Origin of the sequence: Candidatus Protochlamydia naegleriophila (assembly GCF_001499655.1) — a bacterium.
Taxonomy (GTDB): domain Bacteria; phylum Chlamydiota; class Chlamydiia; order Chlamydiales; family Parachlamydiaceae; genus Protochlamydia; species Protochlamydia naegleriophila.
This window is the reverse complement of record NZ_LN879502.1, coordinates 2,133,839-2,249,181: the sequence shown is the minus strand read 5'-3', so window position 1 is coordinate 2,249,181 and position 115,343 is coordinate 2,133,839. Positions and strand designations below refer to the sequence as shown.

Below are 115,343 nucleotides of genomic sequence, written 5' to 3'. Positions count from 1 at the left end.
CAGACCCCATCCGAGAGCTGATACGGCTTCGAGATCTAGGTGATTGTTTGGCTCGTCTAAAATAATTAAATTATGCTCAGACAGCAGCATTCCAGCTAAAATTAGTCTTGCCGTTTCGCCACCTGACAGAGTTGCTACAGGTTTAAAGGCATCATCACCGCCAAATAGGAGTTTGCCCATGACGCTGCGAATATCTTGGTCATAAATGCCGGGACGGCGCTCTTTTAGCCAATCGAAAGCAGTTTTTGATCCTTTTTTCTCAACGGTATCGGTATGATCTTGCGGAAAATAGCTGATGAGTGCCTGGTGGCCAAGTTCAACGAGCCCAGAATCCGGAGCTAGGACTTGCGCTAACATTTTTAAGAGGGTTGTCTTGCCGCGGCCGTTATTTCCGATGACGCCTATTTTATCGCCTCTTGCCAATTCCATGGAGAAATTTTTGATGACATTCTCGCCTTCGTAGCCTTTGCTGACCTCTTCGACCTTTAGTAAGATTTTACCTGGCGCTTTTTCGCTTGGGATGAAGCGAATATAGGGACGCTGAATGTTCGACTTTTTGAGGTCTTGCGGCTGCAAACGCTCAATTTCTCTCAAGCGTGATTGCACTTGGCTTGCGCGGGTTCCCGCTCCAAAGCGAGCTACAAATTCACGCAGCTGCGCAATTTTCTTCTCTTTTGACTTCGCATCAGCATCGGCTCTGTCACGCACCGATGTTTTAGCAACAACCATTTCGTCGTAATTACCTGGATAAATGATGATGGTTTCGTAATCGATGTCGGCAATATGAGTTGTCACAGAGTTCAGGAAGTGGCGGTCGTGGCTTATGACGATCATGGTCCCTTTGTAATTGTGGAGGAATTTCTCCAGCCAGCCGATAGATTCTAAGTCGAGGTGGTTGGTTGGTTCGTCCAAAAGAAGGGCTTGCGGCTCTCCAAATAACGCTTGGCAGAGTAAGACGCGGAATTGAATATCAGTCGGTATAGCGTGCATTGTTTCATGGAAATACTCTTGAGGAATACCCATACCAGACAATAGCTCTTCTGCATTCGCTTCGGCAGAATAGCCATCTTCCTCAGCGACAATGCCTTCTAATTCTCCTAAACGCATGCCTACATCATCAGACATTTCAACTTCATATAAGCTATCGCGTTCTTTAAGCGCTTCCCACAGGCGTTTATTACCCATGATGACTGTATCGACAACTTTCTCATTTTTAAATGCTTCAATGTTCTGACGCAAAATACCGACGCGATCAGGTAATGTCACAGTTCCCGAGGTCTGCTCTTCCATTCCCATAATAATTTTCAGAAGTGTCGTCTTTCCGGCACCATTAGGTCCTGTTAAACCATAGCGATTGCCTGCGTTAAATGTAATCGTAACATCATCAAAAAGAATGCGACTGCCAAAGCTTTTTGAAATTTTAGAAAGAGTAATCATAAATTTGAGCCTTAAACAAAGTTATTGAGGGCAGAATAACAAAATTGATTGGAAAAAACAAGGCTAATTTCCCAGCTTGTCGCTCTAAAAGCATTCATTCAAAATTCAAATCAAAAAACGGTGAAATGCTGTTTTGATAAGTTTAATTACTTGATGTAAAAAAAAGATTGCGCGAATCTTTCGATTAGCCTCAAAGTAGAAAGTCTTTGCAAATAGTAAAACTACCGGTATGATGTATAAATTTCTTTTTATTTTTTTTCTCAGTTTATGTTTTTTTTCTAAAGTATTCGCTGAATCGGAGCCTGTGTTCACTGAGTTGAATTTTGGCGCGCTTATCGATCGCAGCTGCTGCAAAAAAATAAAAAGAGGGCCGCCTGGACCAAGAGGACCAAGAGGATACCCAGGTCCTCCAGGCCCTGCTGGTGTGCCAGGATCTATGGGGTTACCCGGAGCAACAGGAGCTACTGGCCCAACGGGTGCGACAGGTGTTGATGGAGCAACAGGCGCTACTGGTCCCACGGGCGCGACAGGGGCTACGGGTATTACAGGAGCAACAGGAGCAACAGGAGCTACTGGCCCCACGGGCGCTACAGGAGCGACAGGTGTTGATGGAGCAATAGGAGCTACTGGTCCCACGGGCGCTACAGGAGCGACAGGTGTTGATGGAGCAATAGGAGCTACTGGTCCCACAGGCGCGACGGGGGCAACAGGTATTACAGGAGCAACAGGAGCTACTGGCCCAACGGGCGCTACAGGAGCGACAGGTGTTGATGGAGCAATAGGAGCTACTGGTCCCACAGGCGCGACGGGGGCAACAGGTATTACAGGAGCAACAGGAGCTACTGGCCCAACGGGTGCGACAGGTGTTGATGGAGCAACAGGCGCTACTGGTCCCACGGGCGCGACAGGGGCTACGGGTATTACAGGAGCAACAGGAGCTACTGGCCCCACGGGCGCTACAGGAGCGACAGGTGTTGATGGAGCAATAGGAGCTACTGGTCCCACAGGCGCGACGGGGGCAACAGGTATTACAGGAGCAACAGGAGCTACTGGCCCAACGGGCGCTACAGGAGCGACGGGTGTTGCGGGAGTGACAGGTGCTACTGGCCCAACGGGCGCGACAGGGGCAACAGGTATTACAGGAGCAACAGGTGCTACTGGTCCAACTGGCGCGACAGGGGCTACAGGTATTACAGGAGCAACAGGTGCTACTGGTCCAACGGGCGCGACAGGGGCTACAGGTATTACAGGAGCAACAGGCGCTACTGGTCCAACGGGCGCGACAGGGGCTACAGGTATTACAGGAGCAACAGGCGCTACTGGTCCAACGGGCGCGACAGGGGCTACGGGTATTACAGGAGCAACAGGCGCTACTGGTCCAACGGGCGCGACAGGAGCGACAGGTGTTGCGGGAGTGACAGGTGCTACTGGCCCCACGGGCGCGACAGGTGCGACGGGTATTACAGGAGCAACAGGCGCTACTGGTCCCACGGGCGCTACAGGAGCGACAGGTGTTACGGGAGTGACAGGTGCTACTGGCCCAACGGGCGCGACAGGGGCTACGGGTATTACAGGAGCAACAGGCGCTACTGGCCCAACGGGCGCGACAGGGGCTACGGGTATTACAGGAGCAACAGGCGCTACTGGTCCAACGGGCGCGACAGGAGCGACAGGTGTTGCGGGAGTGACAGGTGCTACTGGCCCCACGGGCGCGACAGGTGCGACGGGTATTACAGGAGCCACAGGAACTACTGGTCCCACAGGCGCGACAGGGGCTACGGGTATTACAGGAGCAACAGGCGCTACTGGTCCCACGGGCGCTACAGGAGCGACAGGTGTTACGGGAGTGACAGGTGCTACTGGCCCAACGGGCGCGACAGGGGCTACGGGTATTACAGGAGCAACAGGCGCTACTGGTCCCACGGGCGCGACAGGGGCTACGGGTATTACAGGAGCAACAGGCGCTACTGGTCCAACGGGCGCTACAGGAGCGACAGGTGTTGCGGGAGTGACAGGTGCAACTGGTCCAACAGGAACAGGTGGTTCTACGAATGCTGCGTTTTTGTATATACAAGGTACGCCTAATCCTCCAGCTGTGCAAGGTTATAGGATACTATCAGTGACCTCATCACCTCCAGCTGCACCATCAGATGCGACACTTCAGTTTATCTCAGGAACTTATGCATCTCCAAGCTCTGGTATAACAATTGGCACTCTCACTTCCTCGGGGGCAACTTATAACCCGGCTATTGCTAATCAAATCACTCTAGCACCGGGAAAGTATTTATTTACTTATGCGGTTTCATTAAGTGGACAAAGTAATTTTGCTTTAACGACTGACATTTCCAGTGCGACTGCTGCTATAAATAATATTATTCCGGGAAGTCATTTGGGAACTAATCAAAATCTAAGCTTTGCTCCACTCTCTATATTGATACAAGTAGTCTCGACAACAAATGTTTATCTTGTTAATTATAATTTGAATCCCGTTCTTTTGGGAACGGGGGGTAATAACACCCCAGCCGGTGTTCCATTTTCGATGGCTTACATGAATATTGTGTCCGTGAATTAAACTTCAAACCCTATTTGGGAAGGAGGGACTATGTTGGCACTTAAGAAAGTCTATGTATTATTAGTGATGTTGTCTTTTTGTATTTTTCCAAATCTCACTTATGCGTATGTAACGAATGTACAAACCGTGATGGATTCAAATGGAAATACTCTCGCAATTTGGCAAGATGAATTAAATACTGGCTATTTTTATCTTTTTGCTTCAGTTTTACCCGCTGGAGGAACGTGGTCAACTCCCGTTAATATTTCATCTGCGGGAGGCCTGAATGCCACTCTTCCTAAAATGGCTATTAATAGTTCAGGTAATGCCATTGTGATTTGGACAGCTTACAATAGCTCTGTTGGTTATAACAGTCTATATGGAGCTTCCTTAACAGGTCTTACAACCTGGTCCTCGGCTGTTCAAGTTTCCGAAGATGAGGAAAATGTGTTTGAAAATTCGGTTGTAAGACTTTCTGACGGTGATGATATGGTGATAACATGGGTAAGTTATTCTTATCTCACTTTTGAGTCAGTCATCAGAAGTGCTGCAGCGACTTTTGGAACTTGGCCAACTCCTGAAACGATTAGTCCTTAAATTCTTCTCTTATTAGATGGTTTGAATTCCAAAGTTCAAACCATTTAATGCTTTTTCGAATATCGATCTATCAATTTAATTCCTTCTTTTTTCTTGAGAGAGTATTGGATTGGAATGGTGTATGCGGAATGAATCAAGCTAAAAAATACTTAATTGTCAATTCATCCAAAGCTTTTTATATGCCAAAAAATGAGAGGTACTTGAATGGGATTTACGATCCAGCCAGTCGATTTACTTTCTAGACCATCCTTTAAACCTGTCAAACTGATTCCATGTCAAAGTAAAGAAACATGGCTTGACAAGCATATAGAATGGCTGCGATCTCAGGAAAGCCGTTTGCAAACAATCAAATCAGTTTGTTTGGTTGTCTTAGAAATATTAGCGTTGACTCTATCTCTTATTGGGGTTGTGCCATTGATATGGGGCATTCGAGCCTGGCAAAAACAAGAAAATAAGGCAAAATTTTTTAAAATGGCCGAGCAAGCCAGGCGTCCTTTACCCGAACCTATTTCCATTAAAACCAGCCGCTCTACTTTTAATCATATTCATGATTTTGCTATTGAAGGTGGAATCATTTGGTGTCGCTTGCACAATAACATCGAAGGTGAGTGGAGGCCGATTTATTTTGATGGTTATCCTGATGAAATTCCTGAAGCCATTGCAAGCGATGGAGCTAATTTAATCGTGGTAGACCAGAATAGGTATGTCCACTACAAAAAAGTTTTAAGAGAATTTCGATATGACGAAATTAATGAAGTGAATCGACATCGCATTGAAAATGGCAATGTTGATCTCGCTCAAGACCCTTATATTGCCATCGATAAAGCGGAACGTGCCAACTGGAAAGATAAGTGGTGTTCACTTCCGTATTGGAACGCTCATTTTTTTGTGAACCTTTTAACTGGAAAACGTTTGAAATTGCCTAATTGGATCAAAAGTTGGGCTATTTCTCATCGTGGACTATACAACAACCATATCGACGATCGTCTTCATCAGCAACATCGAACTGATGGAGGGACAACCACTCTTTATGGGCTGCATCAAAATGGACGTGATATTTTTGAGTATGATCCATGGTCACCGCAACTAGCCCAAATGAGTCTCGCGCTTCCAGAAAGCGCAAATAAAATTTTTGAGGCAGACGAGATCTGTGCAAGTTCATCAACGATCATGACGATAGGGTATGAGCGGATAAGAGGGGAAGACAGGGGACTGTTACAGGTTTTAACGTGGATGGCAGATCTCGATACGACCGGATGGAACCCTTTCTTTAAGTACAATTACTCTGCTCAACCAGAGCCAAACGCATGGGCGATCCCGTTTCCAGCTTGGCAAACTCATCCAATAGAACTGGACGAGCACTCTTTTATCACGAAAGAGATGAGCATTTTGCAGACTGGGGAAGGGAATAATGCTCGCGAATTGCGCATTGTAGGAGTTAAGCAAGGGCAGGCTGGTATCTATTATAAAAAAATTAACGAGCCTGAGTGGAGCTTTATTGCTAACCTGGCAGGTGAGCGAGTAGCTGTTCAAGAAGCGGTTCCAGGCTTCAAAGTTTTTGACACCCCTTTTGAAACGACGGTGCATGACTATCGGGCGAGCCGGATGAGTTTTGAGGCTCAGCCAGATGCTCCTCTTTCTTCTCATTTATATGGATTTGGCAAGCGTTCCATACAATCACGCTTGGAGCTAGTGGTGCGAGAAAATGTCTATTCCTTGGATCTTTTCAGAAAGAAGACGCTCTTGAATTTTTTTGGAGTTGGTGGTGATAGCTTTGAGCTTGTTGTGCCAGATGAACTTTTGGAGCAAGAAGAGATTAGGCAATTATTTGGCGGGCAAAAAGTGATAAAGGTTGATATGCGCGAGTCTGAAGGAAGGGTTGAAATGACTTCAAAAGGGAATGTCTTCTTTAAATTGGCATTTGAGGAATGGACAGGCTGAGAGATCATAACAACATTAAATCCTAAGATTCGCACGCAAAGACGGGAGGCTCTTGCCAGATTCTTGCAAGAGCCAAGAGCTTACAGGTTAAAAAGCTGGAATGACAGCTCCTTGATAGTGTTCATCGATGAACGTTTTAACCTCAGGTGAGGTCAAAGCCATTTTCAATGCCTGTAGATCTTCTCGTTGTTCATCACCTTTGCGGATCACTAATACATTGACAAACAGGGAATGGGCATCTTCTACTGCTAATGCATCTTTCTTAGGTAGGAGTCCAGCCTGAAGAGCAAAATTGGTTGTAATGGCTGCTAAATCGACATCGTCTAATGATCTTGTCAACAACGGTGAGTCGATTTCAATGAATTGAAGCTGATGCGGATTATCGATAATGTCCAGCACGTTCGATTTGGCATCGGTTTTTTTTAAGCGAATCAATCCTTGTTGTTGCATCAATGCCAACGCCCTTGCCTGGTTCGAAGGGTCGCTTGGAATGGCAACTGTTGATTTAGGCTTAAGTTCATTTAAATTGCGGAGTTTGCGCGAATATAAAGCCATGGGTTCGAGATGAACCGCAGTTAAATCTTCCAGGTCATAACCAAAGTCTTTCATTTGCGCATTCAGAAAAGGGATGTGTTGGAAAAAATTTGCATCGACCTCGCCGTCTTGCAGGGCTCGGTTAGGGATGTTGTAATCCTCTACGGTGATGATGCTCAGGTTGATTCCCTGTTCTTGTAGCTTCGGTTTGATGAATTCAAGGATTTCAGCATGCGGTACAGAGGTTGCTGCTACTTTTAAAGAGGGGTGGCTATTTTTTGAACAACCACTCAAAATGCCTAAAAAACATGCCAATAATAAGGCTAGTAAAACTAGTTTTGTTTTCATCTGGTTAGTCCCTTCCCTCGTTTAAGATTGAGTCTCTTAGCAATGGCATGTCCTACGCCTTGGATTGCTTGAACAAGTAAAATAAGCAGAATAACAGTGACAACCATTAAAAAGACATTGAATCGTTGGTAGCCGTATTGAATGGCAATTTTTCCCAAGCCACCACCACCCATTGTGCCGGCCATGGCACTATAGCCAACTAAGTTAATAATCGTCGTCGTGATGCCCAATACGAGCGAAGGCAGGGCTTCAGGTAGGAGTACTTTTAAAATAATTTGCCAAGGCGTTGAACCCATGACGACCGCAGCTTCGATGATTCCTTTGTCCACTTCTTTTAAAGAGGCTTCGACAAGCCGGGCTAAAAAGGGAATGGCTGCGATGGATAGCGGGATGATCGAAGCTGTCGTCCCCAAGCTTGTTCCTACAAGCCACCTTGTAAAAGGAATGAGGGCGACCATCAGAATGGCAAAAGGGAAAGAGCGGCCGACATTGACAATGGATCCAAGTATTTCATGAAGCCAGCGGTTTTCTTTTAAATGTCCTTTATCTGTAATTGTCAAAATGATTCCCAAAGGTATCCCAAACAGAGCGGCTAAAATAGCAGAACAAAAAACCATATAAAGAGTATTCCAAAACTCTATGGGAATAAGATTGATGGCTAGGTACAATTGATCGGATGTCATGAAATCACCTCACAAATAATCTGACGGCTTTGAAGAAATTCGAGAGCTTGCTGAATGTCATCTGGAGATCCTGAAATTTCGACAAATAAGTTTCCAACAATGGTTTTTTGAAGGTAGTCTAAACCCCCGGATAAAATATTGACTTCGACGTCATATCGCTTGAGCAAGTGTGAAATGACAGGTTCCTTGGCTTGATGTCCCTCAAAGCCTAAACGAACGAGTTTCTTATTGGTATCGCGCTGCTGCAAGAGATCTTCTGGGAATTGATCTGTTCCTAAATGCAATAGATGGCGTGTGACTTGATGCTGAGGGCGGGTAAAGACGTTTCTGACTTCTCCTTCTTCCGCAATTTCTCCATGTGAAAGGACAGCCACACGGTGGCAAATTTGCTTCACAGTTTCAAGCTGGTGGGTGATGATAATGACGGTTAAGCCAAGTTCCTGATTGAGTTGAGCTAGAAATTGTAAAATCGAGCGGGTCGTTTTAGGGTCAAGGGCTGATGTGGGCTCATCGCATAAAAGCAGATGAGGATTATTGGCAAGCGCTCGCGCAATCCCAACTCTCTGTTTCTCCCCGCCACTCAATTGGGAAGGATACATATGCTTTTTGTGCGAGAGTCCAATTAGACTCAGCAATTCGTCAATGCGATGTTGTTGCTGCTCATGGGGTGTGCCGTGTATTTCCATCGGATAGGCAATGTTCTCTGCTACAGTACGCGAAGAAAAAAGCTGGAAGTGCTGAAATACCATTCCCATGTGTTGGCGAATACGGCAAAGATCTTTAGCACTTTTTTGAGTCAGCTCTTCCCCCTCAATCAAAATCGATCCTTCGGAAGGGGACTCTAAGCCGGTCAAGCAGCGCAACAGAGTAGATTTTCCCGCACCACTCATTCCAATAATTCCGTAAATGCTTCCGCGGGGAATCGCTAAATTGATTTCTTTTAAGGCATAAGCTGGTTGTTCAGCTCCTTTAAAGCCAAAAACTTTAGATAACCCTTTCACTTCAATTAAATGATCTTTCATAAAATCCATGTAACAAAAAATAATTAACTTGTTATTCCCTTATTTTTAGCAAAGCTTGATCTTGCCAAAACAAGAGAAGACGCATGCGTCATGCCTGAGCTTTCTGTCCAAACTTAAGGTCTTTAAGACAAATCGGATAGATATAAATCGTCTTGCTTATGCCTAAAGTTTTTGTCTTAATGGTCGCTTATTGATGCCTTCAATTGGGCATCATAAAGGAAAAAAGAGGAAACCAAAGTCGATCAATTGAGCTTATAAAAAAAGATAGATTAACTCTTAAATAATAATGTATTTTATCAGAATTAATGCATTTTAATCTATTAATTTTTTTTATAAAAGAAGAGTTATTCAACATTTCTAAAAATAGAATTTTTAAATCAGAATACGCGAAAGTCTTAACGACCGTTCGCGGTTTTTACTCTCGCTCGCATTAGGTATATACTCACCAAGCAGGTCATTAGACTGTTTGGTGAGTATAGAGGGCTAGCTATTCCTCAGTTGCTCGAATAGATGTATAGATTGCAATGGGATTTTTTGATTGCATGGCTATTTCGAGGGGTTGGGGTAAGTTCTCTAAAGGTTTTAAACGTGGATATTCTTTAAAGATCGGATGGGCTGTTGTGATAGCAGGAGCCACTGGCACAGTAAAGGCTGGTTTACCTTTTATATGCTTGTTACGGTCAGAAATTTGTGTTTTAGCTTTTCTAACGAGTTGATCCTTGGAATTTAAAACAGTCTTGAATTGCGCAAAAGGAATACCATTATTGGAACTGCCTTCGATTAATTCAATTTGAGTTTGTAGCTCTGCATTCTTTTTCTCGTAGCGTTCAATGTTGGCTGTTAATTCAGCCATGTAATTTTGCACACACTCGATGGCTTTAGATATCTTAAAATTGGGAGAAAGTCTGAGAGTTTTAAAATTTCTTGTACTAGGATCGGATTGGAGTTCTGCGATTCTTTTTTGGATCTCATCAAATATGTTATCCGGAATAAAGGGAAGTTCGGACTGCGGATGGTAAAGAGAGATAAACGAACCGGAAGAAGATGCTTGGGTGAGAAGATCTAGGTGCTTTTTTTGCTCCTCAAGAATCTTTTCAAGCGCTGCGATATGTGGCTTGTTCTCTTCATCTCGTTGCATTACTAATTTAACATGTTTTTTGATAGTTTCCTTTATAGGAATAAGCATTTTTTCCAAAGATGTATAATACGCGTCGATCGAGCGTACCTGTTCTTCAATTTCTTCCTTAGTCAAATGAGAGAACTTTTCCGATAGACAGGCTGGTGCAATAGGTTCGTCTTTAAAAAATAGAGTTTTAGAAGGAAGAGATGGCGGCTTGGGAGTCTTTGTTGGAAGAGCGGTTTGTTCTGGAGTCACTGCGCTGAAACCCGGAAGAGTTGGGGGCATTGGAATTGGTGGCGATGGGCGGAATCCTGGTGGGGGAGGAGGTGGTAAGCTTGAAGAAAGAGAAGATTGTGGGGTTGTAGGAGACGGGGGAGGAGGTGGCGGTGGTGGCGGTGGATTAGAAGGAGATGGGGGAGTTAAGGGGGAGGGTGAAATAGTAGGTTGAGGGTTCGTTTCAATTGGATCGGAAAGAGGAGGAGTTTGATCTTTAGGTGGGGTTGGAATGGGTGTTTCTGGGGTTAAATTAGGTGTTGGAATGGGGTGTCCTATCGCTTGCGGCTGCCTTGGAGGAATGGGTCTCGTGGGGGTTTGGGGAGGAATTATTGAGGCAGAAGGTATGACTGGAAGGCGCGGTTGTCTAAGTTCCCTTACAGCAGTTTCTAAGAATGTTTTAAATTCCGTTAAATAAGTCCGATCATCCAACTGTTTGTTGTCCCAAAATTGGCGGCGATCAAAGCTGAACAGAAAATACAACAAGGCATAAAAACCAGTCGTGTTGCGATTAAGTACTTTGAGTCTACCCGCTAATCTTTCTTGCAATTCATTCAAGAGCTCAGGCTGTAAAAGCGCTTTATTTCGGTTAACAAATTCCTTAACTCTCCGACGAATCTCTTCAGAGTTGGTCTCATAGATTGCTGCTGGTTTAGTCCCCATTCCAAAGACGTAAAAATGACCATCATCGCCATAAGCTAAATGATTTCCTCTTTCTAAACCGTTTAAAATGGTTCTAAGCTGAATAGTTGCTAGGGAATTCGGCATAGAGCCTCTGTTGTTTTTTTTATGATTACTTATTTTTTTAATAAGGTTCTAATAATAAAAAAGAAGCTTCTTTAAAGCAAATCTTTTTTCATTACAATGCGAAGAATCGTCCTTTGAGGGACTTCTTCCCACCTAAAAAAAGCAGTCTATAGGAATTTATTGTTAAATGATGATAAAGCGTTAGTTAACTAAAAATAAATAGATGGGTTTTAGTTGGAATTAAATGCTTGTTTTATCATGTTAAGAAATCGTGCAGGTTCATGCGCGGGGATGCGCTTCGTCATAGACCTTTTTCTTAAGCTTGGAGGAGACTTGGGTGTAAATCGTTGTGGTGGATAAGGAACTATGGCCCAAAAGAATTTGAATTGTTTTAAGGTCCATGCCATTTTCCAGCCAATGAGTGGCAATCGTATGGCGGATTGTGTGCGGGGTGACTTTGCCGGCTAGTCCGCTGCGGGTCAAGTAAAGATCAAACTTGCGGTCGACGGAGCGTGTGGTAAGACGGGTACCGTGTTTGTTGAGAAAGATAGCTCTTGGATCGACTTCGGCAGAATGAATGTCTGAATCGTGATGCCGTTCAGGATGGTTAAGGTAGGATTTAATCCAAGCAGCCGCATTTTTAGTAATGGGGACGATGCGCTCTTTTTTACCTTTTCCTTTGAGTTTGACGGTTAGATTATCGAAGTCAAAATCATGGCGATTAAGAGCTATGAGTTCGCTGACTCTAAGGCCGGAACTATAAAAAAGTTCCATGATCGTTCGATCGCGAAAACCTAGGTAGGTTTCGGTGTCTGGTTGGTCAAAAAGGTGGCTCACTTGGTCGTAGTTCAAAGAGACCGGCAATTTTTTGTCTAACTTTGGGCTGTCTAGTTCATCGGTTGGATTATTTTGGATGAGCCCTTGAGCTTGCGCATATTTAAAGAAGCTGCGCAAAGATGAGAGGCGCCGCGCTATTGTCCGCTTATGCTGCTTATTGGAACTAAGCCAGGCAAGAAATCCTCGAATCGTTTTCCGGTCAATGCTCTCTATGATGAGTTTATGATCGTAAAGAGTAGAGCGGGCATGATAGGGTTCATTGAAGGCAATTTTTGCTGGCAGCTCTTCTGCTTTAGCATCTGGAAAGAAGGCTTGCTCGAGGTAAGATTTAAATGAATTTAAATCGATTGCATAATTGCGAATGGTATGTTCAGACGCATTTTTAATCACTTGCAGATGTTCAAGAAAGCGATAACAGGTTGCAATATACACAACAATACCTCAAGGTTTTATAGAGACTTTTGGAAATGGAAAGGTGATGAGGTCATCGGCTACAAAGGTATTGGGGAAAATAGTCCGAGCTTCTTGTTCGAAAGGTTTTAAGTTTTGGTAACGTGCCGAAAAGTGGGTCAGGATGAGTTGTTTTACTTGTGCTTCTTTTGCTATAGCAGCAGCTTGTTTGGCTGTCATGTGGTTGTGGAGGCGAGCAAGTTCTTTGTGCTCTTCCAAGTAAGTGCTTTCACACAGCAATATGCTAGCCCCCCTTGCAATGTCAATGGCATTTTGGCAGGGGAGGGTATCGATCACGGCAGCAAAGCTATCTCCATGTCTAATCCAACTGACATCATCTAGAGTAACCTCTTGGCCATGAATAAGCAAACGGCCCCTTTCTTGCAGCTCTTTTACGAGAGGTCCTCTGATTCCATATAATCCCAGTTTTTCATTATCAAATTTTCTAGTATCTGCTTCTGTCACTCGCCAGCCGATATTTTCTACACCGTGTTCTAGGAATGTAGCTTCAATGCGGAAGCGTCCATCATCTTCAACGAGGCCGGCTTGTGAAACGGGGTGTTCAACCACATGAATCATTTCATGATAAATAGAACCATAACGCAGGCGATCGAAGTATTTTTTTCCACTAGCAGGATAGTAACAGTGAATGGGATGGGTGACCTTGTCGAGGTTGAGCCTCATCAGGATAGAGCCCAGCCCTAAACAATGGTCGCCATGAAAGTGCGAAATAAAAATGCGCGAAACAACAGGTGGTGCGATATTGGCATAAATAAATTGGCGCTGAGTTCCTTCGCCGGGATCAAATAAAAATCCTTCATCATTCCACCGTAAAAGGTAAGCTCCATGATTGCGGAAGCGGGTTGGCTGCTGGCTTGAGCACCCTAAAATCGTTAAATCTCTGACAGACATGCTAAGTGTGCCTCCAACTAAAAAAGTTCAGTCTACCGAGTAGAAGACCGATGAATGCTCCCGATAAGTGCGCTGTATTAGCGATATTTGGGGACATTCCAAGATCGAAAAATTTTTCTACAAAAAAAGATAAAGATTGCAAGAGCGCCATTCCAATAATGAAAATCAACATGAAAGAAATTGTAAGACGATCGAGTTGATAGCCTTCCCAAGGAGCCTGCTGCTGCCTGACCCAAATAAATGTGAGCATTGCACATAAAATGCCTGAAAAGCCCACAAAGTTGGGGCCGCTCATCAGATATTGAGCCGTATTGGAAAATATCCCTGCAACTAGAATAAATAATAAATAGCGGCCTTTGCTCATGCGCTGCTCGATTTGTTTACCGAGAACGATTAACCAGAGCATATTAAAAAAAAGATGGAAAATATCGCCATGCAGCAAGGCTGGTGAAAATAGGCGCCAAACCTGCCCTTCGCTGATTTTTTCGAATAAGGGCGCGCCGAAGTTTCCTTGAAATAGGTTTTGAAAGCCCTCACTCAAAGCGAGATGATAAAATCCTTGCCAAAAAGGGGTATGCTCAATTTTTTGTAAAAGAGCTTGAGCTTCATTTGGTAAATCTTTGGTGTTTTCCAGCCCTTCATATCCATAAAAGCGAATGAAGCGATCAACGAGTTCGTAAAATTGAGGATAATCGTAAAGTAAAGTTTTATCGACAGGTGAAGAAACGATACTTAGGACTGCAACATTGTTTGGGGCGGTTGAGGAGGATTTGATGAGTTGAGTGGCTAAAAAGAGCAGGCAGCAAATGATGAGGAAACCGCGCGTCATCCATCCCATGGGTTGATTTTCCCATCCCGCGAGTTTTGTCGGCTTTGAAGAAGCGGGTGGGGAAGGAGGGGCGTTGCGGTTTGAGGAGCTAAGTACTGCAAAATCTTGCGCAGCCAGAGGCTGACTGGCATGGAAAATGGGATCTAAAGGATGTTCTTTAAATAGATTATACCATTTTATGGCGTCTTCCACTTGGTCTTCATCCTGGATCCAGATTTTACATATGCTCGATCCATAATCGGGACTTCCCCAGTCTGTATTGGGTTGCATTTCTAGTTGATGCTCAATGCCTTTCTGGTGAAGAAATAAAGAGAATGTAAGCCCTTTCTTCTCATCATTTAATGTTCCAATCACTCGCATGACTCAAGCCCCTTCGTCCTGAATTTTTTTGATGATAGAAGAAGTTGACAGGCCGGGAATGAGCTTGACAATGTGAATCTTGCCACCCCCCTGCTGAATGGTTTCTGCTTCGATGCAATTTTGCCCATATTCGGATCCATTCACATGCACGTCTGGTTTGATCACTGAAAGGAGGCGGATGGGATCAGTTTCTTCAAACCAAGTCACAAAATCGACAAATCCCAAAGCGGCCATCATTTGCATGCGGTACTCAAGGGGGATGAGAGGACGCTTGGGGCTTTTATATTGCTTGATCGAAGAGTCGCTGTTAAGAGCAACGATGAGGACATCGCTTAGTTGAGAGGCTTCATGAATAATGTGTAGATGCCCAGCATGAAGCAAATCAAACGATCCATTCAATGTCACTATTGTTTTACCTTGTTGGCGAAGAGTTTGAACGCGCTCCGAAAGCTGAGCCGGGTCAATGACTTTTTGCCGATAGGCTGCCGACCAGGGAAGGAATTCAAGGGTTTCATGCATAACTATCCTTAATTGACATTGTCGATAATTTTGGCGGGTCTAGCCTCTTTACACACGTTGCTTAGTCGTTTGCTTTACAAGATGGAAGTAAGGGCGTTGGAAAACGAAGCGATGCCTATTATTAACTCATTTTGCACAGATCTCTTAAGACCTGCGCTTTTATCTGATTGATTTTAGACGCCGAGGAGTTTAAAGACTCTCATTTGTCCATTAACTGCTTTTGCATAAGGCAAGTTATTAAGCAGTACCTTCCTTGTTTATTATGCAAGACGAAGTTCATTTAGGAAAGAACTTTTGCAATGAAACGGCATCCAAACGAGTTGATGCTGAATCCGGAGGCTTGAGCTAAGAAAAGAGAAGACTTCAATTCAAATGAATCAAAGTCATTCTCATTTAACCTCTACAGAAGTTTTACTCGCTGTTTGCCAGGAAAAGCGATTTTAAAGACCTCGTCATAGTGCTCAACGAAATAGATGACAAGACCTTTGCGAATGTAATCAGGAAGTTCCTCATAGTCCCGCATATTATCTTTGGGGAAAATCAATGTTTTCAGTCCTGAACGGCGCGCCGCAACAACTTTTTCTTTGACTCCTCCAATTGGAAGAATTCGCCCCGTCAAGGTAAGCTCTCCAGTCATTCCTAAGTTGTCCAATACGGGTGTATCGAACAATAGTGAAAGCAGCGAAGTGACCATTGTAATGCCGGCAGATGGTCCATCTTTAGGAGTGGCTCCTTCAGGAATGTGAATGTGGACTTGCGATTTTTCAAAGAATGTATAGCTCGGGGCATATTTGTGAATCGAGCTATGTACATAGCTCCACGCAATTTCAGCAGACTCTTTCATGACTTCGCCTGCCTGGCCGGTGAGCTTCATTACTGTCTTTTCGCCAGCTACTTTAATAGACTCAATGTAGAGCGTAGCTCCGCCAAGAGCTGTCCAAGCAAGGCCCATACAGACTCCAACGGGCGTCCTTTCGTAAAAGCGGTCGCTTGAAAAAACAGGCTTGCCTAAGTAGTCTTTTAAATTATGCGGCGTGATCGAGTGTTTTACAGGAGGTAGTGCCAGCGGCTTCTTGCTTTTTGCCGTTTTTTTCTTTTTAGCCTGTTCTCTTTCAAAATCTTCCTGTTCGCGCACAATTTTGACTGCTAGTTTTCGCAGGATTTTTTTGACCAAGTTCTCTAGGTTGCGCACACCTGCCTCTCTCGCATAGCCATTGATCATTGTCCGCAGTGCTTCTTGAGTAAATGAAACTTCCGCTGCCTTGAGTCCCATTTCTTTGCGGTTACGGGGTATGAGATACTTTTTGGCGATTTCAATTTTCTCTTGCATGATATAACCCGACAGGCGGAGAATATCCATGCGGTCTTTTAGCGGCTCGGGAATGGTGTCTAGCACGTTTGCTGTTACAATGAATAATACATCGGATAAGTTGCAGCGAACGTCCAAATAGTGATCCAAGAACTCGGCATTTTGCTCAGGATCTAACACCTCTAAAAGTGCAGAGCCTGGGTCTCCATGGAAGCTTCTTCCCATTTTATCGACTTCGTCGAGCATGATGACAGGATTCATCGTTTGGCAATACTTGAGTGCTTGAATCATTTTACCAGGCATCGCACCAATATAGGTACGGCGATGCCCTTTAATTTCGGCTTCGTCACGCATACCACCAACAGAGAAACGGTAAAATTTGCGGTTAAGCGCACGGGCAATGCTTTTTCCAATGCTGGTTTTTCCAACTCCCGGAGGGCCGACTAAGCAAATAATACTACCTCGCACACCTTTGGCTAGTTTGCCGACACCAATAAATTCGAGAATGCGTTGTTTGATATCTTCTAGGCCGTAATGATCATGGGCTAAGATTTTTTCAGCTTCTTCTAAATTATGGTGCTCCTGGCTATAAATGCCCCAAGGAATGGTAGTCAGCCAATCTAAGTAACCACGAGAGACGCTATATTCGGCCGATTGCATATCTAAAACGCTTAGCTTTTCCAATTCCTCAGTAATCACTTTCATGACATCTGGTGGAACGATGCGCTCTTTTAAACGCGATTCAAATTTTTCCCGGTCAAGCGATTTATCATCTCTTTCTATGCCCAGCTCTTTTTTTATGGTCTTCAACTGCTCTCGCAAGAAGAAGTCCTTCTGGCTTTTATTAATCGTCGCTTCGATTTTTTGATTGATGTTATTCTGTAAGATGCTGATATCCAATTCTTTTTTTAGAAGAACTAAGGCCTTGTCAATGCGTTGTTGGATATCAATTGTTTCTAAAACATCTTGCAACTCTTCCCTGGATGCAGTTGTGAGTGCTACAGCGAAGTCGGCGAGCTTACCAGGTTCGGTGAAATCAGAGTGGCCTAAAAAGATCTGGAGTTCCTCTTTAAAAAGGGGATTGAGCTTCAAAAGCTCTTTAATTGTCGAAATGATACTAATTGCATAGGCTTTTAACTCAGGTGTTAAAACTGGATCATCCTCAAAATAAGAAATGTGAGCCTTTAGCGTTTTTGTTTCTGCAACCGGCTCGGTGATCTTGATCCGCCTTTCCATATTTAAAATGACTTGTGCTCCACCCTGTTCCATGGGGATAATGCGCAAGATGCGGGCTAGGACTCCAATTTCGTAAATATCTGGAAAGCCGACTTTGTAAATGTCTGCCTGTTCCGAGCGAGTCATGACTAGACCCACACATTTATGTTCTGATTTGGCAATGACTTTTAAGACTTCATAAAATGGACCAGGTTCAATGACTAAGGGAGCTGCCATTCCAGGGAAAAAAGGACGGCGAACGAGCGGAAAAATTTGGATTTGCTCTGGAAGCTGGGTATTCTTTTTGCTGAGCTGAGTATCGTCAAGCGAACTCATCATCGCATTTTCGAATTCAGTTTCTAAAGAATTTTCATCTTGTTCTTGATCCAGCATTTATCATCATCCTAATAAATTGATGTTTAATTGATTTCTTTGACGACTAGCGAAAAGCAGCTTGCTTGAAAAGAATGATTGCCTTCATCCAACATTGGTCTGTCAACATTCTCTTGATTCTCTCTCTTTGTCTTTTGACTATGCAATGGTGAGCTAGGGTAATAATTGCATAAATAGGTGTATTTTTTTTACCAGTGCAATTAGCTTACAGGTTTATGAGAAATTATTCAATCGAAGACCTTCATTTAGAATTTGAAGGCTCGAAATAAAGATTGATAGCGAAAAATCATCTCAATGAGTCGATCTATCTTCACCAAGTCGCCAATTGAAGATAATTTTCTGGTTTTCCACCAAATTTCACATGCCCGTCTTAGCCTTTATTCCCTGATTTCATTCAACAAACGCGCATTGACAAGACTTCAATCGACACTGCTGCTTTTAAGCTTTTTTCTGAAGGCCTTCAGCGTTTAAGAAATGAAGGAGCTCTGGAGCCTGAAAGAAAAGGAAAGGAAGAAGGGAATGTGGACGCTAATGGACAGCTTAGCCCGTTACTGCCCAAGTCTGCTCAAACAAATCACTTTCGTGCCTTGCAAATGATCTATCAGATAAATCCTAGTAGGGAGCTATAATTAATTGGGAAAACAGGAGGTGAAAAGGCGCGGATTTACTTCGGGAAGCCAGCACAATTATGGCTTTGCTCTGCTCGATAGGATCTTATGGAGCCTAAAATTATAGCAGACTTTGAACAGCTTAAGATTCATTTTAGGAAATCTGCGTGAAGCGGGTTGAGTTGGTTGAGCGCATTAAAAGGCTTGTAGCAAGAGGATTCGACTTTGATCCTAAAAGTTCTTTAGAAGATATTTATGATGATCCAATACAAAAAACGGTTTTTAGAGCAATTGGAAATAAGTGAATGGCTTTGCCAATAAGGTCATGTTGGAAAACGGTATTGTATAAGATCCAAAAAGGGATTTTAAGGCCTACTTAGCCCAAGTAAACGAGCTCTTCCAGAAGAGTTGGCAAAAGGCTTGTCAAAAATCCATTGAGCTGCACGAGTGCGTCTGGTTTCAATTAGAGAATGAGTCTAAAGTTGTTTATAACAGGGGATCTCTTGTCTGTACAAAAAAACAGCTCGATTGGGCTTTGCAGCAACTAGTAGAGCATTTTCAAGCCTTGTATGAATTAGTCTTTGATTTTCCTTCTGAAAAGATTCAGCAGCACGTCTATAACTATTTAATGCGCTATATTTTGATTTGTACGAAGGCCTGCTCTTATAACAAGAGCTGTAAAGACCGTATAGACCGTGGAGGGGCGAGTGATGACGAAGCGTTAGCAGAAGAGGCTATCCTCAATGAATTGGAAAACAATCAAAGGTTTATCAGTTTTTTTTGAAATGTTCATTTTTGCCAGGGCTCTCTCATCGTTTGCAAGAGGGTGGGTCATAGGAGAGCGTTTAGAACGCCTCATTGAGACCGTCTTATTTATGTTAAATAATAAAGCAAAAGTAAAGCTGCTTTTTGCCGCTGCTTTTCCAAACATTAAAATGACCAATGACCTTTAGATTTAATCAAAGAAGCTGATCAAGCAGTCCATAATCCGCAGATTTGCGGAGCCTAAGAAAACAACGACTACTAGACTTTCATTGTTTGTCCGTTTCTGCTATGATCTTATTTTACTTTCAAAATTCTATTTATTTGAGAATAAGAAAATTAAAACTTACCATTGCACAAATGGGAATAGGCAGGCGGGAGTAGGCCTCTTAGGTGCCAAACGCGTTTAGAATTCAGAGGACACTTTTGGCCGCTACCACTTTGCTAAAGGTAAGTTGAAAAGCATCTGCAAAATATAAAGCTGGTTTTTTGCCCCTACTTGAAGGCTTTCTTAAGGAGAGAAGTTATGTCGCATTCATCGGTTGATTCTTCCCCTCAAACACTGGCTATCGATACGCTTGCCCATTATCGCAAAATAGCAGAGCAAAAAGAGGCTCAAACACTTTTTGCACGAGCAACTTTTTCGAAGAATCACTGCCGTTTGGAAGGAGCGGAAGATGATCATCGGATGCCTTATAAAAGAGATGTGGATCGCATTCTTCATTCGAAGGCATATTCCCGCTATGTCGATAAAACACAGGTCGTCTACTTAGTTGAGAATGATCATATTACTCATCGCAGCCTACACGTGCAACTTGTCAGTAGCTTTGCGCGTGGGATTGCAGAAATTCTACGCCTTAATTTAGATTTGGTGGAAGCTATTGCACTGGGTCATGACGTGGGCCATGCTCCATTTGGACACGAAGGTGAGGGATATCTTTCAGCTTTATCGGTCGAATACGATAATGGTCCTTTTTGCCATCCTTCTCAATCTTGCCGGTTGTTCACTGAAATCGAACCTCTCAACTTGGGACTAGCCGTCTATGATGGCTTTCTTTGCCATGATGGCGGAATGAGCGGCCCTATTTTAATTCCGAACTTTGGGAAAACGTGGGACGATCACTTCAAAGACAGAATGCTGAAGAAGGAGCATCCCGATTCAAATATCATGCCCGGAACATTGGAGGGATGCCTAGTTAAACTATGCGATACGATGAGCTACATTGGGCGCGATATTGAAGATGCCATTAATTTGGGCATTCTTAATCGTGAAGATGTTCCCCAAACGTGCTTAGGAAAAACGAATCGTGAAATATTAGGCTTTTTGGCAGCAGATGTGATTCGCCATAGCTATGACAAGGAATACATTGCCATTTCCGAGGAGTCCTTTGAAGCTCTACGGATTTTACGCCGCTTCAATTTTAAACATATTTACGTCCATCCAAAGTTAAAGGTCGAATCATCCAAGATTAAGCATAGTTATCGCATCTTATTTGAATGGTTGCTTCAAGATCTTGGGGCCTACAATGAGCAAAGCTATCTTTGGAAACATTACTTGCAAAAAAGAAGTGAAAAGTACTTGTCGCAAACGAACGCGGTTCAAATGGTCATTGATTACATTGCCGGAATGACCGACAGCTTTTTTGTTCGCACGCTTGAAAAAGTCATCGTACCAAGTAAAATTGAGTTATTATAATGATTCGTTTTTTAATAATCGAAACAAGCACCGAACGGGGATTACTAGCAGGTGTACAAGGCGATGAAATCCTCTTTTCAGAGGAACTTCCCTTTGGTCCTAACCAATCGCGCTTCTTAATGCCAAAGCTGGCGGCAATTCTTCAGGCAAATGGATGGAAAGGCTCTGACCTGACTTGCTTGGGCGTTGGAATCGGCCCCGGCTCCTACACTGGAATTCGAATTGGAGCGGCTGTTGCTCAAACCTTGGCTTATACCTGGAATGTCCCCTTGGTTGGAGTTCCAAGTTTGGATGGATTTGTGCCATCTCAGAAAAATGTGACCTTTGCAGCCATCATCGATGCGCGCATTGGCGGGGCCTACATTCGCAAAGGATACTATTCTGATAGAGGCATTCAATACTTGAGCGAGCCTCTCATTTGTCCGCTTGAAGAGTTGGACTGCTTGGCTGATGTGAAAGTCCTTGTCTCTTCTTCAAGTCACAGTCTAAAAAATAAGCTTAGTCACTTGTATCCCGATCAAACATGGGAATGGGAAGAGAAGGCTCCCGCTGCTTGGGCCTTGGCACGCAGCATTCGATCAGCCTATCAGCAAGGATTATGGAAACAGCGGGGACATCTGGATCTTTTGTATCTAAGAGAGACAGAAGCTGAACGGGAAAAGAATAAGCGGAAAGGGCAAGAATAAGATTGTCCCGTCCCTTTTTGAGCTCTTTTTTCCCAAGACATTAAAAGGAATGTCGGGTATATGCTTTTCGTGTTGATTAATATCATTCTTTCCGTTAGCATTGTTGCTATCTGTATATAAGAGAAAAAAGTTTTGATTGATTACCTCTCTAGGCTAATCAAGACAATTTAACACTTAGAAATTAGGAATTATCTCAATGTCACTTGTAAAAGTTCGTATAGGCGATTCGATTGATAAGGCCCTCCGTGCATTAAAGAAGCGTTTGGATAAAGAAGGGGTCATGAAATCTGTAAAAGCTCATCGTTTCTATTCCAAGCCCTCTATCAAGAAACGTGCTAAGTCTAAAGCCGCTTTAAAATACAAAAAGCAACGCTAAGAGTCTCTTGCATTAAGTTGATTACTATTGAGCTTACGCCCTTATTAAACGAAATGTAAAAACATTGTTTTTATTTCTCGTTCAGTAAGGGATTGATTTTTTCACCTCTTTTTGGCGTTTAGCTAGTTAAGGTGCTAAATTCTTGTCTTAAAAGTCTTTCCCTGTTATCTTTACAGCGGAAGTTCAAAGAAAAATTAATCCTCACGACAAAGTAGTAGATCTTATGGCTGACTATTACGATATTTTAGAAGTTGCTCGTACTGCAACTCCGGAAGAAATTAAGAAAGCATACCGTAAAAAAGCAATCCAATTTCATCCTGATAAAAATCCAGGAGATGCGGAAGCTGAAAAGCGCTTTAAAGAAATATCGGAAGCATACGAAATATTGAGCGACGAGAAAAAGCGTCAAGTGTACGACCGTTATGGTAAAGAAGCCTTGCAAGGAGCGGCCGGTCCAGGAGCTGGACAAGGGTTCTCTTCAATGGACGAGGCTTTGCGTACCTTCATGGGCGCCTTCGGTATGGGAGGAGGCGAAAGCATTTTCGATTTCTTCGGCGGCGGCGGCGGAGCCGAATTCGGCGGACGAGAAGCTGGAAGAGGTGCTCGTCAAGGTGCTAGCAAACGAGTCAATATTACTGTTTCTTTCGAAGAAGCTGCCAAAGGGGTTGATAAAGAACTCGTTATTACGAATTACGTTACTTGTGCAACCTGCAGCGGAAAAGGATCGAGCTCTCCTCAGGGTGTCAAAACGTGCAACGAGTGCAATGGAAGAGGCCAAGTCTTTGAACAGAGAGGTTTCTTCAGCATGACAATGGCATGCCCTAAATGCCATGGTGAAGGCAAAGTGATTACAGATCCTTGCAAGAACTGTCATGGGCAAGGAGTTGTAAAAGAAAAGCAACATATCAAAGTTCACATTCCAGCTGGCGTTGACAGTGGCATGCGCTTAAAAATGAGCGGATATGGGGATGCCGGGCAGGCAGGTGGCCCACCAGGGGATTTATACGTCTTTATCAATGTCGAGACGCACGAGCTTTTTGAGCGCGAAGGAAATGACATTTTGCTCGACCTGCCAATCAGCTTTGCTGAGGCGGCTCTCGGATGCAAAAAAGAAGTGCCTTCATTGACCAACCATACTTGCCGCATTACTATTCCAGAAGGCACTCAAAACGGAAAAACCTTCCGCGTTAAAGGAGAAGGATTTCCAAATGTACATGGGCATGGCAAAGGCGACCTTTTAGTTCGAATGTTTGTCGAAACTCCGACTCGCTTGAGTGAGCGCCAAAAGGAGCTTTTACAAGAATTTAGCGATCTGGAAGGGCCCAATAACCTGCCAAAGCGTAAAGGCTTTCTGGATAAGATCAAAGACTTTTTTTCCCATTAAGCGATAGTCACCCAAATGGGGCAAAAGATGTGAGCCATTCATTCTTTTCGAATGAATGGTTTTTTTTGCTTCTATACAGAATAGGGTGAAAGCTCTGAGTTGCAGGCTGCGAGTTCGATTGTTTAAGCCATGCTTGCGATCATAAAACTTGGCAATTAAATGCGCGCTTATTTTTAACCCTTTCTCTTTGTTCTTGCCCGCTTTTTACTTCGGTCCCCTTGCCAACTTTTTTACTAATGCGTGTAATCGCGTCTTGTTCATAATCTGAAAGAATCAGATCATCTATATAGGCTAACTCGATGGCAGCTGATTCTTGCGTCACCTGGGAAGCATTTTTTATTTCACTAAATGTGCAAATGAGCTGGCCGTCATTTATAAAATCTTCAAATGCAGGGCTGTCTTCGAAGCGAGTGACCTTATGGGCCGTCAACGTTTTTTCTCCAATTTCACTCGTATTTTTCTTGATGATGATAGTAAAACGCTCTGCAAAAGGTTGAATCGGCATGAGCTTTAACATCTCTATCTTTTTTAGCAAAGGCTTAAAAAGTTGGAAAGTGGCAAAGAGGGGAAGATCATCGCGGTGATGGAGAGCAATCCAATGCCAGTACTTACAAGTGACATTTAAAGTCGCCACATCTTGTAGCGATCCCAAGTAGTTAAAAATTTGTAGGAGCAAGTCATCTGACAATTCGCAAATGGCAGGTTGTTTCTCTTCAACATTGGCGGATGTCGGGATTCTATAATAAGATAAATGGATATATTTGTGCGTAATTGTCATTTCAAGCTTTGATACTATTTTTTTACAGCTTGGAAAAATTGTTTGCTGTTTGGCCGAGTATGTAGCATCAGCAAAAATAGGTACACATGAATTTGAATGATTCGAGATACCAAAATACTTCTGCAACTGTATTGGTCCTCTTGATTATACAGGTAATGGCTTCCTTATCAAATGAGGAAAGATCGGAACACATGAACTCCAATTCAATCCCGCTTGTCCGCTCTATAGAAAGAAGATCGCAAGTGATCAGACCTTTTACTTTTTCCTTGAATTGGCAGATTTTCCGAACGGTCATGATCGAAGGTGCTGATAAAGACGGTTCCGGCAACAAGCTATGCGCAATGACTTCGTTTGCAATTGAATCACTTAGTTTGCTAACAGCATAGCTTGCTTCTACTATTCCATTTTCGTTTTGCTTCACGATGCGATAGACTGAATACTGATAAAAGGGATGGGCGAAATCTGGAAGAAGCTCTACAAAACTATGTCTGATACTTATATGGATTTGAATATTCGATTCAATTTGCTTGGCTACGCTTTGGAAAAACTTAAATGAACTAAAAGACTCCACAGGCATCTTGGGGTTCTGTACAAAGGCATGCCAGCGCTTACACGTCTTATTCACTGCATCTACGCTTTGAAGCGCCAGAAATTGAAAAATTTCACAAAGCAGATCATCTGGTAATTCATGAATGGAACGCGAAGGCTCTGGTACAACTCTTTTAGAATGAATTGACAAGAGAGAAAAAGTTGATAAATAGTTTGTTGTTTTATAAATAAACTCCATAAATACCTTAGTTAGAAATTTCCGATCAATCTTAGATATTCTTTTTACTTAATTAAATTAAAAGTTAGATTTGCAATTTATAGCTTAATTGGTCTTGAGTGGAATTAAACGGATAAAAAGTGAGAAGGCGCTCTCAATGATTTAAGCGCCGTGAAGAGCAGAAGATGTTTTTAGTTTTTCTTGAATATTCTGATTGATTTTGCTTAAGGCAAGTCTTGCACACAGCTGATCGAATGCAGGAATCGATTCATTGAGGTAATGGATTCTCAAACTATCGGTCCTCATACTCCACGAAGGGGCTGTTTTAGAGCTGCAGCCGCCTAATTGCACTCTGTTCTCTATAAATGTGCAAATCGTATGCGTAGAGGATTCGTTTAATGCCTCATCTTCTTCGCTTGACTGTTCATCCATCTCTATGTCTTGGTTGTCTTGTTCCGCTTCATTCATAGCCTGATGAATAGTAACGAAATAGGTTTTTCCTGGTTTTTGCGAATCGCTTTGACAGCAGACTGTATAGAGGTCGGCATCAAAGATATGATCGTAGGAAACGGTTGTGGTTTGAAGATTTGGTTGTATGATTTTAGGCAGGGTTTGAAAAAATTGAAATGCGACAAGAGGAGAGCATGGAGTTTTGGGATCCTGCACCAAAAGGTGCCAATTCCTGCAAGTCAAACGGAGAATGGCAAGATCTTGTGGTGTAAAAAATCTAAATATTTCAAGAAGCAAATCATGGCACAACTCTAAAGTATTTTTTATATGTGAATTCGGATTTACTTGGGTCGAGTGTAAATAGCATTTGTTTTGTATAGAAATAGTCATTTTTTTTCTTTAATTAACGAAGATCTTTAATGCTTTATTCGAATGAATAGCTTTGTATTTATAAAAAGTCAATGCTGTTTAAAAGAAAAGTTAAATCTTCCTTTAAAAAGAGCTCCAATTATTTCAACCGCTCTGGCAATAGATTGCACTGTTGCGAGAGGCTTTAAGGCTCAGAAATAAATGGCCTTGCTGATTTTTTCTTGGGGAGCCACACATAAGTCGAGCTCGATGCCATTGCTTTGCAAGATTCCTCTTACTACGCTTAAGGCTGTTTCATGGCTATTGCATTCGCTTGAAAGGTGGGCGAGGTGGACATGCTTGAGCTTTGGGTGGTAAACGTGCGCTAATAAATTGCCGCAAGCTTCATTAGACAGGTGGCCGCTGCGGCTTAGTACGCGCTGTTTATAAATCATGGGGCGGGGCGATGCATGTACCATGGATGGCTGATGGTTGGCTTCGAGGTAGAGATAGTCACATGCTTGAAGCTGAGCCTGAACGAGTGAAGTTGCAAAGCCGAGATCGGTGCAAAAGCCGAGTTTTAAGTCGCCGGTCCGTATTGTAAAGGCGACAGGGTCGAGTGTGTCATGCTGGATGCTAAAAGGATGCACTTCGATATCCCCGTACTCGAAAGTTTCGCCCGTCGAAAAGATTTTGAATTTTGGACAGTCGTGGAAAGTATCGACAATGCCTTTAGCTGTATCGTGATTGGCAAAAACGGGAATGCCCATTTTATAGGCGAGAACCTTGAGCCCTTGGATGTGGTCGGTATGCTCGTGAGTGATCAAAATGGCATCAATATCGGCTAAATCAACATTGATTTCTGCTAGCCTGGTCTGAATGGCTCTTGCACTTATACCTGCATCTATAAGCACTTTGGTTTGAGATGTACCAAAATAAATGCAATTGCCTTTAGATCCAGAAGCTAGAGGGCAGAAACCTTTCATAAATGACCTGAGAGTAGACTTTTCTTGATGATTGGAGTCGGGGCGACAGCCATTTTTCTAAATGATCTTTCGAATCTTTGAAACAGCAGTAATTAGACTCATGGCGATTTTTTGAGTCCAGTTTATAACATAGCTAACTATTTTAAAACTGCTTAAATCTTGTGATTTTGCTGCTGGCAAACCCAGCCTTATAAGCGGCGTCAGGTGAAGAGATCGTCTCTACTTTGCAAATAATAATTAGAGGTATTGAATGAAATGAGAATAACTGCATTGCAAGTTGTTTATTGTTGAGTTGTCGTTTTTGACACAAGTTGAGTTTTTAATTGCGAAATCCTGGCAATTAAATTCTCTTCTGATTTTCACCCATCCTTTTTTCAATACAATCCGTGCAAAAGATTGACCATAAACACCGGATTTTTCAGAATGGGTTTGAATAGTTTAAGTAAAAATTTAAATTGCCTGCTTTTTGGAGCTCTGTCTTTTTTTAGCCTTAAGATGCATTTTATTGCGATAACCCTTTGAAATAACTGTAAGGATAGGATCATGAAATCGCTTCAATACTACATTGAACAAATGACCCAACTTTTGGCCGATCTGGTTCAAAATGCACAGAAATTGAGAGATGTCTCTCTGCAAGTCATTTCGGAAGAAGAGCTTTCACCTCTTCAAAAGCATCAGCAGGAGTTGTTAGGGAAGTTGGAGCAGGCGGATTCAAGCATGCAAAGATACTATCCAAACCAGCTCGATTCTACAACTCATCAATTATTTCATAATCAATTGCACGCATTTCATCTGCTCAATCAAGAATTTATTCAGAATTTAAATGCTAGCCATGGCTTGATCCAATTTGAATTGAGGCATTTACGCGGCAATGAAGGGGAAAATGAGATTCAAGATCTTCCTCCAATGATCCACTTAAATAAAGTGCTGCCTTCGCCAAGTGGCACCCAAACAGTAGATGCCCAAAAAAGCAAGAAATCCTGAGATGGCATAAACGCCTTCTTTGTTGCGCGACGAAAGCCAATAAAGGGTTTCGTTTGTAGGAATGAAATAAGCGAGCAGGCTAAAAGAAATGGCTAGTCCTAAAAGCGCTAATCCCATTGTTTTTAGGCGCTTAACTTGCTCCTTCAGGCGTTTTTCAGGATCCATGGTCGGCTCTACTCCAGTAAATCTTGCTCTAGCAAATCATCGCTTTCTTCTGCGCTTGCTTGAGCGGCATAAATTTTGCGTGGGCGGCTGCCTTCTGCTGGGCCTACAATGCCTTGCATTTCTAGCTGATCCATCAAGCTCGCAGCTCTTGCGTATCCGATTTTTAGTTTGCGTTGTAAAAAGGTTGTAGAAGCATTTCCTGTGCTTAGTACGACATCTTTGGCTTGCTCATAGAGGGCATCTAATTCGATGTCCTGATCCACCCCATCGCTTAAATCTCCCAAACCTGCGTTGAATTGATCGAATGATTGAATGACGTAGTTCGGTGGCGCCTGTTCGCAAATGTGCTGCACAACGGCTAAAATATCTTCATCGCGTACAAAAGCACCTTGGGCTCTAATTAAGTGGGAAGAGCCAGGTGGAAGAAAGAGCATATCGCCATTGCCCAAAAGGGTTTCTGCACCCGTTTCGTCCAAGACAATTTGACTGTTCACGCGGCTTGCCACTTTAAATGAAATACGCGTCGGGAAGTTGGCTTTAATCAGCCCCGTGATGACTTCCCTGGATGGTCTTTGAGTGGCTAAAATCAAGTGGATGCCGACAGCACGAGCCATTTGAGCAATTCGGGCTATGGGGGTCTCAATGTCTTGACTTGCTACCATCATCAAGTCGGCAAGCTCATCGATAATTCCAACAATGAAAGGCATTGAAGCCGGAATTTCCCTTCCTAGAGTGGCCTCAAATTCTGGATTGATTGTCCGCTTGTTGAAGCTATCGATATTGCGTACACCAACGAGCTTTAAAATTTCATAACGTTTTTCCATCTCTTTGACAAGCCAATTCAAAGCTGCTGCAGCCCCTTGCGGCTCTGTAATGACGGGTGCCAGCATGTGAGGTAAGCGCGTATAAGGAGTAAGCTCGACTTTTTTAGGATCGACCATGATGAGCTTGATTTGATCGGGTTTTGCATTGAGGGCGATGGACATGACGATTGTATTGATGCAAACGGATTTTCCAGAACCCGTAGCTCCTGCAATAATGCAATGAGGCATTTTAGCCAAATCGCTCATGACGTAGTCGCCATTAACAGCTTTGCCGAGCAAGATGGGAATATTGAGCTTTTGCGAGCCTTGTTGATAGGCAAGCAGCATGTCTTTGAAACCAACTTCTTGCGGCTGCGGATTGGGAACTTCGATTCCAACAGCTGCCTTGCCAGGAATGGGAGCGATGATGCGGATGGACTTGGCTTCCATGTTTAGGGCAATGTCGTTGTCCAAAGTTTTAATCTTTTGAACTTTTACGCCTATGGCTGGATGCACTTCAAAAGAGGTGATTGTGGGCCCGCAATTGATTTGACCAACTTTAGCTTCGATGCCGAAGCTCAATAGGGTTTCTTCTAAGACTTCTGCCTGGCGCTTGAGGTCCTTTTTTAAAGATGATTGATCGACGTTTTTGGGATTGGTCAATAAGTTAAGAGAGGGAAGATTGTAGTTTGTAAAATCTCCGTTGTAAATGCTCTGAGCCGTTAAAGCATTTTCTCTGCGGCGCGCCTTGTTTTCTCCTGGAACGTCTTTAGGGTTTTCAGGCCTTTTAAAAGCTTCTCTACCCTCGTCATCTGTCAAATTTTCGATGGTTTCTCTTTTTTTTGGCCGGCTTAAAGAGGGTGGATAGCCAAGGGGCTCCTCTTCAACGTCATCTGAAAGCTCTTTACGTGAAACTGAGGGCCTGATTTTCGGGTTTTTCTCGGGTTGAATGGCTAGTAGGTCCGAAGGGGTATTGGGCAGCCCGCTCTTGGCTTGGGTTTCCTGAAAATGAGTGGTTGGAATGCGCAATTTGACGAAACGCAAGAAATCGCTGTCAGGTTCGCTGGAAGCTGCCGATCCCTTTTTATCATCTTTTTTGGTTTGCTCTTTATTTTCCTTTTTCTCTTCTTGCGCGCCTTCAGCCGTCTTTTCAGCCGCGGTTAACTCTCTTTTGGCTGAAATTTCATGTTTAAAGCGTTCCATGATCTTTTGGCACATATGGAGTAAACGAATTTTAAACAAAAAGAGAAGGCTTGCAATCAGAGTACTGGAAAAAATGAGCGCTACACCGGCTGTATTAAAAATATGGTTTAAGTTAAAGGCGGGCATGTCCTGGTAAAGATAAAAGAAAGGGGCGCCTCCGAGATGGTAGCGCATCGATTTTAACCAAAGGCCTGGATAAAAGCTGCTTCCCAAAAAGTTGGCAAAAGTAGGGTAGTCGCTTTCGATTAAGCTCAAAAGCATGCTAGTAGAAATCAGGCAGATGGCAACGTAGATATGCTTCAGCCACATGAAATGCAACGATTTGCTAAATAATAGACGCCAGCCGATCCAACCGATATAGATGACGAGCATATAGCTGGATAATCCAAAAGCAGCGTGAAAAAGCCATCCAAGCTTATCTCCCATTACCCCAAGCAGGTTTTTTGAATCGGGAGCAATTGCAAAACTCATTAAGCTCAGGAGTAAAATGATGGCGAAGGCGAAGATAAGAAAGCCTCGTGTTTCGGTTGTCGTCCATGGAATCGAGGGTTTGGGTTGAATCTCTTCTTTTTGAGCTTTCTTTGCAGTTTTTGCTTTACGTGCCATAGCTTGTCTCCCTTTTTCTAAATATTAAAATAAAGGGTTGTAGCAATGCCTATAAAAAGACAGTACCAAGCAAAATAGACCCATTTATCTTGTGCCATCATTTGGATGACGGCCCAAAGAGCTGCACAACCAACAATAAAAGAAGTGCCGAAACCAGTCAAAAACTGCATGGCACTAATTGCTGGCATTTCAGTCGCTGGAAGCTTGCAAAGCTGCCAGAGCTCGAGAACGGTTCCGCCTAAAATGGCTGGAATAGCTAATAAAAATGAAAATTGAATGGCTTCCTGTTTATCCCAGCCAAGCAAGCGCGCGGCTGAAATTGTAGCGCCGCTGCGTGAAACACCAGGAAGAACTGCCACGGCTTGAAACATGCCAATAGCTAGCGGATCTGACCAACGCATTGTTTTGCGTGTTTGTATGCGCACATAAACACTTGCGAAAAGTAGAGCCGCAGAAACAAGGAAGCAGACGCCTAAATATTCGGGCTGATCAAAAATAGCTTTAATGGGTTTGATGATGAGCACGAGAGGGAATAGAGGAAGGGTTCCCAAAACAATTTGTAAAAAGCGCTTGGGATGAGTCGTGATGCTACCTTTAATTTGGGGGTAAAACATATAGACAATAGCCCCAAGGGTTCCTAAATGGCAAATCAGATTGAATAACACATAAGTGTGCAAGTTCTCAAATCCTAAAAAATATTGAGCAAGCTCCAGATGGCCAGATGAGCTAACTGGTAAAAATTCAGTAATGCCTTGAACAAGGCCTAAAAAAAAGACTTCCCATGTTGTCATAAAAAAATCCGCTAAAGAGTTCGATGTCTGGGGTTTAGATCACCAGAGTGCCACGTCGAAGGTTTTTAAACAAGGGATAAAAGAGAGTGTAAAAAGAGGGCGATCAACGGGATTCGAACCCGCGACATTTGGAACCACAATCCAACGCTCTAACCAACTGAGCTATGACCGCCATTGAAGATACAATATTTTTAGGCAAATCGCTTATTTTAGTCAATGGGAAAATTTCGTTTTTCGTAAGGTGTTGAAAAATAGCGCTCTGGATGGGTGATTAATCGAAAAGAACGAGGGCGCAAAAAAGAAGCTCAAGGGAAAGATCAATCCTTATGCTCTTTTGCATAAATCGAGATCATAAGAGGGGCGCGCAATTTGACACGTCCTAGCGAATCTGGCTTAAATGAAGCTCCATGATTGGCCTATCGCTTCATCTTTTTCTGCTAAATAGCTTTGCAGAGCGATCAAGGCGAGCATAAGAATTGTGATGTAAAAGACAATCAAGCTATCTGGAAAAGATTCGATCTTAACGTAATGATCGAAGTGTTCTGGCATGCGATAGGTCAATTGAAGCACGAGGCTTGTATAGAAATTGTTGATTGAATGAATCGCTGTGCTGAGATAAGGGATAGGGCTTAATAGGCCGCCGAGTAGTAAGAGTCCGAGCGATCCAGAAACGAGGAAGGGAAAAAAAAGGTTGTAAAAGAGACTCATCCAGGGGAATTGCTGGAAAAAATAAAGGGTAAGCGGGAGTGCTGCTAAATTGACGGCGCATGCGAGTGCGAGGGCATCTCTAAATAGTGCCAGGATGATATAACCATGTTGATTCCATCCATTCATTTCAATCACTTCGCTTAAAGACCTTTTCGGCAGGATTCGAGAGAGTAGCTGGTTCATGGGGCTATAGGCGAGCAAAATGGCAGCTGTAACGAGAAAGCTGAATTGAAAGCCGATCGTTTGCGATAGAAGGGGATCGATCGCTAAGACGCCCATTAAGGCGATTCCAAGTGTATTGAGAGCCTTTGCTTGTCTTTCGCATAAGAAACCAATGACAACTATCGAACTCATGATCCACGCTCGCAAGATGGATGCCCCGGTTCCGAGAAAAAAAGTGTAAGCTGCGAGTATGATCAAGAGGAGTGTGGCCCCTGCTTTTCTTGGCACTAACAAGCGGAGAAAAAAGCTCAGGCACGAGGCAATGATAGAAAAATGGAAACCGGAAATGGCTAAAATGTGTTGAAGGCCAAAGCGAGCAAATTCTTCTCTGATCCAAGAGGAATCAAGATCGCCCGTTGCAAGCCCCGCTAGAAATAGTCCATTTAAAGAGTCTTTAAATTGTGCCCGGATCCATTGTGAAAGGCTTAATTTCCATTGAAAGCGGTCTTCTGCATAGCTCCAGCTATTAGACAGGCTCGACCATGCATTGTAAGGGTTTATTTTGAGTCGATAGCGCCCCTTCTCGTCCTCAACCAGCCTGCCTTGAACCAGATAGTCTTGATTGGCTAGCGGACGGTTAATCGTCATTTTATTGGGCAGCATTAGAGAACATGGAATTTGGTCAGCAATCGATTCTTTGGGTGCGGAGGTTGGAAAGAAGCGTTGCAACTGGCAGTGATAAATCCACTTCGATCCAAAAGGGGAGGTTTGCAAAGAGAGTGACTGTATTGAGATGTGAGCTGTTCCAGGTATGCCTTCTTCTGGCAAGGCAGGCCATGTATAAAACACGATAGCATGAGCCCAAGCCGCTAGAAAAAGGGCGAGGCTGAGAAAAAATTTGGGCAGGATGCGGCGCTCCTTATAAGAATGGCAGAAAAATGGGAGCCAAACTCCAAGGCATGGAATGAGCCACTCAAACGCATCGTAGAAGCCGGCATAGAATCCTAGCTGTAGTGAGATTCCATACAGTAGAGCAGGGTGGCTGATCCAAAATGTTATAATTAAGTTGGAAATTGGCATTTTCAATAAGAAAGATCTTTTTTTTCTGGGAAGAAATCGTTATACACAAAGTATTTGAAAATTTAGCTTCCAAGCAAACGCGAAAGCATCGCAGATCAAACACATGCAATGGCTTTAGCTTGATCCTATTTTTCTTATGTGATGGAATCATTGAGATGTCAATATTTTTTATCGATCTTATTATTAAAGGATCAGCCTATTATGGATCGACATGCTAAGGAATATTATAGTTTTTATTCAGATGGATCGCCGCATGGGCATTTTCATCGCGTCATTGAGTTAAATGAAGATCCCATGATTGATTGGCCGGAGGCCTCTAAAATGGCTCCTAGTCTTTCTCGGGGCTGGTATGAACTGGCTCAGCTACCCGTTCAAGACCGCATTGAGTTTACGCGTGAGTTTTGGCTGACTAAATTGCCCTACCATCCCCAGTTGAATGAATTTTTGATAAAGTTTTTCTCTGGTATAGACGATATTGGCATTTTTCTTACGCAGCAGAAATATGAAGATCCTTTTGAAGTCAGCTTTGTCTATAGTTTAATAGAGAATGGCGGATTTTTCCATGGAGGAGCGCCCGCCACAGAGCAAGAAATTATTGCCTTGCAAAAAGTGTTTCCGGACTATATTCTTCCATCTGATTATTTAGCATTTCTTCAAATCCATAATGGATTTGCGAAGCTAACAGATACGGGAATCACTAAATCTTTTGAAATGTCTGAAGCCTACTCGAATTTTCAAAAGTTATTAGAAAAGGAGTATCCCATTACAACTGCCAAGGGTGCAACGGTTAATCCGCATGCTCTGATTCCTTTTTATCAATCATTTGGAATGTCATTTTTTCAATGTTTTTGGGGGGATTGGTATCCAGATCATGAAATGGGAAACGTGTATTACTCGAGTTTGACAAAGACAATTTCTGACTGTACCAAGACAGACGATTGTGTCGAAACTATGGCTTTTGTCACTTTTACAGAATGGCTAATGTTTTATTTGGTAGTCCTAAACATGTAATGCTGAGAAAAGATTTCCTTTGACTTTTTGATGTCGTTTGGGTTTTCGTCTTTGGTTTATAACCCAGGAAAACAATGCTTCTAGAATGTCCAGCTTGCTCTTCAACATCGATCAAAAAAAATGGTCATATTCACAACGGAAAGCAAAATCACCAATGCCTTGCTTGTGGACGACAGTTTGTCCTTGATCCTCAGCAGAAAATAATTAATGAAGAGAAGAGATCGTTGATTCGCCAAGCACTTCTCGAACGAGTTTCTCTTGAGGGGGTCTGCCGAATTTTTAATGTGAGCATGCCATGGCTTTTGCAATTTATTAATGAAATTATCAAAGAACTCCCGGGTGATCTGAATGCGACGGTAACCTGTGCTGATGAGCTTGAAGTGGCTTTTGTTGAGTTAGATGAGCAATGGAGTTATGTTAAAAAAAAAGATAATCAGCAGTGGTTATGGCTTGTTTTTCATTCCAAAACTCGGCAGGTTTTGGCAATGCATGTTGGTAAGCGAACAAGACAAGCAGCTGAATGCTTATTAGAAAAATTGCCCGAAGACTTAAAAAAAAAGCCATCTTTTATACAGATAAGTTCTCTGTTTACTATGAAACCATTCCATGGCTTCAACATCGACCGGTTGGAAAAGAATCAGGTAAAACAAGCTACATTGAAAGATTTAATAATACCCTCAGACAAAGATGCTCTCGACTGGTGAGAAAGACTCTTTCTTTTTCGAAAAAACTAGCAAACCATATAGGTATGCTAAAATATTTTATTTGTGACTACAATCAAAGGCGAGCATTACATCTTTAGGACTACCTTTTATTTGGAAAAAATCGACTGATTTGATCACACATGTATCTGGTTAAAGATTTATACGAAAGACATGCTAAGCGCTTAAGTTTAGAGTTAACTGCTGGCAAAAAAGGAATGGATAGACGCATCAAGGTTCCTGAGGCTCATCGCCCCGGATTGAGCCTTTGCGGTTATCTAAAAAATCATGCTGAAAAACGCATTTTGATTTTTGGGAAGGTTGAAATCGAGTATATCCGCGATTTAGCTCCCCAAATCCGCATTGAGCGTTTACGCGCTATTTTAACGGCGAAGACACCAGCTGTCATTGTAGCCAGACGTTACCGCCCTCCAAGGGAGCTACGCACGATTTGTGAAAAATTAGGCGTGCCGCTCTTTCGCACTAATTTATCCACAATGAATCTTCTGAGTAAGCTGACACTGTTATTGACAGAAGAGTTTGCTCCGAGTGTCAGCTGCCACGGAACATTAGTGGAAGTTTTTGGCGTTGGTGTACTAATTCAAGGGGACTCGGCTGTTGGAAAAAGTGAAGCGGCTTTAGGACTCGTTGAAAGGGGGCATCGTTTAATTTCTGACGACATTGTCAAGGTGAAGAAGAAAGAAGGGGCTTATTTAGAAGGCTCTGGAGCCGCTTTGACTCGCCATCACATGGAAATTCGAGGGATTGGAATTATTAATGTGGCTAATCTCTACGGAGCTGTCTGTGTCCGCAATCAGAAAAGTATTGATATTGTCGTTCGATTAGAGGTGTGGCGGGATGAACATTTTTATGATCGCATTGGTTTGGAAGAAAAGTTTACGACGATTTTAGATGTTAAACTTCCTTATCTGCTCCTGCCTGTTAAACCCGGCCGCGATGTCGTCCTTTTACTGGAAACGATTGCATTGAATCATCGTTTGAAGGACATGGGATACAATTCGGCTCAGGAATTTAGTGCTAAAGTATTGGAATTGACAACATCGAGAGTGAGAAATAGAGTGCTGCCCTAACATAACAATATCTGCAAAAGATCTGGAAAATAGGATTCTGAATAAGTTCACAGCCTTTTTTCAGAAGTTTTTGTATATAAGTTCAAAATTCATCGAGGATAGGCGTTGTGAAAATGGTCTGCAAAGTTCAAGTAAAGAATCGAATGGGTCTTCACACAAGGCCTGCAACCACAATTGTCAAATTATTGCAAAATTGTAAGAGCGATGTTTACTTTACGCATAAGCAAGAGACTATTAATGCTAAAAGTATTTTGAGCATTCTCATGCTGGCCGCCAGAAGGAATTCTAAGATTACCATTGATGTAGAAGGTGAGGATGCCGATATGGTCATGTCTAAACTGCTCGAGGCCTTTGAAAATCAATTCGGAGAGTAAAAAATGCACGTCGATCCAGAAGAGGTAATTCTGACGGGGTGTCCTATTTGTCGCGGCATTGCTATTGGAAAACCGTTTTTTCTTAACCGAGATGAGTTTGTCATTTCTGAAAGGCTTATATCGGCCGCCGATACTGAACGTGAAGTCGAACGCTACCGCATTGCACTATCGCGGAGCAAACAAGACATCAAGCGCTTGCAAAAGCAGCTGGAGTCTGAGTCGGCTCTAGACGGGATTATGATTTTAGAAGCGCAGCTTGAAATGCTGGATGATCCTTTAATGACAAATGAAATTGAGCAGGACATCCGGCACACTCAAAAAAATGCTGAATTTATTTTTCAACAGTCTCTGGCTAAACTCCAAGAGCGTTTTTTGTCTTTAAAAGATTCTTTTTTTGTTGAACGCTTTAAAGATGTAGAAGATGTTTCTCAGCGCATTTTTTCTTATCTGTCTGAAAGCGGTAATTTTTCTTTGTGCGATGTTCCAGCCAATTCCATTGTGTGCGCCCAGGAGTTGACGGCTTCTGATGCTGCAGGCGCTCAAGCTTGCTATGTAGGAGCTTTTCTGACTGAAAATGGAGGAGTCACTTCGCACGCAGCCATTGTTGCTAAAGCGAAGGGGATTCCGTATATTTCTAATATTAGCCTCGATGTTATAAGGGAAAATGCCAATCGCACGATGATAGTGGATGGCCGGACAGGACAAATCATTCTGAATCCAACTGAAGCGACGCTGTACAAGTACGAGTTGCTGAAGCTGAAAATGAGTTGCCAGGTTAAGGCATTTGAAGAGGTTATCAATTGGCCTGCCCAAACGTATGATGGTTATGAAGTCCGCCTGCATGCGAACTTGGAGGTAGCTCATGAGATTGATTTGTTACATCAGTTAGGTGGAAGAGGAATTGGTTTATTCAGATCGGAATATATTTTCCTTCCCCAAAATGAGATTCCATCGGAAGAAGAGCAGTTTCACATTTATCGCAACATTATTGAGCAAATGAACGGCTTGCCAGTTGTTATCCGCACATTCGATTTGGGAGGGGATAAGGCTTCTTTACATCACTCGTTTTCTGTTGAAAGAAATCCTTTCTTAGGGTGCCGCGCAACTCGTTTTCTATTAAAAGAAAAGACATTGCTCAAATCTCAGCTAAGGGCGATTGCACGCGTAAGCTGCCTTGGCCAGGTCAGCATTTTATTTCCTATGATAGCAACTTTATCTGAGTTAAAGGAAGCTAAAAAAATGCTTCATGAAGTGTGTGAAGAGCTGCAGATTGGGCATGCCATTCGCGTTGGCTGCATGATTGAAGTGCCGTCGGCTGCTTTAATCGTCGATCACTTTGTGAAAGAATGCGATTTTTTATCGATTGGAACCAATGATTTGGTGCAGTATGCTTTGGCCATCGATCGAAGAGATCATACCGTGAATGAATTTAATGAGCCAACTGATCCAAGCGTTATCCGTTTAATTAAGTTAATCACGACGGAAGCGAATAAAGCCCATGTTCCGGTGTCTGTATGCGGAGAAATCGCTTCTGACCCTCGCTTTACTCCATTATTGCTCGGCCTTGGGATCCAAGAACTCTCTGTCGCTCCAAGGTATTTACCTGTCATTAAGAATGCTATACGCAGCACAAGTATTGTAGATGCCGTCCATTTGGCTGATAAGGCTCTTAGTTTGACGACGGCGCATGAGGTATTAGAATTATTGACGCATGAATATCAGAAAAATGTTCCTCACGACCTTTTCTATAACGTGAAGAGTAATGATGCTTAAGGTGTAGGCCTGAGTGGGATGCCGAGGTAGAAGTCTGGTTTTAAGCATGAAGGCCCTTTATAAGGCCCTCATGTTTAGATGACTCATTTGAGTGACTTATGCAAAGAAACCCGGCAATCCAGGAAGGGGAGGGCTTTGCTCTCTCAGACGCTTATGCGCATCTTCATGTGCAGCGCGAATTAAAATCTCTAAACCTTCTAAATCTTCAACGTCAACGCATTCGGGCTTAATTTTGATTTGCTTCATTTCGCCATCGCCAGTCAAAGTCACTGTCACTAAACCGCTGCCAGCAGCTCCTACGACCTCTAAATTGTGCAGCTCTGTTTGCACTCGGCTAATTTGTTGCTGAATTAAGCGAGCTTCTTTCTTTTTTTTGGAAAAACCTGTTCCCATTCTTTTATCTCCTTGTAGTTCATAACCTAAGTATTAGCCGCTCTGCAGGCCGAAGCCCCCGGTCTTAAGTCTTCAAACAATTTCATTTTTTGCAATCAGCGCAATTATGCGGAGAATGAAGTCTAGCTGTCAAGAGAAGTCATGAAATGATGGCAAACTCTCAGGCATTTCTTTGCAACCTTCCATCTAATTCAATTGCAGCAAATTGAAAGAGGGTGTCGTATCGATGCATGGGCGTCTTTTTGTCAATGCCTGTTCCAAAGACGGTGGCTGGCGCCGGTGGCGGCATTGGTGCAGGCGGTGCAACAGCTACTGGCTTTGGAGGCGCTGGGGCAGGAGCTACACGCTTAGGCGGTTCAACAGGTCTTTGGGGAGGCAATCCTAAATCTGCACGAGAGGGAGTAGGATCTTCACTGACAAATGATTCAAAGAGGGAAGGTGCCAAAACCTGCTGTACAGGTGCAGGGGGCGGCTGGGGATGCTTAGGTGCGGCAACAGGAGCAGACGGAAGGGCCTGCGCTTGTGGCAAAGGCACGGCAACAATGGGTGGTGGAGAGGGGGATTGTAACAGAGTTTTAGGTGGAGAGGGAGGGATGGGGTGAGGCGGTGTTGGCTGTGAATGAGAAGTGGAAGGAGGAGGTGTTGAGGCCGCATGTGGCAGAATGGTTTTCGATGAATGGGGCGATGGTGAAGATGCTACTTGTTCGCCAATGGCGTGCTCCAATTCGCTCAAACGGCGCACTAAAACTTCGATAGGCAAGCGAAAATGGCTGCGCATGATATGAAGTAAAATGGCTTCCAATGCAATTTTACCAGACTGGGCAAAGCGGATTTGCTGAGTCGACTCGATCAGATAATCAATTAAATCTAAGCATTGCTCCTGCGTGTAAAGGCGAGCAGCCGCTTCGTAAAGCTCTTTTTCTTTGGGTGATAATGAGAGAAGAGGGGAATTTTTTCCGGAGAGTTGAATCAGCAAAATATGGCGAAAGTGATCGACTAGGCCTTCAATGAAATGAGAGAGGTCTTTGCCTTCGGCAAAAATGCGGTGGGCAATTTCAAAGGCTTTGCCAAAATCGGCTTCTTTACCAGCCTGATCCAATTCAAAATAAGCTTCCCTTGGCATCAAGCCTAGTATAGATTGGACGGTGTCAGTGGTGATTTTTCCTTCTGAAAAGGCCAGGATTTGGTCAAATAGCGACTCGGCATCTCTTAGCCCGCCCTCTGCCCGCTGTCCAAGAAGCTGTAAAGCTTCTTCCTCTACATCCGCTCCTAATTGTTCGGAAATGCGGCGCAATTTCGCTACAATGTGAGACAGAGGAATGCGGTTCAAATTAAAACGTTGGCAGCGGGATAAGATGGTAGGAAGAACTTTGTGTGCTTCTGTGGTGGCAAAGAAAAACTTAACTTTAGGGGGAGGCTCTTCCAGAGTTTTCAATAAGGCGTTGAAGGCTTCTTTGGTCAGCATGTGAACTTCGTCAATGATGTAGACTTTATAATGCCCGGACGCTGCAGCATAGCCAACCGTTTCATTGATTTGTCTGATATCTTCAATCCCTCGATGCGAGGCTCCATCTATTTCTAAAACATCTAAACATGATCCGCTCGTAATTTCTCTGCAGGAAGAACATTGATTGCAGGGTTCAAAGTCTTCAGTTGGCTGCTGGCAATTGATGGCTTTTGCAAAAATGCGTGCCAATGTCGTCTTGCCTGTCCCGCGCGATCCGCAAAAAAGATAGGCTTGCGCCAAACGTTTAAATTTAATGGCATTTTTTAAAGTCGTGACAATGGCTTCTTGCCCCATGACTTCTTTAAATGTTTGGGGACGGAATTTGCGTGCAATGACTTGATAATCAGACATAAAACCCAATCTATATTTAGAAACGTCTCTTAGTTTAATGACCTAGGCGAATTTATGCAAATAGACTCTTTCTTTGTAACTGCTCCCAGCCGAAACAGCGCCTCTGCTATTTAAATTCATGGGCTTATTGCAAAAATCTAGCAATCATGGTGCTTAGTTGGACAGAGGTTAGTGAGTCCATAAAGATATAAGTAAGATTTAGAGGGGCTTAAGGAAAAATTAGGCATAATTTTTCTCTTTTCAGAATAGAGCGAATTAGATCATGATAGACGGCAACCATCAAGAAGATATTAACAATTTTTTTAAATCAAAAGGTGCGCTCTCTTCTTCATTGAGCAAAACCTTGCAATCACTGATGTGGCGGCGAGTATGGATACTTTTTATTCTCTAATGACGGCAAATATTCTCCTTCCACTCCTCGGGATAACACTAGGGGGGATGGGTGTTTTTTTTGTATGGGCTTTGGCAAAGATGCGTCGTTTGGAAGAGGAGAAGCAAAATTTATCGGCCGAGAAGGCTGCCATTCAAACCGATTGGATGCGTGAATGTGAAAGACGGGCCATTGCTGAAGAGAAAAATACGCGCCTTCCTGTCTTAGAATCTGACGTGAAAGAATTGCGTTTGTCCGAAGATAAAATGTTTGCAGAGAATTCCCTTTTAAAAAGTCAACTTGCTGAAAAAGAAGCCTGCCTTAAAAAACAGTCTGAGCATGAACAGGAAAAATTGCTTTTCCAGCAGCAGGCCCAAGAGCGTCTAACAGAGTCTTTTAAAGCCTTGTCGGTAGATGCACTAAAAAATAATATTCAATCGTTTTTAGATGTTGCCTCTCTCAAATTCGAAAAGCTGCAAGAAGGGGCAAAGCATGATCTTCAAATGCGGCAAAAAGCGATTGACGAGTTGGTTAAACCTGTTCAAACGACTTTACAAGCCGTTGACGTGAAAATTAACGAATTGGAAAAAGCTCGTTTGACTGCTTATACGAGCTTGAGCGAGCAGGTGCATGCGTTGGCTAAATCCCAAACCCAACTGCAATTAGAAACCTCTAACCTTGTCAAAGCCTTGCGGGCACCTCATGTGCGCGGTAGATGGGGTGAGATCCAGCTCAAGCGCGTTGTTGAAATGGCTGGCATGGTTGAGCATTGCGATTTTGTCCAGCAAGAATCTGTGACCGTTGATGAAAGGCGCCTACGCCCCGATCTGCTCATCAAACTACCGAATTCTAAGCAAATCGTGGTCGATTCCAAAGCTCCTCTGCACGCTTATTTGGAATCCCTGGAATGGCCGGACGAGACTGGCCGGATTGCCAAGTTAAAAGATCACGCTCGCCACATCCGTACTCACATTAACCAGCTGGCAGCAAAATCTTATTGGGACCAATTTCAGCCTGCTCCTGAATTTGTTGTGCTCTTTCTTCCGGGCGAAACATTCTTCAGCGCCGCCCTGGAACAAGATCCTGAATTGATCGAATGGGGTGTCGAACAGAAAATAATCCTGGCAACCCCTACAACATTGATTGCTCTTCTGCGTGCCGTGGCTTACGGATGGCGCCAAGAATTGATTGCCGAAAATGCACAGAAAATTAGCGAACTTGGCAAAACTCTTCACGATCGTATCCGGATCTTAGCCGAACACTTTGAAGAGGTGAGGCGAGGGCTTGAACGAACTGTCGAAGCCTATAATAAAACGGTCGGCTCATTCGAAAACCGGGTCCTTCCAACAGCACGCAAATTTAAGGAATTGGGCGCTTCCTCAAGCGATGAAATTCCTATTTTGGACACAATCGAAACAATGGCGCGCTCTGGACAAAAAGAAAGGCAGCTAACAAAAACTTTAAATTAAACTACAGGCAAGCTTCTCGTTCTTCCTTGTTAAAAGACTTTTCTGGATTGTAATTTTGAGTTTTAATTTTTATTAAATCGATTTTAATCTTATTTTTATTTATAATTTTAATTCGAATACTAACTAATAAAGGGATGATTTATGAATTTCACTGTTAATGTTGATTACAAGCAGGCAATTGAGGATTTTTCATGGAGCGATTCTCTTGAAGCGCCACTCCCAGTCGAGCTTGATGAATTCAACATGCTTATTACTGAGATTTCTAAAAAAATTATTACTGCTTCGCAGTTAAGACCTGTGCTGGAAATGATGTCATCTAAAACGTTGTCTTTAGCAGAGACCACGTATCTGATTGTTCAAGATCAAGATCGAAAAGCCTCAAACTCAATGACGCTTTCCCTCATTCAACAAGCTTCCACGATTGAGAAAAACCTTTTAAATCACACTGTTAAAAGGCTCTCGGAAGATTTTATTCAAGTGGCTTCAAATGACCTGAAAACGATCACATTACTTTTTGGAATACAGCGCGTGCATGATTTGGCTGGAGGAATACTCATTCGGAATCTAAAGCAAACTCAAATCGAGCAAGTAGAGTCAGACCTGGCTAAACTAAAAGAGTTAAGAAATAAATATGACCCTACTGCATTGAGCCAGGTGGAAAAAGATTTTCTTCAAAAGGCTGATAGAGAGATTGCAGAAAAGACTGAGCTTTTGGAAGCCTTGAAACTTTCAATCAACTAGGCGATATAAAACTTGCAAAGTTCAGGTTAGCAAGGATAGCAAAAAGCTCTTTTTGCTATCCTATTGATAACATTCGCAGATTCTTTCCTGGCAGACTTCTCATTCTTTTTTCTTCTAAATTAATTCTGATGTTTTCTTTTATTGAATGGGATTTTGATGGGTTTTAGTTTGACTTCAAACAATATCTAAAATAAAATTAACTCTTCCGTTTATTTTTGGAATGCAAGGATTACTATGGCCCATTCATTTTCTGGACCTTCTGTTTTTGGATTATTCATTCAGCCATTTATGGGATTTGGAGTGGGTTATACAATTGGACGCTGTACGAAAGCTGCTTCTCCCGGAGTATTTGGCCTGGCATTGGCAGTACATCAATTAGCCGAGATTGCCATTTATGGCATCGCGAACGGCTTGCTTGGTGATGGAGGGAGGCGATCGGCCAAGATTTATGCGATGACCAATATCACCTTCAGTTTGACTACAATGGGACTCTTATACCGCTGGGGTTTAATTGGGCAAATTGGAGTCATTGTTAGCGCTGTTTTGATTGGCATCGAATCGTACACGAAATGCAAAGATTTTTCCTATTATAGAACAGCTCAGCTGGCTCAATAATTCTCTTACTTTCCATCGACTTCTCTAAAACTTATGGCTTCCAAGAGATGAGCTTCTTCGACAGTCGGATAGGAGGCTAGATCGGCTATGGTACGGGCGATACGCAACAAGCGGTCGCACGCGCGTGCCGAAAGCCCCATCCCTTCAATGGCAGTGTGTAAGATCGATGTACATTGTGCAGTCAATTGACAATGCTTTTTAAGTTCGGCGGCTGTGAGCAATGCATTTGTTCTTCCTGACCCTAACCGTTTCGATTGGATCGCTCTTGCCTCTACGATGCGGGAGCGGATAGTACTCGATGATTCGCTGTCTGATCCCTCTAAAAGATCTTGATAGCGCACCGGGGGCACTGCAATGTGCATGTCCAATCTGTCTTTTAGCGGGCCTGAGATTTTTCCATGATAGCGTTCAATTTGTGCCGGGGTATCCTTGCAAGGTTTGTCAGGGTGGCCTAAATAGCCGCAAGGGCAGGGATTCATGGCTGCTACGCACATGAATGTCGTGGGAAAGGTAAACTTGCCGCTTGCACGGCTGATGGTGACTTTGCGATCTTCGATAGGCTGCCTTAAAACCTCTAAGACGGAACGGGGAAATTCAGGTAATTCATCCAAAAATAAAATCCCTTGATGAGCGAGCGAAACCTCTCCAGGCCTTGGATAGGTGCCTCCACCAATTAATCCCGCATAACTAATGGTGTGGTGTGGAGAGCGAAAAGGGCGCTGCGAGAGAAGATACTGCCCTTCAGGGAGTAGACCAGAAATGGAATGAATGCGGGTGACTTCTAGTGCCTCCTCCCATGTTAGGGCCGGCATGATGCCTATCAATGCTTTTGCCATCATCGTTTTACCACAGCCTGGAGGACCAGATAGAAGGATGTTGTGCGCTCCTGCAGCGGCAATTTCCAGAGCCCTTTTGACGTGGGATTGCCCTTTGATGTCTTTGAAATCAATCTGCGGAGTTTGAGTTAATTCTTCAGGTCTAGTGAAAGGGGGAATGGGTTTAAAGTCATCGGGATTGTGTAAAAACTGTACGGCTTCTTTTAAGCTCTGAATGCCAAAAATTTGAATTCCTGTGACGGCGGCAGCTTCTTTGGCATTGCTGGCAGGAAGCAGTACGCCTTTTTTCCCCATCTCTTTAGCAAGGAGGGCTATTGCTAAGGCTCCAGCTATTGGGCGCAGCTGGCCGCTTAGGCCAAGCTCTCCTATAATCAAATAGTCGGCATGCCGATCTTGGTCTTTTAACATGCCGAGCGAACGCAACAAGCCGACGGCGATTGGAAGATCGTACAAAGCCCCTTCTTTTTTTAAATCGCCAGGAGCTGTATCCGGCAAGCCAACAATGACTAGTGTCAATTTGTCAGCTTTGAGAACATCGACTTCAACCTCTACAGGAATTGCTTCGAGGCCATAAAGGGATAGGCAATGAATGCGCGAGAGTGACATAAAAACACCAGAAAGTAAAAAATAAACTTTACATTCTTTGGTTTTTTTAATGAAGAACGATTGTACAAGAGGTTTGCTTTAAAAGCTTTTGAGCTTTTGGATCCATTCTTCTGGGATGCCGGCTTGGGTGCGAGGGGCTTCATGGAGGACAAAGCCTTTAGCCCTTTTGGGCGTTAAAAGGGTGGTGGCAAGGGTGCTTTCCCAAGTATCCCATTCAGTCATGCCCTCATCTTTTAAGCGGCGCAGCCAATGCCAGCCGAAACCAACGTGCGCGATTTCGTCTGTAAGGATAGTTGCCATCAACGCGGCCGATTCTGTATCGCCAAAATGAAGAAATGATTTGCCGTACATGGGAGCAAAGTCCAGGTTGGCCATTTCAAACGTCAGGCTCATCAAGCTAATGTAGTGGATTGGAGAAGTGATGTGAGGGGTATGCTTCCAAAAATGTTTGTAGAGAGGCAAATCGCCGAATTGAATTCCCAGCTGGCTCATGCGATTCATATACAGGCGGACATGCCCTTGCTCTTCGCGCAAAGTATTGGCTACGCCGCGACGGAAATTTTTGGGTGCATCTGGAAAGGCAAGCAGAGTGAAAGCCATCATTTCGACAGCCAATAACTCATGCCCTGCAAAGCGATGAAGGCAAATAGCCCGTTTGTCAGGATCATGATGCTCTTGAAAGGAGGGGAGTCTTTCCTCGCGCGTGTGTCGATTGAAAGACATCCCTGCTGGACGAACAGGCTCGGTCCAAATGAGAGGCGAGCCAGGCTCAAAGTCTGTTAAAAGACCTGGATGATCCAGCTTACCTTCCATTGTGTCAGCAGCTAAAATGGATTGAGCCCACTCACGCAATTCCATCGTCAACTACTCGAGTGATAACACAAAATAAGCCGGGAAGGCATAGTTGTTATTTGGCCGAGGAGCCACGCGTATAGAGACTTCATGTCCGATAAAGTCTTGTAAATTGACTTGCGTGCTGTAGAGAAACGCTATAGGCAATTTACTAGAAGAATTGATCAACATGTAATCGCCAGGCTTGTTTTTAACTGGACGGGTATAAGGGTCTACAATTCCTTTTAAAATAAAGGCATTCTTCATTTGCTCTTCGTAGAACATGTTTGGGTTGTTCTTGCCAGTTTGTTCGACCCATTCTGCAAATAATCTTTCTTCCGCTGGCAACCAAATAGACATGTTGACAGGGAGCTGGGTGGGTTTCTTAACTGGTTGAACAAGAGCTGGAGTACTGTTTGTGACTGTAGTTTCTTTTTTGTCTTTTTCGATCTTCTGCTCTAAAGTAGCTAGCTTCGTTTTATGAGCATGCAACTCTTCAACTAACTGCTTGTTTTTAGCTTCTAAGACAGTTGATGAACGCTGTGCTTGCGACTCTAAAAACACGAGTTTTTTGGCAATATAAGCGTCCTGAAGAGATGCTAACAACTCTTTGGCTTTAGCTGCAGCTTCGGGGAAGTCTGTGTAGTCGTGGATGATGTGCTGGTAATTCGATTTCACACCGTCTAGATTAATTTGATCGAAAGGCTTTGCCATTTCAAGACGGCTGATTGATTCTGTATTTGATAAGAGGCTGTAGACATCTTCCTTTCTTTTTTCTTGGCGTGCCATCAAGCCTGCATCGCCAATCTTTTCTATGTATTCTTTGGCAATGTAATAGCGTGTAGAAGAAGGAATTTTGATTTCGAGCCACTTGTTGTTGGATGGGCTAATGACACCCTCTACATGGTCGCCAGAATTCAGTTGAGCAATAACTGGTGCATCTAAATCAGGCTTTAGCCTTACGTTGACACGTGTGCCTTCCACAATGTTGTCCAGAATATAAGTTCTAAATACATATCCTTTAGCATCTGCTGGAGGTTGAATGGCGTAAAAATCCTCTGTTTCTCCCAGCACGACAACCATGTCGTTACGCTGGAATTCACGTAAGACATGTCCGTCATAGGCCGGTTGTAGGCGAAGACGAACTTTGTTTTTTGTAATTTTACCAGTAAAGGCGTCATATGAAGAAGCCTTTGGCGCTACTTTTTCAGCAGGTGATGTAGAATGGATAGCAGGCGCTTCAGCTTTACCTTCGGCTGTCAAAGAAGATAGAGGGAGTAGCAAAGATAAAACAGTTAATAAAGAGGGGGGAGCTTTCCTCATCATTTTGTCCTCATAAAATAAACAGGTTAAAATCGGTAACTGAAAAAGGATTCTAAAGTTTTAAGACTTTTATGCAAAGCATTTAGAGAAGAGAAGATGGGTTTCGGAGATAGCAAATTTTTTATTTACAGGTAGGCCAAAGAAGTTTTCTAAGGAGCATGCTGCCTTGCACGACTCCTGAGAAAATCTAAGAGGGTGTTTACAAGTACGATCCGGCTGCTTTGCAATTTTCTAGCAAGTTTAGAGCACACCAACCCGATCGGATTTTTACCCTCTAAGGCTTAGCTTTTTAAGACGGCTAAAATATGCTCACATCCCGCTTTTCCACAGGTGCAACCCACTGGTTGTCCTAAATAAACACTGTATTTCTCATGTTCATTTAATCGACTTGCGACCGAAAAGAGCTGCTCTCCTGTTTGAGTAATCATCCACTCTTGAAATTGTAAGTCAGCATCCGAAACTTCTTCGATGATTTCTTCACCAGGCTGGCTTGCATCCGAGCTCATTGCACGTGCTATTTGACAGTGAAAACAATTGCAAAAAGGTTCGGCTTTTGGCAAAGACAACTCTTCGGCTGGGGCAATGATCTTGGAAATAGCGCCGATTTTTTGTAATACCTCTGCTGGCAAATCAGCCGCGTTGGCTTGCGATGGATCGTGCTGTAAGGCTGTCGATAATCCTTCCATAGGAGAGCCAAATACGAATCGTAAAGGAGATTCACCTTGTTCTAGCAAATCTTTTAGGCTCTCTTCCTTTGAAACAGAGGTTTGTAAAGGAGTTGGCATCTGTTCGTTATCTAAGTAAGCTGCGTGCCGCATGAAGATCTGTTCAATCGTCTCGTTTGATAACCCAGGTACATTGACTGTATCTCCATCAACCAAAGTCACAGCCATCACGCCTCCCTTCATGTGCAGTGCTGCAATATGTGCCCAGCTAGTCGAAAGATAAGGGGTAATACTGAGGATTTTTTCTGTGATTTTTACTTGCATAGCGCTCAATCTCCTTTAACCAGATAATCATCTAGTTGCTTGATTTTTTGAGCAAAGATGGGCGAGAAACGTCTATCTTCACTGTCTTAGATAGAAAAGAAAAAAATGAGATGATAAGCCGTATGCCTCTTCTCTATCGATGCCTACACCTTGCAATTGTTTCCAATTACATCCGATGTATTCAACCTATTTTACACATAATGAGAATATTTAGCAATGAATTTAGCACTCTGGTTGTTCAAGTGCTTAATTCAAGGAGCGCTAATTTATAGAGTAATAAACTTTTTGCTTGTCACTGATCAAGGGGCTGCGTATGATGGCTCCTTATTAGGTTTTTTAAGGAGAATGACGTGGCGCACAAGACATTTGTTATCGATACCAATGTGTTCTTAATAGATCCTGCTTCGCTGATGAAGTTTCCTCGCAATCATGTAGTCATTCCTGTCGCAGTTTTAGAAGAACTCGATAAGATGAAGCGTTTGCCCAACGAGCTTGGAAAAAATGCTCGCGAAACGATTCGCATCTTGGACTCGTTGAAAAAAATCGGAAAGGGCAATCTACATACTGGTGTTAAGCTGGATAATGGGGCTACGGTTAAGATCCAGCTCGAGGTTAAGACGGACTATAAGTATAACTTTGAGCTTACGATCAACGACAATCGCATTTTGATGGCAGCCTATCTTTTGCAAGAACTTGGCGAAAAGGTTGTTTTTGTATCCAAAGATTTTGCCGCACGCTTAAAGGCTGAAGCGCTTGGGATTGAGGCTGAAGATTATGAGAACTTTAAGTACTCCTACGAAGCGGTCTATCGAGGCATTCATCGCATTGAAATGCCAAAGCATGAGATCGATTTATTCTACAAAGATGGAAAGCTTCCCCTTCCACATTTAAAGACGGAGCCCCATCCAAATGAATATTTTGTGATGACTTCTCCAGAAAATTCATCGGCGATTGGAAAGTATGATCCCGTTCATAAGAGCGTCGATTCTCTTTTAAAGCCGACTCAGCTGTGGGGAATTAAACCGCGCAATGTTGAGCAGCGGTGTGCGATGGATCTCCTTTTACGCGACGATATCAAGCTTGTGACCTTAATGGGGCCTGCTGGAACGGGGAAAACAATTTTAGCCTTAGCTTGCGGCTTGCGCAAAGTATTTGACGAAGGAGTGTATTCTCGCATTCTCGTCACGCGTCCCATTGTTCCACTCGGGCGTGACATTGGCTATCTTCCTGGAACCAAAGAAGAAAAGCTGTTTCACTGGATGCAGCCCATTTACGACAATTTAGAATACCTCTGCGCATCGACCGGAAGCGAATCAAATGAGACTCTCAAGTGGGTCATGGATAGTAAAAAAATTGAAATGGAAGCCGTGACTTATATTCGTGGAAGAACGCTTCCTAAAATGTTCATGATTATTGACGAGGCCCAAAACTTGACGCCTCATGAAGTCAAAACGATTATTTCTCGGGCTGGAGAGGGAACGAAAGTCGTTTTAGCTGGTGATCCAACCCAAATCGACAATCCTTATCTCGATAAGGACTCTAATGGATTGACATTTACCGTCGGTCGCTTTTTAGACCAAAAAATATACGGTCATATTTTCTTAGATAAAACAGAGCGTTCAGAATTGGCCGCCTTGGCCGCTGAAGTGATGTAAATCCACCAAGTTAAGCTGTTTGCCTAGAACAGGACTCTCAATAATTTCTCTTAAGGAGAGATTATTGAGAGTTTATCATTGCTACGAATTCTTTCGCTCCTTTAATAAATGATTGCAGATCTCCTTTATATGAATTTTATTTTTCTTTAATTCCTTATTAATAATAGTCGTATCATATGTGCGGCTAACAAATTAATAAGGGTGGTATCATGCACGCTATTTCCTCATTTTTTTTAACTTTACCGCAAGAAGGAAGCCTGCCAGCGAAGCAGACGGTTTCATTTTTTGGCAGAGTGATAAGTTTCATTTCTGGCTGTTCTTTCGATGAGAAAAGCAAGGCTGGGCAGTTGATGCTGATTCATAATTTGATTGAGGAAGTCGCTTATAGAGCTTTTGCTGAGAAAATTGTCTCTTTAAACCTCGTCGATGATCAGATTTCTGAACAACAGTCAGGAGACATTTTGGCCCATATTAAAAAGCAGGCTCACATTGAGATGTATAAAAAAGATGGCTATATTGCTAAAAGAGCCCAATTGCTTGATCCCTCTCAAGTGCAGAAAGTCATTGCAAGTGTGGGCAAAATTGTGCACGATCGCGATACGAAATTGACAGATGCGCGCTATCCTTCGCTTTCAGAGATGCTAATGGGATTAGATGACCATAATACGATGGTGAAAGAGATTCTCATTCAATCGTGGTATAAGCTAGAAGAATTTACAGATTCGGAGCACGAGCATTTAGACATGATTAAAAAGAATGTCTCTTTTTACGAGATGGTGGATAAACAGTTGAAGTTTGATTTGAAAGCGGAGTTGAGCTACAGAAAGGCCTTTTGGGACCATTACTTTCCTGGAATGAGAAAAGCGACCGAAGACATGACTCAAACGGATACGACCCGGAACTTTGTTGAAATCATGGAAGTGCGCGCTCTGTTTCAAGGATTCACGCTCAACGAGGAGCGTTGTCATTTTGACTCTCTACATGAGGCTGATCTCGGTGAAAAATTATTTAAATACCTTTCTAGTTGGGATCAAGAGCTCTTTTTCGAGCCCCGTAAAGTATTCAACCAAGTCAGAGGTAAATCGATTCCCATGCTTCCTCTGATAAAAAATGAATCGATTACGGTTAAAGAATTCATAAGCCGTTATTTTCCAGAACGTGCAAGCTCACCTAGTTAATCAAATAATGGATCAAGGAACAGCTCGAGGCTTCAGGTCTCTTTTATTACTGGCTTTGTACGTGCTTATCGCCTGGCAAAGCCAGGTGATAGCTTCTTCTTCACACAATGTTTTGACTCCCCAACAAAAGACTTTTTTTCAAGACAATGGCTTTTTAGTGGTTGAAAATTTTGCTGCAAGCGGGGTATGCGAGGCATTAAAAAAAAGAGCTTCGGAGCTTGTTTCTACATGCAATTTTTTGGAATTAGCCTTGATCCATGCAGGCCAACCTAAGCCCTTCTCATGGGAAAACTATTACTTGGGTAAGGGAGAAAAACTATGCTTTTTCTTTGAAGAGCAGGCGTTTCAGTTTTCCCATCCCGAACAGCTTGATAAAGCCAGGCACATCAAAAAAATAAGCTATGTCTTGCATGAGAGCGACCCGTTCTTTAAAGAGTTTTCCTATCAGCCTAAAATAATGCAGATTCTTAACGAGCTGGGATGGGAAGATCCACATCTGCTTCAATCGATGTATTTGTTTAAGCAGCCCCATATAGGTAGTGCGGTTGCTTGCCATCAAGATAGTACCTTTATCCATACACAGCCTGAGTCGTTGATTGGGTTTTGGTTTGCTTTAGAAGAAGCTACGATTGAAAATGGGTGTTTGTGGGTATTGCCGGGCGCCCATCTCACTGGATTGAAATATAAAATGCTCAAGACAAAAGAAGGGGAGATTATCTACGATATTTACGATGAAACCCCGTGGCCCCTTGCCGAAATGATTCCATTAGAAGTCGCTAAAGGAAGTCTAGTCGTCATGCACGGACATTTGCCCCACTTGAGCCGGGAAAATCGCTCTGAGCAATCCCGCCAAGCATACGCTTTGCATATAATTGATGGCAAAAGCGCTTATTTGCCATCTAACTGGTTGCCATTAAAATCGGCTGAGGGGCGTCTACCATAGCCTCTAGGGCTATTGGAGCCCTCCGGAAATGAAGAGAGTCTCTCCTGTAATCCAGGAAGCTTCATCTGAGGTTAGAAAGACGACGGCCGGCGCAATATCTTCTGGCTGGCCGATTCTGCCAAGCGGTGCTTGCGTCTCTACTTGCTTGCGAAAATCACTTGTGTCGATTCCTGCTGCATGCACACCTTCGGTTTCTACCATGCCGGGATTGATGGCATTTACGCGAATCTTACGGGGCCCCAACTCTTTACTTAAGCACTTAGTAATGGCATCCACGGCTGCTTTTGAGGCACTGTAAACAGTGGTTTCTGGAAAGGTCAATGTGCTCGAAACGGAGCTAATATTTACAATGCTGCCGCCATTTGATCCAAAATGCTTGGCGGCTTCCTGTGAGGCTAAAATTAATCCAAGCACGTTCAGATCGAATATTCTGTGAAAAGAGTCAGGAGTGACGCTTTCTAAGGAGCCAAATTCATAGACGCCGGCGTTATTAATCAAGATATCAACTCGTCCAAATGTCTTTAAAGTAGTGGTAAATAGTTTTTGAATGTCGGCTGGCTGAGCGATATTGGCCTGAATGGCAATAGCTTTACCTCCGTCTCTTTCAATGCTTTCTACTACGCGATCTGCACTCTCTTTGCTTGTCGCATAATTGACAGTGACGGATGCACCCTCTGCAGCCAGATGCTTGGCAATTGCAGCTCCAATACCTTTGGAGGCGCCAGTTACGATAGCCACTTTTCCGGTTAATTTCTTAGACATGGGTTAGCTCCAGGTTTGATAGATTCGGTTTGGGGCGCTAGCGATCAGCCAAGCTTTGCTGATCGCTCTTATCGTTTGAAAAATTCAATAAATTTAGATCAGAAGGTATAAAGTCAAATAGGCGAAGTCAAGAAATTATTTATTAAAGAATGCCAAATTTCAATCGCCTATTGGAGTTGTTCTGGTTACAGTTGCAAAAAGATCTAAAAGGAGGAAAGATGGCTTTTTTAGGGATTGATCATGTCGTTTTGACAGTAAAGTCAATTAAGATCTAGCTTCATTTCTATTGTGAGGTATTGGAATGGATGGATTGACTTTTGGAAGCTGCCGCAAAGCTCTTTTATGCGGGCAGCAAAAAATTAATCGGCATGAACCTGGCAGCGAATTTGAGCCTAAAGCCCTTCATCCTCAGCCTGGATCTATGGACATTTGTTTTTTGACGGATACTCCTTTAGATGAATTCATTGAAATCTTGAATGAACATTCAATTGAAATCATCGCTTAAAGTGCATTATGTATGATGCTAAACTTGTTGGTTTAAAATCCCTGCTTCGTTTTTTTTTGAAAACGTCGGCATATATCATCGATATTTAAATTATGGATATCATTAGTTTCTCATGTGCTGGATGTTGATTTAAGTATTTGTGAGCAAATGATTTGAATTGCACTGGTTGTTTTGGGATTCATTTCTCCTTTATCGGCAGCCCATTTCCAAAATTCAATAAGTGCTTTTCCAGAAGTATCTATGTGTTCCATCATGATTTCTTTTTTTAAAAGCTGTTGCAGTATGTAATAGATATCTTGTGTTTGTTAATATGTAGTCTAGATTTTTTTATATTAAAGAAATTACGATGTGAAATTTTGAATTGGAGTGATAAAGATAGGTTATGGAAAAATTATGAGACGTTTAGCGGATATTTTTTGAAATATTTATATTATTTTCCCAATGAAAAGTAGGGGCTTTGAATTCCCTCATTTTTGGGCTCAGGTATCAATATACGTACTCTCTTGTTGTGCAACAATGGGTCTGCTTCATACAGTTAAATAAAAAATATACGTTTTAACTTTTATGGGGACTGGATGAAAAAACAGTGCTTGGATGCCCCTCAACTATACGACCATTCTAATTATCAATATCTTGAATGGCCAGGGACTCAATATGAGCAAAATTATATTGCACCTTTTCTAAGCTCTCCATCGAGCAATTACGTGAGTAATGTGAAGACCAAGATGTGCGTTTTAAAAATGGGAGAGCAGTTATTCCCTCTGACGGTAAATGATGCGGAGTATGATAATTCCTATGTGACCTCTCCTTTTACCATGTATATTACATATGGAAAACAAGAGCTTCGATTTTTAAATAACCAACTGTTGAGCCAGCTGTTATCTATTCCTTTAGCAAGTTTGGGCACTTTATTGAAAGTCTCAGAGATCAATCGAGTGGCTTGTGTTAACAATTGGTTGCTGTCGACGAATCTTTATCACAATTTAGAGAACATCTCTCTTAAAAAGCTGACTTGCCATCTCATAGAACGCTTTCCACAACATGCCATCATGTTTCGCTCCCTCAATCGACACACCAATGCAGCTTTGATGGATTCATTGCAAGAGTGCGGGTATCTATTCGTTCCTTCTCGAGAAGTTTTTATCTTTGATAAAAAATTAAAGGATTATGCCCACCGACGAGTGACGCAGCAGGACTTTGACCTTTTAAAAACAACTCCTTATCAAATTCTTTCTCATGAAGACATCACAGAAAAAGATTACGAACGGATTGTCGAGCTCTATTATCTCCTTTATATAGATAAATACTCTGATTGCAATCCGAAATTCACTCCTGCCTTTATTAAATTGTGCCACCAGCAGAAGCTCATGAATTTTCATGGTTTGCGTGGAGTTGACGGGCATTTAGTTGGAATCATTACTTCATTTAATCGGAACGGGATTTTGGCGACTCCCATAGTGGGATATGACACGCAATTATCTCCAAAAGAAGGCCTGTATCGCATGTTGACAGCCCTCTCTCTCCAAGAATCCTTGGATAAAGGTTTGGTTTTTAACATGAGTGCGGGTGTTTCCGAGTTTAAGAAATGGCGGGGTGGTGTCGGTTTTATCGAATATAGTGCTCTCTACTGCCAGCATTTGCCTTTTTATAGAAGAGTGCCATGGAACATTCTGCATTTTCTAATGACACGCATTGCAATTCCCATGCTCCATAGGTATAAATTTTAAGCTTCAAACTCAAGTAGGCCCACTCACAGCAATACGTGGATAAAAATGAGCACAGAGTAATTGCAAAAACAGGTATTCAGATGGGGGCATAAACAATTGATTATAGACGCTGCACTTGTACGCTATTTGGTGGCTACCCAGTTTCCACAATGGAAAGATCTTCCTGTCTTGCCTGTCGCCTTCAGTGGGTGGGATAATCGAACATTTCACTTAGGAGATCAGATGCTTGTACGCATGCCGAGTGCTGCAGAGTATGCTTTTCAAGTGGAAAAAGAACAGTATTGGCTGCCTAAGTTGGCTCCTCTGCTTCCCCTTGCCGTACCAGAGCCTTTGGTTATTGGAGAACCAGCCGATGATTATCCCTGGAAATGGTCTATTTACCGCTGGATAGAGGGGACCTGTGCTGCTAACGCTCCTATAGCAGATCTTTGCGAGTTTGCTGCAACCCTGTCCCAATTTCTCGCGGCGTTGCAGCGGATCGACGCTGCAGATGGACCTTTGGCCGGAGCACACAGCTTCTATCGAGGAGGATCGCTTGCGATTTACGATGCTGAGGTACAGCATGCGATCGATTCTTTAAAAGGTAGCATCGATAGGGATACTGCAACTGAAGTCTGGCAAATAGCTCTTTCAACCATTTGGAAGAAGGATCCAGTATGGGTTCATGGAGATGTCAGTGCGGGTAATTTACTGGTGAAAGAAGGGCGATTGAGTGCTGTCATCGATTTTGGGCAGCTGTCGGTTGGAGACCCGGCTTGCGATCTAGTCATTGCCTGGACGCTATTCGAAGGTAAAAGCCGGAAGATATTTCGCAGTGCACTTCCTGTCGACTCTGCTACATGGTCCCGTGGACGTGCCTGGGCCTTGTGGAAGGCTTTGATTACTGCAGCCGGCCTTAGTAATCCACTGAATGCAGAGGCTAGGGGGTGCTGGCGCATTATCCATGAAGTGCTTGCAGATCATAAAAATAATTAGCCTGATCAATCATTCCACAATATCCAGTAAGTCATGCCTTGAGTCCTATTGTGGACCGTGTGAAGACGGCGGTTAACGATATCGTCTGGTTGTAGCAGGCGTTGATAGAGATCGTCGAAAAATACGGGTGAATCGGTAAAAAAATGGTGCAAATTTCGCAAGGTGTTGATGGGGGTAGCATCGATAATCGAGATGTTTCTAGCTCCCTTAGCTTGTAAATCGAGTAGCTCTAATGCTTCTTCAAATTCATATTCTCCGACTCTGTCTTCGGGAGGAATTGAGATCTCTGCTGTTCGTCCCAAACGTCTGCTGCCATTGAGCCATTGGCTCATGAGCAAGGCACGATCATTTGAAGACACATAGGCTGTTAAATGTTTCGATACACTTTGAATTTGATGAGAGAATGTTTCATCGAAGGCATTTGCGGAAACATCAGGTGCAGATAAAACAACGTGGTCGATTTTGGTTTTTCCTTCCAACAATTCTGGTTGGCTTGCAAGCCACTTGAGAGAGTCACAAATGGTTTGGCACCCAAGGCTACTCCCCATTAGCCAAATGCGTTCAGCCCCTGTTTCTTGGATGGCTCTTGCCAGAGTCTGCCCTAAATCCTGGCCAGAGCGCGTTGCCATGACTCGTGAAGCAGCATATCCGCGCGTTCCCTCACCCTGATTGCCAGGCCAGTCAAATAAAAGGACAGGGGTATTGATGTCTAAGGCATAGGCTGTATAAGCAGTCTTTAAGGCTGCAGACTGGAACCAGTCTCTAAATCCCCATACGATAATTAAGAGCGATTTTTGAGGAGAGGCTTGGACGGCTTGACGAAGCATCGGAACAAACGTGTTTTTTTGAAGATCGTTTCTTGCCAACCATTTGATACTCTCGGAGTCGAACCACACAAAAGGCTTGATCGCAAGATAGGGCGAAATGCGTACGTCGAATGTTCCAGTGGCAATCGTGTCGCCTAATTGATTCCCTTGTGCATTAAAGGTGTCTTCTGTATTGGCACGGTTAGTTGCGTAAAAAAATTGGAAGTGATGAGGATCTCCCTCTAAACTGGGCAGGCGGCCTGCAAAGGCAGATCGAGTGGGGATTGGACCTAAACCGACTAAGTTTTCATTGATATAGCGGGCTGCGATCAGGCCAAAACAAAGTAAAGCCACAAGAACAGTACACCACAATAAACGGCGAGACAGAAATTTCATGCGTGATTTTTCCTTATTGGCAATGTTTTAACAATTTTCCGTTTCCAGATCATCCGGATGAGCCAGGCTCCAGCCAGTCCAGCGGTTAAATGCTTTAACGTATGTCCGCTTATTATGCCTCCGCTGAATGTGTAGATCGGATGATCCATTCTTTCAAAACCTATGGCTAATCCATAGCACACAGCGACAATGGCAAGGTCCCGCGTCCGCGTGTAGGGAGAGGGAGCAAAAAGCATGATTAGCATCACCACGATGGTGAAGATTTGTAAACCTATATAAAAACGCAAGTCACTTGCTCCGCGCCATTCGCTTGCTTTCCACATAAAAACGGCTATGAACCCAATGGCAATTAAGAAAGGCCACAAACATAAGCCTAGGCGTAGGTTAATGCGTTCGCACAAAAGAGCCGCGACCAAAGACATGAAAGTAATGGTCATTGGTAAGCGATCCCAAACAAGCCGCGAATTGTCGGGCATTAGGTGATAGTAGCTGGATCCTATACCTGTTAGCATCAGGCCAATTGATACGCCAATCCAAGGCCATTTTTCGCGCTTGTCAACGAAACCTATTTTAGTCGGAAAGGAAAGGATATAGAGCCCCCACATTCCGGCAAGGACAAAAGGAAGATTCGAAATAACATTCAGGCCATTTGCGATAGCTAGTACTGTGCGTTGATCGGCAAAGTTGTGATAGGCCTGAGGCTGAGGGATTGGATTAAGCCATAATCCAATTGCCATGATCATTATCGCGGCCGTAAAAAGAAGAATAATGGTCGTTTGTTTAGAAACCAATCGTTTCTCCATTATAAGCGTCATTAATCTTCTGTTAAAATAATTTATTTAATGAAAAGAGTATTCTATGACAAGGTGATTCTACTATCTCGCGACTTTAGTCGAGAGGATTAGTGGGAGAACCAGCTTAAATCATTCTTGCAGAGAGGATGAGTTGTGGGCTTGACAAGTATGGATTTTTAAATATTTTATACTAAAAAACAACCAACCTGGATGGGTGATGCTTAAAACGATTCAAGCTTTTTATCATACAGTTCTGTTTTATGGAGGAGTCTTGTTCTTTCCCTTTTCTCCCGGAACTCTGGCTTGGAAATTGTTTAGGAATAAGAAAGGAAAAGTTCGCTTTCTTAAGAGAGATTTGATCTGCGATACGGAAACGCTCATGGCTTTGCCCAAGAGTGAAGCATCTCTTGATGAATTTACCACGGCTTTCTCTCCTTTTATCCCTCTTTTAACCCTGAATGGAAAGTCTTGGAAGCTGAGGCGCAAAATTCTTGCCGACGGGCTTAGAAGAATCAACTTGGATACGGATGTTACATTCAACCTTCCTCCTAAAAAGGGGGACATCTATTGGGATGTTTATGAGGCTTTATTTCGGATTGGATTTAGCTCGATCTTTGGTCGGCAAGCAAGTGACTTTGAATTTGAAGAGATGTATCCAGGCATTGCCGACATCAATCGCTTAATTAAGAGGCATATAGGATTTCCCGATACGGCTGCTCGATGGAGACTGTATCATAGAGTTGTCGCCCTTTTAGCTGAAGAAAATAAAGCTTTTATTTTTGCCAATCACGATGAATTTAAAGCACTTAGTCAAATAGAGCAAGTATCTATTGTCGTAGAAGATCTCTTGACAAGTATTTGCATTCAATGCACCGACCTAATCTGCCACCTTATTCTTCTTTACCCTTCCTTTCAAGACTCTTTCAAAAACAGTCTGGATCATTGCATGAACGAAGCATTGCGTTTATATCCTCTGACAGATATTTGGACGCGCAAATCGACGGACAAAGAAAGGGGATGGATTGCTTCGCTCGTTCAACTGAATCGCAATGGATGGAGCCACCCTGACTGTTTCATTCCCGAAAGATGGCGTGTAAAAGAGCATCCTCAATTAATTTCATGGGGATTCGATGCCAGAATTTGCCCAGCCACAAAAATTGGCTACAATCTTTCGAAGAAAATTTTTCAGGATATTATCTTCAAAGAGCAGCTGTGGATTCAACCGGCTTCCAATTTTAAGCATGAGAGAACGTTTCCAGCAGGCTGTCAGGTGTGGGTAGGAGAGGGTGAAAAGCCCTCTTCTGTGCAGTGGACGTTTAAAGGAAAGTGGAAGAACCAGCTCCAACAATGGATCTTTAGCCGTTTGCGAGTGTTAGATCAAGGCGAATTATGGTGAACCCAGTGGTGGTTTTAACAGCTGTATTCATTACTCAAGATTTTATATAGGATATAAAATGATCGGATATTTGCTAGGGCTGATGCTCTGTTTTGCAACTGAAGCTGCGGCAGCCGAATCGCTCACTTCGGAAGAGTTTAAGAAAGCAGCTAACATCCAATCGTTTGAACTTTTTGAAGAAGCAAACCAGAACAAAGAAGCTTTTTGGGAAAAGCAGGCTTATACTTTGCATTGGTTTCATCCTTGGAATCAGGTTTTAGAATGGAATCCGCCTCACGTACAGTGGTTTTTAGGCGGCAAACTGAATGCGTGTTATAATTGCCTGGACATCCATATGGAGACGCCAACGAGGTATAAAATCGCCTTGTTATGGGAAGGTGAGCGAGGGGAAAAAAGAAGTTTTACCTATGGTGAATTATATGCAGCAGTTAATCAGTTCAGCCATGCCTTAAAATCGCTTGGAGTACAGAAAGGGGATAGGGTGGCCATTTATCTGCCAACGATTCCTGAGGCGGTTATAGCCATGCTGGCTTGCGCCCGCATTGGTGCCATTCATGTCGTTATTTTTGGCGGATTTTCTTCAGATGCATTAAAGGAGCGCATTTTGGATGCTGAAGCGAAGCTCGTTATAACGGCCGATGGAGGGATTCGCAAAGGGGGGATAGTGGCTTTAAAACCGGCCGTTGATCAAGTGGCAAGTGAATGTCCCTGCATAGAACGGGTTGTTGTTGTGAAGCGCACCGATCAACCAGTTGAGATGCTGACGGGACGTGATTATTGGTATCATGAGCTAGTCGAGAAGGCTCCCACGTATTATCCACCCGAGGAAATGGATGCTGAAGATACTCTATTTATTCTTTATACATCTGGCACGACTGGGAAGCCAAAGGGAATTATTCATACGACTGGCGGTTATATGGTTGGTGTCAAAACCACAATGCGGTGGGTATTCGATGTTAAACCGACAGATGTTTATTGGTGTACGGCTGATGTTGGCTGGATTACAGGGCATAGCTATGTTGTGTATGGGCCGCTTTCGAATGGAATGACTCAATTAATTTATGAGGGTTCGTTAGATTGGCCAGAAAAAAATCGTGCGTGGCAGCTAATTGAGAGCTATGGCGTGACGACGCTTTATACTGCGCCTACGTTGATTCGGACGTTTATGAAATGGGGAGAAAAATGGTTAGAGACATTCAATCTATCTTCCTTGCGATTGTTGGGATCAGTTGGTGAACCCATTAATGTGGACGCATGGATGTGGTATTATAAGTATGTTGGACAAGACAAGTGTCCCATTGTAGATACATGGTGGCAAACTGAAACAGGCAGCATTCTCATTGCCCCTATTCCAGGTTTAACCCCGCTTAAACCGGGTAGTGCGACCTGCCCTCTTCCTGGAATTGAAGCGGCCATTTTAAATGAAAATCAAGCGGATGATTCCAAGGGCTCTCTCGTTATCTGCTCTCCATGGCCTTCTATGCTACGCGGGATTTATAACAACCCTAAACGATACGAAGAGATCTACTGGAAAAAAGGTAATGGATATTACTACTTTACAGGGGATAGTGCAAGAACAGATCAAAATGGTTATTTTTGGCTTCTCGGTCGCATGGATGATGTGATCAATGTCTCTGGACACCGCCTAGGCAGTATAGAAATTGAAAGTGCCTTGATGGATTACCCGGGCGTGGCAGAGGCAGCTGTCATTGCAATTAGCCATCCTATTAAAGGACAGGCGATTGCGGTTTTTGCAGCGCTGAAAGAAGGGATTATTCCAGAAGACACCCTCATCGATCGCTTAAAGCAACACGTTGTTAAAAAGATTGGGGGCATTGCGAGGCCTGAAAAAATTGTTTTTGTCCGGGATCTCCCCAAAACGCGCAGTGGTAAGGTGATGCGACGTTTGCTGCGCGATATTGCTGAAGAGCGTGTTTTGGGTGATACAACGACCTTGGTCGATCCTTTACTTCTTGAAGAGCTCAAAAAGGAGTATGAAGAAGAAGATTAACCTATTACCAGACTTCTTCAAGTGGTCTATGATTAAAGCGAGCCACTGAAAACTGGCTTAAAATTTCTGTCCATCTTGAATAATTGCCAGTCCAGTCAGCTACAGGTTCCATATAAAAATTGGCAATGCGAGGCAAGCCCCAAGAGGGCTTGTATTCCTCCGTAGCATTGATGACGAGTAAGGTATAATTCAGATTTGGATAGGTACTATGAAGGACCTCATCTAAATATTCAGCCTGTTCTTTTGATAAATCTTGCCGAATAAATAAAACTCGCTGGTTTGATTTTAATAAATCGAAGAACCTCTTTGTTCGTTTGTCATACTTGGATTTAACCTGAACATAGTTTCCAAGATGAGGAGAGGTTAAAAAATCGTGAAAAGTCGTGATCCCATATACTAAATCAACGACTTCAAGGTGGGTGGGATCTCCGTGATGAGGCTTTAATGCGTAAATGTTGCCCCACTCTAAGAAATCTTTGCCTTCATTAGCAATAAAGGCTAGCAGGCTATCAAAAGGGGTTTGGCACCAATCAAAAGGATAGGCAAAAAAGCGAACCTTGTTGTGCTCTAATTGATGTGCGACCTGGCAATTGAAACCCAAGCCGACGGCCTGATCATAAGTCTCCATTTTTGCATGAGCGCAACAGATGATAAGTAGTGCAAAAATGAACGATGTGACGCTTGTTTTTAGCATGGTTCCTGTCCCGTTTCCGTGGAGTCTATGACGTTTCATTCTGGCACAGTGTCGATGATTTTGTCCATCTAGGCTGTGATAATTCGAAAGATTTACCAGATTTCTTCGGTTGGACGGGCAGATGGGCGATTAATCTTAAACTGGCTTAAAATGTCCTGCCATCTTAAAAAATTGCCTCTCCAGTCGCCTATCCATTCCATATAAAAGTTTTCAATGCGAGGCGAGTTCCAAGGAGTTTTGTACTCTTCTGTATTGTTAATTGCAATGAGAGTGTAAGAGAGGTTGGGATAGGTACTATGGAGAACTTCATCTAAATATTCGGCTTGTTCTTTTGATACGTCTTGACGAACGAATAATACGCGTTGATTGGATTGTAAGAGATTAAAAAATCTTTTAATGCGCTTGTCATACTTAGCCTTGATTTCAGCATAATTGCTAAGGTGAGGAAAGCTTAAAAAATCATGGTAAGAAATGATTCCATAGACTGTGTCGTACACCTGAAGGCGGGCGGGATCACCTGGATAGGCCCCCATGACGTAAATTTTATCTAAATCAAAGAAATTTTTCCCTTCATTCACTATGAACTTTAGTAAGCTCTCAATAGGTGTATGAAACCAGTCAAAGGGATGAGCTAACGTTCGAACGCCGTTATGTTCTAACTGAAAAGCAACCTGGCAGCTGTACCCAAGGCTGATGATTTGGTCATACGATTCTGTTTCATGCAACTCCGCTTTTGCTTCAGCATAGAATAGGATCAGGAAAGCAAAGGTCAAAGAAAGAAAGGCTTTTTTAAACATGGTCAATCCTGTAATCTCAGAAATATTCATCTGACTTTAGGGTGAATATAAGAATAGAGCGAGAGTATATCAAGTAAATATTTTAAATTTATTGCTATGAAAGGGTTTTTGGAGGGCTTGATTTTACTTCGGCTCTGTAAGTCTTTTCAAATCTTGTGATAAAAAATGGCTATTTGGTAAAGAATTAAAAGCTTTCTTTATCAAGTAGACAGTTCGAGAGCTATGGGGCAATGATCAGAACCTGTCACATCCTTTAAAATGTAGGACTTTTCTAATTGCGGACGTAGCGATGGCGACATTAAAAAATAATCGATACGCCATCCAATATTTCTTTCTCTACATCGGCTAAAATGGCTCCACCAGGTATAATGTCCCGGACCTTTTTCAAACTCACGAAAGGTATCTATAAACCCCGATTCAACGATGCGATTAAAGCCTGCGCGCTCTTGCTGGGTAAATCCATGGTTTTTCACATTGGCTTGTGGAAAGGACAAATCAATTTCGGTGTGGGCGACATTCAAATCACCGCAGAAAATCACCGGTTTTTTTTTCTCTAGTGATTTCAAATAATTTAAAAAATCAACATCCCATTGCTGACTTCTATATTCAAGCCTTGAAAGATCCCTTTTGGAGTTGGGTACATACACATTGACGAGAAAGAATGTGGGATATTCAAGGGTAATTGTCCTTCCTTCAAGATCATGGATATCGAGCAAAATCCCATTCACAACACTAAGCGGTTTTTCTTTTGTGAAGATGCATGTGCCGCTGTAACCTTTTTTTTGTGCTGCATTCCAATATTGATAGTATTGGGTGAGGTCGATTTCGACGTCCTCGCTTCTTGCCTTGGTTTCCTGCAAACAGAGGATATCGGGATCATGCGCATGAATAAAGTCTAAAAATCCTTTTTTGAGTATGGAGCGGATACCGTTTACATTCCAAGAAATTATTTTCATAACTTACCTCAAACTCTTTTCGCTCTAAGTTATAATTAAATAAAGTTTTCCAGTAAAAAGATTTTCCTGGCTAGATCAGCTCAAAAATAAGAAATGAGCTTTGAGGAGGGAAGATTCAAATTTATTCAACTATAGAAAAGCACTCCATTTTTAATTTTTAAAAAAGGAGGGGCGATGCCGTTTTGCGCTTTTTTTGCTTTGAATATGAAAAACTTTCCATTTGCGAATAGTCAAAGCATCAGCCACAAGATTGCGGTGGCATTTCCAGGGAACAGCTTCTGCACACTGTAATACGGATCTTTTTTAGAGCGATTTTTTCTAATTTTTCTAAACCTTCTTGAAACGGGGGTGTCTGCATATAATCAGCATACCCTTTAAAGGAAGCATTGATCCATCCTGTATTGATAGGATCTTTTTTTGGACGTTGTAATCCTCCTAGCTCTTTCAAATGGCGATAAGTGATTTTGTTTTCTTTAAGGGAATTTTTAAGAGTTTCTTGATTAAATTGCGGATTATATCTTGATTTCGGAATGGTTTGAATATCAATCACCATTTGAATTTCGTGGGCTTTTAAAAGTGAAATAAGTTCTTCTATGGAGCGTGTAGAATGGCCGATTGTGAAAATTTCCTGGCTTTTGCTAGATTCGTTTATCATGCCTGCTCCAGCTTTTAAAATGAGACTAGGCGAAAGGAAATTTTTTTTAAAAATGTAGTGGTTTTTTGAGTTATGAAGTGAATATTCGCTTTATTGGTTGAAGAAATGGGACAAAGTAAAAAAACTCAAAGCGAGGTTTGGAATGGAAGATAAGCTTAACGGGAAGGTTGGAGTTATTACAGGAGGAGCTTCTGGAATTGGAAAAGAAATTACTACCCATTTAGCAAAGAATGGCTGCAAAATTATTATTTTTGACATTCAAAGAGAATTGGGAAATGTACTAGCTGAAGACTTGACAAAAGAAGGTTTCAATGTCAGCTATTTTGAAGGAGATGTCACTAAGGAAGACGATCATATTAAATTAATGAAAGAGGTGGTGAGTCGCTTTGGAAAACTTGATTTTGCTTGTAACAACGCAGGAATAGAACAAAAACCTAGTCATTTGATTGACCTTGATGAGCAAATTTTTGATAGATTGGTCAATATTAACTTAAAAGGGGTTTGGCTTGGAATGAAGCATCAAATCCGCCAAATGCTATTGCAGAAGAAGGGAATTATAATAAATACAGCTTCTATTGCAGGCATTAACGCCTTAAAAGAATTGAGTTTGTATAGTGCTACCAAAGCTGCCGTTATCATGCTTACACGTTCAGCAGCCTTAGACTATGCGTCGGACGGATTGCGCATTAATAGCATTTCTCCGGGTCTCATTGAAACTGAAATGGCCATTCGCATGAAAGCCGAGCATCCAGATTATTATCAAAAAAATTTCATTGATGTGATTCCAATAAAAAGGCCTGGCTATCCTAGTGAGATAGCTAAAGCGGTTGCTTTTCTTTGCACAGGTGCTGTTGATTTTATGACAGGTCATAATCTCGTGATTGACGGGGGCTGGTGTGCTTAAAGTATTTAGATAGAAATGTAAATAGATCGCATGCCACTTTCAAAATCATGATTATTCAGATGAAAAACAATTCAAATTAAGAATGCCTTGTCATTTTATGCATTACAAATGATTAGTTAGCCATAAACAAAAGACTCTATTCGGAGAATAGAGCTTTTATTTTATGGCTGGAGAGACGCATTTAAAACTTAGGAATCCAACAAAATTACTTCTTTTGAAACCTTGGCAAAGTCTGTTATTATCCCATGCGATTTTAGTGGAAACCATGCAAATGTTATGAAAATCTTTTTTTATTCTTTTTTTATTTTTATCGCCAATATGGGATGTGCTTACTCAAATATGAGCTGGGATCATATATCTGATCAGTAAATAGAGTCTTGTCTGGGTTCTGACTCGTTTCAAAATATGAATCAAGAGATTCGCAGTTTATTTAATGAACAAACGTTTAGAAAACTGTCTCTGAATTATGAGTGGGAGGGAAAATCTTATTCTGTGCATTTTGTGCATAATCCTATGAGAGAAGCTCTTTTTTGTGGCGAGCTTTCAAAGCCTGTGCGATGGCCTTTTGCGATGACAATTGCAGCTTCTACATACCCCTTATCCCTGGCCAATCATATAAAAAGTTTAGTTCCTCATGAGCTCTTAAGGGATTTTGATAGCATGATTGATGTAGCAGGCTGGGTAACTTATTTTAGGAAAAACTCGGTGTCTATTTACACAACTTTGAACCCTATTACAATACTTAATAGCATTGAAAATCCCGATATTGATGTTGAAATCCTAACCTTTTTTACTTCAAATCAGTTAGCTAGAAAATCTTTATATTATGAATTAGATGGAAATTTTTACGGAATTTTTCTTATTCACAATCCAGAAAAATTGACTCTTAAATCAACGCTTAGTTTTGACACTTGGGAAAATGGGCGTTTAAGCCATACGGTTACTTGGAGCTCAAAAATTGGCATTTTTGCCGATAAAGAGGCCCCTCAAGAACTTATTGATCATATTTCACAGTTATATGAGCTTTCATGGTGGGATAGTTATTGGAATCTTTCAATCCACAATGGAGATAAAAAATCGATTACTTATTTTAAAGACCCTTGGAAGTATACCTACACCCCATACTCTTGGTACACATTTATGCTAAATGCCCAGGTAAATTAAAAAGAGCAAACTGCAATTTCAGGTATCGCGAAGAAAGCTGAACAACTCTCCAAAAATATGGCATTGAAACTTGAAATCGAAGCGCGAAGCTATGAATGAATTGCGTTTTATGTACCTGAATTTTCAATGTTTTTCTGATGTAAAAACAAAAGGCCTCATTCCGAAGAATGAAGCCTTTTGTTTGTTGGAGGTGGAGAGAATTGAACTCTCGTCCTTGGCAAATTACGAACTGACTACTACATGCTTATCGTTCTTTCAAATCCCTAATCTCAATGTAGAACGCGCCAATAAGATTAGTTTGCTTCATTTAGTCTCGAAATCTCTTCCCTAGAAGCGGCGGAAAAGACATTTCATACCAAGAAAATGACGATAGATTCTAAGACCCTTGGTCCAATCTCAGGCTATCGGGCAACTAAGATAATTAAATCTTAAGCTGCAGCTAATTCGAGCTCAGCAACTGGGCTGAAGTCGAAGCGGACGATTTTGTCTGCATTTATTGTTTTACCGGTTTTTTTAGGAGGCCAACCGATATCCTCCGCATGCAATCAATTTTTCACTTCCTAGTCGAAACCGTAACACCCCCATGTGTATTCTCTATACTATAAGAATAGCATATGACGGGGATTCTTATAAATGGAAATCAAGAAGAAAGATAAAAATAGTTTTGCAATTCCTGCAGTTGCAAAGGGATTTGAAGGTGCACTAAAGATTCCTTTTCATTTCCTATAATGTTTGAGGCTAAGTCTAACAATCTTAAGCGAACGCAGCTTTCAAGCGAGTTGGGTTCGTGTTGCTGAAGAATGAGGTTGCGCACCTCTTGGATATAGAACTTTTTTTCATCAGCCGATAGAAGAGCTAAGCATCCGATTGCTTCAACTCGTTTTCGACTCAACAGCTGTAAAATGGTGGTGCCAAATGCAAACCAATCAATATTTTCGTCGGCCTCACATGGACGCATCTCTCCATTCGATCCTGCGACCAAGGCTTTGCTAGGGAGATAAAAGGGAGTGCCTCCAGTAATGAACTCTCCTTTTTTAACGGTCATACCAAAATCGGTGATTTTGGCTTTAACTGGGTCTACGCCATGCAGGTCCCCTTCAATTAAGAAGTTGTCGGGTTTGACGTCCCCATGGATATAACCAGTTTTATGGAGAAAATCTAATCCTAGGCCGACCTCTTTTAAGGCATTGAGGAGGTGATTGGCAAAGGCGTCCATCAGATTTTCTCCCTTTACGCCGTGATTGCACTGAAAAACAATCAATTGACTATTGGCAGTGGGAGAATGGCTCATGAGCCGGCAGTGGTAGGGCAGAACCAGATAGGGATTGCGAGAGCGATGAAGTTCGCGCAATAAATGATCTTCGTCTCTGAATTGCTGCTGGGAGCTCGCGGTATTATTTTTAAACTTGATGCGTACCATGGGAAGGTTGAGATTATTTAATAAAAGAGCATCGGAAACAATTTTATAAGTTCCTTCTGCGAATTTATCGAGATTGACGAAGATTTCTTTTTTGTTAATTGCAAAGGCATGTGTTAGGGTGCTTCCGTCTGAATTTTTTTGCTTTTTGATGTAAACAACATGACGGCGGGAAAATACACGCGGTTTTGAATGGAGCTGGTTTCCAATGGCATTGAAGGTATTGAGCAAAGTTTGCTTAGCAAGCTTATTTCGTTGCTGGTTGAGTGCGATTAAAAGATTTTCGGGATGGACGCGGCGAGTGAGCGTTTCAAATGCTTGTTTGCTCATTAACTGGATTTGACACGTTTTGGCTAGCAAATTGAGCTCATCAAAGACAGCTTTGCGCTCTAAGCTGTAAGGATCAACGATCTGCTGTGTCAACTGTCTTAAATTTGACATGAGGGTTGGAGGAGGAGTTTCTGAACCGGTTAGATGAAGGTGTAATTCATTGGGTTCGAGCTGCTTTTGCTGGAAGGTGAAGTCGAACAGGTTGATCGTCGTTTGCGATCCTCTTTCGACTTTGGACAAATAGACATTGTCCTGTTCGATGTCAAAAGCATAGCGAAAGCCTTTTTCCCGTCGACTCGTCGATAGAGTCAGGTTGCGCTTATAAATGTCTCCCATTTTAATCAATGTGGCAATGATGCGTGCTTGATCAAACTCTTTTAAACTCAATATTTTGGTGAGATTTTCAAAAGGCACGTGATCCGCCACGGCCTTAATTTTCTCCTTGTCTTCATCTTCTAGCTTAATACCTTGTTCTTGCGCAATTCGCCCGATTTTGTCTAGTGCAAAGGTCAATTGCCGCTGCTTTAGATAGTGAGTGGCCTCTAACAAGGTGTTCATTTGAGACCGCAGCTCTTTTTTAGGCTGATTAAAAACACGGCTGATCTCATCGATTCTCATATGCAACAGTCCATTTTCCCCTTCAACTTTGACCATCACAGTCATGCGACCAAATAGACGTTCTTTAATCCACAAAAGAATGCATTGCAACCACGTGTGTTGATATGGATTGAGGGTATAGGCGCGTACCCTTTCAACTTCGCCGTCTGTATTGTAAAGTTCGACCTCGACTTTTCGTCCTTGCCAAAAAGGGGGAATAAGAGGATCTGGCATTAAAAAAGGAGTGGGTGGTGCTTTTCGCAAAGAGTTGTGCAAAGAAAACGGAACAGGAATTTGAGTCATAAAATCTGTTACGCGTTAAAATGGGTATGCCAATTTATTGAAGAACAAGCCCGGATTATATTTTTGCTGATTGAATTTGTATACAGAAAATTCCTCCAATTTGACTTAAATTCAGAGAGGAATTCCGATTTCCATCATCAGATTCACTTCCGCTATTTAGGCTAATGCTTCAAGATAATTTCACTTTTTACTTCATTTTTATGTATAGAATTGGGTTTAAATAAATATTTTAAATTAACGATAGAAATAGATTGAGTGGCCCCGCAAAAGTCCTCTCTACATTTTCGTCTGTTTCATCTCGAAAAGGCCAATAGACTTAAAGCATAAAAATGAGTAAACTCTAACGCATTGGAAAAATAACACTGCGCGCAAGCTCAAAAAAAATGAAAGCATGTTCTTTTTCATTAACGGGTTTTAGTGTGTACGACATCAAGCTTTAGATGTTTTTGCATGTTCCAGCACCGGCAGCGATTGATCTTTCTAAATCAAGCAAAAGCATGCAAATCTTTAGCCCTGTATGAAAAAGGTTAAATACATTGGCTGAAAATTACCCATTTCAGCCGAAAAATGAGTCATTATAGTTAGATGTGAATTAATAAAAAGAGAGCATTATGTTCGAAGAAGTTCCTCAAGAGTCCTTTGACGAAAGAGAAAAGAGAGTCCTAAAATTTTGGCAAGATGGGCGTTTATTTGAAAAGTCAGTTGAAAATCGCCGTGAAAGCCCTTTGTTTACTTTTTATGACGGCCCTCCATTTGCAACGGGCTTGCCTCATTATGGCCACATCCTAGCTGGAACCATTAAAGATGTCGTCTTGCGTTACAAGACGATGAAAGGATTTTGTGCGCCTAGACGATTTGGATGGGACTGCCATGGTTTGCCAGTCGAAAATGAGATCGAAAAGACCTTCGGTCTGTCGGGTGCCAAATCAATCGAAGAATTCGGCATCGCCCGCTTTAATGAAGAATGCCGCAGCATTGTTTTGCGCTATACTGAAGAGTGGAAAACGACTGTCAATCGCATGGGCCGATGGGTAGACTTCAATCAAACCTATCGAACAATGGACCTTCCTTTTATGGAGACGGTTTGGTGGGTCTTTAAACAGCTTTTTGAAAAAGGCTTGGTTTATGAAGGGCTTAAAGTTATGCCTTTTTCGGCTAAATTGGGCACGCCTCTTTCAAATTTCGAGGCTTCTGAAAACTATAAGGATGTCGATGACCCTTCTTTGACCGTCGCTTTCCAATCGCGCGATGATGCCAACACATTTTTCCTGGCTTGGACCACGACCCCATGGACGCTTGTCTCCAACCTGGCTTTGATGGTAGGGCCTATGATCGAGTATGTCGAAGTTGTCGATCACGCCTCCAAACGCCATTTTATTCTGGCTTCCGAGCGATTGAATGGCTATTACAAAGACGTTGAGGAGTATACAATTGTTCGTACCTTCCCGGGTCTCGAGTTGGAAGGGCAGCACTATATTCCATTGTTCGATTACTTTAACGATCGTGCACATGCAGGGGCTTTCCGCATCTTGTTGGATGACTCGGTGTCGGTCGAAGATGGAACAGGAATTGTCCAGACTGCTCCGGCGTTTGGAGAGGTAGACTTTTATGCTTGCCAAAAAGTCGGCATCGATCCTGTTTGCCCAGTTGATAACAATGGACAGTTTACTGATGAGATCCCTGAATACAGAGGATTGTTTGTTAAAGATGCAGACAAAGAGATCATCAAACGCCTCAAGCAAAATGGAAAAGTGATCCATCACGGAACTTGCCGCCACCGTTATCCTTTCTGCCCACGCTCCGATACACCGCTCATCTATAAGACAGTGCGCACGTGGTTTGTCGCCGTCGAGCAAATTAAAGATCGCCTGCTTGCTGCCAACAGTCAAATACACTGGACTCCAGAGCACATTCAATATGGACGTTTTGGAAAGTGGCTGGAAGGGGCAAGAGACTGGGCGATCAGCCGCAATCGCTACTGGGGAACGCCTATCCCGCTTTGGCGCGCAGCCGACGGGGAAATCCATGTGATCGGAAGCATCCAAGAGCTGGAAGAGCTGACCAAAACGAAGCTGAACGACCTGCACCGCCACTTTATCGATGAGTTGTCTTTCGAGAAGAATGGAAAAGTATTTAAGCGCATACCAGAAGTTTTCGATTGCTGGTTCGAATCGGGTTCGATGCCTTATGCCCAAAACCACTATCCATTTGAAAACAGGGAATTATTTGATCAAAATTTCCCTGCCGATTTTATCGCCGAAGGTCTGGATCAGACAAGAGGATGGTTTTATACTCTGACAGTCTTGTCAGCAGCTTTATTCGACCAGCCTGCCATGAAAAACGTGATCGTCAATGGATTGATCCTTGCGGAAAATGGCGCTAAAATGTCGAAACGCCTCAAGAACTATCCTGATCCGACGGAAGTCATTCAGCAGTATGGTGCTGATGCGATCCGCTTGTACATGCTGCATAGTCCTGCGGTTAAAGCAGACGATTTATCGTTTTCGAAGAGCGGCGTAGAACTGGTCTTGCGCCAAATTTTGCTTCCGCTTTGGAATGCCTATACCTTCTTTATCACCTATGCTCGCATCTACAATTGGAAGCCGACAGGGGTTAGACAAGAGCCTGAGCAGGCGATCGATCAATGGATCATCTCCTTATTGAATAAGCTGACTCTCGAAGTTGAACAAGGCATGGATAACTATGACCTTGCACGTGCTGTAGAGCCTTTTGTAGATTTTATCGATCAGTTGACGAATTGGTATATCCGCCGCTCGCGCCGCCGCTTCTGGGAAGACCAGGAAACGCCAGATCGTACTCAAGCTTTTGAAACACTGTATCATGTTTTGATAACGCTTGCCAAAATTGCAGCGCCTTATGTTCCGTTTATCAGCGATGCGATTTATCAAAACTTGTCTACGAGCGATATGCCAGAATCTGTTCATTTGTGCGACTTCCCAGCTTACGAAGAAGCCAGTCGCCGCGAAAAGTTAGAGGCTGAAATGGCTGCTGTGCAAATCACAGCAAGTCTTGGCCATGGATTGAGGAAAGAGCATAAGCTGAAGGTGCGTCAGCCGCTTGCTGCGGCTCATTTGGCGTCCGCTGACCCACGCGTTCTAGACTTTTTGCAAGACCAGCAGCATCTCATAGCTGATGAGCTCAATGTTAAGCAGGTGACTTTCAGCTCTAACGAGCAAGATTTTGTGAGCCTGAAGGCTAAACCCAACTTTCGGTATTTGGGTAAAAAAGTTGGCAAACTCATGCCATTGGCTCAAAAAGCCATTGAGAAGTTTGACCAGAAAGAATTGACCGAGCTGCTCAATAATCGTCCAGTGGTCATCCACTTAGAAGGACATCCTGTTACATTGACGACAGAAGATGTACAGGTTGAAAGAGCCGTTCATGAAGGCATCATTGCTGCTAACCAAGGGACAATTACTATTGCATTAGATACAAAGCTCAATGAAGAATTACTTTTGGAAGGATTAGCAAGAGAAATTGTCAATAAAGTCAACACGATGCGCCGCGAAGCTGATTTTTCCGTTACCGACCGGATCAAAATCTCCATGCAGACCACAGGGAGGGTTATGGCATGCTTTGCCCGCTATAAGGATTATATTTGCCATGAAGTCCTCGCGGTTGAGGTACAATTTGGTTCCTGCGAAGGAACAGAATGGGATTTAAATGGAGAGCCGACAACGATTGCAATCAGTCGAGCTTAGTTTTTACGTATCACGATCGAATCTAAAAGAGGAAACATGAATACATTTACGGCTGAAGAGGCGTCACAAAATCTATTGAAGCTCATCCAATTAGCTCAACAAGATAATAGCCAATTTCGCATCTCATCAGAAGAGGGAACGGTGATTATCTTATCGGAAGAGACTTATCAGAATTTGATGGTGACTTTGGAGCTATTATCGACCCCGGGCTTGATGAATAGCTTTAAGTGCTTCAATCGCCCATCTGAGCTTACCTCTTAAGGGCTTGGATCCTTCATTTTTACAAGTTTAGAAGGCGTTGTATTAGGCAATGCCTTCTAACTTTTCTACTCTTGAGCCTGTTCTGCTCTTTTTGGCTTCCATATGCGTTTTACACGTCTCTTGCCAGCCTTTTCCGATGCCTGCAGAAAAGACTTTCTGCGCGTTATAAAAAAATAATGAAAGCTCGGAGAGCGACTGATTGGCTGCATTCCTGATAAATCGGTTGAACATAAAAAGCGTCGAGCTTTAAGAGCCCAGGCTTTTAGCCTGGGCATAAGAATCAATCCAAGAAATGTTGTCTGAAAGGCATTGAGTGCAGTTTAGAAATCAATTTTCTTGAAAACTGGCTTTGTTCTGTTGTGATTACGAATGAGCCACCAAAGCAAACCAATTAAGGCCACAATGCTCCATACAATGACTCTTGGAACCGTTAGTAAAGGGTAAGGCTTTTGATTTGGAATGCCCCATCGCTCGCCAGGCGGCCAGATGATCAAAGAAGGGGAGCCCTGCAAATTTGATTGGGGCACAGGTCCAAAAGAGCGGCTATCTTGGCTCATAGCATGGTTGTCTCCTAGCATGAGATAGTGTCCCTCTGGAATGGTGAAGCCAAACGTACGCAGGAATTCTTTGTCGAGTTCGCCAGTTTCTTTTAAGGGTGCTCCATAATCTTTGAAGGCAACATAGGGATGTTGTTCGGTCGATACCTTTTCGCGCTGCTGTTCACGCTTATGGAAACTTTCCAAATAGGGATCGGCCTTGTCCATTAACTTGCCTCCCATGGCATACAAATCACCATCACGGAAATAGACATACCGATTGGGGAAAAAGGGCTGATTGCGGCTTCGGGGCTCAATTTGCGTATTCATTTCAATGCCGACATTGAATAACTGCTGAATATGGCTCGGTTGATGGCTATAAAGCGGATGATCCTGAGGCAGAGCCGTCGCGATGCCCCCAAAGCCAATACTGAGAGCCTGGCCGTAGTAAAATTCGTAAGTTCCATTGGGAACTTGAGGAAATGAGGGGCTTATTTGAGATGGTCCGCGGTCTGAATCTAGGCGGTAAGAGAATGCCTTGCCATTTTGAACGTGAAAACGGCATGTGTACATACTATCCATCAAGGCTTTCAAATGGTGCTCTTGTAAAGGAATGACGGTTGAATAGCCCATGATAGCGGCTCCAAAGTATTCTGAAAGAACTGGCTGAGGATAGGCTAAGCTTGGTGTGTGGCGCAGCTCTAAGTAGAGCTTTCCCTCTTCCATTTCATCAACCGAGAAAGGAGTCAGTTTTTCAACCTGCTCTTTGGTTAGGAGGCGAGCAACGGCTGTATTGCGAATGCCCCATAAGTCACTATAGGTCTGGATCTTGTCATGCGCTTTTCTTTGCGCTATAGGATTGTCTTTAATCCACTCTTTTCCGTTAAATACTTCTGCATTAATGGCATTGTGCATGAAGCGGTAGCGGCCTGCAAATTGGTTGAAATGATGGAAAAGTGCTTGCGAGACCCTTTTAGTTTGAGGATCTTGAACGTAAGAGCGGCGTCCTTCAAAATTGGTGAAGGGAACATGATCGAGCTTGATTAAATGGGGGCTGTTGCGGAGCTCGACCAAATCGTTGCCATCTTTGTCCATCCCGAAAATCTTTCCCCCGTAGAAATAGAGCGTATCGCCTGGCTTTCCCATGCAGCGCTTGATATAGCGTTTGGTATAGGGAAAAATTTTCATAAAGGTCGAGTCCGAATCGAGGTGAGGGACTCCATCTCCAGACCAGATGACAACGCTTGTGCGCTGAACCAGGTTTGGATTAAAGTAAAAATGGGCAGTCTCTAAAGGAATATTGAGGCCAAAGGTCGTTTTGGTAACAGTCAAATGATCCTGCTCTTTGAAGGTCGGACGCATCGAGCCAGTTGGAATCTCATAAAGCTCAAACCACATTTGACGCACAACAATTGCTATCAACAAGGCCACCATAATGGCAAGGACAACTTCTTTTATGTAGTCCCAGGAGCTCTTTTTAAAATGAGTTTGCCCGAACGCTTCTACTTCACTGGCTAGCTTATTGACCTCCTCGCGGTCCTTGCGTTGTATCGCTTGATCAAGTGCTTCTAGGCGCGACTCTACAAATGCTAATCGATCGGCCGAGAGTTGCTTGCCTTTGTGTTTGTAGGCATCATAAGTCGTTTTCAAAATCTGATGCGCTTTAGAAAGAGAATAGGATTTTTCTGACATAAAAAATAATCGGTAAAGGTTAAAGTTTCATGAGCATAACCCATCGAATGTCAAATGACAATCGAATAGATGCTCTTCGTTCCTAAGAGTTTTTCGAGATTCACTTAGTCCTTCATCTAAAATTAATCTCATTTGTACGTGTTTCCCTCTTCATTCATAAAATTTTTGAAATACATTAAATGTCTAATTATAAATTATTTAAGATTGAATTTGACTATTTAATCCTTTCAAATAACGCCATTTGTACGCCATATTTAAGTAAAAGGCTTAAAATGAGGGGCATTTTCTGTGGAAAGTATGTTTAAAAGGTGTTGATAAAAAAAAGACTATAAAAGCTGGTGAGAGGGGAGGAGAGCTTAAGATTCCTCTTGCAACCGCGTTTGCTGTTATGTAAGTGATTGATTACTAGCTATTTATAAAATAGTTAAAAATGCAAGGTGTGTTGATAGAAGAGGAATTATCAACAATTTCCGCAACGGGGAAATTGTTGATAAGTTTTTTAATGAGAGCTCAGGGCCGAGAGGGAAGGTTTGGGAGATTGGAGATTGCTGCCCGAGTCAATCATGCGAATTTTGGCTTTGCCTACGACACCATTGATTTGCAGCCAATAGGGGAAATAAGAGGGATAGCGTTGGCTGTCTTGAGGCAGGTAAATTTCAATGACTTTGCCAGATAGTTCGCTTCCATCGCGCGGCCATTTAGTGCGCCAGGCGTCGAATTGGACATTGTTGATGGGACGTCCTTCAGCGATCATGCGGGGCTGCCAAAGGGGACGCCAGTCCGGGCCTGAATTGGGCTTGGGGCCGACTCGCTTACGTGCCTCTAAAGGGATTTGGGCTAGTTTGAGATTGAGGAGCTTGGATAAGAAGTTATCGGCGTCAGGGATTTCGAACCATCCATTTTTAGAAAAAGAGTAGTAGCGCAGCATTTGGCCTGTGTGGAGGTCGATTTCATACATGACCCACGAAGTATTTCCCGGTGCATTTTGTCCGACCCACTCTTTCCAGCCTATCTTATTGGAGCGGCGTCCCTGAGGAACAGCAATTTCTTCAATGGTGAGAATATTGTTTTGTTTGTCATAAATGTGCATCAAGGTATCGGTTTTACTGGAAGAGATGACAAGGTAATCTCCTGGTTGAGCGCGCTTGAGATTTTCTCGCAGCACGAGTCCATCCGCTTCTAAGGGGGAGATTCCCGGTAACATCCAACAGAGCAAAAAGATCATGAAAGCAAAACTTCTGCGCATAACGTTCCTCCTAATCTGGCACAATGGTCCCATTATATGCGACTCAGTGTTTTTTGGGTTTGAGAAAAGCAAAAATAGGCAAAAAGAGAAGAAGAGCTTAATTTTTGAGGTGGGGGAATGAGACGCTTCACATCGAATTCTAAATAAAGTATTGTAGATCTACGCAACGCATCTGAAAAATTGGTTTTCGGCCGTTTCAAGGCTTGGGATTTAAATGGATGAAATTGGTTTTAAATCCGTTTAAAGGCAAGTTCACTTATCAGTTTAAAAAGGAGAGCAACGTGCAATATAAATGGATTGGATTCATGACACTTCTTTTGCCAATGATGGGAGGGGCGCAGGATTCCGTTTCTCAACAGACGTCGCAGCAATTGGGCGAGATTGAACAAAAGTTAACGATTCTTAAGAAAAAAATGCACGAGATGCAAGTGAAAGAGCTTAATGACGAAGTTGAGGGACAAGGATACATGATTGCCGATTGGCAGGCCTATAGCCGTGAAGTTCAAGAAATTAAAGACTTAAAAGAGCAAGAGCGGCAGCTAAAAGCACACATTGATCATTTAGAGCGCCGCAAAGCAGCATTGTTAAAACAAGGAAATGGTCAATAGCGCATGGTTCATTCTAATCCTTCTATTCCTCACCTCTACGATCAGTCGCTTGCTTTGCTGACAGATCTTTATCAACTCACCATGTCTTATGGCTATTGGAAAATGGGTTTAAACAAAAAAGAATCCGTTTTTCACCTGTTTTTTCGCAGAGCTCCTTTCCAGGGAGGCTTTACCATTGCGGCAGGGCTTGAGGCCGTTGTCGACTTTTTGGAGAAATTTCATTTTGATGCATCCGACTTGGCTTATTTAGAGCAATTGCAAGGGGCTGACGGCAAGCCCCATTTTCCGCCTGCTTTTTTAGATTACTTATCGACATTGAAGTTTACCGGGCAGGTGGATGCTGTTCCAGAAGGTACTGCCGTATTCCCCTATGAGCCAATTTTGCGCATTCAGGGTCCATTAATCGAGTGTCAGATCTTAGAAACCCCGCTTCTCAATTTAATCAATTTTCCGACTCTGATCGCGACTAAAGCGGCTAGAATCTGCTTGGCTGCCAAAGATGATTCGGTGCTTGAGTTTGGAATGCGAAGGGCTCAAGGAATCGACGGTGCCTTGACAGCGAGCCGTGCTGCTTATATTGGTGGATGCGATTCAACCTCCAACGTGCTTGCAGGTAAACTCTTCGGAATTCCGGTCAGAGGAACCCATTCGCATAGTTGGATCATGGTATTTGATGATGAATTAGAGGCTTTCAAGTCGTATGCTGAAGCCATGCCAGATAATTGCGTCTTTTTAGTAGATACTTACGATACCCTTGAAGGTGTCAAAAAGGCGATTGAAGTAGGAGTCTGGTTGAAAAGTCAAGGCAAAAAAATGCTTGGTATCCGCTTAGATTCAGGTGATTTGGCCGATTTAAGCATTAAAAGCCGTGAATTGCTCAATCAAGCCGGCTTTAACGACGCTGTGATTGTGGCAAGCAACGAACTGGATGAGACGATCATTAGCGAGCTAAAGAGGCAGGGGGCTCAAATCAATGTGTGGGGCGTTGGAACCAACCTCGTGACGGCGAAAGATCAACCGGCTCTTGACGGGGTTTATAAGCTATCTGCAATTCGCGATCAAGGCCAGGCATGGAAATATAAGCTAAAGCTGTCCGAGCAAATGTTAAAAGTCTCCAATCCGGGTATTTTGCAAGTCAAACGCATTTATTCAGATAAGGAAAATGTGGCTGATGTTATCTACGACATGCAAATGCCTCTTAAAGAGGGGAGCCGCATGGTAGATCCTTTAGATCCAACCAAAGAGCGTCAGCTCAAGAGAGGAACCCATAGTAAGGACTTGCTAGTGCCTATTTTTAGGGACGGCGAATGCATCTACGACCTTCCAAGCTTGCAGGACATAAGGAAGCATACCCAGCAAGAGCTTAAGCATTTCCATGTGGGGATCAAGCGTTTTCTCAATCCTCACGTCTATTTTGTGGGGATGGAAAAGAATCTTTACGACATGAAGATTCAATTGATTAAGCAGGTGCGCCATCTGGCTTCTATTCCTGCGACAAATTAACATATGGGTTTCTAACGATGAGAGCTCTTCTATTAGTTGATATTCAAAATGATTTCGTTCCAGGTGGATCCTTAGCGGTTAATCATGGCAATGAAATCATTCCTTTAATCAACGAATTGTTGCACTATCCCTTTGATCTCATCATCGCCACTAAAGATTGGCACCCTTCGGACCATGGAAGCTTTGCGAGCAACTATGGTAAGAAGGTGGGGGAACATGTGAATTTAGCAGGAATCGATCAGATCTTATGGCCCGTGCATTGCGTGCAGGGAACGCGCGGATCCGACCTTGCGCCGGGTTGGGATCACACAAAGATCGACAAAATCATTTATAAGGGAACCGACGCACTGATTGATAGCTACAGCACATTTTTTGATAATGGCCATCGCAAGTCGACGGGACTGGAAAATTACTTAAGAGAAAAAAGTGTGAAGGAGCTCTACATCGCAGGCCTTGCCACCGATTACTGCGTCAAGCACACGGTATTGGATGCCGTTCAGCTGGGGTTTAATCCTTATGTGATTGTGGATGCGTGTCGAGGGGTGAATCTTCAACCTCACGATTCTCAGAAGGCTCTTCAGCTGATGCAGAAGGCGGGGGCGACACTGGTATCTTTTGCCGATATAAAAGATTTATTAGCCGATCAAAAGCGTAAATCTCTCTAAACGACCAGGCGGCCAATAATCCCAATAAGACAAAAGCAATGGCTCCTGTCCAACCAGGAAGATATAAGCTTCCAATCGATAGGGGAATATTCCAAAACAGCCGGGCGAGATTTGCGATTGCCCCGCAGGTGAGAAGAGATGCGCAAGTAAGAAGGGCTGTTTTATTGGATGCCATCGTCATTGTCTTTTTTCTTTTATTCATAGCTCATGGGGGGAAATGTTTCAACAGACAAATCAAGGCATTGTACTTAAAGTCAAGGTCATCCCCAAGGCCTCACGTTCACAAATTGCTGGGTGGGAAGGCGAAGAATTAAAAGTCCGATTGGCCGCCGTGCCAGATAAAGGGCAGGCGAATGCCGAATTAGTCCGTTTTTTGGCTGATCTGCTAGACATTGGCAAATCTCATATTCAACTCATTCAAGGCGAAACAAGCCGCCATAAGCGGCTCTGTTTGACAAACATTTCACTGGATCAACTCCAAAAGAAGCTCCCGCTTAAGTTGGAGTAGTATCGGGGAATGGCAAGAATGGGGCTGTGGGTACAAGATCGGGTTCCGCCCAATTGACAAAACGCCCATCTTTGCGCCTCATAGCCTCTTTCATCTGATAGTGGTCGAGCTTGGCACAAAACTGATTGTAGATTTCTCTCCAGCGATATTGAGGCGTTCCAGGGGTGTAAAAGGAGGCTTTGGCCTCTTCCGTGACGGTTTGGGGAAGGCGGTAGCGGTTATTTTGAATGTGAACGCGCCCCCTCGCTAAATGATAAAATTGAGTCAAGCTGCAGCGAAAGTACTTATAGCAAAAGTTGTAAGTCGTCCCTTGATCGGCCAGCATCCTTGCCATAGTCGCTGCCTTCTCAGGATGATCCTCAGTCAATTCATCCACTTGATGAAAGATGAGGTCAATCTCTTCTCTTGCTTGCTCCATCAAAGCAGAAAATTTGGTGATAAGAATGGGATTATCCCAGCCTCTCTCACTCCTTAATAAAGGCTCTAGGGCATGCCATTCCCTTTCCAGTCGCTTGTGAGAAAAATCGAGATAGCTTGGGTCAAATTGCCCTTTAACTGGGAAATAGCGTCCAGCAGCTTCTATTGTCCTTTGCTCAGTATCGAGTTGGAGCTCTCTTGTTGCAAGGCGGCGCTGGGCAATTTTTTGATAAATCCAGTAAGCTGAGCAGGTGAAAACTGCGATTGCGAGCGAGGCGATCACAGCCACTCTATTTGTCAAAAGAGGGCGGGCCATGCTGGATGAAGAGAAATTGAAAGAACGGATAGTGATTAAATTAACGATCATTGGCATCCATAAATGAGTTAAGTATGTATCTAAAATCCTAATTTTAAAGTGTTATAAAAAAAAATGAAAACAAATTTTGTGCAGTAGGAAGGAAGGAGGTCATTTTTCGACTCATTTTGGCGTAGAGAAGCTGGCAAAAGAAAAAGCATTGCAATAGACTGATTTCGATAAAGACTTTAGAGAACAAGCTTACATGGGAGTTGAGAGAGGGAATGCGAACAAAACTAGGCTACTTATTATCCTGTTTAAGTCTCTGGCTTATGCCTTTGACTGGTGCAGAAGAGAAAAAAGCAGAGACGAAAGTCGAGACAGAGTCTAAGTGTGCGGTTCAAGAGGTTTTTTCCGAAACAGCGCATGAGGTTGTGGTTGATGGAAAGTCAATCTCCTATAAAGCCATTGCCGGTACATTGCTTCTAAAAGACGATAAGTGCGATCCCAAAGCCAGTCTATTTTTCATCAGTTATACTAAAGATGGGGTCGATGATTTAAGCCAAAGGCCTGTAACCTTTTGCTTTAATGGGGGGCCTGGCTCTTCCTCTGTTTGGCTTCATATGGGCACCTTTGGACCCAAAAGAGTAGCCTTGACTGATAACGGTGACGCTTTGCCTCCTTATCACCTTGTTGATAATGAATTTTCGATCTTGGATGTGACCGATTTGGTTTTTATCGATCCTGTCTCGACTGGATATAGCCGGGCCATTCCGGCTGATACGGCAAAAGACTACCATGGCGTCGAAGAAGACATAAAATCGGTTGCAGAGTTTATCAGGCTCTATATTACCCGCTACAATCGGTGGGAGTCGCCAAAGTTTATTGCAGGGGAAAGCTATGGCACGACGCGGGCGGCAGGTCTTGCTGGATACTTACACGACCAATATTATGTGAATGTCAATGGCCTTGTTCTGGTCTCTTCGGTACTCAATTTTCAATCCATCGACTTTAGCGTTGGCAATGATCTTTCTTATCTACTCTTTTTGCCAAGTTATACGGCGACAGCCTGGTACCATAAAAAGCTTCCTGCCGATTTGCAGAATGCATCTTTGGATGAAGTGCTCAAGCAGGCACGCGATTTTGTAACCGATGACTATTCGACAGCCCTTTTTAAGGGTGACTTGCTGACTTCGGAGCAGCGCAAAAACATGGTTCAGAAACTGGCGCGCTTTACAGGTTTGACTCCTGATTACATTGAGCGCAGCAACTTGCGCATCGATATGATGCGCTATGCAAAAGAGCTCTTACGCACCCAACGGCGCACCGTTGGTCGTTTTGACAGTCGTTTTCAGGGAATCGATATCGATGCCGTAGGGGAGTATTTTGAGTATGATCCCAGTGCAGATGCCATCTTTGGGGCCTTTACAGCCACTTTTAATCACTATGTTCGGACAGACCTTAAGTGGGAGAAAGACACGCACTACAAAATATTGACGAATGTCCAGCCTTGGAAGTATGGGAATGGGAATCAATATTTAAATGTGGCTGAGAATTTGCGCAGTGTAATGACGAAAAATCCTTACATGCGGGTATTTGTGGCTAATGGATACTATGATTTGGCGACTCCTTTTTTTGCGACGGAGTATACTTTTAATCATTTGGGATTGGATCCTTCTTTTCCGGGTCATGTGACGATGACCTATTATGATGCGGGGCACATGATGTACATTTATCGTCCGGCTTTGATTCAATTGAAGAGAGATCTTGCACAGTACTATCTGAAGACACTTGAGAGTCAGGAAGAGGCGGAAAAGAGCGGCGATCAGATTCGTCGCTAGAAAGTGTTGATTTTTGTTGAGCGAAAGTGGTATGGTATTAGGTACCACAATTCAATTATGGGGCAATAGCTCAGTGGTTAGAGCAGCGGACTCATAACCCGCTGGTCGTAGGTTCAAATCCTACTTGCCCCACTCTTTTCTAAGCACTTATGAGCACGAATTAGCTTGAATGAATAACAATATTCAAGTTAAAATTTGTCATTGCGGTGCAATGACGGTGCAGTAAAAAACAATCTTAACGCACACCATCCAACCGCTCGAACCCAACATAATCAAAGGTTTGAGCACATGGCGTCTATATTTAAACGCAAAAATAAAGACGGGACGACGCATTGGCGCGCTGTCATTCGTGTTAAGGGCTATCCGACTGTCTGCAACCATTTTGCTCGTAAGCAAGAAGCTGACGACTGGGCAATCGATGTAGAAAGACAGATCAAGCAAGGACAGTTCAATTTTAGCAAGCATAAGAATCAGCATACTTTTTCTGAGCTTGTCGATCATTTCATCAACAATGGTGCTCTTGAACATCACCGCTCAGCTAAGGATTCCCTTCGTCATTTAAATTATTGGCGCGAACGCTTAGGCAATTACGCTCTTGTCCACTTGACGCCCGAGCGACTGGGTAAAGAAAGGCTATTGTTAATAGAGACGCCGACTAATAGAGGAGAAAAACGCTCCTCTGCGACCGTCAATCGCTACATGGCGACCTTGTCGTCAGTCTTGAGCTATGCCTGTAGGCAGCTTCGTTGGATTGATGATAACCCCTGTTTTAATTTGATTAAGCTTAAGGAAAACCCTGGAAGAGATCGCGTCTTAACTCAAGAAGAAGTGCAGCGCTTAATGGCGGCTTGTCGTCAAAGCCGCAATGGTTATTTATATTGCATTGTTCTTTTGGCGTTTACAACTGGAATGAGACAAGGCGAAATTTTAAGCCTAACATGGAATCAAATTGATTTTGACAACAAGCTCGCTCATCTCAAAGAAACGAAGAATGGCACGCCACGCAGCGTCCCTCTTGTAGAGGCTGTCATTGATGAATTACGATAACATTGGATTGGGATTCGGCATGGAACTTCGGCTCGAAGTAACCGTCAAATTAAAATCGTTCGCTTTCGTGACCTTAATTTAGGCAAAATTGAAATCGAATTAGAAGGAACGCGTATTCCAATTTTTGATCGGGAGCGCACAATTATAGACGCTTTTCGTCTCCTCAGTCGAGAAACTGCTATTAAAGCTTTGAAGTCAGCCATAGGACAAGGCGGAAAAAACTGCATCGATCTAATAAAGCTTGAAGCATATGCTAAAAAGCTTCAATTCGACATTTCACTATATTCACTAAGTTTAACCACATGATAAATGAACAAGCCCTCAAAGATAGACTTCAAACCATTGCCAAAGAAAAGGAAATCCCTTTCAACGCTTGCTGGAAACAACTTCTTCTAGAAAGATTTCTAGCAAGACTAGCGAGGTCATCTCACATCGATAAGTTCATATTCAAAGGCGGATTTCTGCTTTCTTACATGATGAAAATAGGCAGGGAAACAGTAGATCTTGATTTTCTTTTAACGCGCATGAATGCCGAGGTAAAAGGGCTTCAAGAAGTTTTCGAAGATATTGTATCGATATCATTAAACGATGGATTCACCTTTTCCTTTGAAAGCATAGAATTACTTTCTCAACCACATATGGAATATCCTGGATATCGCACACTTTTCAAAGCCTCTTTTGCCAAGATGAAAGATAAAATCCATGTGGATATTGGCGTTGGAGATGTGGTAGAACCAGAGAATCTAGAAATTAAGCTTTTTGAATATCGTGGAAAGCTATTTTTTGAGGAATCAATTTCTCTTTTAGTCTATCCTATCGAAACAATTTTTGCAGAAAAACTAGAGATCGTGCTTTCAAAGGGTTCTAGAAATAGCCGTATGAAGGATTTTCATGATTTGCTTTTACTTTTACGTGATAAAGGCTTGCAAACTTCTAAAAAACTATCTGAAAATGTCCAAAAGACATTTGAAAATCGGGGAACAATGCTAAAACCCATACAGTTTGATGAGTCAGGTCATCTAGCTCTCCAACGACTTTGGACTGCGCATCTTCAAGGGTTTGGCGATGTAGCTAAAGAACTTGAGCTACCAGAAAGCATAGAAACTGTTATTAAAAAAATTAATTATTTCTTTTGATAGAATATTTTTTGTTTGGCCTAAAAAACTATTCAAGTTACGTGGGCTTTGTACATCTAATGGCAAAGCGTCAATAAGAATTTTACGTCGCAATGAAATCAAGAGAGAAATAGGGATGCATCTATGGCAAAGATTTTAATAACCGGAGCAAATGGATTTGTAGGGAAAAGACTTATTGTTGACCTCTTGAATCAAGGGCATCAAATTTACGCTTTGTGCCGCATTAAAGGCACTAAAGTTTTTACTGAAGACCAGTCCAATCTACACTATATTTGGGGAGACTTAAGAAATCCTGAAACTTTAAAAGAAATTCCCATTGATATTGATGCTGCTTATTATCTTGTGCATTCTATGTCGGATATTGTCGGTAATTTAGTCGATACGGAAAAGCAAGTAGTAGACCAATTCCTACTAGGTGTGAAACATTCACACATTAAGCAAATTATTTATCTAGGAGGAATTGTTAATGATGAAAAAAAGCTATCCCCTCATCTCAAATCAAGACTATTAGTGGAAGAAACACTTAAGGACAGCGGGATTCCTTATACAGTTTTACGTGCCAGCATCATTATTGGGGCAGGCAGTGCATCTTTCGAAATTATTAGGGATTTGTGCGAAAAATTACCCATAATGATTGCTCCAAAATGGGTTAACTCCTTATGTCAGCCTATTGCAATAGGGGATGTCCTTTTTTATCTTTCTAGGGTGCTTCTCAATGAAAAATGCATGAATAAGACTTTTGACATTGGTGGTCCTGAAGTTTTTACATTTAAGGGTGTAATGTTGAAGTACTCGGAATTTCGAAATCTTAAAAGATGGATAATAAATGTTCCGGTCCTTACCCCTCGCTTATCCAGTTACTGGTTGGTTTTTATTACGTCGGTTCGCTACTCGCTTTGTGCTTACTTAGTAGAAAGTATGAAAACAAGCACTGTTGTCCAAAAGGATCAAATAAAAGAAACCATTCCTCATCTTTGTTTAACATTCCTTGAAGCCCTGGAATTAGCTTTTCAAAAGATTTCGCAAAATGAAGTTGTTTCAAGTTGGATGGATTCATGGGAAATTCGAGACACTAATCCGGATATTGAAAATTATATTCAGGTTCCAGTTGAAGGCTGTCTAAAAGATGAAAAAAAAGTCATAATCAAGGATTCAAAAGTAGCTGCTATCGAGAGGATTTGGCGAATTGGGGGAAGTAATGGTTACTGGGCTATGAATTGGGCTTGGCATTTGCGGGGGTTTTTTGATCGAATGATTGGAGGCGTAGGCTTAAATAGAGGGAGAAGACATCCTTTTGAATTACAAGTCGGAGATTCGATAGATTTTTGGAGGGTAATTGTTGCTGATAAAGATAAAGGTAATTTAATTCTATATGCTGGTATGAAACTCCCGGGGGAGGCTTGGCTTGAATTTTATACGAAACAAGAAGGTGAGAAGTGGTTTCTTATTCAAACAGCTACTTTTCGCCCTAAAGGTATTTTAGGACGTTTATATTGGTATGCTCTCGTTCCTTTTCATTTCTTTATCTTTCAGAAAATGGCAAACGCTTTAGCAGGCAGTTAAATAAAATTTACTTCGTCGTTTGGAAACATGAAGAAAGGGAACAGCTATAAAAAATAAGGAATGTTAAGTGAAACAAAAATATGCAAAAACTTCATTATTCGTTTTTATTATTCTTTGCCTGGCAGTTGAGATCGGGGCTAGTTACTGGACAAATCTAAGTGTGTCAACGTGGTATCCCTCATTAATTAAGCCTTCATGGACTCCTCCAGGGTGGCTTTTTGGTCCTATTTGGACCATTCTCTATTTGATGATAGCGATTTCTGGCTGGCTGATATTTACAGCAGAATATTCTTCACGGAGGACTATTGCTTTAATGTTTTACGGAACCCAACTTACGCTAAATTTACTCTGGTCATTTCTGTTTTTTTCTTTGAAGAGTCCTGTCCTAGGATTGATAGATATTCTTCTCTTATCTTTATTGATTATTTTAACCATCTTTAGTGCGTGGTCTGTGCGCCGCTTAGCAGCTATCTTGCTAATCCCTTATTTAATTTGGGTTATTTATGCAACATCACTTAATGCTAAAATCTGGCTACTCAATGTTTGATATCACACGGCTCACACGGCTGTGTTGAAAAATTCATTTTGAGCCAGCCTCATGTATTAGGGTTCTTCATCAATTTTGAGTTACTCATCTTCAAGGTCTTGGAGAGGTAGCCAAAGAACTTGATCTACCAGAAAGCATGGAAACTGTTATTGAAAAAATTAATTCTTTCTTTTGATAGAGGATATTTTTGTTTGGCTTAAAAACTATTCAAGTTATCTTAGGTTCAAAATAGGGAGCTGTTCCACAGCTCTCTAAATTTATCTACTTGCTTTGAGCATAAGATTTTATTAACTTACTACCCTTCTTTGTTAGCTAAACGTGAGGTGCAACAATTTTCGTCTTAAGGAGGATTGTTCACTTTACTAATTTTTCCAAAACCTTTCATAAAGTCATTAGGTAAAAATTTAAAAAAAGTGTCTATATAAGCCTTCTTATATAGATCGTTTGCAATATATAATATTTTAAGTGATCATCAACAGGCATTAGCATTCGACATCAACAAATGCTAAATTACGACAAAAATCAGTATTAATTTATTAATTCTGAACAAGTTATCATATCGATAACTTTTATAGAAATTAGGTTTTTAATGACAAATTCAGGAATGAGAATTGGCGATATTGGAGCCATGATTAGCAATATAAATAATATTCAGCAGCAAGGACTGCATTAATGGTTGAGCTACGTATGCGACTTATTGGGAACTTAGCCACCTCTTAAGACACAAACTCATGGATCTTGTTGATACCTTTAAAAAAATAATCCTAAGAAGAAGCAGATTTCAGATAACTATTGGAATTGTCATCTTTCATATCTTGATGATACAATTGTTAAGGTTTTTAAAAATCAATTAGACAATATTGAACTTCAAAAGTTAGATGGATTTGGGAAATTGAGAAACAAGGCTTCATTTTACATAATCTGCGCGACACACCAGAAACACACTTGTCCCTATTTGGGTTCATAAAAACCAGTAATCCACAGTTGAATGAAAGAAGTAAAAAAGCTACTCTATTGCTGTGAACAACGATTGAGTACTGACAGTGGTGCAAAAATCAACGGTCTCATAACCCGCTGGTCGTAGGTTCAAGTCTAAGTTGCCTCACTTTTTTAACTCGTTCAAAATCAATAGTTTTTGTTTTGACATACTTGCCATTCACACCTGTTTAATCTATGACAATACAGTTTATTTTGAACGATTTAGACTGAACTGCAAATCCATTTTTGCTATTATTCGCTTTTAAAATGAAATCAAGAAACTTGTCTCTTCTAGCTCTTCATGTGGCTATTGCGATGACAAGGCAAGCTAACAGACTCAAATTCAAGGAAGAGGCGTGCACCAAGTAATAGAGCATCAAGGAAACAAATTTTTTATTGGGCTCGAATTGAGAACTAATAATGAAGAATGCTCTTTGGCTATGCCAGCTCACAAGGAGAGATTCTTTAAAGAGAAGATTCTTTCGAAAATTCCAAACAAAACGAGCGGGGATATCCTCGCGCTTTATACCAACTACGAAGGAGATTATACAAAGCCCTATTCGTGGATTCTTGGATGTGAAGTTTCTAGTTTGGAACACGTGCCTGAAGGGCTTGTAGGAAAAATGATTCCCCAATCAAAATATGCTGTTTACACAACTAAAGGGGAGTTTCCACAAGGGTTAATTGCAGCATGGCAAGATATATGGAAATCGAGCTTACCCAGATCTTACACAACCGATTTTGAAGTGTATCCCAGTGATTTCGATCCCCAACACAAGCCAGAAGTAAAAGTTTACATTTCAATAGAAGATGCTCTTTTAAAATCTGTGCTACAAGGCCGATTTGATACTTTCCGTTCAGGTTCTATTTGCAGTCCATTACCTGAAGCTGATTTTAAAGACACGAGCCAAAATTCTCTCTACGCTTGGGGAATGGATTATGTTTGTGGCAACGGAGTTATGGAAAAAAACATAGACCGCATCCCAACAGAAGAAGAAATTGATCTAGCAATTCAGTATTTTTCTGCCAAAAATCTCCCTTTTATGTGGTGGACGTCTGCAAAAACTTTAGAAACAAGAGGCTTTCAATTTGGTGGCATTCTTACTGGAATTGCGCTTGATATTTCTCAAGGAGTTCCCTCTACGTTACCGGCCTCACCCAACTTGACAATTCAGATTGTACAAACGGAATCTGAGCTTAAAGTGTTTACCGATCTTGCAGCAGACGCCTTTGCGATGAATCCTAAGGCAACTGAACAATGGCTAGTCCTGAATGACGCAGTCATGAGACAAGGCGAACAGGTACATTTTATGGCTTATTTGGATGGGGTTCCGGTCGGAACGGCGACTCTTTCAGTATCTTCGTCGTCAGCTGGAATTTGGAACCTGGCAACCTTGCTGCAGCAGCGAAAGCATGGCATTGGTGGGGCTCTTGTGCATGCAGCACTTCTGGAAGCAAAGAAACGTCAATATGCACAGGTGATGGCTATTTTGATGCCAAAAGGTTTAGCATGGGGACTTTTTACAAAATTAGGCTTTCAAGCAGTTTGTGAATTTCCATTCTATATCTACGGTGTTTCTGCGGAAGAGCTGGAGAAATAAGCTATATGATAATCTGCTGGGACTAAGGCTCAAAGCGGCACAGTTCGCCCCCAACAAATCACAGTAATTAATCATCATCTTGTCATAGCTCATGCTCCATTTAGATACGGTAGCATGAGCTATGGCAATTCATACACGTATTCAAAAAATGGCATCGTTAGATATCGAGTAATGATCCAAATAGGATCTCTCCTGTCTTAAAAAAGACGAGCATCAATTTTTTTGGAACCGTTCAAGCAGAGACGCTCTTTTTGATTATCACTTAAGTTTTCTAACTTCTTAAAGCAAAAGGAAATCCCTTGACGATATAAAATTATTTTTTTAAAGTCAGATAGAAGGGTTAAACTCCTAAAAAACCGGGGGATTTTACTAATCATTCTGCATCACTCTTTTATATTAAAAATTGCTCACTAAATGCTAGTGCTATAGGAGATTGAGCAAGTTCTTTAGAATGGCGCGATAAGCTGGCGATGGTAAGTGAGGTGTTTGTATTATCATTTTTTGGGCCTTGCATGAATTCTAAACATATCCATCACCAACTTCATAATGATTTTGCCAATTCGGCTTTCCATGGACCACATGATAATGTCTTTGGGACATTCCTGTCTTATTTTTATCTGATTCCCACTGCACGATTAAGGCGCTGTAGCGCGCTTCAGATATCGTGATTCAACATCGATCAAAGACGAAGGTCTTTGGGAGCGTAAGCTTGTGATGAAGGCAAGTGTGGAATCAGATTGCAGGTTGTTAATCACTACACTGGATTGCTTGTCGATATACTTGGCATAAGAATAAAAATTAATAAGACTCTTAAGGATAGCCATGCATAAGTAAAATATTATCTTAGCTATATTGCAACGGGAAATAAAAATGAAAAGACGCTTTCCAGTAGGGGCAGAATATTCGAAATACAGCACAAGTTTTCGCGTTTGGGCTCCCGACAGGAAAAAAATTGTTTTATTTTTTGATGACGAATCTAAATCGTCTTTTAAAATGAATAAGGAGAGTGGAGGATATTTTTCTTTAGAGGTAGAAGATGTCAAAGTTGGAAAATGGTATTACTTTCAACTGGACAATGAAGAAAAGTTATACCCCGATCCTGCATCCCGTTATCAACCAGAGGGCATTAACGGCCCTTCAGAGGTCATTAATCCTCATTTTTCTTGGACGGATGCCCAATGGGAAGGATTGGACTTGCCGGGGCAAATTATCTATGAAATCCATATCGGGACATTTACTCAAGAAGGGACATTTAAAGCTGCCTCAGAACGTCTTAAATACCTAGCTGAATTGGGAATTACACTAATTGAAATCATGCCTATCAATGAATTCCCTGGGAGTTTCGGTTGGGGGTATGAAGGGATCTATTTCTATGCTCCTTATCATTTGTATGGTTCTCCAAGCGACGTCAAAGCATTTATCAATAGTGCTCACCAGTTAGGCATCGGGGTCATTCTGGATGTCGTCTATAATCATTTTGGACCCGAAGGAAGTAATTTCTCTAAATTTTCTAAAGACTACTTCAATCCTGATAAGATCACGGAATGGGGAGAGGCTCTTAATTTTGAGCATCCTTCTTCGAAAGAATATTTTGTCGCAAATGCGCGTTATTGGATTGAAGAGTTCCACTTTGATGGTTTGCGCGTTGATGCCACGCCCTGGATTTTTTGCAGTACAAAGCCGCATGTCCTTTTTGAGATCACCCGAACGGTAAAAGAAATAAAGCCGAAAAGAAAAAGAATTATCATTGGCGAAAGTGAAACGCAAGATGTGACCTTGTTACAGTCCCATCAAAAAAATGGGTATGAATTTGACGGTTTATGGAACGATGATTTCCATCACACCGCTTGCGTGAGGCTGAAAGGAAGAAGGGAAGCCTATTACACCGATTATTTAGGAAGCCCTCAAGAATTCATTTCTTCCTTGAAATATGGTTTTCTATACCAAGGGCAATACTACGCCTGGCAAAAGAAAAACCGAGGGAAATTCGACCTGTCGCTTCCTTATTCTTCGATCATCATTTTTTTAGAAAGCCATGATCAAATTGCAAATTCGGCAGACGGGAAAAGATTATACCAACTGTGCGATTATGGGAACTTCAAGGCTCTTTCTTGTTTAATGCTTTTAGGTCCTAATACCCCTATGTTATTTCAAGGGCAAGAATATGGATCAACTGCTCCATTTTATTATTTTGCCGATCATGACGATCATCTAAATGATCTAATTCAGAAAGGGAGAAGAGAATTTCTTTCTCAATTTCCATCCATGGCCAATAAAGAAGCGCACAGAAATTTGCAAAAGCCTTCCGATCCCTTAGCCTTCACCAGATCGAAATTGGATTTCAGTGAAAAAGATAAAAATGTCGAACATTATGCTATGTATAAGGATTTAATCAATCTTCGTAAAACTGATGACGTTTTTAGTGCGATGGACTCTATCCTCATTGATGGAGCTGTTTTAAGTGCAGATGCTTTCCTAATCCGCTATTTTGGAAATGAATATAATGACCGGCTATTGATAGTCAATTTTGGATCTGATCTCAATTTTAATCCTGCGCCCGAGCCCCTAATTGTTGCTGGCGAGGGACTGCAATGGGAAATTATTTGGTCCAGCGAATCCTTTATCTATGGAGGTGTTGGAACACCACCGATCAACAATCCCTATTGGAAAATTCCTGGCCACTCTGCAATCGTTCTAAAGGCTGTTCAAGAGAGGAATAAGTGAAAGGACAAACCTGCAAAATAAATTCGAATACGCCTCATGACATTTTTTATGAAGAATGGCTAGTGACAAATGGCCTGGGAGGCTTTGCTTGTGGGACAATCGGGGGCACTTTGCAAAGAAAATATCATGCCTTATTAAATGCTTCCTTAAAATCTCCTCTTGGTCGTACTGTCATGCTCAACTATGCCCTTGAGGCTATAATTTTACCCGACAGACGGGAAATCCCACTTACAATACTGAGATCAAAGGATGCTGCCTATGAATTTCCCGATAGTCTGGTAGAATTTAAATTTGAGAATAACATGCCTACCTGGAGCTATCAAATAGAAGACATCCAATTGGAGAAAACTCTCTGGATGCCTTATTTGCAAAATAGTGTCTATATACGTTATGCGATTATTGCTTGTGACGGACCTGTCATTCTAAAATGGAGGCCATTCTTGCATTTTAGAGGCCTGGAGCAATCTGTCAAGATTCATTCCGATTACGCTTATAGCGTAAATACAAGTAATGAGGGATATGAAATTAAAAGCGAGACCGATTTTCCGACCCTAAGAATTTTAAATGACCATCATGCGTCTTTTACAGTAGATCTTCAACGAGTTGAAAACGTTTATTATGAAATTGAAGAAAAAAGAGGCTATGACTTTTTAGGGCCTCTTAGCAGTCCTGGATATTTTACAGTGACTTTAAATGCAGGAGAGAAAACTTGCTTTATAGCTTCTACGGAGGAATGGAGCACAGTTTTGGCAATGACATGCGAAGAAGCTATCATTGCCGAAAGGCAGCGGCAAAAAAGCCTCTTTAAAGAAGCCACGGCCCTCTCTTATTCTAGTACTGCTCATAAATTGATACTAGCGGCCGATCAGTTTATCATCACCCCAATAAGCCGCGAAGCTGACATTGTACGTTTAAAAGCCAGCGGAGAGGAGAGTCGTTCAATAGTCGCTGGGTACCCTTGGTTTACTGACTGGGGCAGAGACACGATGATCTCTCTTGAAGGATTAACATTGGTGACAGGAAGAGCATCTATTGCCCACGCGATATTGGGGACATTTGCCCATTATATAAAAGATGGACTTATTCCAAATATGTTCCCCGAAGGCCAAAATAAGGGTCTTTATCACACTGCTGACGCAACATTATGGTTTTTTCACGCCGTAGACCGGTATATGTCATACACTGAAGATGAAGCCTTTTTGCAGTCTATGCTGCCTAAATTCCAGCAAATAATTAATCATCACATTCAAGGAACCCGTTTTGGCATTAAGATGGATGGAGATGGGCTCTTAATTCAAGGGCAAGAAGGATATCAATTAACTTGGATGGATGCAAAAGTAGAAAATTGGGTGGTCACACCGCGTCGAGGCAAGGCTGTAGAGATTAACGCATTATGGTATAACGCTTTAAAATTAATGGAGAAGTGGACTGGAAAAACAAGCGATCTTGCAAAACTGTGTTTTGAGTCTTTCAATGGCCGCTTTTGGTTTTCTGAGGGCGGCTACTTGTATGATGTTATTGAAGGAGAAAAAGGGAATGACTCTTCCCTTAGGCCTAATCAGATATTTTCAATTTCATTGCAATTTCCTGTGTTAAAAAATGAGTATTGGAAGCCTGTTGTCGATGCTGTGAAAAGGGAATTAGTGACAGATTATGGTTTAAGGACTTTATCTCCGCGAGATCCTGACTTTAAAGCTTATTATGATGGAGATCTTTGGGCTAGAGATGCGGCTTATCATCAAGGCACTGTATGGCCATGGTTAATCGGCCCTTTTATTGACGCTTGGTTAAAAGTTTATCCCCAAGATAAAGAGTCTTGCCGTTTTTTGGATACGTTAGAGAAGCATATCGATGAAAATTGCATTGGTACTATTGGAGAAATTTTCGATGCTGCTGACCCCTATCACGCTCGCGGCTGTTTTGCGCAGGCGTGGAGCGTTGCTGAGTTTTTAAGGGCTTACGTTAAATTGCATCCTGAATATAAAAATCGGTGAAAGGGAGTGAGAATCACTGGTTTTGCAAAATGATTGAACTGTAGGGAGCTAGTTGAATGCTATTTGAGGGCAGTTTTTCTTCAATTTCATAAAAGTCCTTTGGAGAGGGGAGGCTAGTGTTGATCAGCCAACGCCAGCTACGATTATTACCTGCAGAAGGAACTTCAACCGTTTGAGAAAGATCCGAGGCATTGAAAGCCAGATATAGTTCTGGTCCATCAGCCCCCTGCAGGGTCAAGGCTAAAAGACGGTTATCATTTTCCCAATCAGGATTGTCGACTTCGAGGCCATGCCATCTCACTTCCTTATCAGTCAAAAAGTGATCCTGTTTTAAAAGAGGAGATGTCTTTCTAAAATTGATGAGTTTTTTAAAAAAATGAAAAAAATCTTTTTGTTCTGAAAGGCGGTCCCACAAAAACCAATTGATTTCATTATCTTGACACCAAGGATTATTGTTCCCTTTGCGGCTATGTGCATATTCATCTCCCATCCATAGCATGGGGATTCCTTGTGAAACCATAAGAGCGACAAGAAAATTGCGCATCTGCTTATTTCTTAAGGCAACAATTTCTTTATTGTCGCTTGGCCCTTCAATACCACAATTCCAGGTGTCATGATGGTCAACGCCATCAACATTATTTTCCCCATTTTCCTTATTATGCTTTTCATTATAACTTACAACATCTGCTAAGCTGAACCCATCATGACAAGTAATGTAATTGATACTGCAATGGGGAGAACTTGTGAAAATATCAGGAGTCCCGCATAAGGCTCCAGCAAAACTTTTTTTATAGTTTGGAGAGCCTTTAATGAAATGGCGAACGACATTTTGAAATTTGCCATTCCATTCGGACCAAAGCATGTTTGTAGAGGCGAACTTTCCTAAGTGATAAAGGCCTCCTGAATCCCAAGGTTCGGCAATTAACTTCTTAGATGCAAGGACAGGATCGGTAGAAAGCAGTTCCATGATAGGAGCATTCTCCATGGGGGAGCCATCTCGGTCGCGATTAAATATGGATGCGAGGTCAAATCTGAAACCGTCGATGTGGTATTCAGTCACCCAATGCCGTAAAACAGAAATGATGAATTCCCTTGAATTGGGATGATTACAATTAAATGTATTGCCGCACCCAGAAAAATTTAAGTACATATTTTCCGGGTTAATCAAGTAATAAGCATGCGCATCGAGGGCTTTAAATGACATTGCAGGCCCTTTTTCATTTCCTTCTGAAGTGTGGTTAAAAGCGACATCTAGGATGACTTCAATGTGATTTTGATGTAATTCTTTTACCAGTGCTTTCAACTCTTGCCCGGCTTTATTCCCACTTGAATGACTTGCATAACGATTCATGGGGCTAAAAAAATTAACTGTTGAGTAGCCGAAATAATTATGCAATTTTTGCTGTGTCCGCGGATTCGAGTTGAGCACATCCTCCTCGCAAAATTCCTGAATGGGCATCAGCTCCACAGCATTAATTCCCAATTCTATAAGATGGGGGATTTTTTCTATGATTCCTTTAAATGTACCGGGAGCCTTGGATTTACTGCTCGCATGCGCTGTAAATCCTCTAACATGCATTTCGTAGATGATAAGGTCTTTTTTAGGAATATTGGGAGCTTTATCGTTTCCCCAGTCAAAAGTTTCTTTGAAGGCTTTACCGATGGGCCTATAACTCAGCTTTTCTCTAGAATGCGTGTGCCATTTAGGATCACTTAAAACCCATTTTGCATAAGGGTCTAAAATCGGTTCTAATTCACTATCTGAAGAGTCTCTTTTGATTTGATAAGCGTATCCAAATACGTCAGGAAGATCTTTAATAAAAGCATGCCAAATTGTGCCGCTTTTATTTGTAAGCGGATCTAGCACAAATCTATCTATGATTTTTAATGGCTCGGTATCTGCATAGATGCAAAGGGTCATTGTATCTGCCCCTTTGCAATGTATGGCAAAATTAACTCCGCCATCGCATATTGTAGCCCCCAAGGGAAAACATTGGCCTGGAGCAATTTTCATGCAGCTGATCTCTTTTTATCTTTTTTTGCTTATAGCAGATTCGGCATTGTTTGAATTTTTTATTTGCAATGAATGGGGAATCTTCTTATTTCGCTGGAAATAGAGTGGCTATTTCTGACATTTGGGGCAAAAAAAGCTTATTCTTTCCCTCTTCCCTGTCTTTTTTCTACAAATCTTTTCTCCACACTGAGGACAAAGACTCTTTCGGTAAATTCTATAATGCTTTTTCAAAACAAATTGCTTTCTCCATTCGTAAAATTGAAGGGAAAAGTCTTTAGTTGTTTTTACGATTTTCTGCAAAAGCGGATTGGACATGTCCTTGATGACAGTTATAGGCTTCCTTCTCACTAAAAAAAGAACTTCGTTTTTTATAATATTTCCTACGCCCGAAAAAATGCCCTGATCTAGCAAAACATCTGCTATCTCCTCTTCTTGATGCTTTTTTAAAGCCTTCAATGCTTTTTTTGAATCCCATGCAGAAGACATAATATCGGTTGAAAAATCGTAAAGATTGCGGGCATGAGGCGTTTCGAGATACTTTAGAGAAGAGCTGTAGATGAGGATTTGGCCTTCTTCAAAAATTAGTGCAAGTCGCGGACTTATTCTTTTTTTAGGGTAGTCTCCTGTGATTTTTTGATCGTTTAGTATAGCTTCAAAGCTGCCATATAACAGAAAATGAACGCGCAAGGCAAACTCATCGAATTGAAAGACAAGGTGTTTACCCCATGAAAAGATATCCAAAACTCTCTTTTCAGCGAGTCTTTCTTTCCCTATTTTAGTGTTTCCTTCCACGGCCAAAATGACTTTTCCAACAAAAGGCGTCAACCATTCAGCTGCTAAATAAAGAGAGGGGCCTTCCAATTTTACCCGGTCTTTTTGGGAACTTTTGCCCCTTTTTTTCTAGCTTCTGAAAGACCGATTGCTATTGCCTGTTTTTTATCTGTCACTTTCTTATGGCTTTTTCCTGATTCCAGCTTGCCTTTTTTCATTTCATGCATCGCGTCTTTGACAGATTCTTGCGCCTTATCTCCATATTTTTTTGTCATAATAGACTTCCTGATTTGGTGAGTTTAAGCATTCACAATTTCTCCGCCATTGGGATGGAGAATCTGACCGGTCATATAGGATGAATCATCTGAAGCGAGAAAGACAAAACAAGATGCCACTTCTGCTGGTTCTCCAGCTCTTTTCATAGGGACATCTGAACCAAAAGTCTCTACCTTTTTGGGCGAAAATGTGGAGACTATCAAGGGTGTCCAAATGGGTCCAGGGGCGACTCCATTGACGCGTATTCCTTGTTCAATCAGTGAGAGGGCAAGTGATCGAGTAAAAGCGACTATCGCTCCTTTTGTTGAAGAATAGTCTAGAAGCTTTTCACTTCCTCTATAAGCTGTTACAGAGGTTGTATTAATAATAACCCCTTCCTGTTTTTTCAAATATTTCAAAGAAGCCTTAACCAATAAAAAATAGGAGAAAATATTGGTTCTAAATGTTTTTTCGAGTTGTTTTTCGGAAATTTTTTCTATTGAATCTTGGGGATGCTGTTCGGCTGCATTATTGACTAAAATATCCAAACGTCCAAAAAAATCAACAACAGATTTAACAACAGATTTGCAAAATTTCTCTTCGCCAATATCTCCTGGAAGCAGCAAGCATTTTCTCCCTTCCTTCTCTACAAGCCGTTTTGTCTCTTTTGCATCTGAATGTTCTTTGAGGTAAACGATCGCGACGTCTGCTCCTTCTTTAGCAAAGGCCACTGCTACAGCCTGTCCAATGCCGCTATCTCCACCGGTAATGATAGCAACTTTTTCTGACAATTTTAAAAAAGGAGAGTTCCTTTCTACTTCGGGTCTAGGCTGCATTTTAGTTTGTATGCCGGGAACTTTTTGTTTTTGTGGGGGGCGCTGCTTAGTTTTTTTTACTGCCTTCATGGACGCCTCTTTTTGAATTAATATACAAAGTTTTAAGACACTACATTCCTGGTTTTAAAACTACCTTTAAGCAATTATCTTTCTTTTTGAGAAAAATATCGTAAGCATATGCAGCCTGTTCTAAGGGCAATGTATGCGTGATGACATCCTTTAAAACGACTTTTCGTGTTTTCACTAATTCTAAAAGTTCATCAATGTAATGTTGAACTAAAGCTTGCCCAGTCTTAATTGTAACGCCTTTATCAAAAATTTGTCCGAATGGAAAACCGCTGTAAGGGGAGCCATAGACCCCTACAACAGAAATAACTCCACCACGTCTCACGGCGCTAGCGCAGAGCTTAATAACACTAATTGTTCCGGCTTGAGCGTGGATGAGATTTGAAAATTTTTCCCATGGGGATCTGTGTGCTTCCATTCCCACTGCGTCGACACAAACATCGGCTCCTCTTCCTTCGGTTCTATCTCTTATTTCTTGAACGACATCCGTTTTATGGAGATTAAGGACTTCGGAATTGGCCGTTTTGGCTGCTATCTCCAATCGATAATCCAATATGTCTACTCCTATCACTCTCGAAGCACCCTTCAACCAGGCTGCCTTTTGAGCCATAATTCCAACAGGGCCGCAACCAAATACAACGACAGTTTCGCCACCCTTCAATTGCGCCCAATCGATTGCTGACCAGCCAGTTGGAAAGATATCTGTCAAAAATAGAACTTCTTCATCAGACATGTCAGGTTCAATTTTTTTGGGGCTAAAGTTTGCATAAGGCACGCGAACGTATTCTGCCTGGCCTCCAGGGTACCCTCCATAAAGATCTGTATAACCAAACAGGGCGCCGCCCTTTTCCTTAAGCGTTCCACCTTCGGGTCCATAATTGGAATTGGAATTTTCGCAATGCGGAGTAAGCCCATGATTGCAAAAAAAACAGTGTCCGCACGCAATAGGAAAAGGAACAACAACTCTGTCACCTTTTTTTAAGTCCTTTATGTCTTTTCCGGTCTCTTCAATAACCCCCATGAATTCATGGCCCATAATAAGCGGTTTTGATTGAGGAACGAAACCGTTAAGAATATGCAAATCAGACCCGCATATAGCTGTCGATGTAACTCTTACAATAATATCATCTTGCTTTTCTATTTTAGGGTCGTCGACGGTATCTACGGAGACTTTTTTAGGATGATGAAAGACCAAAGCTCGCATAAAACACCTCGTTATTTTTTTTAGTGACACTCCAAGCATTATCAATAATAGAAAAGGGGGGCAGAATGAGTTGTCAATCTAAGACCGCTTCATTCTTTATCGATAAAAAAAAGGAGAAGCCGCAAAGGCAGCTTCTCCTTGATAATCATCTGTTATTCACTCTTAGCTGATTATTAATAGATCTGATGCCTTCAATTTCTTTAAGTTGATCGTTGATCTTTTGAACGTCTTCTTGCTTATCTACGGTCCCACTGATAACAACGACTCCATTAGTTGTTCTAATCACTAATGTTTCATAATCTTTCGAAAACCAACCATTACTCAACTTATCGCGAATTTTAGCATTTAATTGTCTGTCCTGGAAATTAGAGGCAGAATCCCTAGGATATTTTTTTTCAGAATCTTGTAACTCAGAATCAGAATAGGTGTCTGAATTCTCTTTAACGATGGTGATTTGATTGTTTACTTGCCTTACACCATCAATTTTTCTCACGCTATCTTCAACATTATTCTTATTTTCAAGCGTATCGACAGAGCCTCGAAGGTTGACAATTCCATTGTGTACGTCAAAGGAAACATTTTGGTATCCTTTAGAAAACCAACCTGAACCTAGTTTATCTTGAAGTTTTCTATTGATTTCCTGATCAGAAACGCCTCCTTGGTTATTATCCCTTTGGCTATAATTTTTTTGCTGATCCCGATTATAGGACTGACTACTTTGCTGGTAATATTGCTGATTTTGATCATATGATTGATTTCTAGGTGCTTGCTGATAATCATATTGATTATTTCTTTGATAACCCTGATTGTCTCTTTGATAATAACCCTGTGAACTTTGGGCTCCATTTCCATAGGGTTGATAATATTGGTCGGCCGATACTAACGCCACAGATCCTAAAGCAATTAAGCTGAATATTTTTTTCATCTTTCTCTCCTATGAGGTTGTTACATTGGAACAATTAATGCTTGGTATGTCTAATCTCTCTTTCATCCTCTGATTCATCCACTTCTTCATTTATGGAATGATTTTCAGAACGTTTTTCCCACTCATCAAGTTCTTGTTCTGCCTCTTCCTTGGCAAGGCCATATTTTTTTTGGATTTTTCCCAACAATTGTTCTCTCTTTCCATTAATTTCGGTAAGATCATCGTCGGTAAACTTTCCCCACTTCTCTTTTATTTTTCCTTTGATGAGCTTCCAATCACCCTTCAATGTATCTTTATTCATGGGGTCCTCCTTTAAAAATAATGAATTAAGAAAACGACTTAGTGTTAATTACTCTCATTCCTTTGACATGATTTATGATCTTCTCCGCCAACTAAATCCAGGTCGCGGTCCGATAAGCATATACGAATAAAGATGAGGATCAGCAGTCCCAATAGATTCTTTTTGGTACAGACCCTCTAGGTAATAGATGTAGCTATTGCGTGTAAGGAGCTAAGAAACGATTATTGGTAACGATCATCTATAATCCAAATGGGCTGTTTGCCCATTTGCAAAAGAATCTTAGTTTTTAGATAATTCCAAAGACCTTTAATAAAATAATGATAATAATGGGAACCCCTAGTAACCATAAACCAATCATTTTGCCCATATTTTCCCCTTTTTTACAGTCCATTCTGGAATGATTAGCCTTCCTGAACAAACACTGATGTTTAATCTGCTTTTTGTTTTTTGCTTGTACGTTCGTGACAAAGTCCCCAAATTTGTACTCAACTGTTAATCTGACCATCTACTTTAAAAAAATTATTGTACATATAATTCGGCAAAAAGAACTCTATTTCCCTTATTTTCCTCTAGAAAAACAGCGAAGCTCATCAAAATAATTAGGAATGTGAATGCAAAACGTGAAAAACTGAGTTAAGTTGGGATGAGGAAAACTGGCGAACAGCAAGAAATACAATCAATTAAAGTATTGAATAGACTTTATGGAATAATCATCCGCTCCACAGTTTCACATGCTATGGAGCGGATGATTTTAGGGCTAGCCTGCTTTTGATTTTCCATAGCAATAGAAAAATAGGGTAGCCCTTATGCATCTATAGTCTTAGATAATGGCATTCCTTGGAATTTTCATTAAGTTGCCGCTACTGACTATTTGGCGTGCACTTGATTCATTGGCAACCAATTTTAGAACGAACGGGTTTAATAAGAAATCAGTGACGGCCCAGACAACAGAAAAAGAGCTGCTATCTAACCAGTTTACAGAATGTTTCAGAGGCACTGCAGAAACGGGATAGAGGGCAAGTGAGCCTACGCAAAATATGATAGCAGCTATACTTTCAATTGTGGCTGTTGTGGCCGCAAGAGCATAGCCCACTTGAGCCAGACATTTATTGCTAATGCCTGGCTTGTTGCGGCATAAGGTAACTCCTAAAACTAGAGCGCTTGACAGGCTATTCAAGCTTGAAATGGACATAGACACTGGATTAGGCATTTGGTCAATCCTTTTGTTGGCTCTGATTGTATGTTTTTCTGTTTTTTACTTCGGGAAGGCATTTACCCCAGCCGAAGGGTGTAATACTATAAGCAATGGTTTGAGTCGGCTATCAGCGATTTGCCCAAGATGGCAGGAGTTCATTAAAACAATGCTCTACAACTAACTTCTCATATTTGCAATGAAGCCGCCTGATAAGGTCATTAATAGGATTTTGTTCTGAAGGATTTTGAATGAGGTATTTTGCCATTGAACCAAAAAAAATGGCTTGCTCTGCCTCCGGGGTGCAGGAAGAGGCAAATTTCTTTTTTGCGATTTGGTTTAATCGTGCTGCATTTTCTGTGACTTTGATGAGATCTAGAGGAAGATTTTCTAAATCCAGCTTGATAGAAAGATTATCCATTTCATGGCATCCTTCTTTTTTTAAACTGGAAAAAATATCACTTTCAAATGAAAGCGTAGCTAAATCGTGGAGAGCGAAAATGGCGCAGCTTGTGTAGTTACGCTGCCGTCCTTCTCCACCGTGAAAAATCTCGACCTTCATTTTTGATTGCAATACCATGAATGGCAAAAGTGCTGACTCATGTCCCGCAGCATCGAGCTGCAAGGCTTGCCAACCAATAGACGTTTTCTGTAAAAACAGACCAGTCATGTGAGCCATTTTCTGACTTTCTTTGCTTTGGCAACGAACAATAAAGCCAAATTTACTATTTAAAGGGGCATTCTCTAGCTTCTCGAGTTCTTGATCGAACGACTCACAATCATCGCAAACAATACAATTAAATTCTGAATCCATCATCTTGTTTGTTTTTAAATAGTTGACCAGTAGTTCAATGCCTTTGGTAGTAAATGTCCGTCCATCTTTCGAAAAGACAAAATAGAGATCTAATTCTTTGTATACATGCTTTAAGTAGCTGAAGATAAGAGATGTTTTATCTTGGTCTTGGTGCCCATTGAACACCTTCAGAAGTGTGGTGATGAAAAGGCTTTTCTCTTCATTTGGGATTTCATTGTAGGTCGTTTCTAGAGTCTTTAGGGCAGCAGGCGATTGCATCTGGAGTGCTTCGCATACTTTTTTTAACTTTTCTGCTAGAGCCGGCTTGTTAGTATTTTTGAGTATTTTTCTGGAAATCTCAGAGATTTCAGCAAATTCTAATGAGGGAGGAGTTGTTGAGGGAGATGCTACAAAGGGAGAGATTTCAATTTGAATGCTAGAACTTTGATCGTTTACAAGAGAGGAAAGAAGGGGAAAGAGAGGTGGTAGATTAGGAGGGATACTCATCATGCGCTCTTTTAATTTTATTAAATATTCGATTGTTAATTTTTTAAATGTGAATAAATTGAATTTTGTTTTTTATTGGTTTATTAAAGCACATGGCTAAGTATTTACGCTATTAAAACAACCAGCCTTTGGCTCATTCGAGCTTTTGTTGATGGATAGACATGCGCTTTTTAGCAGATGAATGTGTGCTTGCCCATAATGACTCTATTTTAAGAGGGATTCTATGAAGAGGCAAGTTGAGAAGTACTTTTATTTTCCTTTAGCGAGCTTTAAAAAGGTGAGCCAAGATGACATCCGATAAACGGGACTTGTGTAAATGGATGGATTGCGGCGCGAATCTCCAGACTCCACGCGCACAATGCTAAGCAAGGATCCAAAGGTAGTCATCCCAAGCAGAGAAAAAGCGAATTGCAAGCTGTCATGTTTACCTATGCTCTCGTCATCAATGTCCCCCATTTGAGTCAAAATGGAGTAGACGAGTGGCAAAAATTCTGTATTCTCAAAGACGTTAAAGTAGAGTTCATTAAATAGCCTGCTATTTTTGCCTGGCTGAAAGTACCTTTTCAGCAAGGCCGAAAATGCAGTCATACCCATGGTTGATATTAATAAGGCGGAGATTGCAATTTGATGACGGACAGAGTCGGTGTCTAAAGCGACGGCTATTGTAAAACCTGTAAGCCCAAGAAAAAGGGGAATGGTAATGATGCGGTCGACAAGAATAGCGGTTCTAAGCCTGCGGTCATCTTCTACGAGTCCCAAAGCTTGGCACATTCTATTCTCTTTTAATCCTTGCCAGCAACCAGTCTGCAGCGTTTGATTTTTCCTTTTTTTGGAATTTTCAACTTGGGAAGTTAACGCTTGAAATTCTCTTTTGGCATCGTATTTTGTTTTGCCATAGGCCATTCCAATCAGAATGCCCATGGCATTGTTCCCTGGATTAAATATTTGGAAAAGCATATTTACCTCAATAAGCACAATAGGTGTCGCCGTGAGAGTCAGGTTGATAGCCTTCATTCCCCATTTTCGAAGGCGAGAGCAGCAGTTTTTTGAAGATAAATCTGTGCATGCTTCCTTACTTTTTTTGAAAGTGGGAAAGTCCTTCCAATCCGATTTCTCCGAGTCCGGAACCGATAAGAAGATATCCAAACGTATTAACCAAAAGATAAAGTTCGCTTTTAGGATTTTGAAACGTATTTAAAAAAGCCGTCGTGCCTCCACAGGCAATTTTGATGGCGTTATACAATAGAACTTTTTTGGCGTCTGTGAAAAGGGGTTCCAATAAGAGGCTTGGAGTTAGTTGAAGAGGCATAAGAAGAGGTTCACTCAGACTTCCTGGAATATCTTCTTCTTCGCCATTATTGATGGACTGCTCATTTTCTTGCACGTTGAGTAGAGCGCTTTCTTGAGTCTCTTCATCCAAATCAATAAATCCGTATCCCAGGTTTTTTAAGGCTTGGAGGCAATCATGCGCAAGATTGTATCCAAATAAGGTAGAGATAACACCATAGAGGCTTTTTTTAAGCATCTCGTCTTCGACATTCAATGAAACATTCCAAAGTGTAAAAAAGCACCAATGGGCCAAGCCTGTTGTCGTATTGTGTACTTGTTGCAATTGCGCGTAAAATTCCTCGTTTGAAGACGATAGGAGCTCGATCATGATTCTGCTTGATGTTCCGAGGCTTGTCCAGCAAATGGCTTCGAGTGCACGCTCTGTCGCAGGAGGAAAATGGGTATAGTGATTTTTCTGGAGTAAAAAGAAGGCCGATGCAAAGAAAGAGACTGTTGCAGTAGTTCCAGTAAAGACGCGAGGCAGAACGGGCGTTATTTTGCGCCCCCAAGATTTAACTGTATCCCATAGTCCGGTCGAGGGAGTCAGATCGGGAGCTTGATCGGAAGGAATTAAAAAAGTTGTATCACTTACGCTATTCATAAAATTCTCTTTTTAAGGTTTTTTCAGTAAATCATTCTAAAAGCATCTGCCGGATGTAATTGTTTCAATCGAAATTTTCTGGTTTGAAAAAAGTGCGTTAGCTTACACAGATAAGCCTTAGGAAGGCTCGAAAAGGAGCTATAAGTCTTGTTATGAGTTCATCTGAATGTAGTAACTAGCAGTTTTTAAATTAATGGCTTGAGCCAATAAGAAAGACTTGGTTTATCTTTTCAAATAAAAGCAGGTGGGCGTGATTAGCTCTGAGCGTTCGCTGAATGGATGCTTCAGGTAAAAAGAAATGAGCAGGCAACAGGCTTTGATAACGATTAAGCACTGTTTGGAAATTGTTGGGATTTAAGCGGGTTTTTTTGATTCCGATTTTTTTAAGAGCATCCTTTTCATCGTCAAACGGGGTAGTTAATCTTATGGGAAGATCTGATAGGCTGTTCATGATTCGTTCCTCCTTAACTGCTATGGGATCGATCCATTTCCCTGAACAAGAGTCTTCAGCTCCATGTATGTCGTTATGAGCAAAGTCGAAAGAGGAAAATGGTTCCATGCTATGGATATATAGATAGGAGTATATTTAAGACAAGACTTAGCAGAAACACATGGTAAAAGAAGTATCAATCATACAGAGAGTAAAAGTTTCGATTCTCTTCGACTAGATGAAGATTTAGCCACGTATTTGCGGAAGCGTTTTAAATTGATCGCTGGTCCAAAATGCAGCAGCATCAACCACACTTTTAAGATCCGCAGAGCTTGAATTTCGTAAATTCAGCCAAATCAATTAGGCTTGAACGTATGCATCATTAAGTCGCTAATAATGGCGAAATAGATTAGGAAGAAGGACCGATGTTTTGTTTTGCGGTCATCAATATTTTTTTGTTTTTTAAGCGCTTTAAGTAAGCTTCTGATTTTGTAAAGAAAAGATCCGTACCATTCCATTGTTTTAGTTGCTCATCTATTTTGTTTGCGAGTTCATCACTAGACAATCCACGATGTTCACCGCTATTGGGATCGAAAAAAATGAATTCATTATCGTTTACTTTTTTGACTAGTAAGGAATGGCCAGTAAAGGAAGATTTATCCTTGCAAAAGACCTCTAACTTTAAAGTTGTACCGTTATCTAAATGTTTTAAACCTTCGGTTAATAGTTCTTTGTTAACTTTTTTCTCACCGCCTGTGTCTTCAACCAGCTTCCATTGATCAAGAACAGAAAAAATGTTATCTGGATAAACTCCGAATAAAAAAGCAGCCATTTTATAAAACACTGAATACACGTCTAATAAATGACTCTTAGCAACCGGATCTTTATTTAATTCTTCTGGTGTGATTTTTTGTTTCAATTGGTTAGCCACACCTTCTTTGCCTAATAAACTATCCATTAATACTTTATTGCAAATCAATTCACATAAACCTTGAAAGCGAAAAACCATTCCTTTGAGATTGTCAGGTAATTGACTATTGATGATGTCGGCCTGATTAAAAGGCACAAATCCTTCAATTGTTCCATCATCTTTAAAACTTAATGAGAGTTTCGCAAGCAAATCGGCAATTTTATTATCTTCCAGTTTTAAATGTTCAAATTTTGACTTTAATTTATTTTCGTGGTCGAATAAATTTTGATTAATAAACTGTTTGGCCGAATATAAAATAGACTCTATTTCTCTTTCTTTGGGTGGATTGACTCTGGCTGCCAATTCATCAATTCTTCCATAGTAAAAATGATCGCTATTAACTCCAAACATATTTCCTCTCCAATATAATGTTCATTATTAATTATAATAACTAAATAATTGTAATAAAAGTTTTTTTTATTGCGTTGTTGATTACTATTAAGACTGCGGATTATTGGAGAGATAGGGGAAGGAGGGCTTCGGGGAAAAAGGCTCAATGAATGCTGATAGCATCTATTGAGCCAGATAAAAGATGAGCTAACGTAGTTAATCAGACAGCAATTGATTGGCCAAATCTTTGGCTAATTTTCCATCGACTGCGCTATTGAGTTTCATGATGCTCTTCATGACGAGCCCGAAGTCTTTTTTTGTTTTGGCTCCAGAATCGATGATGGCCTGCTCTACGATTCTTTTTGTTTCTTCAGTAGAAGGCGTGGTAGGCAAAAATTCTTGAACGATCGCGAGCTCGCTTTTTAATTTTTCGACCGCTTCACTGCGATTAGCTGCTAAGGACTGTTCTAGCGCTTCTTGAAGATTACCATAGTACGTTTTAAAGAGTTTTAAAACGTCCGCGTCGGGCAGATTACCGCGTGCATCGACAGTCAATATTTTTGATTTAAGCATGCGTAGGGTGTCGAGTCTCAGTTGATCTCTGCTTCGCATCGCTTCTTTGATACCCTCGTTAATTTTTTCGAGTATTGTCATCGTACGTACCTTAGTTTAATTTTTAACCTGAATGTCCAGTTGGACAAATCCAAACACTCAGCTTTTTAGTCTTTCTGAGACGTACAATACCTTAAATCGGTTTTTGACACTATTTTTCGTTTAGAAAAATTTGCCTACAGACCTTATTGATGCTACCGCGAAAGAATCGATTTTGATATCATTTTACGAGATGTCTATACCAACCAATTGATTTAAAGGAATGTTGTGCATCAGTATCAAGATTTGATAACTATTTTTAAAGATTGCTTCTTTTTGAAATACAATACCCTATTGGTTAAAGGCGAAGATGAACCCCTTTATCTTCCCGCTGACGAAAACCGATCCTACCACGCTATTTTTTTTGCACATGGTTTTTTTGCCAGTGCATTGCATGAGTGCTCTCATTGGTTGATTGCTGGTAAAAAGCGGCGTCAAGAAGTAGACTTTGGCTATTGGTATGTGCCAGACGGACGTACGGCATCACAGCAAGAACTTTTCCAGAGCGTTGAAGTGAAGCCCCAGGCGATGGAATGGATACTCTCTAAGGCTGCCGGCTATCGCTTTCGTGTGAGCATAGATAACCTCAATGGTTCAGAATCAGATACTGACACCTTTAAAAGGGCCGTGCATCAACAAGTCAAAACATATTGTGAAAAGGGACTTCCTGAAAGAGCTGAGACCTTAAGGCTGGCATTATGCCGCTTTTATGGAACAGCTGTAGACTTAGCATTCGAAGACTTTGATGTGACGAGTCTGTGAAATCAAGAAGTGTGAAAAAGGATCCAAAAAGCTCGCTTTTGGATCCTTTAACCCGCTGTCACTCACCTGATAGCTGAATGACATCTCTTGCTTTGCATCTTGGGAATGTAGGAAATATTCCCTTCGCAAACCGCAAACCTGCCTCTCACTCTACAGCGATTGCCTGTATGCTAGGACGGCAATCACGGGTTTAAGTTCAAATCATCTAATTTCAAGATGATCGACTACTTGTCTGACTCCGGCAAAATTTTGTGTCGTATTAATAATCAGATTGTGTGCGTCCCTATTTGGTACTGTTCCAGAAAGGGTAACAATGCCGTTATTTGTTGTGATTTGAACGTTTTGCATAGCTCCAGCCAAATTCTGCTGAGACAATAAGACATTGCGCAAGTCGTTGGACAATAACTGATCAGTTGGTGTTTCTAAGGCCACTTGTTCCTGTGTTACCACTGGAGAGCGCGTGACTTCAGGCGTTCTCATGGTTAAAAAGTAAGATGCCAGTAAGAGCAGAGGAATACCGAGACCTAAAAGCCATTTGTAGATCGATGAATCATTTCTTATTGGCTCTTTTTCTTTGATCATAGTGTCTTCACGAACCACCTGACCCCTAGGCGCTGAGAATCTATCAAAATTCCAGTTGCGAATCCTCTCTTCAGCTTCTTCTTTTGTATATCCATATTTTTGCTGCAATTTGGCGACCAATTCATCATATCGCCCATTGATTTGTCTAATATCATCTTCGGTTAAATAGCTGAATTTTTCCCTTAAGAGTTCTCGAACTTGAACCCACTGCGATTCTAGTACGTTCTTATTCATAAAACCTCCTTTAGAGCTTAATGCTCATATCTTTAATGCTAAAATGATTGTATTAGTTTGTCAAACCCCTGAATACTCGTTTTTTTATGTAAATTATTGATAATGAGCTGTCTGAAATATATATAATTTTTTTTAATCAAATTGCTTAAAAAACGCAATGATGTGGTAAACAAGGTGATGCAAGAGAGAGTTGAAAGGAAAAGCTCTGAGCGGGGGGGGATTAGCAGCTTGGGTGATCTTACGCTTCTTTCTCTACGTAGCGCTTAATATTGTCCATTTGTTAAGTCCAATCCTCGTGATTCATTTGACAGGCTTCAGCTTTACGATCACTTGAAATGCGTTTAAAGTCGGATTCGGTTATAAAAGTTCTGTTCCTCCGACGATTTTCTCCAGTTTTAATTCGACGAGAGTAGGCGTTTCTTTAGAATAATCCCTTTTGTATCGACGGCAAAAGGATGCCAAGTAAAAGAAAAGAGCTGTTTAGGCTCGATCCTTTGCACAACGATTTCCCAGGAGTCGTGGCAAAACCTGAGGAAAAGATGAATGTAAAAGAGAAGAAGCTTTTAGAAAAACAAGCTTGGAAGCAATCAGCAACAATACTGTTGCTGGATCAGGAAAAATCAATCTTGAGTAACAAAACAGTAGCTTTGATATGGCGACAGTTTGGCTTCAATTCGAAGCAATTTTTCACCTTGCTTAGTTGAAATGTTCATCCGGTAATGATAACCTGTCACTGCCGTTTCACAAGTCAATTGATCAATGGGCATATGCATAAAACCGCTCTCAGTAAAGGTAATTCCCGTTTCGGCTAATGCTTGTTTATCGTGCCATGTCAGACTATGCCCGATTTTAGGAACGATCTCAATCGATTGAATGTCGCAAAGATTGAAAGTTAGCCTTACTCCATCCAATCTTTTGCCAAACAAGACAGTTGGAAAGAACTTATTGTCAAAATGTTCGAATTGAATCAAATTTTCCTGATTATTAATAGAAATAAATACTTCAGCATCACGAGCCTTTGCTCCAATCGCATTGAGAAAGTTTTTTATGACGACTTGTGAATTTATCTCACTAGCTTGCGAGCGAATAGATCGAACGGGATTTTGATTATCGACCCGCCTTTCTATGTGCGATAATTCTCGGTTTTGGCTGACACGCCCGTAAAGAGATGCCACACCATAGGTAGTGGCAAAACCTAAGGGAATGATGAGCGTGCAATAGGAGAGGATCTTTAATAAGCCTAACGCATTAGTTTTCTTGTCATTCATTCTAAAATTGAGGATCTCATCAAAACCATTGAAATAGTTTTTACAGATTTCTGAGATCATGGCATCTCCCTATATTGAGTAGTTAATTAATTATAGCTTTTGCTTGTTATTTTTATTTTAATAATTTGTTAAGTTGTTTTTTTTAATAACTAATTGGTGGCGTGAAAGGCTTATCTGGCGTTTGTCAGAAATGTGTCTCTTTAGGTACTATTTCAAAGCCGTATTTGAGTGAGGAGTTTATGAAACAAGCCGTACCTAAGCGACTGGCCATTATTGGGCTTCCTGGTAGTGGGAAGTCGACGTTTGCTGCAAAAGTTGGGCGTCTTTTGAACATCCCCGTGCATCACTTAGACATGCACGTATTCGCAGGAAAAAGGAAAAGAGACCGGCAAGAATTCTTATTGGCCAAAGAAGCTCTTGTGAATGGGGAATCTTGGATTATAGAAGGATGCTCCCTTTCTACGTTAGAGATGCGATTTGCTCGAGCGGATACAATTCTTTACTTTCATCTTCCGCGTCTACTCTGCATTTGGAGAATATGCAAAAGATTGCTCGCGTTTGATAAGAGCACTGCCGATACAGGTTGTTTAAACGGCATTAACTGGGCGCTCATCGCATATATTTGGAATTTTGATCGTGATAAAAGGAGCAGTATCGCTGAGCTTCGCAAAAAATATCCAGCGGTTGAGTTTCGCATTTTTCATCGATCTAGAGATGTTGAGAAATACTTAGACGAATTAAAAAGGAAAAAAGACGATGGCCCTAAAAAATTTCAAGGTTGAAAAGTTGATACGCGATTATCTCCCAAGCATGATGCGAGCGAAAGGAATCGTTGTGCATGAGCGGGCGATGGATCAAGAGGAGTTCATTCAAAGGCTTAAAGATAAGCTGCTAGAAGAAGTCGAAGAGGTGAAGCAGGCTTGCGGCCGGGAAGAACAGCTGGAAGAGCTGGCCGATGTTTTGGAGGTGATCCAGGCACTCGCAGTGGCCACGGGCTTATCCATGCAGCAAATTGAAGAAAAGCGGATCGAAAAGCGCCATGCAAGGGGCGGTTTTGAGGGTAGACTATTCAATCATCGCGTCGAAATTGAAGAGGATAATCAGGCTATCGCCTACTATTTAGATAGGCCTGCACAGTATCCCCTCATTGCGGACCACGACAAGCCCGATTGCCTTTTTTGTCAAATGGCCCGGGGGGGGCAAGGGGTCGGCTATTTTGCAAAGTTCAAGCATTGCTATATCATTAAGGATCGCTTCCCGGTTTCTCCTGGACATCTCCTTATCATACCATACGAGCATACAGACAATTGGTTTACAGCCAGTGAAGAGGTCCGTTCAGACATCATGAAAGCCCTGTACTTTGCGAAGGAACAGCTTGATAGCGAATACAACCCGCAGGGTTATAACATGGGTGCCAATTGCGGGGAGGTGGCCGGTCAAAGCGTCATGCATCTGCACGTGCATCTGATTCCGCGCTATCGGGGCGACATGGAAGATCCCAAGGGAGGAGTGAGGGGAGTGATCCCTTCTAGACAGAAGTATTAGCTTGAAGCGTCACAAATATTCAGGCTTAAATAACTTGCGATAGGTCTTGACCGTTGGCCCTGCAATCATGAATAGCCCATCGCCTCGATAGTGGATGGTTTCTGGGAATTTGGGAGAGGTTGCGACATGGGCTTTTACGACTTCCAGAATAAAAAGACTGTATTTATTAATGAGGCTTGAATCGACGAGTTTGCACTCAAAATTTGCATAGCACTCTTTGATCAGGGGTGCGCTTACTTTTTCTCCCGCGAGCGGCGTCAATTTGAACTCTTCAAATTTGTTAAGATCCCGCCCTGAGCAATTGCCGATGCGAACGACAGTGTTTGCAAGATCGACTGTAGGGATATTAATCACGCATTCCTTGCTTTTGCGAATCATGTTGAAGCTGTGATTGGCTGTCCAAATATAGCATCCAATAAGAGAGGGCTGAAACTCCATGATCATATGCCATCCCATAGTCATGATGTTGATCTCATCCTTCCAGGCCGAGCTAACAAGAACGATGGGGCCGGGTTCAATGAACCTGCGAACATTAGAAACAGGGAAGTCTTTTTTTACGTAACGTTTCATCCGACACCTCAATTAATGAATGAAGAGCCAAAAAACAATCTAGCATAAATATTTTTAAATTTAGCATGGAAAGTGGCAACGATCGATTCAGCGAGATAAAAATGAAGGGGAGGCCCTCCCTCCTCATTTTTGAAGGATTATTATCCACTTTTTTGGTATCTTTCCGCAGCGCAAGTGTGGTTGCTTGCCCTTTAATCAATTGATTAGGCCTTAAGGATATTTATGGATACTTTCACTGCTTTGTATGCGCAACTGCTAGGCCTTCAAGAAGCGGCCTTCATGCGCATCGATCATGAAGATGCGATGGTTGCCATCGTCTATAAAGTGATACAAGAGACGGGCGCACCCCTCATTTTAAAGATATGCGAGCGCGAGAATGATTATTTGCGCGAAGTCTTTTTCTTAAACTATTTTGCAGGTGTTTTGCCCGTTGCTCGAATCGTGCAGGTTGTACAACCAGCACTGGATACCCATGGAGCTATTTTAATGGAATGCTTCTCGGGGACATTGCTTACAACAGCTGAGGTTAGCGATGCATTGGCTTATAAAATAGGAGCCGCGCTTGCATCCATTCACCTCCATCGGACAACTGGTTACGGTGACCTCATCCAGTCCAATGAGTTAAGCTGCGATCCACGCCCGTATTTTACCATGAAATTTGAAGAAGGATTGGATGAGTGCAAGCCGCATCTGCCAAAAGAATGGATTGAAAAGATTCGTCTCTATTTTTACGAACAGATCACTCTTTTAGATCGTGTGGATGGTCCTTGCATCGTGCATCGCGATTTTCGACCTGGAAACCTTATGGTTTGCGATGGCAAGCTTCAAGGAGTCATTGATTGGGCAGGGGCGCGGGCTAGCTTCGCAGAAGAAGATTTTTGTGCATTGGAGCATGGGGAGTGGGCAAAGAATTTAGATTTTAAAAAGGCCTTTTTAGAAGGGTATGCAAGTATTCGTCCAGTGCCGGATTACAAAGAATTGACGCAATTATTACGCTTGAGCAAGGCGATTGCGACAATTGGCTTTACTGTTAAGCGAGGGACCTGGCAAGACGCTCATGCTCGCATTTATCAGTTTAATCGCAGCTTCCTCGAAACCGCTTTAAAGCTTGTATGAAAAATTAGACATGTCTAGTTCTCTTCTGTAATGTCCGGGGATGACTTTATCGGATAGGCCTCTTTGCTTTCTTTCTTTGATTTTTGCAAAGAGCTCTTTATAGCTTTCCAGCAACTTTTCGAGCTCTTCATCTGAGAGGCCCGGTAAGCTGAAGGAAATTGTTTTCATTTAAAGAACATCTCGTGGAAAAAGAGAGAAAGGGGGCTTTCTCTGGCCAGTCCAATGGATAGTCCTTCATCAATCTTTCCTTCCTTTTTCTTTTCTGCTAGTTTAAAGATGTCTATCAAGTTTTTACCAATGCCTTCCAGGGGAAAAATGTATGAGACATTTTTTAGAGGTAAGATCAGAAGGGCTTTACTGCAGGGCGGGAGATTTTTACATCGATGCTTGGGCACCTGTCAAGCATTGCATCATTACACATGCGCATGGAGATCACGGCCGCCCTGGACATCAACACTACATGGCATCCGAAAATACAGCCAAAATGTTGAAGCTCCGATTGGGCCTAGATTCTGTTGACATCTTCCCTTATGACGAGAAAGTCAAGATTAACGATTGCTGGGTTTCACTTCATCCTGCCGGGCACATACTTGGATCGGCACAGATTAAAATAGAATCGGGATCGACCACTTGCGTTGTCTCGGGTGACTATAAACGGGCTTTTGATAGCTCATGCGAGCCTTTTTCGTTGCAACAGTGCGACCTTTTTGTCACCGAATCTACCTTTGCGCTTCCCATTTATAATTGGGAGGAGCCGGTTCACACCGCCCAAAAAATTTTCGAATGGTGGCAGGAAAATAAGGCTAAAGGCTTTGCGTCGGTCCTTTTTTGTTATGCACTTGGCAAGGCACAAAGAATCCTCTCCTTGCTTCAAACTTATACAAGCAGTCCCATTTATCTACATGGGGCCATTTTAACCTTTGCCAGTCTTTATGAAGAGTGCGGCGTTGTACTTGGCAGCTACTTACCCATTCATGCTAATCCCAATAAGAGTTTTTCAGGAGAGCTCATTCTGGCTCCTCCCATGGCAAAGGGAACGCCTTGGATGAAGCGTTTTTTGCCTTATAAAACAGCCCTGGCATCAGGATGGATGCAAGTCAGGGGGATGCGCAGAAGAAAAAATTTAGACCGAGGCTTCGCCCTTTCCGATCACGCCGACTGGCAAGAACTTTTGAGAACTGTTAAAGAAACCGGGGCAACAACGGTTTTGACAACGCATGGCAATACCTCTTCTCTTGCGCGCTATTTAAAAGAACAGGGTCTTCAAGCAGCGCCTTTAAATGGGATGGAATGGCTTGATGAAGGAGAGGGAGAAGTATAAAGCATGAATACATTTGCACAGCTTTTTGACGCACTCGAGCAAACAAAGTCGACCACGCAAAAAGTAACTTACATTAAAAACTACTTCGAAAATGCTTCGGCAAGCGATGCCGCCTGGGCCCTTTTTTTCTTAAGCGGTAATAAAATCAAACGATTAATTACCGGCAGAATGCTTTTTGAGTGGTGCATGGAAGCTGTGCAACTGCCCGATTGGATCATGTCGGAATCTTATTCAGCTGTTGGGGACGTTGCCGAGACGATTGCATTGCTCATAAGGAAGGGGGAGGATCAGGCGGCTGCCAGTCTATCCCTTTCAGATTGGATTGTTGATAGGATCTTACCTTTGCAGGGAGAGCCTCAGGAGCATATTAAGGAGAAAATCTTTTCCTATTGGAACAAACTGGATACAAAGGGGATTTTTTTGCTGAATAAGATGTTGTCTGGAACCCTTCGCATCGGTACATCACATCTGTTAACGCTCCAAGGGTTGAGCTTGGCCTTAAACGTGCCTAAAGAAACCTT

99 protein-coding genes, 2 tRNA genes, 1 other RNA gene and 2 pseudogenes (2 of these 104 running past the window's edge) are annotated in these 115,343 nt (G+C 42.1%); 49 read left to right on the top strand and 55 right to left on the bottom strand.

Features of this window, described 5'->3' with window-relative positions; genetic code table 11:
- Positions 1-1,437, bottom strand: the 5' portion of a protein-coding gene (locus PNK_RS09490) for an ABC-F family ATP-binding cassette domain-containing protein (protein ID WP_059061716.1). The gene continues 147 nt to the left of window position 1, outside the view; the window shows 1,437 of its 1,584 coding nt (coding positions 1-1,437); its start codon is at positions 1,435-1,437; its stop codon lies beyond the left edge, outside the window.
- A 304-nt stretch (positions 1,438-1,741) separates the two neighbouring features.
- On the opposite strand from PNK_RS09490, the gene PNK_RS13785 reads away from it, so the two are divergent.
- The 3 genes from PNK_RS13785 (at position 1,742) to PNK_RS09475 (ending at position 6,526) form a co-directional block, all read left to right on the top strand.
- A complete protein-coding gene (locus PNK_RS13785) occupies positions 1,742-4,009 on the top strand; it encodes a beta strand repeat-containing protein (protein ID WP_269446515.1) in 2,268 nt (755 codons plus the stop codon).
- Positions 4,010-4,039: 30 nt separating this feature from the next.
- Complete coding sequence (locus PNK_RS09480) at positions 4,040-4,585, top strand: hypothetical protein (protein WP_032123952.1); 546 nt, start codon at positions 4,040-4,042, stop codon at positions 4,583-4,585.
- A 204-nt stretch (positions 4,586-4,789) separates the two neighbouring features.
- Complete coding sequence (locus tag PNK_RS09475; protein ID WP_059061714.1) at positions 4,790-6,526, top strand: hypothetical protein; 1,737 nt, start codon at positions 4,790-4,792, stop codon at positions 6,524-6,526.
- A gap of 87 nt (positions 6,527-6,613) precedes the next feature.
- Here the strand turns inward: PNK_RS09475 and PNK_RS09470 are convergent, their stop codons facing one another.
- The 9 genes from PNK_RS09470 to lon all read right to left on the bottom strand — a co-directional run bounded on the left by PNK_RS09470 (position 6,614) and on the right by lon (position 18,077).
- Positions 6,614-7,408, bottom strand: coding sequence for a MetQ/NlpA family ABC transporter substrate-binding protein (locus PNK_RS09470; protein ID WP_059061712.1), 795 nt, complete (start codon positions 7,406-7,408; stop codon positions 6,614-6,616).
- Complete coding sequence (locus PNK_RS09465; RefSeq protein ID WP_032123955.1) at positions 7,405-8,091, bottom strand: methionine ABC transporter permease; 687 nt, start codon at positions 8,089-8,091, stop codon at positions 7,405-7,407. Before PNK_RS09465 ends, PNK_RS09470 begins: the two co-directional genes overlap by 4 nt.
- Positions 8,088-9,113, bottom strand: coding sequence for a methionine ABC transporter ATP-binding protein (locus PNK_RS09460; RefSeq protein ID WP_059061711.1), 1,026 nt, complete (start codon positions 9,111-9,113; stop codon positions 8,088-8,090). Before PNK_RS09460 ends, PNK_RS09465 begins: the two co-directional genes overlap by 4 nt.
- Before the next feature lie 487 nt (positions 9,114-9,600).
- Positions 9,601-11,274 carry a hypothetical protein gene (locus PNK_RS09455; RefSeq protein WP_059061709.1) on the bottom strand — a complete coding sequence of 558 codons (1,674 nt, stop codon included), beginning with the start codon at positions 11,272-11,274 and terminating at the stop codon, positions 9,601-9,603.
- Between the two features lie 258 nt (positions 11,275-11,532).
- Positions 11,533-12,522, bottom strand: a complete 990-nt coding sequence (locus tag PNK_RS09450) for a tyrosine recombinase XerC (protein WP_059061707.1) — start codon at positions 12,520-12,522, stop codon at positions 11,533-11,535.
- 9 nt (positions 12,523-12,531) lie between these two features.
- Entirely contained in the window at positions 12,532-13,452 is a 921-nt protein-coding gene (locus PNK_RS09445) for a ribonuclease Z (protein WP_059061705.1), read from the bottom strand.
- A 1-nt stretch (position 13,453) separates the two neighbouring features.
- Entirely contained in the window at positions 13,454-14,641 is a 1,188-nt protein-coding gene (locus PNK_RS09440) for a rhomboid family intramembrane serine protease (RefSeq protein WP_059061703.1), read from the bottom strand.
- Between the two features lie 3 nt (positions 14,642-14,644).
- Positions 14,645-15,160, bottom strand: a complete 516-nt coding sequence (locus PNK_RS09435) for an adenylyltransferase/cytidyltransferase family protein (protein ID WP_059061701.1) — start codon at positions 15,158-15,160, stop codon at positions 14,645-14,647.
- Between the two features lie 400 nt (positions 15,161-15,560).
- Positions 15,561-18,077: an endopeptidase La gene (gene lon, locus PNK_RS09430; RefSeq protein ID WP_059061699.1), complete on the bottom strand. Its 2,517-nt coding sequence runs from the start codon at positions 18,075-18,077 to the stop codon at positions 15,561-15,563.
- 1,143 nt (positions 18,078-19,220) lie between these two features.
- Between lon and PNK_RS09425 the strand changes: the two genes are divergently transcribed.
- The 5 genes from PNK_RS09425 (at position 19,221) to dnaJ (ending at position 23,589) form a co-directional block, all read left to right on the top strand.
- The gene (locus PNK_RS09425) at positions 19,221-19,469 is read left to right on the top strand and encodes a hypothetical protein (protein WP_059061697.1); all 249 of its coding nucleotides are present in this window, start codon (positions 19,221-19,223) and stop codon (positions 19,467-19,469) included.
- A 504-nt stretch (positions 19,470-19,973) separates the two neighbouring features.
- Positions 19,974-21,143 (top strand): deoxyguanosinetriphosphate triphosphohydrolase family protein, encoded by a 1,170-nt coding sequence (locus PNK_RS09420; protein WP_059061694.1) that lies wholly within the window; start codon positions 19,974-19,976, stop codon positions 21,141-21,143.
- On the top strand, positions 21,143-21,829 hold the full coding sequence (gene tsaB / locus PNK_RS09415; protein ID WP_059061692.1) for a tRNA (adenosine(37)-N6)-threonylcarbamoyltransferase complex dimerization subunit type 1 TsaB: 687 nt from the start codon (positions 21,143-21,145) through the stop codon (positions 21,827-21,829). Before PNK_RS09420 ends, tsaB begins: the two co-directional genes overlap by 1 nt.
- A gap of 196 nt (positions 21,830-22,025) precedes the next feature.
- Positions 22,026-22,205 carry a 30S ribosomal protein S21 gene (rpsU, locus tag PNK_RS09410; RefSeq protein ID WP_011175017.1) on the top strand — a complete coding sequence of 60 codons (180 nt, stop codon included), beginning with the start codon at positions 22,026-22,028 and terminating at the stop codon, positions 22,203-22,205.
- Between the two features lie 223 nt (positions 22,206-22,428).
- The gene (dnaJ, locus tag PNK_RS09405; RefSeq protein WP_059061691.1) at positions 22,429-23,589 is read left to right on the top strand and encodes a molecular chaperone DnaJ; all 1,161 of its coding nucleotides are present in this window, start codon (positions 22,429-22,431) and stop codon (positions 23,587-23,589) included.
- 139 nt (positions 23,590-23,728) lie between these two features.
- Here the strand turns inward: dnaJ and PNK_RS09400 are convergent, their stop codons facing one another.
- From PNK_RS09400 to PNK_RS09385, 4 genes are all read right to left on the bottom strand, one after another.
- Positions 23,729-24,367, bottom strand: coding sequence for an F-box-like domain-containing protein (locus PNK_RS09400; protein WP_059061690.1), 639 nt, complete (start codon positions 24,365-24,367; stop codon positions 23,729-23,731).
- 67 nt (positions 24,368-24,434) lie between these two features.
- Complete coding sequence (locus tag PNK_RS09395) at positions 24,435-25,154, bottom strand: F-box-like domain-containing protein (RefSeq protein WP_059061689.1); 720 nt, start codon at positions 25,152-25,154, stop codon at positions 24,435-24,437.
- 141 nt (positions 25,155-25,295) lie between these two features.
- Complete coding sequence (locus PNK_RS09390) at positions 25,296-25,973, bottom strand: F-box protein (RefSeq protein ID WP_059061687.1); 678 nt, start codon at positions 25,971-25,973, stop codon at positions 25,296-25,298.
- A gap of 170 nt (positions 25,974-26,143) precedes the next feature.
- Positions 26,144-26,917 carry an MBL fold metallo-hydrolase gene (locus tag PNK_RS09385; RefSeq protein ID WP_032123971.1) on the bottom strand — a complete coding sequence of 258 codons (774 nt, stop codon included), beginning with the start codon at positions 26,915-26,917 and terminating at the stop codon, positions 26,144-26,146.
- Between the two features lie 543 nt (positions 26,918-27,460).
- On the opposite strand from PNK_RS09385, the gene PNK_RS09380 reads away from it, so the two are divergent.
- The gene (locus PNK_RS09380) at positions 27,461-27,901 is read left to right on the top strand and encodes a hypothetical protein (RefSeq protein ID WP_059061686.1); all 441 of its coding nucleotides are present in this window, start codon (positions 27,461-27,463) and stop codon (positions 27,899-27,901) included.
- A gap of 173 nt (positions 27,902-28,074) precedes the next feature.
- Here PNK_RS09380 and PNK_RS09375 read toward each other — a convergent pair whose 3' ends face one another.
- The 4 genes from PNK_RS09375 to PNK_RS09360 all read right to left on the bottom strand — a co-directional run bounded on the left by PNK_RS09375 (position 28,075) and on the right by PNK_RS09360 (position 33,419).
- Positions 28,075-30,678, bottom strand: a complete 2,604-nt coding sequence (locus tag PNK_RS09375) for an FtsK/SpoIIIE family DNA translocase (RefSeq protein ID WP_059061684.1) — start codon at positions 30,676-30,678, stop codon at positions 28,075-28,077.
- 17 nt (positions 30,679-30,695) lie between these two features.
- Complete coding sequence (locus PNK_RS09370; protein ID WP_059061683.1) at positions 30,696-31,469, bottom strand: undecaprenyl-diphosphate phosphatase; 774 nt, start codon at positions 31,467-31,469, stop codon at positions 30,696-30,698.
- Between the two features lie 98 nt (positions 31,470-31,567).
- Positions 31,568-31,641 (bottom strand) — tRNA-His (locus tag PNK_RS09365).
- A 221-nt stretch (positions 31,642-31,862) separates the two neighbouring features.
- Positions 31,863-33,419, bottom strand: a complete 1,557-nt coding sequence (locus PNK_RS09360) for a ComEC/Rec2 family competence protein (protein WP_059061682.1) — start codon at positions 33,417-33,419, stop codon at positions 31,863-31,865.
- Between the two features lie 201 nt (positions 33,420-33,620).
- On the opposite strand from PNK_RS09360, the gene PNK_RS09355 reads away from it, so the two are divergent.
- From PNK_RS09355 to ptsP, 5 genes are all read left to right on the top strand, one after another.
- Positions 33,621-34,430 carry an SMI1/KNR4 family protein gene (locus PNK_RS09355; protein WP_059061681.1) on the top strand — a complete coding sequence of 270 codons (810 nt, stop codon included), beginning with the start codon at positions 33,621-33,623 and terminating at the stop codon, positions 34,428-34,430.
- A gap of 74 nt (positions 34,431-34,504) precedes the next feature.
- A protein-coding gene (locus PNK_RS09350) for an IS1 family transposase (protein WP_197560202.1) occupies positions 34,505-35,232 on the top strand; the annotation gives its coding sequence in 2 pieces (ribosomal slippage) (positions 34,505-34,976 and positions 34,976-35,232; 729 coding nt in all).
- Between the two features lie 42 nt (positions 35,233-35,274).
- Positions 35,275-36,222 (top strand): HPr(Ser) kinase/phosphatase, encoded by a 948-nt coding sequence (gene hprK, locus PNK_RS09345; protein ID WP_032123976.1) that lies wholly within the window; start codon positions 35,275-35,277, stop codon positions 36,220-36,222.
- Positions 36,223-36,335: 113 nt separating this feature from the next.
- Complete coding sequence (locus PNK_RS09340; protein WP_032123977.1) at positions 36,336-36,596, top strand: HPr family phosphocarrier protein; 261 nt, start codon at positions 36,336-36,338, stop codon at positions 36,594-36,596.
- Between the two features lie 3 nt (positions 36,597-36,599).
- Entirely contained in the window at positions 36,600-38,369 is a 1,770-nt protein-coding gene (gene ptsP / locus PNK_RS09335; RefSeq protein ID WP_059061680.1) for a phosphoenolpyruvate--protein phosphotransferase, read from the top strand.
- A 96-nt stretch (positions 38,370-38,465) separates the two neighbouring features.
- On the opposite strand, the gene PNK_RS09330 is transcribed toward ptsP, so the two are convergent.
- Both PNK_RS09330 and dnaX read right to left on the bottom strand, forming a co-directional pair.
- On the bottom strand, positions 38,466-38,762 hold the full coding sequence (locus PNK_RS09330) for a YbaB/EbfC family nucleoid-associated protein (protein ID WP_032123979.1): 297 nt from the start codon (positions 38,760-38,762) through the stop codon (positions 38,466-38,468).
- A gap of 160 nt (positions 38,763-38,922) precedes the next feature.
- Entirely contained in the window at positions 38,923-40,620 is a 1,698-nt protein-coding gene (dnaX, locus tag PNK_RS09325) for a DNA polymerase III subunit gamma/tau (protein ID WP_059061679.1), read from the bottom strand.
- Between the two features lie 369 nt (positions 40,621-40,989).
- Between dnaX and PNK_RS09320 the strand changes: the two genes are divergently transcribed.
- From PNK_RS09320 to PNK_RS09310, 3 genes are all read left to right on the top strand, one after another.
- Positions 40,990-42,459 carry a DNA recombination protein RmuC gene (locus PNK_RS09320; protein WP_231909242.1) on the top strand — a complete coding sequence of 490 codons (1,470 nt, stop codon included), beginning with the start codon at positions 40,990-40,992 and terminating at the stop codon, positions 42,457-42,459.
- A gap of 141 nt (positions 42,460-42,600) precedes the next feature.
- On the top strand, positions 42,601-43,200 hold the full coding sequence (locus tag PNK_RS09315; protein WP_059061678.1) for a hypothetical protein: 600 nt from the start codon (positions 42,601-42,603) through the stop codon (positions 43,198-43,200).
- Between the two features lie 234 nt (positions 43,201-43,434).
- On the top strand, positions 43,435-43,815 hold the full coding sequence (locus tag PNK_RS09310) for a hypothetical protein (protein ID WP_059061677.1): 381 nt from the start codon (positions 43,435-43,437) through the stop codon (positions 43,813-43,815).
- A gap of 5 nt (positions 43,816-43,820) precedes the next feature.
- Here PNK_RS09310 and PNK_RS09305 read toward each other — a convergent pair whose 3' ends face one another.
- The 4 genes from PNK_RS09305 to PNK_RS09290 form a co-directional block, all read right to left on the bottom strand.
- Positions 43,821-45,257 (bottom strand): YifB family Mg chelatase-like AAA ATPase, encoded by a 1,437-nt coding sequence (locus PNK_RS09305; protein ID WP_059061676.1) that lies wholly within the window; start codon positions 45,255-45,257, stop codon positions 43,821-43,823.
- Positions 45,258-45,335: 78 nt separating this feature from the next.
- On the bottom strand, positions 45,336-46,115 hold the full coding sequence (locus tag PNK_RS09300; protein ID WP_032123984.1) for a DUF455 family protein: 780 nt from the start codon (positions 46,113-46,115) through the stop codon (positions 45,336-45,338).
- Between the two features lie 6 nt (positions 46,116-46,121).
- Complete coding sequence (locus PNK_RS09295) at positions 46,122-47,414, bottom strand: SH3 domain-containing protein (RefSeq protein WP_158021777.1); 1,293 nt, start codon at positions 47,412-47,414, stop codon at positions 46,122-46,124.
- Between the two features lie 278 nt (positions 47,415-47,692).
- The gene (locus PNK_RS09290; RefSeq protein WP_059061674.1) at positions 47,693-48,400 is read right to left on the bottom strand and encodes a hypothetical protein; all 708 of its coding nucleotides are present in this window, start codon (positions 48,398-48,400) and stop codon (positions 47,693-47,695) included.
- Positions 48,401-48,750: 350 nt separating this feature from the next.
- On the opposite strand from PNK_RS09290, the gene PNK_RS09285 reads away from it, so the two are divergent.
- The 3 genes from PNK_RS09285 (at position 48,751) to PNK_RS09275 (ending at position 52,176) form a co-directional block, all read left to right on the top strand.
- Positions 48,751-50,055 carry a PhoH family protein gene (locus PNK_RS09285; protein ID WP_032123987.1) on the top strand — a complete coding sequence of 435 codons (1,305 nt, stop codon included), beginning with the start codon at positions 48,751-48,753 and terminating at the stop codon, positions 50,053-50,055.
- A gap of 209 nt (positions 50,056-50,264) precedes the next feature.
- A complete protein-coding gene (locus tag PNK_RS09280; RefSeq protein WP_059061673.1) occupies positions 50,265-51,233 on the top strand; it encodes a hypothetical protein in 969 nt (322 codons plus the stop codon).
- Between the two features lie 7 nt (positions 51,234-51,240).
- Positions 51,241-52,176, top strand: coding sequence for a phytanoyl-CoA dioxygenase family protein (locus PNK_RS09275; RefSeq protein ID WP_158021776.1), 936 nt, complete (start codon positions 51,241-51,243; stop codon positions 52,174-52,176).
- 9 nt (positions 52,177-52,185) lie between these two features.
- Here the strand turns inward: PNK_RS09275 and PNK_RS09270 are convergent, their stop codons facing one another.
- Positions 52,186-52,938: a glucose 1-dehydrogenase gene (locus tag PNK_RS09270; protein WP_032123989.1), complete on the bottom strand. Its 753-nt coding sequence runs from the start codon at positions 52,936-52,938 to the stop codon at positions 52,186-52,188.
- 301 nt (positions 52,939-53,239) lie between these two features.
- Here PNK_RS09270 and PNK_RS09265 point away from each other — a divergent pair, with 301 nt between their 5' ends.
- From PNK_RS09265 to PNK_RS09255, 3 genes are all read left to right on the top strand, one after another.
- Positions 53,240-53,443, top strand: a complete 204-nt coding sequence (locus PNK_RS09265; RefSeq protein WP_051981655.1) for a VOC family protein — start codon at positions 53,240-53,242, stop codon at positions 53,441-53,443.
- Positions 53,444-54,018: 575 nt separating this feature from the next.
- Entirely contained in the window at positions 54,019-55,170 is a 1,152-nt protein-coding gene (locus PNK_RS09260; RefSeq protein ID WP_059061671.1) for a hypothetical protein, read from the top strand.
- Between the two features lie 60 nt (positions 55,171-55,230).
- Positions 55,231-56,145 (top strand): aminoglycoside phosphotransferase family protein, encoded by a 915-nt coding sequence (locus tag PNK_RS09255; protein ID WP_059061670.1) that lies wholly within the window; start codon positions 55,231-55,233, stop codon positions 56,143-56,145.
- A gap of 5 nt (positions 56,146-56,150) precedes the next feature.
- Here the strand turns inward: PNK_RS09255 and PNK_RS09250 are convergent, their stop codons facing one another.
- Positions 56,151-57,347 carry an alpha/beta hydrolase gene (locus tag PNK_RS09250; RefSeq protein ID WP_059061669.1) on the bottom strand — a complete coding sequence of 399 codons (1,197 nt, stop codon included), beginning with the start codon at positions 57,345-57,347 and terminating at the stop codon, positions 56,151-56,153.
- Positions 57,344-58,138 carry a ceramidase domain-containing protein gene (locus tag PNK_RS09245; RefSeq protein WP_158021775.1) on the bottom strand — a complete coding sequence of 265 codons (795 nt, stop codon included), beginning with the start codon at positions 58,136-58,138 and terminating at the stop codon, positions 57,344-57,346. The genes PNK_RS09250 and PNK_RS09245 overlap by 4 nt, the downstream gene beginning before the upstream one ends.
- Before the next feature lie 220 nt (positions 58,139-58,358).
- Between PNK_RS09245 and PNK_RS09240 the strand changes: the two genes are divergently transcribed.
- Both PNK_RS09240 and acs read left to right on the top strand, forming a co-directional pair.
- A complete protein-coding gene (locus PNK_RS09240) occupies positions 58,359-59,537 on the top strand; it encodes a cytochrome P450 family protein (protein WP_059061667.1) in 1,179 nt (392 codons plus the stop codon).
- An 82-nt stretch (positions 59,538-59,619) separates the two neighbouring features.
- Positions 59,620-61,548 carry an acetate--CoA ligase gene (gene acs, locus PNK_RS09235; protein WP_059062417.1) on the top strand — a complete coding sequence of 643 codons (1,929 nt, stop codon included), beginning with the start codon at positions 59,620-59,622 and terminating at the stop codon, positions 61,546-61,548.
- Between the two features lie 4 nt (positions 61,549-61,552).
- On the opposite strand, the gene PNK_RS09230 is transcribed toward acs, so the two are convergent.
- The 4 genes from PNK_RS09230 to PNK_RS09215 form a co-directional block, all read right to left on the bottom strand.
- Positions 61,553-62,281, bottom strand: coding sequence for a DUF1796 family putative cysteine peptidase (locus tag PNK_RS09230; RefSeq protein WP_079992892.1), 729 nt, complete (start codon positions 62,279-62,281; stop codon positions 61,553-61,555).
- Between the two features lie 53 nt (positions 62,282-62,334).
- The gene (locus PNK_RS09225; protein ID WP_059061665.1) at positions 62,335-63,039 is read right to left on the bottom strand and encodes a DUF1796 family putative cysteine peptidase; all 705 of its coding nucleotides are present in this window, start codon (positions 63,037-63,039) and stop codon (positions 62,335-62,337) included.
- A 200-nt stretch (positions 63,040-63,239) separates the two neighbouring features.
- Complete coding sequence (locus tag PNK_RS09220) at positions 63,240-63,995, bottom strand: exodeoxyribonuclease III (RefSeq protein ID WP_059061664.1); 756 nt, start codon at positions 63,993-63,995, stop codon at positions 63,240-63,242.
- Between the two features lie 238 nt (positions 63,996-64,233).
- Complete coding sequence (locus PNK_RS09215; RefSeq protein ID WP_059061663.1) at positions 64,234-64,650, bottom strand: DUF488 domain-containing protein; 417 nt, start codon at positions 64,648-64,650, stop codon at positions 64,234-64,236.
- Between the two features lie 142 nt (positions 64,651-64,792).
- Here PNK_RS09215 and PNK_RS09210 point away from each other — a divergent pair, with 142 nt between their 5' ends.
- Together PNK_RS09210 and PNK_RS09205 are read left to right on the top strand one after the other, a co-directional pair.
- Positions 64,793-65,554: an SDR family NAD(P)-dependent oxidoreductase gene (locus tag PNK_RS09210; protein WP_059061662.1), complete on the top strand. Its 762-nt coding sequence runs from the start codon at positions 64,793-64,795 to the stop codon at positions 65,552-65,554.
- Between the two features lie 405 nt (positions 65,555-65,959).
- Positions 65,960-66,718 carry a hypothetical protein gene (locus tag PNK_RS09205; RefSeq protein ID WP_059061660.1) on the top strand — a complete coding sequence of 253 codons (759 nt, stop codon included), beginning with the start codon at positions 65,960-65,962 and terminating at the stop codon, positions 66,716-66,718.
- Positions 66,719-66,900: 182 nt separating this feature from the next.
- Here PNK_RS09205 and ssrA read toward each other — a convergent pair.
- Together ssrA and PNK_RS09195 are read right to left on the bottom strand one after the other, a co-directional pair.
- Positions 66,901-67,301: a transfer-messenger RNA gene (gene ssrA / locus PNK_RS13180) on the bottom strand.
- Positions 67,302-67,358: 57 nt separating this feature from the next.
- Complete coding sequence (locus PNK_RS09195) at positions 67,359-69,365, bottom strand: protein kinase domain-containing protein (protein WP_059061657.1); 2,007 nt, start codon at positions 69,363-69,365, stop codon at positions 67,359-67,361.
- Between the two features lie 611 nt (positions 69,366-69,976).
- Between PNK_RS09195 and ileS the strand changes: the two genes are divergently transcribed.
- Positions 69,977-73,087: an isoleucine--tRNA ligase gene (gene ileS, locus PNK_RS09190; RefSeq protein ID WP_059061655.1), complete on the top strand. Its 3,111-nt coding sequence runs from the start codon at positions 69,977-69,979 to the stop codon at positions 73,085-73,087.
- A gap of 36 nt (positions 73,088-73,123) precedes the next feature.
- Positions 73,124-73,348 (top strand): type II toxin-antitoxin system Phd/YefM family antitoxin, encoded by a 225-nt coding sequence (locus PNK_RS09185; protein ID WP_059061652.1) that lies wholly within the window; start codon positions 73,124-73,126, stop codon positions 73,346-73,348.
- A gap of 42 nt (positions 73,349-73,390) precedes the next feature.
- On the opposite strand, the gene PNK_RS09180 is transcribed toward PNK_RS09185, so the two are convergent.
- From PNK_RS09180 to PNK_RS09170, 3 genes are all read right to left on the bottom strand, one after another.
- Positions 73,391-73,579 (bottom strand): hypothetical protein, encoded by a 189-nt coding sequence (locus tag PNK_RS09180; RefSeq protein ID WP_059061650.1) that lies wholly within the window; start codon positions 73,577-73,579, stop codon positions 73,391-73,393.
- 89 nt (positions 73,580-73,668) lie between these two features.
- Complete coding sequence (lepB, locus tag PNK_RS09175; protein WP_158021774.1) at positions 73,669-75,576, bottom strand: signal peptidase I; 1,908 nt, start codon at positions 75,574-75,576, stop codon at positions 73,669-73,671.
- A 499-nt stretch (positions 75,577-76,075) separates the two neighbouring features.
- The gene (locus PNK_RS09170) at positions 76,076-76,822 is read right to left on the bottom strand and encodes a hypothetical protein (RefSeq protein WP_197560208.1); all 747 of its coding nucleotides are present in this window, start codon (positions 76,820-76,822) and stop codon (positions 76,076-76,078) included.
- A 281-nt stretch (positions 76,823-77,103) separates the two neighbouring features.
- Here PNK_RS09170 and PNK_RS09165 point away from each other — a divergent pair, with 281 nt between their 5' ends.
- The 4 genes from PNK_RS09165 to PNK_RS09150 all read left to right on the top strand — a co-directional run bounded on the left by PNK_RS09165 (position 77,104) and on the right by PNK_RS09150 (position 80,106).
- Positions 77,104-77,430, top strand: a complete 327-nt coding sequence (locus PNK_RS09165) for a hypothetical protein (protein WP_158021773.1) — start codon at positions 77,104-77,106, stop codon at positions 77,428-77,430.
- Between the two features lie 3 nt (positions 77,431-77,433).
- Positions 77,434-78,933 carry a nicotinate phosphoribosyltransferase gene (locus tag PNK_RS09160; protein ID WP_059061644.1) on the top strand — a complete coding sequence of 500 codons (1,500 nt, stop codon included), beginning with the start codon at positions 77,434-77,436 and terminating at the stop codon, positions 78,931-78,933.
- Between the two features lie 17 nt (positions 78,934-78,950).
- Positions 78,951-79,598 (top strand): bifunctional nicotinamidase/pyrazinamidase, encoded by a 648-nt coding sequence (pncA, locus tag PNK_RS09155; protein WP_059061642.1) that lies wholly within the window; start codon positions 78,951-78,953, stop codon positions 79,596-79,598.
- A gap of 217 nt (positions 79,599-79,815) precedes the next feature.
- Positions 79,816-80,106 carry a DUF167 domain-containing protein gene (locus PNK_RS09150; protein WP_032124007.1) on the top strand — a complete coding sequence of 97 codons (291 nt, stop codon included), beginning with the start codon at positions 79,816-79,818 and terminating at the stop codon, positions 80,104-80,106.
- On the opposite strand, the gene PNK_RS09145 is transcribed toward PNK_RS09150, so the two are convergent.
- Positions 80,093-80,890 (bottom strand): hypothetical protein, encoded by a 798-nt coding sequence (locus tag PNK_RS09145; RefSeq protein WP_059061640.1) that lies wholly within the window; start codon positions 80,888-80,890, stop codon positions 80,093-80,095. The genes PNK_RS09150 and PNK_RS09145 overlap by 14 nt on opposite strands.
- A 212-nt stretch (positions 80,891-81,102) precedes the next feature.
- Here PNK_RS09145 and PNK_RS09140 point away from each other — a divergent pair, with 212 nt between their 5' ends.
- The 9 genes from PNK_RS09140 to PNK_RS09095 all read left to right on the top strand — a co-directional run bounded on the left by PNK_RS09140 (position 81,103) and on the right by PNK_RS09095 (position 94,249).
- Positions 81,103-82,659, top strand: coding sequence for a S10 family peptidase (locus PNK_RS09140; RefSeq protein ID WP_079992890.1), 1,557 nt, complete (start codon positions 81,103-81,105; stop codon positions 82,657-82,659).
- Between the two features lie 59 nt (positions 82,660-82,718).
- Positions 82,719-82,791: transfer RNA gene (locus tag PNK_RS09135), tRNA-Ile, on the top strand.
- A gap of 156 nt (positions 82,792-82,947) precedes the next feature.
- Complete coding sequence (locus PNK_RS09130) at positions 82,948-83,706, top strand: tyrosine-type recombinase/integrase (RefSeq protein ID WP_059061637.1); 759 nt, start codon at positions 82,948-82,950, stop codon at positions 83,704-83,706.
- Positions 83,707-84,008: 302 nt separating this feature from the next.
- Positions 84,009-84,842, top strand: a complete 834-nt coding sequence (locus PNK_RS09125; protein WP_231909241.1) for a nucleotidyl transferase AbiEii/AbiGii toxin family protein — start codon at positions 84,009-84,011, stop codon at positions 84,840-84,842.
- A gap of 123 nt (positions 84,843-84,965) precedes the next feature.
- On the top strand, positions 84,966-86,405 hold the full coding sequence (locus PNK_RS09120; RefSeq protein ID WP_059061635.1) for an SDR family oxidoreductase: 1,440 nt from the start codon (positions 84,966-84,968) through the stop codon (positions 86,403-86,405).
- Positions 86,406-86,472: 67 nt separating this feature from the next.
- On the top strand, positions 86,473-86,952 hold the full coding sequence (locus tag PNK_RS09115) for a TspO/MBR family protein (RefSeq protein ID WP_059061633.1): 480 nt from the start codon (positions 86,473-86,475) through the stop codon (positions 86,950-86,952).
- Between the two features lie 1,334 nt (positions 86,953-88,286).
- Positions 88,287-89,531 (top strand): GNAT family N-acetyltransferase, encoded by a 1,245-nt coding sequence (locus PNK_RS09110; RefSeq protein ID WP_059061631.1) that lies wholly within the window; start codon positions 88,287-88,289, stop codon positions 89,529-89,531.
- Between the two features lie 870 nt (positions 89,532-90,401).
- Entirely contained in the window at positions 90,402-92,255 is a 1,854-nt protein-coding gene (treZ, locus tag PNK_RS09100; RefSeq protein WP_059061628.1) for a malto-oligosyltrehalose trehalohydrolase, read from the top strand.
- Positions 92,252-94,249, top strand: coding sequence for an amylo-alpha-1,6-glucosidase (locus tag PNK_RS09095; protein WP_197560207.1), 1,998 nt, complete (start codon positions 92,252-92,254; stop codon positions 94,247-94,249). The genes treZ and PNK_RS09095 overlap by 4 nt, the downstream gene beginning before the upstream one ends.
- Positions 94,250-94,262: 13 nt before the next feature.
- Here the strand turns inward: PNK_RS09095 and PNK_RS09090 are convergent, their stop codons facing one another.
- The 14 genes and pseudogenes from PNK_RS09090 to PNK_RS09020 form a co-directional block, all read right to left on the bottom strand.
- On the bottom strand, positions 94,263-96,263 hold the full coding sequence (locus tag PNK_RS09090; protein ID WP_059061626.1) for a glycogen debranching protein: 2,001 nt from the start codon (positions 96,261-96,263) through the stop codon (positions 94,263-94,265).
- Between the two features lie 108 nt (positions 96,264-96,371).
- The gene (locus PNK_RS09085; protein WP_059061624.1) at positions 96,372-97,124 is read right to left on the bottom strand and encodes an endonuclease VIII; all 753 of its coding nucleotides are present in this window, start codon (positions 97,122-97,124) and stop codon (positions 96,372-96,374) included.
- A gap of 2 nt (positions 97,125-97,126) precedes the next feature.
- On the bottom strand, positions 97,127-97,309 hold the full coding sequence (locus PNK_RS09080) for a DUF6496 domain-containing protein (protein WP_059061622.1): 183 nt from the start codon (positions 97,307-97,309) through the stop codon (positions 97,127-97,129).
- A gap of 24 nt (positions 97,310-97,333) precedes the next feature.
- Positions 97,334-98,194, bottom strand: a complete 861-nt coding sequence (locus PNK_RS09075; protein WP_059061621.1) for an SDR family oxidoreductase — start codon at positions 98,192-98,194, stop codon at positions 97,334-97,336.
- Positions 98,195-98,234: 40 nt separating this feature from the next.
- Positions 98,235-99,395 (bottom strand): zinc-dependent alcohol dehydrogenase, encoded by a 1,161-nt coding sequence (locus tag PNK_RS09070; RefSeq protein ID WP_059061619.1) that lies wholly within the window; start codon positions 99,393-99,395, stop codon positions 98,235-98,237.
- Between the two features lie 145 nt (positions 99,396-99,540).
- A complete protein-coding gene (locus tag PNK_RS09065) occupies positions 99,541-100,320 on the bottom strand; it encodes a BON domain-containing protein (protein ID WP_059061617.1) in 780 nt (259 codons plus the stop codon).
- A gap of 103 nt (positions 100,321-100,423) precedes the next feature.
- A pseudogene (locus tag PNK_RS09060) lies at positions 100,424-100,621 on the bottom strand (CsbD family protein); the annotation flags it as partial.
- A gap of 820 nt (positions 100,622-101,441) precedes the next feature.
- Positions 101,442-101,831, bottom strand: a complete 390-nt coding sequence (locus PNK_RS09050; RefSeq protein ID WP_032124025.1) for a hypothetical protein — start codon at positions 101,829-101,831, stop codon at positions 101,442-101,444.
- A gap of 112 nt (positions 101,832-101,943) precedes the next feature.
- The gene (locus PNK_RS09045; protein ID WP_158021772.1) at positions 101,944-103,116 is read right to left on the bottom strand and encodes a hypothetical protein; all 1,173 of its coding nucleotides are present in this window, start codon (positions 103,114-103,116) and stop codon (positions 101,944-101,946) included.
- Between the two features lie 246 nt (positions 103,117-103,362).
- Positions 103,363-104,034, bottom strand: coding sequence for a hypothetical protein (locus tag PNK_RS09040; protein WP_158021771.1), 672 nt, complete (start codon positions 104,032-104,034; stop codon positions 103,363-103,365).
- Between the two features lie 151 nt (positions 104,035-104,185).
- On the bottom strand, positions 104,186-105,043 hold the full coding sequence (locus tag PNK_RS09035; protein WP_059061611.1) for a hypothetical protein: 858 nt from the start codon (positions 105,041-105,043) through the stop codon (positions 104,186-104,188).
- 190 nt (positions 105,044-105,233) lie between these two features.
- Positions 105,234-105,494, bottom strand: a complete 261-nt coding sequence (locus tag PNK_RS09030) for a hypothetical protein (RefSeq protein ID WP_059061610.1) — start codon at positions 105,492-105,494, stop codon at positions 105,234-105,236.
- 388 nt (positions 105,495-105,882) lie between these two features.
- Positions 105,883-106,794 (bottom strand): hypothetical protein, encoded by a 912-nt coding sequence (locus PNK_RS09025; protein ID WP_059061608.1) that lies wholly within the window; start codon positions 106,792-106,794, stop codon positions 105,883-105,885.
- 195 nt (positions 106,795-106,989) lie between these two features.
- Positions 106,990-107,427: a GatB/YqeY domain-containing protein gene (locus PNK_RS09020; protein WP_059061606.1), complete on the bottom strand. Its 438-nt coding sequence runs from the start codon at positions 107,425-107,427 to the stop codon at positions 106,990-106,992.
- 225 nt (positions 107,428-107,652) lie between these two features.
- Between PNK_RS09020 and PNK_RS09015 the strand changes: the two genes are divergently transcribed.
- Positions 107,653-108,186, top strand: coding sequence for an elongation factor P hydroxylase (locus tag PNK_RS09015; RefSeq protein ID WP_059061604.1), 534 nt, complete (start codon positions 107,653-107,655; stop codon positions 108,184-108,186).
- 201 nt (positions 108,187-108,387) lie between these two features.
- Here the strand turns inward: PNK_RS09015 and PNK_RS09010 are convergent, their stop codons facing one another.
- Both PNK_RS09010 and PNK_RS09005 read right to left on the bottom strand, forming a co-directional pair.
- On the bottom strand, positions 108,388-109,002 hold the full coding sequence (locus PNK_RS09010; RefSeq protein WP_059061602.1) for a BON domain-containing protein: 615 nt from the start codon (positions 109,000-109,002) through the stop codon (positions 108,388-108,390).
- Between the two features lie 620 nt (positions 109,003-109,622).
- A complete protein-coding gene (locus PNK_RS09005; RefSeq protein ID WP_032124033.1) occupies positions 109,623-110,330 on the bottom strand; it encodes a hypothetical protein in 708 nt (235 codons plus the stop codon).
- A 179-nt stretch (positions 110,331-110,509) separates the two neighbouring features.
- Between PNK_RS09005 and PNK_RS09000 the strand changes: the two genes are divergently transcribed.
- From PNK_RS09000 to PNK_RS14030, 3 genes and pseudogenes are all read left to right on the top strand, one after another.
- Positions 110,510-111,052, top strand: coding sequence for a P-loop NTPase family protein (locus PNK_RS09000; protein WP_059061600.1), 543 nt, complete (start codon positions 110,510-110,512; stop codon positions 111,050-111,052).
- A pseudogene (locus PNK_RS14035) lies at positions 111,027-111,281 on the top strand (pyrophosphohydrolase domain-containing protein); the annotation flags it as partial. The gene PNK_RS09000 and the pseudogene PNK_RS14035, both read left to right, overlap by 26 nt.
- A 135-nt stretch (positions 111,282-111,416) precedes the next feature.
- Positions 111,417-111,815 carry an HIT family protein gene (locus tag PNK_RS14030; protein WP_420885365.1) on the top strand — a complete coding sequence of 133 codons (399 nt, stop codon included), beginning with the start codon at positions 111,417-111,419 and terminating at the stop codon, positions 111,813-111,815.
- Positions 111,816-111,824: 9 nt separating this feature from the next.
- On the opposite strand, the gene PNK_RS08990 is transcribed toward PNK_RS14030, so the two are convergent.
- The gene (locus PNK_RS08990) at positions 111,825-112,385 is read right to left on the bottom strand and encodes a flavin reductase family protein (RefSeq protein WP_032124034.1); all 561 of its coding nucleotides are present in this window, start codon (positions 112,383-112,385) and stop codon (positions 111,825-111,827) included.
- Between the two features lie 222 nt (positions 112,386-112,607).
- Between PNK_RS08990 and PNK_RS08985 the strand changes: the two genes are divergently transcribed.
- Entirely contained in the window at positions 112,608-113,501 is an 894-nt protein-coding gene (locus PNK_RS08985) for an aminoglycoside phosphotransferase family protein (protein ID WP_059061599.1), read from the top strand.
- Here PNK_RS08985 and PNK_RS08980 read toward each other — a convergent pair.
- Positions 113,487-113,669 (bottom strand): hypothetical protein, encoded by a 183-nt coding sequence (locus PNK_RS08980; protein WP_059061597.1) that lies wholly within the window; start codon positions 113,667-113,669, stop codon positions 113,487-113,489. The genes PNK_RS08985 and PNK_RS08980 overlap by 15 nt on opposite strands.
- Positions 113,670-113,820: 151 nt before the next feature.
- Between PNK_RS08980 and PNK_RS08975 the strand changes: the two genes are divergently transcribed.
- Positions 113,821-114,822 (top strand): ligase-associated DNA damage response exonuclease, encoded by a 1,002-nt coding sequence (locus PNK_RS08975; protein WP_059061595.1) that lies wholly within the window; start codon positions 113,821-113,823, stop codon positions 114,820-114,822.
- Between the two features lie 3 nt (positions 114,823-114,825).
- On the top strand, positions 114,826-115,343 hold the start of the coding sequence (locus tag PNK_RS08970) for an ATP-dependent DNA ligase (protein ID WP_059061593.1). Its footprint extends 1,072 nt past the window's final position; only the first 518 of its 1,590 coding nucleotides appear in the window; the start codon lies at positions 114,826-114,828; the stop codon falls past the right edge of the window.

Coding starts and splice junctions, on each gene's coding strand:
- PNK_RS09025 (WP_059061608.1), bottom strand. CDS start 106,794: ATGTTTGGAGTTAATAGCGATCATTTTTACTATGGAAGAATTGATGAA.
- rpsU (WP_011175017.1), top strand. CDS start 22,026: ATGTCACTTGTAAAAGTTCGTATAGGCGATTCGATTGATAAGGCCCTC.
- PNK_RS09435 (WP_059061701.1), bottom strand. CDS start 15,160: ATGCATGAAACCCTTGAATTCCTTCCCTGGTCGGCAGCCTATCGGCAA.
- PNK_RS09355 (WP_059061681.1), top strand. CDS start 33,621: ATGGATCGACATGCTAAGGAATATTATAGTTTTTATTCAGATGGATCG.
- PNK_RS09315 (WP_059061678.1), top strand. CDS start 42,601: ATGAATTTCACTGTTAATGTTGATTACAAGCAGGCAATTGAGGATTTT.
- PNK_RS08990 (WP_032124034.1), bottom strand. CDS start 112,385: ATGAAACGTTACGTAAAAAAAGACTTCCCTGTTTCTAATGTTCGCAGG.
- PNK_RS09070 (WP_059061619.1), bottom strand. CDS start 99,395: ATGCGAGCTTTGGTCTTTCATCATCCTAAAAAAGTCTCCGTAGATACC.
- PNK_RS09460 (WP_059061711.1), bottom strand. CDS start 9,113: ATGAAAGATCATTTAATTGAAGTGAAAGGGTTATCTAAAGTTTTTGGC.
- PNK_RS09030 (WP_059061610.1), bottom strand. CDS start 105,494: ATGAACAGCCTATCAGATCTTCCCATAAGATTAACTACCCCGTTTGAC.
- dnaJ (WP_059061691.1), top strand. CDS start 22,429: ATGGCTGACTATTACGATATTTTAGAAGTTGCTCGTACTGCAACTCCG.
- PNK_RS09080 (WP_059061622.1), bottom strand. CDS start 97,309: ATGACAAAAAAATATGGAGATAAGGCGCAAGAATCTGTCAAAGACGCG.
- PNK_RS09340 (WP_032123977.1), top strand. CDS start 36,336: ATGGTCTGCAAAGTTCAAGTAAAGAATCGAATGGGTCTTCACACAAGG.
- PNK_RS09260 (WP_059061671.1), top strand. CDS start 54,019: ATGAAAAAACAGTGCTTGGATGCCCCTCAACTATACGACCATTCTAAT.
- PNK_RS09075 (WP_059061621.1), bottom strand. CDS start 98,194: ATGAAGGCAGTAAAAAAAACTAAGCAGCGCCCCCCACAAAAACAAAAA.
- PNK_RS09170 (WP_197560208.1), bottom strand. CDS start 76,822: ATGCGCAGAAGTTTTGCTTTCATGATCTTTTTGCTCTGTTGGATGTTA.
- PNK_RS09005 (WP_032124033.1), bottom strand. CDS start 110,330: ATGATCTCAGAAATCTGTAAAAACTATTTCAATGGTTTTGATGAGATC.
- PNK_RS09150 (WP_032124007.1), top strand. CDS start 79,816: ATGTTTCAACAGACAAATCAAGGCATTGTACTTAAAGTCAAGGTCATC.
- PNK_RS09230 (WP_079992892.1), bottom strand. CDS start 62,281: ATGAAACGTCATAGACTCCACGGAAACGGGACAGGAACCATGCTAAAA.
- PNK_RS09045 (WP_158021772.1), bottom strand. CDS start 103,116: ATGATGAGTATCCCTCCTAATCTACCACCTCTCTTTCCCCTTCTTTCC.
- PNK_RS09295 (WP_158021777.1), bottom strand. CDS start 47,414: ATGATGAGGAAAGCTCCCCCCTCTTTATTAACTGTTTTATCTTTGCTA.
- PNK_RS09195 (WP_059061657.1), bottom strand. CDS start 69,365: ATGACTCAAATTCCTGTTCCGTTTTCTTTGCACAACTCTTTGCGAAAA.
- PNK_RS09330 (WP_032123979.1), bottom strand. CDS start 38,762: ATGGGAACAGGTTTTTCCAAAAAAAAGAAAGAAGCTCGCTTAATTCAG.
- PNK_RS09205 (WP_059061660.1), top strand. CDS start 65,960: ATGAATCAAGAGATTCGCAGTTTATTTAATGAACAAACGTTTAGAAAA.
- PNK_RS09375 (WP_059061684.1), bottom strand. CDS start 30,678: ATGGCACGTAAAGCAAAAACTGCAAAGAAAGCTCAAAAAGAAGAGATT.
- PNK_RS09420 (WP_059061694.1), top strand. CDS start 19,974: ATGTCGCATTCATCGGTTGATTCTTCCCCTCAAACACTGGCTATCGAT.
- PNK_RS08980 (WP_059061597.1), bottom strand. CDS start 113,669: ATGAAAACAATTTCCTTCAGCTTACCGGGCCTCTCAGATGAAGAGCTC.
- PNK_RS08975 (WP_059061595.1), top strand. CDS start 113,821: ATGAGACATTTTTTAGAGGTAAGATCAGAAGGGCTTTACTGCAGGGCG.
- PNK_RS09480 (WP_032123952.1), top strand. CDS start 4,040: ATGTTGGCACTTAAGAAAGTCTATGTATTATTAGTGATGTTGTCTTTT.
- hprK (WP_032123976.1), top strand. CDS start 35,275: ATGTATCTGGTTAAAGATTTATACGAAAGACATGCTAAGCGCTTAAGT.
- PNK_RS09400 (WP_059061690.1), bottom strand. CDS start 24,367: ATGACAATTACGCACAAATATATCCATTTATCTTATTATAGAATCCCG.
- PNK_RS09475 (WP_059061714.1), top strand. CDS start 4,790: ATGGGATTTACGATCCAGCCAGTCGATTTACTTTCTAGACCATCCTTT.
- PNK_RS09220 (WP_059061664.1), bottom strand. CDS start 63,995: ATGAAAATAATTTCTTGGAATGTAAACGGTATCCGCTCCATACTCAAA.
- acs (WP_059062417.1), top strand. CDS start 59,620: ATGCTCTGTTTTGCAACTGAAGCTGCGGCAGCCGAATCGCTCACTTCG.
- PNK_RS09440 (WP_059061703.1), bottom strand. CDS start 14,641: ATGCGAGTGATTGGAACATTAAATGATGAGAAGAAAGGGCTTACATTC.
- PNK_RS09385 (WP_032123971.1), bottom strand. CDS start 26,917: ATGAAAGGTTTCTGCCCTCTAGCTTCTGGATCTAAAGGCAATTGCATT.
- PNK_RS09445 (WP_059061705.1), bottom strand. CDS start 13,452: ATGTCTGTCAGAGATTTAACGATTTTAGGGTGCTCAAGCCAGCAGCCA.
- PNK_RS09120 (WP_059061635.1), top strand. CDS start 84,966: ATGGCAAAGATTTTAATAACCGGAGCAAATGGATTTGTAGGGAAAAGA.
- PNK_RS09145 (WP_059061640.1), bottom strand. CDS start 80,890: ATGATCGTTAATTTAATCACTATCCGTTCTTTCAATTTCTCTTCATCC.
- PNK_RS09035 (WP_059061611.1), bottom strand. CDS start 105,043: ATGAATAGCGTAAGTGATACAACTTTTTTAATTCCTTCCGATCAAGCT.
- PNK_RS09065 (WP_059061617.1), bottom strand. CDS start 100,320: ATGAAAAAAATATTCAGCTTAATTGCTTTAGGATCTGTGGCGTTAGTA.
- PNK_RS09225 (WP_059061665.1), bottom strand. CDS start 63,039: ATGTTTAAAAAAGCCTTTCTTTCTTTGACCTTTGCTTTCCTGATCCTA.
- PNK_RS09465 (WP_032123955.1), bottom strand. CDS start 8,091: ATGACATCCGATCAATTGTACCTAGCCATCAATCTTATTCCCATAGAG.
- PNK_RS09380 (WP_059061686.1), top strand. CDS start 27,461: ATGAAATCGCTTCAATACTACATTGAACAAATGACCCAACTTTTGGCC.
- PNK_RS09280 (WP_059061673.1), top strand. CDS start 50,265: ATGCACGCTATTTCCTCATTTTTTTTAACTTTACCGCAAGAAGGAAGC.
- PNK_RS09270 (WP_032123989.1), bottom strand. CDS start 52,938: ATGTCTAAGAAATTAACCGGAAAAGTGGCTATCGTAACTGGCGCCTCC.
- PNK_RS09010 (WP_059061602.1), bottom strand. CDS start 109,002: ATGAATAAGAACGTACTAGAATCGCAGTGGGTTCAAGTTCGAGAACTC.
- PNK_RS09360 (WP_059061682.1), bottom strand. CDS start 33,419: ATGCCAATTTCCAACTTAATTATAACATTTTGGATCAGCCACCCTGCT.
- PNK_RS09140 (WP_079992890.1), top strand. CDS start 81,103: ATGCGAACAAAACTAGGCTACTTATTATCCTGTTTAAGTCTCTGGCTT.
- PNK_RS09305 (WP_059061676.1), bottom strand. CDS start 45,257: ATGTCACTCTCGCGCATTCATTGCCTATCCCTTTATGGCCTCGAAGCA.
- lepB (WP_158021774.1), bottom strand. CDS start 75,576: ATGTCAGAAAAATCCTATTCTCTTTCTAAAGCGCATCAGATTTTGAAA.
- PNK_RS09215 (WP_059061663.1), bottom strand. CDS start 64,650: ATGATAAACGAATCTAGCAAAAGCCAGGAAATTTTCACAATCGGCCAT.
- PNK_RS09240 (WP_059061667.1), top strand. CDS start 58,359: ATGCTTAAAACGATTCAAGCTTTTTATCATACAGTTCTGTTTTATGGA.
- PNK_RS09455 (WP_059061709.1), bottom strand. CDS start 11,274: ATGCCGAATTCCCTAGCAACTATTCAGCTTAGAACCATTTTAAACGGT.
- PNK_RS09130 (WP_059061637.1), top strand. CDS start 82,948: ATGGCGTCTATATTTAAACGCAAAAATAAAGACGGGACGACGCATTGG.
- lon (WP_059061699.1), bottom strand. CDS start 18,077: ATGCTGGATCAAGAACAAGATGAAAATTCTTTAGAAACTGAATTCGAA.
- PNK_RS09180 (WP_059061650.1), bottom strand. CDS start 73,579: ATGTTCAACCGATTTATCAGGAATGCAGCCAATCAGTCGCTCTCCGAG.
- PNK_RS09125 (WP_231909241.1), top strand. CDS start 84,009: ATGATAAATGAACAAGCCCTCAAAGATAGACTTCAAACCATTGCCAAA.
- dnaX (WP_059061679.1), bottom strand. CDS start 40,620: ATGTCTGATTATCAAGTCATTGCACGCAAATTCCGTCCCCAAACATTT.
- PNK_RS09160 (WP_059061644.1), top strand. CDS start 77,434: ATGGTTCATTCTAATCCTTCTATTCCTCACCTCTACGATCAGTCGCTT.
- PNK_RS09390 (WP_059061687.1), bottom strand. CDS start 25,973: ATGACTATTTCTATACAAAACAAATGCTATTTACACTCGACCCAAGTA.
- PNK_RS09050 (WP_032124025.1), bottom strand. CDS start 101,831: ATGCCTAATCCAGTGTCTATGTCCATTTCAAGCTTGAATAGCCTGTCA.
- PNK_RS09210 (WP_059061662.1), top strand. CDS start 64,793: ATGGAAGATAAGCTTAACGGGAAGGTTGGAGTTATTACAGGAGGAGCT.
- PNK_RS09370 (WP_059061683.1), bottom strand. CDS start 31,469: ATGACAACATGGGAAGTCTTTTTTTTAGGCCTTGTTCAAGGCATTACT.
- PNK_RS09320 (WP_231909242.1), top strand. CDS start 40,990: ATGGATACTTTTTATTCTCTAATGACGGCAAATATTCTCCTTCCACTC.
- PNK_RS09290 (WP_059061674.1), bottom strand. CDS start 48,400: ATGCAAGTAAAAATCACAGAAAAAATCCTCAGTATTACCCCTTATCTT.
- PNK_RS09275 (WP_158021776.1), top strand. CDS start 51,241: ATGGATCAAGGAACAGCTCGAGGCTTCAGGTCTCTTTTATTACTGGCT.
- PNK_RS09395 (WP_059061689.1), bottom strand. CDS start 25,154: ATGGAGTTTATTTATAAAACAACAAACTATTTATCAACTTTTTCTCTC.
- PNK_RS09310 (WP_059061677.1), top strand. CDS start 43,435: ATGGCCCATTCATTTTCTGGACCTTCTGTTTTTGGATTATTCATTCAG.
- PNK_RS09470 (WP_059061712.1), bottom strand. CDS start 7,408: ATGAAAACAAAACTAGTTTTACTAGCCTTATTATTGGCATGTTTTTTA.
- ileS (WP_059061655.1), top strand. CDS start 69,977: ATGTTCGAAGAAGTTCCTCAAGAGTCCTTTGACGAAAGAGAAAAGAGA.
- PNK_RS09185 (WP_059061652.1), top strand. CDS start 73,124: ATGAATACATTTACGGCTGAAGAGGCGTCACAAAATCTATTGAAGCTC.
- PNK_RS09040 (WP_158021771.1), bottom strand. CDS start 104,034: ATGGGCATTCTGATTGGAATGGCCTATGGCAAAACAAAATACGATGCC.
- PNK_RS09250 (WP_059061669.1), bottom strand. CDS start 57,347: ATGAAATTTCTGTCTCGCCGTTTATTGTGGTGTACTGTTCTTGTGGCT.
- PNK_RS09020 (WP_059061606.1), bottom strand. CDS start 107,427: ATGACAATACTCGAAAAAATTAACGAGGGTATCAAAGAAGCGATGCGA.
- ptsP (WP_059061680.1), top strand. CDS start 36,600: ATGCACGTCGATCCAGAAGAGGTAATTCTGACGGGGTGTCCTATTTGT.
- PNK_RS09265 (WP_051981655.1), top strand. CDS start 53,240: ATGGATGGATTGACTTTTGGAAGCTGCCGCAAAGCTCTTTTATGCGGG.
- pncA (WP_059061642.1), top strand. CDS start 78,951: ATGAGAGCTCTTCTATTAGTTGATATTCAAAATGATTTCGTTCCAGGT.
- tsaB (WP_059061692.1), top strand. CDS start 21,143: ATGATTCGTTTTTTAATAATCGAAACAAGCACCGAACGGGGATTACTA.
- PNK_RS09300 (WP_032123984.1), bottom strand. CDS start 46,115: ATGGAATTGCGTGAGTGGGCTCAATCCATTTTAGCTGCTGACACAATG.
- treZ (WP_059061628.1), top strand. CDS start 90,402: ATGAAAAGACGCTTTCCAGTAGGGGCAGAATATTCGAAATACAGCACA.
- PNK_RS08985 (WP_059061599.1), top strand. CDS start 112,608: ATGGATACTTTCACTGCTTTGTATGCGCAACTGCTAGGCCTTCAAGAA.
- PNK_RS09090 (WP_059061626.1), bottom strand. CDS start 96,263: ATGAAAATTGCTCCAGGCCAATGTTTTCCCTTGGGGGCTACAATATGC.
- PNK_RS09000 (WP_059061600.1), top strand. CDS start 110,510: ATGAAACAAGCCGTACCTAAGCGACTGGCCATTATTGGGCTTCCTGGT.